Source organism: Maricaulis sp. (assembly GCF_017643475.1).
GTDB lineage: Bacteria > Pseudomonadota > Alphaproteobacteria > Caulobacterales > Maricaulaceae > Maricaulis.
In genome coordinates this window covers 1,315,505-1,426,533 of the sequence record NZ_JAEPNI010000001.1, presented here as the reverse complement: position 1 = coordinate 1,426,533, position 111,029 = coordinate 1,315,505, and the positions used below count along the sequence as shown (strand labels likewise).

The window sequence follows — 111,029 nt, the reverse complement described above, 5'->3', positions numbered from 1 at the left end:
CACCTGTAAACTCCCTGGATGTGCCGCACTCTTGATGAGTTGATGCTCGTCACCTGAACTTTGGATGCAGGGCGCACTGTCTGTCGCATTGATTACCGGCGTAACCCGATTTAGATCCCTGTGCGTGTTACAAATTGGTCGCTATATCTCGCACAGCCTGCGTCAGGTCCTGCTGGCCCTCGCCCTTCTGGCGGCGGGAACACAGGCTGCCCTGCCTCAGGGCTATATGCTGGACCGTGACGGCCAGGACGGCTTTGTCTCTGTTGTTTTCTGTTCCGCAGGTCTGGGCGGGCAGAGCCGCTGGCTCAATCTCTCTACCGGGAAGATCGAAGAACGTGAGACCAGTGCTGACACATCTGAGAGCTGTACTTTCGCTGCGGCCCACTCTGCAGCACTTCCGGCCGAGGCCACACACGAACCGAGCCAGATCGACGACCGCGCGGCAATCTCATTGCGGACCACTGGCCTCGCCGCGACCGAATTTGCCCACATACGACCACCCGCCCGGGCACCACCCCAAACCCTGTGACGACCCCGAAATCTTGAATTTCTGATCGGCATCACAGGAGTAATCATGCCGCGTTCTATCCTTATGAGCACCTGTCTGGGTGTGCTCATCGCTGCGCCTGCATTCCCACAGGACAGCGCCCCGCTTGTTGACATCATCACCATCAACGCTCACCGCACGACCACCGACGGATCGACTTTGGATGCCCAGGAAATGGCATCTCACATGACGCCAGACACAACGGCGGTGTTGGCCCGGCTTCCTGGTGTCAGCGCCATCAGCAATGGCGCCCTCTCCGGCCAGGTCCAGTATCGCGGCCTGTTTGGCTCACGCGTGAACATCCGTCTGAACGGACGGGCCTTCGAATCCGGTGGTCCGAACCTGATGGACCCGCCGATGCACTATGCGCCCGCCGCGCTGCTGGAACAGATCACGATTGACCGTGGCATCGCCCCGGTCAGCGCTGGTCCGGGCCTTGCCGGAGGGCTCGACGCCCGTTTCAAATCCATTGATTTTTCCGAAAGTGACACGCTGTCCCACGCGACCGAGTTTTCACTCAGCGGCCAGAGCATTGATGAGGGCTGGTCGCGCTCTGCAATGTCGGGTATCGCGACGGAGCGTTTCCGTGTCTACGCCTTTGGCGCTCAGGAAAGCGGTGAGGATTATTCCGCTCCCGATACGCCAGTCGCTGGCACACGATATGACCGACTGATCTATGGACTGGGCGCCGGCTTTCGCAGTGGCGCTCACGAAATAGCCCTGAGCTTCCGTCGCAATGAAACCGGCCCGACCGGCAATCCCCAGTTCGCCATGGACATCCGTTACGTCGACAGCGATTTCATCGAGTTCGATCACGATATGAGCCTTGCAGGCTGGGACGTCTCCACCCGCATCAGCTGGAATGAGGTCGAGCACGCAATGAACAATTTCAGCCTGCGTCCGGCCCCGGCGAGCATGATGCGGTTCCGCGAGACCATCGCCACGGTCGAGCATCAGGCAATCGCTCTGTCCGCCAGCCGGGATTTCGCTGGAGGAGCGCTAGACCTCGGCGTCGACCACGCCTTCGCCACGTACGACGTTACGATTACCAATCCGCGTAACGCCGACTTCTTCCTCAACAGTCTCCCGGACATCGACATGGCTCGCACCGGGGCGTTTTTGGAATGGCAAGGCCCGCTCGGGTCCTGGCAGGCGGAGCTGGGGGCACGTTTGGATGCCCACACCGCCGAGGCTGATGAAGCAAGCACTGGTCCTGCTGTACCAATGATGCCGGTCATGCTTGCGAACATGTTCAACATGTCGGAGCGCGAATGGGACGATGTCACCGTCGACGCCGTGGCGCGCGCCTGGCACCCGATCAATGACACCACGCTTCTGCGGGTCGGCATTGCCCGCAAGTCACGGGTCCCGACCTATCTGGAGCGCTTTGCCTGGCTTCCCACACCGGCCAGTGCGGGCCTGGCAGACGGAAACACCTATGTCGGCGATCTGGAGCTGGAGCCGGAAACCGCCTGGATCATCCAGGCAGGTCTGGACTATCACGCAGGCCCGGCTTTCATCCGTCCCGCCCTCTTTTATCAACAGGTCGATAACTACATCCAGGGCGTCGCCTTTGATGACACCGTCGGGGTGATCGATACGCCCGTCGAAATGGTGTCGATGATGAACGGCGATGCAACACCGTTGCGTTTTGCCAATGTGGGCGCCGAACTGTACGGGTTTGACGGCGATTTCGGCGTACAGCTGAGCCCGACCTGGCGGCTCGACGGCGCGTTCGAATTTGTCCGCGCGAAGCGTCGCGATATCGATGACAATCTCTATCGTGTGGCACCGGCAAGTGTAAGCTTGGCGCTAAGCCATGATGCGGAGCACTGGAGCGCCGGCATCGAAACCGTGTGGACGGCCGACCAGAAAGACGTTTCCTTCACAAATGGGGAACCAACGTCAGAGGGTTATGTCGTCTGGAATTTTAACGCACGTGTGAACGGTCCACTGAACAGCGTCATCGATCTGCGTGTCGACAACCTGCTGGACGAGGCCTACGCGCCGCATCTAAGTGGTCGTAACCGCAATTCCGGATCCGCTGTCGGGTTGGGCGCCCCCATCCCTGCCGCGGGCCGCAATCTCGGCATACGCCTGAGCTGGTCACACTAACTTGATGGCCCGGCCGGCCTGGCCGGGCCCTCTCCCCCTTCACTGGTCGGCCTGTGCAGCGATAGTCTCCAAGCGTGCTCGAGGAATGCGTGTTCCAAGGAGATGTGATGAAGCCGCTCGGTCTCTTGTTTTGCCTCGCCCTGTTGTCGGTGACGCCGCCAGTCATCGCCGAAGATCACCCGGTCCTGGGCCGACGGGTCAGCACCACCACTCATCATGTGCAAATCCCGGAAGATGGCTCTCGCGAGGAGTTTTTCGAGCTGTCCGCGCGCTGGACCGAACGCATTCTCGGCCGCAATCCCTATTTCGCTGATGTTCGTTCGCTCTGGATGGAGGCGGATAACGGGCAGCACCAGCTGCTCGTTATCTACACCTACAGTGAAACCCGGCCTGCCGGTTCACTAAGTGAGATCAATGCACGCCTGATGGCTGAGGAATGGCCGGATGAGGCCGAGCGACGGGCCTTCTTCGCACGCTTGGGTGACTATGTGGGCAAAGCCCGCAACACCAGCGGACGCTTTGTCGAACTCCACACGGAAAACGTCGCGCTATCGCGTTGATCCGTGTGCTCCAGAATGATCGCAAGCTTGGTGCGGGCGGCCGGACTTGAACCGGCATGACCTTGCGGCCGGCAGATTTTAAGTCTGCTGCGTCTACCAATTCCGCCACGCCCGCCGAACCGGTGGCGCGATCCTACACACTCGCATTGCGGGTTCCAGTCGCAGTTTCAGCCAAACATGAATGGTTAGCGGCACCATGGCGCCAAGCAGCTTGTCACCTCACCGTCAAACTGGTCCTGTCTCACCACCAGTGACAACAAAAGCGTTGCGATTGCGCAACACGCTCACAAATTTTCGTTGCAGATGAAACTATCTGAAACACGAAGCCATCGGACATTACCCATTGTAATTTAAATGTAAAATTTATGACACGCCGCGAATACGCCTGTGCAAGCTCACGTTCGCGTCAATTGCGTTAAGCATAGAACACGCGTCACATTCCTCACGTGCTCGTGACGCCGGAAGAGCCAAATCGTGACCATAAATCCGGCATATACTCCTAGGGGACATGCAATGAAACGTATGCAAAACGTTTTGTTACGGTCGACCGTGCTTGCTGGCTTTGCGCTATCAAGCCTCGCCGTATCTTCACCTGCTCTCGCACAAGACAATCAGACCGACGACGAAAACCGTGAGCGGATAGTCGTAACGGGTTCTCGTCTGCGCCGCGATGAGTTTTCCGCCGTATCACCGATCCAGGTGATCGATGCCGACGAACAGCGCCAGCTGGGTATTTCCGATGCAACTGCGCTGATCGCTGATTCTCCGGTTGTTTCCGGCGTCCAGCTTGACGGTTCCGTCAACTCCGGTTCTCCGACCGCCGCCGTCGAAGGCGTTCCGGTCAACGGACCGGGCGCTTCCACCGTCGCACTGCGTGGCCTCGGTGCTGAGCGTACGCTGCTGCTCGTCAACGGCCGTCGCCTTGGCCCGTCAGGTGTTCGTGGCGCTCCGGTTGCTCCGGACCTGAACCTGATCCCGACGCTGATGATCGATCGTATCGAACTGCTGACGGACGGTGCTTCTTCCATCTACGGTGCTGACGCTGTTGCCGGCGTTGCCAACATCATCCTGCGCGATGATTTCGATGGTTTCGAAGTGTCTGCCTTCACCACCCTGCCTGAAAACAGCGGCGGCGAAGTCTTCCAGATGGGCTTCATCGGTGGCGCATCCACTGATCGCTCCAACTTCACCGTATCTGCTGAATTCTATAACCGTACAGCCGTCATCGCTGGCGATCGTTCGCACTGGAATGACTGTCTGCGCGACATCGACGTCACCGATCAGGGCGATGTCATGTCCGTGTGTATGGACCGTCGTCCGGATAACTCAGTCTTCGTCGCTGGCAATGGTTTCGTATGGTCCATCCCGGGCTTTACCAACCCGGCGCTCGCTCCGAACGGCATTGGTACGGGCTGGGGCACCAGCGCTGACGTGTTCGCCCAGACCGGTTCGCACTTCTACGAGCAGGACGCCTACTCCCTGCAGGACGAAGAGAAGCGCACGCAGCTGATGGAAAACCTGGAGCGCATGAATATCTTCGCTTCCGGTCATTACGATGTGAACTTCTTCGAGAACGACACGATCTATTTCGAGATGTCGTACTCCACGCGTAACTCCGTTGGTCGCTTCACCGACGAGCAGGTCTTCCCGGGCGTTCCGGCGCTCATTCCTCAGGAAGATGCCAACGGCAATCTGCTGGTTAACCCGGACGGCTCGCTGCAGCTGTTCGACAACCCGCTCAACCCGTTTGATGCCGACGCCCTGCCGGTTTACTCGCTGGAAGGTCTGTCCCAGCGTCGTAAGTCCGACGTCGACGTCTTCCGCTTTGTCGGTGGCCTCGAAGGCGACCTGCCATTCCTGATGGATCGTGGCTGGGTCTACGACATCACGGCTGCCTATGACCGCTCCTACGGTACGGCTTCCCAGCCGGTCATGCGTGAGGACGGTATCCGTGAAGCGCTCGACACACTCCGCCTCGACGTCAATGGCAACCCGATCTGTGGTCTGGGTCGCCAGGCAACAAGCTTCGGCTTCCTGACGCCGGCAAACTGCCCGACCATCGATTTCTTCTCCCCGACCCTTTTCACGGTTCAGGGTGGTGATCGCAACTTTGCGACCCAGGAAGAGACCGACTTCCTGTTCGGCCAGTCGATCAACATCACCGAGATGGAACAGGTTCACGCCCAGGCTATCTTTACCGGCGATGTCTTCGACATGCCGGCTGGTACGGTTGGCATGGTGCTCGGTTTCGAATTCCGCGAGCAGCGCATCAACTCCATCAACGACGTAACCCGCGTTCTGGGTACGGCCGCTTCGGAAATTCCGGATACGGAACGCCCGACGATTGGCCGCACGTCCTTGTTTGAAGGCTTTATCGAGACCGAAATTCCGGTCACCGATACCTTCATGGTCGGTATCTCCACGCGTTACACCGAGGAAGAGAACTTTGGCGCTCACATGACGTACTCTACGCGTGCGTCCTGGCAGGTCACCGACAGCGTCCGTCTGCGCGGTACTTACGGTACCTCCTTCCGTGCTCCGAACCTGCGTGAGCAGTTCCTCGCGGGCGCAACCGGCACCATTGGTGGCGGCAATGACCCGTGTCTGGTCCCGACCACGGCCAATAATGGCGGTGTTTATGACCCGAACGGCGAGACTCGTTCCCAGTTGCTGCTCGACAACTGTACGGCTGCCGGCGCTGATCCGACGGCTCTGGGCCTGCTGGCAACGACCGGTATCACCACCTCCACCGGTGGTAACCCGGATGCAACGGCTGAGACCTCAGAGTCCATGACGCTCAGCGCGATCTTCCAGCACAGCTTCTCAAATGACCTGGATCTGGATCTGTCTGTCACCTATTTCGACATCCAGATCGAGAACACGCTGGAAGAATCCAACGCAGCTCAGATCATTGCCAATTGTTACAATAACCAGCCGAACCTGGCGGATCCGTCCTGTTCGCGCATCACACGTAATACTGGCGACCCGGCCACGGCGACCATCGCCCTGGTTGATGCGTCCTTCATCAACGTTGGTCAGCTGACCTCTACGGGTATCGACTATAATGTCCGCGCTCGTATGCCGCTGTCCTTCATCGATGATCAGACGGATCTGACCGTCGTCTTCAATGCCGCTCAGTATCTCGAGCAGCTGCGGAACGAAGACCCGACCGATCCGAATTCCCTTGAGGAAGACCTGATCGGCCGTATCGCCAACCCGGAATGGCTGTGGCAGCTCTCTGCAACGGCGACCCGTGGCAACTGGGGCGCTCGCTGGCGCACGCGCTATCAGGGTGAAGGTCAGCAGGAGAACTCTGACGCCCTGACGCAAACCGATCTGACCCGTGCGGTTCCGCGTACCGCTTGTGAGCAGCTTGGTTACGCTGGCCAGTGTCGTGATGTCGACTTTGTCGACAGCTACGTCACGCATGACTTCTCCATCTCCTATGATGCAGACATGTGGAGCTTCTCGGCAGGTGTGAACAACCTGACCGACGAGCAGCCGCCGCTCATCGACCAGGGTGAAGGCCCGTCGCGCATGAACATGGTTGTTCAGTCCGGTTACGACCTGATTGGCCGCCGTGCATTCGCAACGGTCACGCGTCGCTTCTAAGCGACAACGACTTACAGACGGGGGCGGCGATCATCAGATCGCCGCCCTCTTCTTTTGGGCCAAAAAAGACCGCCGCAGCCCCGGGGCTGCGGCGGTTCTTTTATTTGCGTATCCGGACTGTGGTCAGCGAATGCGTTCGACCCGGATGATCCGGGATATTTCATTGATGCGCAGCTGATATCCGCCCACGACACCTTCACGCACAGTCGCCGTATAACTCCGGCTGCGACGAAGACGGCCGGCGACACGCTGGTTGTCCGCCGAGATCTGGCGCCAGACCTGTCCGTTTGCCAGTGTCACCTCAAGGCGTTCATAGGGAATGATGTCAAAGGAGATAATTGCGCTCTGGACCTGTTCTGCCTCGCGCTGGGCTTCTTGCGCCGAACGACGATTGGTCCGACGGGCATTAACCTGCTCTGAGCCCAGCCCTTCAGCCTGCGGCACCGTAGCCGCGCTATCGCTCGTGGCTGTCGAAACGGCCTGCTCATCATCGTTGTCACGCCCCCCAAACGGCAAGCCGGGTAGCCTGAAACCACGACGCCCGGGCTCCGGAGCCGCTGTTTCACCACGATCCGCTGTCGTTTCTGCGGCCGGTTCAGCGCGCAGCGCTTCTTCCAGACAGGCTATGCGCGCTTCCGCCGTCGCTGCCGTACGGCAGTGAGCGATCGCGTCTTCCTGGGCGTGAGCGGCGCTGACAGGAACCAGCGCGCTAGTCACGAGAATGGCGGCAATACTACCGGTTGATACTGCCCAGTCACGAATAGGCATACACACCTCCCAACTCAATGTGGACAACACTGTCCGCCAGTGTGTCGGGAGGTGCAAGCGTTCAAATGCGATTGCCTGTGATTAGTTGACCTTGCGGTCCTCTAACGCGGACACATACCGCGCGATTTCAACCAGTTCCGCGAACTCGGAACGATAACCAAACTCATCCTGCGAGGGACTCCCCTCGATACCGCTCAGCACCGAGTCATAATCATACCCGCCACGCAGATAGGGATCGCCCCGCAACAATTGCGCAAAACCGGCGACCTGGGCAGAAAAACGCGCTTCGCTGGAAGCCTGTGACAGGCGGCTGACGGCATCACCGGCCGTGATCGGGCGCTGCATCAGATCACTCTCATCCTCGCCAGGAAGCTTGTAGCGGATACGCAGATGCGCGAACTCCGCAGCGACATCATGTTCGACCGGGGTCTGCCCGCCATAACGCAGGGGTTCGGTCAGCACGCCTTCACTGCCTGGCGCCGCGATTTCATAGATCGCCGTGACGGAATGGCCGGAACCGACCTCACCCGCATCCACAGCATCATTGTTGAAATCAGCCCGGTCCAGCAGGCGCGTCTCATAGCCGACCAGGCGGTATTCAGCGACCTGGGCCGGATTGAACTCGACCTGGATCTTCACGTCATTGGCAATCGGGAAGAGCGAACCAAAAGTCTCCTCCACCAGCATGCGGCGGGCTTCCTGGCGACTATCGATGTAAGCCGCAACCCCGTTTCCGGCCTGGGCGATGGTCTGCATCATCTGGTCGTTGTAATTGCCTCGGCCAAAGCCCATCACCGAGAGATAGATACCGCTGTCGCGCTTGCGCGCGACAAAGTCCTCGAGCCGTTCGTCCTGCGTCACGCCGACATTAAAATCACCATCGGTCAGCAACATCACGCGGTTCACCGCATCCGGGTCGAAATTCTCCTCGGCCAGGCTGTAGGCCAGCGATAGACCGGCCCCGCCGGCCGTGGAACCGCCCGCACGCAGACGGTCAAGCGCCTCGTGGATCTGACGGGCATGACGCGCCTGCGTCGGCTCCAGTACGGCACCCGCAGCGCCTGCATAGACGACGATGGAAACCGTATCGTCCTCGTCCAGCTCATCGACCAGCATGTGCATGGCCTGCAGCGCCAGGGGCAACTTGTCGGGCGCGTTCATCGAGCCCGAAACATCGATCAGGAAAACCAGATTCGCCCGCGGCCGTTCAGTCGGGACCAGGTCATAACCCTGTACGCCGATGTGCAGCAGCTGCGTGTCTGCATTCCACGGGGTCGGCATCACCTGGACCGAGGTCGTGAACGGTTCTGCCGCACCTTCGGGAAGCGCGTATTCATAGTCGAAATAATTCACCATCTCCTCGATGCGCACGGCATCGGTTGGCGGTAGTTCACAGTCGTGAAGGTGATTGCGCACAACGGCATAACTCGCCGTATCAACATCAATCGAGAAGGTCGAGACCGGATCTTCGGAAGTGACCATCACCGGATTGGCCGGAACATCCTCGAAACGGTCGCGATTAGGCTGCGGCATTGGTGATGGCGCGGCATATTGGGTAACCATCGGGGTTGGTGCGGATTGCGGCGGCGGTGGAGGAGCCGGCGGCGGAGGGGGCGGTGGTGGCGGTGACGCCCGGCTTGCCTCGGCCTGAGCGATGCCAAGAGAACGTTCTCTGCGAGAACCGGTGACGACCAGAAGATCTGCTTCTTCCTGCACCGAGCGACTTCGCTGGCAAACCTGCGGAACGGGCCTGTCATATTCAGCCCGTTCCTGCGCCGCGACGCCAGGCATCTCGACGACGCTCATGCCGCCAATGATAGCCACGGCTGCGGCACTCAACATCAGTTTCTGGGTCATGTCCTTCCCCTTCCTTCCCTGCGGATGGCTTGTCCCTACAAGGGAAAGGGGTGCACCCGCTTCAAAGCCATGCCTTGGCTGAAACGGGGCAATGTCTGGGCATTTTGTTCATCAAGCAGGCCGGATTGGGTCGTCAGGCCAGTTCAGGCTCGTGTCCCAGCTCGGAAACGAGAGCGGTGATTTTCGTAATCACTTCATCGAGTTTGCCGTCGTCGGTACTGCGCACGACCAGCTGGGTTCCCCGCCGCAGCTTGCCGTCTTGAAGTTCCAGGAAATAGGGATAGCTGCCGATGGACACGTCCGGATAATCGATCTGCAGCTCGCCGAGCTGCACAGCGATATCGCCCTCGCGCAGTCCCTCGCCCTTGACCGAACGAGATTGCGTCACCGCTCCGCCCTCAATGCGGTGGGCAATATCCTCGAGCATGCCGCGAGCGATCTTGGGAACACCTGCCAGGGTGAAGACGTTACCAGTCTGGAAGCCCGGAGCGCCCGTGACAGGATTCTCGATCAGCGAGGCGCCGTCGGGAATGCGCGCCATGCGCTTGCGGGTCTCGGTCAGCGGCGTGCCGGTCTTTTCATACCAGTGCTCGATGATCTCCAGGGCATCCGCGCGCACATCAATGCCAACGCCAAAGGCACGGGCAATACTGTCCGCAGTTATGTCGTCATGGGTCGGCCCGATACCGCCCGTGGTGAAGAGATAATCCACCTTCTGGCGCAGTGTGTTCACCGCGTCGACGATCTCGGTCTCGATATCCGGCACAACACGGCATTCAACGACGTTCACGCCCAGCGGAGCGAGAAACTGGGCGATCTGTTGCAGGTTCTTGTCCTGGGTGCGGCCGGACAGCACCTCATCGCCGATCAGCAGGACAGCCGCTGTTACCTGTTGCATCTCACCCATATCCATTCACCTGTGACTCGGTTCTACTAGGGTATATGAGCCAGCCCCGGGGATTGTCCAAGCCATGAAGTTCCAAACACCGCTCATCGAGGGCCGTCTGGTCAAGCGCTACAAGCGTTTTTTTGCCGATGTGGAGCTGGCCGATGGAGAGATCGTCACCGCGCATTGCCCGAATACCGGTGCGATGGCGGGCATCAAGGATCCGGGTCTGCCAGTCTGGATCGAGCCCAGCAACAATCCAAAGCGAAAGCTCAAATACACCTGGGAGATTGTTGAGGTTGACGGGGTGATGATCGGCACTCACCCGGCCCGCGCCAATGGCCTGGCTGAAGAAGCCGTTCTGGCGGGGCGGATCCCGGAACTTTCCTGTTATGAGAGCCTGCGCCGGGAGGTGAAGTACGGCGAGAACTCCAGAATAGACATGCTGCTGGAAACGCCGGGCAAGCCGGCCTGCTGGGTCGAGGTCAAGAATGTGCACTGGCAGCGTCAGCCGGGCCTCGCGGAGTTTCCCGACGGGGTAACCAGCCGAGGCGCCAAACATCTCAATGAACTGGCAGCCCAGGTCGCCCTTGGCGACCGGGCGGTTCAGCTCTTTGTCGTCCAGCGGGACGACTGCACGCGCCTGGCAACCGCAGCAGACCTTGATCCGGTTTATGACGAGACGATCCGCTCGGCTCGCAAGGCCGGTGTCGAGGTACTCGCTTATGGCTGTTCCGTCTCACCTGACGAGATCAGCATCGCGAACGCCCTTCGTGTCGAGCTGTAACCAGTGCCCAAGATGACTGAAATATAAGGTGCGCACGCATTGCCGCACCAAGTGCCATCGTTATAGTCCCTCGATCCAATTTTCTCTGGGGAGGCAGAGTATGAAGTATCTAGTACCGCTGTTGGCGAGCACCGCTCTTGTTGCGTGTGACATGGACAGCATCACGTCTGGCGGCGGCGACACGGCCTCCGCGGAATTCACCCCGAATGTCAGCGTCGAAAACATCGAGGCGCACATCCGCTTCCTGGCATCCGACTACATGGGTGGTCGCGACACCGGTTCCGATGGTTTCGAAATTGCTGCCAACTACGTTGCGTCCCAGTATCGCCTGCTGGGCCTCGAGCCTGCTGGCGAGAACGGCACCTATTTCGCGGACGTTCCGCTGCAGGAAGTCACGTCCGACCTAGAATACAGCCAGCTGACGATCAACGGCCAGACCTTCGCCCAGGGCGAACGCGCGCTGATCGGCACCAATTCCAGCGTGCTGGAATCGGAAGTCACCGCTCCGCTGGTCTTCGTCGGTTACGGTGTATCCGCCGGCAATCGCGGTCATGATGACTACGCAGACATCGACGTCGAAGGCAAAATCGTCGTTGTCGTCAACGGTGTCCCGGACATCTTCCCGAGTGAAGAGCGCGCACACCACAACTCCGGCACGACCAAGCGTAACAATGCTGCCGCCAATGGCGCTGTTGGCATGATCACCATTTCCGGCTGGAGCGACGAGCAGGTTGCCGGCATCGTGCAGGGTTTCTCCTCACGTCCGCAGGTTCGCCTGACCGCTGCAACCGGTCCGAGCTCGCTTGAGCAGGTTCGCGCCTCTGCAACCATCAGCGCCTCGCTGGGCGCCGAGCTGTTCGAGGGCGCAGAAATGAGCCTCGAGGAAGTCCGTGGCGCCATGAGTGCCGACGAGGGTGCAACCTTCCCGCGCTTTGACCTGCCGGGCGAAGCCACCATCCGCCAGCGCACGAATTCCGAGCCGTTCTCCGACCCGAATGTGGTCGGCATGATCCGCGGCTCCGATCCGGAAGTGGCCGACGAATATGTCGTACTGACCGCACACCTCGACCATATCGGCCAGATCACCAATTCCATGCGCGCCAGCGGTGCCTGCCGCTCTGACGACGAGGAAGACACCATCTGTAACGGCGCTGTCGACAATGCGTCGGGCATCTCGGTGATGCTGGAAACGGCCCGTACCTTCCAGGAGCACGGCACGCCGCGTCGCTCCGTTCTCTTCGTCGCCCTGACGGCCGAGGAGAAAGGCCTGCTGGGGTCCGAACATTTCGCCCGCAACCCGACGGTTCCGCACGAGCAGATGGTCGCCAATGTGAACCTGGACATGCCAGTTATCGTCTACGAATTCTCTGATGTTGTGGCCTTTGGTTCCGACCATTCCAATCTCGGACCGATCGCCTCGCGCGCCGCAGAGCGTCTGGGCATTGCGGTGTCCGAGGACCCGATCCCGGAACAGTCTCTCTTCGTGCGTTCCGACCACTACAACTTCGTCCGCGAAGGCGTGCCGTCTCTCTTCCTGATGACGGGTTTCTCCTCTCCGGACCCGCGCTGGGACCAGGGTGAAGGCTTCATGGGCTTCCTGAACACCTACTACCACCGCCAGACCGACCAGCTGGACGGTGAGCTGGAGGTTCTGTTCAACCAGGGCGCCAAATTTGCCAACATCAACTACATGATCGCGCGCGAAATCGCTGACAGCGAAGAGCGTCCGGCATGGAATGATGACAGCTTCTTCGGTCAGACTTTCGGCCAGTAAGGCTGGACTTACCGACCAAAACTGCACACATGGGGACACGCGCCGTTTCTAGCGGCGCGTGTTTTCGTTATAGGGTGGCCGACCGGAGGGCCAAATTGACGACCGCTTACGAAACCGTTTCCGACTATGACAGCGCTTCTCCCCGTGATGGACGCATCAAGCTGCACGGGCCTGAGGGCTTTGAAGGCATGCGCAAGGCGGGCAAGCTGGCCGCTTCAGTGCTGGACATGCTCACCAGCGAAGTCGAGCCGGGTGTCTCCACGGAGAAGCTGGATCGTCTGACCCGCGAATTTGTGTTCGATCACGGTGCGACGCCAGCCACGCTGTTTTATCGCGGCTATCGTCATTCCCTGTGTACATCGATCAACCACGTGGTCTGCCACGGCATTCCCGGCCCCAAACCGCTCAAGAACGGCGATATCGTCAATATCGACGTGACCGTGGTTGTGGACGGCTGGCACGGGGACACGTCGCGCATGTACATGGTGGGCGAACCCAAGCGGAAGGCCGAGCTGCTGGTCGACACGACCTATGAAGCGATGATGGCCGGCATCAATGCGATCAAGCCGGGCGTCACGCTGGGCACGATCGGCGCCATTATCCAGGAATATGCCGAAGCGCGTCGCTGCTCTATCGTCACCGACTTCTGCGGCCATGGCCTCGGCCGTCTCTTCCACGACAGCCCCAATGTTTTGCATTTCGGAACGCGTGGTGAAGGTCCGGAACTCAAGCCCGGCATGTTCTTCACTGTGGAGCCCATGCTCAATCTGGGCCGTCCGGACGTGAAAATCCTGTCGGACGGCTGGACCGCCGTGACCCGCGACAAGACCCTGTCTGCCCAGTTCGAACACTCCGTGGGCGTGACCGAAGACGGCGTCGAGATCTTCACGACCTCACCCAAGGGCCTGCACAAACCTCCTTTTGCCAGCTGATCCATGCAGGAAGTGGCGCACCATAACGGCCATCGCCAGCGCTTGCGCGAAAAACTAATCTCTGCGGGCAGCGCCGCCCTTCACGACTATGAATTACTAGAACTCTACCTGTTCCGATCCATCCCGCGACGTGATGTCAAACCCATTGCTAAGGCGCTGATCGCGAAATTCGGGGACCTCGGCGGAGTGACGACCGCGCCGCTTGAACAGCTCACCCAGATGAAGGGCATCAGCGAAAAAACCGCGGCAGAACTCAAGCTCATCCAGGCACTGAGCGAACGTCTGGCGCGCGAACAGGTGATCGGCAAACCGGTCATCTCCTCCTGGAGTGCCCTGGTCGGTTATTGCCGCACCGCGCTGCAATACGAACGTACGGAACAATTCCGCGTCCTGTTTCTCGACCGCAAGAACCGGCTGATCGCGGACGAGGTCCTCGGCCGCGGCACGATCGACCATGCACCGGTCTACCCACGCGAGGTCGTCAAGCGCGCCCTCGCCCACGAGGCTTCGGCCCTGATACTCGTACACAACCACCCCAGTGGTGACGCCACGCCAAGCCAGACCGATATCGATATGACGCGAACACTGGCGGAAGTCTGCCAGCCCTTCGACATCGTTCTGCACGATCACCTGGTGATCGCGCGCGAGAACACGGCAAGCTTCAAGACTCTGGGCCTGATATAGCCTCGCCTTCGAGCAGGCGGTCTATCTTGCGCAGGACCTCCTCGCGCCGCGCCGCCTTGAGGAGCTCGGCCGGCAGGCGATGGAGTGCCGCCGCGTAGTCACCCCCACGACGAACCTCTGCCCGGTCATCAGTACCAGCGATGAATTGCCGGATTTCCTCGAGCATGGCGCTGTCCAGCGCCCACAAAAGCGTGCCCCCCACCTCGGTCTGAAACCAGGCGTCGGACGGCCAGTCGAGCGAATGCACACCGGAAAACCGCAACTCACGCAGGAGGCGTCCCCATGCCATGGACCCAGGGTCGCATTGTAGTCCGGTCTCTGCCAACGCACGGGCAAAGGGCCGCCACCGGGTGTCCCAAACCGGGCCCTGGCCGCACAACGCGGACAGGTGATGGCAATCTCCCCCTTCAGAAGCGGAACGTCGTAGAGCGATGTCATGTGCCCACGCTAGCCCCGCTCCGTTCGAAAACAAGCCATGGCGAACAATTGCACCGCGCCCCACTTGCCCTAATCTGCGCTCATGTCGAGATTCCTGCTGGCCGCCCTCTTCACCCTCATCATCGCCTTCTGGCTTATCGCTTCGCCGTATGAGCGTGCGGAGCACCAGGTTTTTCTGGTCGGCGAGATCTTGTTGCCGGGCGGCGAAACCGCCGAGGCCGTCTACATCCATGATGGACGAATTGCCGCGATCGGTTCGCGCGCGGATATGCTGGAAATCGCGCCCTGGGGGGCGGACCGGATCGATCTGGATGGCGGCACGCTGACCGCGGGGCTCATCGAGCCGCACACGCACCCGCTCGCCGCAGCCCTGTTGGGTGCCGCCGTCGATGTCAGCGGCATCACCTATTCGCGTCGCGAGGACATGATGGCCGCCCTGCGCGAGGCCGCCGCACAGAGCGGGCCCTCGCCCTGGGTGATCGCCTTCGGCTGGGACCCGGCCATGATCCGGGGCCTTGAACCTCCCACGCTGGCCGAACTCGATGCACTCGCTCCGGATCGTCCCCTGGTGATCCTGACGCAGATGATGCACGAGGCCTTCGTCAATACCGCTGCCCTGCAAGCTGCAAATATCCATGCCGCCACACCGGATCCGCTTGGGGGCCGTTTCGAACGTGATGTCGATGGCAACCCAACCGGTCGCATTATCGAGGTGAGCGCCATTCGGGTGCTGATGGAGGCCGCTCCGGAAGCGCCGGATGCGGCCCTTTCCTGGTTGCTTTTCGGAACGCTGAATGAATACGCCCGCTCGGGCTACACGACGATTGGTGTCGCTTCGCTGGTCGGTCGGGCACGTGATCCGCTGGCGCTGTTCGCCGAGGTCAGTCAGGCCCGGAACGCACCGCTCAACTCGGTCCTCTACACGGCCCCGGATCGTGCGGAGCGGGCGCGCGACATGTGGAGCACGGTCGACCAGCAGCGCGCCATATCCCGTCATGCCGGTATCAAATTCTGGATGGACGGTTCGCCCTATGTCGGCGGCGCCGCGCTGGCGCAACCCTATGCCCGATCACCTTTCACCGAAGAGGTGATCGAGCTGCCTGAAGGCTGGCACGGCGAGCTGCTGACAGATCAAAACACAGCCCGACAATTGATCCGCAACGCTGAAGTACAGGGTCTGCAAGTCGCCATCCATGCCCAGGGCGAAGACGCGATTGATGCCATTCTCAACGCCATCGAGGTGGAAAGTACGGGCGAAATCGCGCACCGCCTGGAACATCTCGCCCTGATTACGCCGGAACAGATCGCCCGCGCCGAGACCCTGGACGTCTCGCTCGGCTTTTTCATCGACCACATCCGCTATTACGGACACATGCTCCCGGATCTGGTCGGAGATGATCGCACGGATCGCTACATGCCCGTGAGGTCTGCGCTTGAGGGCGCATCGACCGTGACGCTGCATGCGGACAGCCCGGCCACCCCGATCAACGCGATGCGGGTCTTTCAAACCGCGGTGGAACGGATCAGTCGCGCTTCGGGCATCGTCGTCGCCGCTGACCAGCGGGTCACACGGCAACAAGCACTCGACATGATGACCATCCACGCCGCGCGCCAGCTGGGCATTGATGATGAAACCGGCTCAATCGAGATCGGGAAACGCGCGGACTTCACCTGGCTTTCAGCCAATCCGCTGACAGCGGAAGACCTGGTACACGTCGAGGTCCGCGGCACCTGGATCAGCGGTCGCCGCGCCGACACTCGCAGCTGGTCACGACCAGCCCTGGCGCATCTGGTCGGCGCTATCCTGGCGGTTGTAACGGGCTAGGCTTTCGGTTCGATCGGCTGCCACAGCTCGATCTTTGTACCATTGGGGTCCATCAGCCAGGCAAAACGGCCATAGTCGAAATCCTGCGGCTCACCTTCCAGGACAACGCCCTTCTCCTTCAGGCGCGCCAGCATGCTGTCCATGTCATCAATCATAAGATTGATCATGAAGGGTTTTTCGGACGGCGCGAAGTACTCCGTCGTGTCCTTGAAGCCCGAAAAAATCGTGCGAGCCCCCTGTGGGAAGGCCTTACCACTGTCCGCATGCAGGAAATCCGCGCCGCCATAATCATTGATGGTCAGACCTAGCTTGTCCTCATACCAGGCCATCAGGCCTTCCGGATCCGGGCTCTGGAAAAACACGCCACCGACACCGATCACCTTGGCCATGAACAACTCCCCGCTGAGTAAGGACGGCCAGTTATGCATGCCCCTCGAAGCTTGTCATCCGCAAGTATGAACCGGCTGGCACGACACCGGTTTGAGATCGTGGAAATACGCGCTAAGCAATTGCCATGTACGCAAACTATTTTACCCATCTGGAATGCTCCGACACCGGCGCGACCTTTTCGAAAGACCAGCCACACAACCTGTCAGATGTGGGTCTGCCCTTGCTGGCACGTTACGACCTGGACACAGCTCGCTCGGAGGTTGACCGGGATGCCATTGCCGCACGTGATGGCGGGTTCTGGAAATGGCGCGAGCTGCTACCGGTGGCCGACGACCAGGATGTCTGTGCGCTGGGTGAGATCGACACGCCGCTGATCGATGTGCCCGCGACCGCCAAAGCCTCCGGCGCAACCGGCCGGGTCATCGTCAAGGATGAAGGCCGCCTGCCCACCGGCAGTTTCAAGGCCCGCGGCCTGGCGCTCGCTGTCGCCATGGCGCATTCTTTCGGCATCAAGCGCATGGCCATGCCCACCAATGGCAATGCCGGTGCGGCGCTGTCGGCTTATTGCTCGCGCATGGGCATGGAAAGCTGGTGTTTCGCGCCCGAGGACACACCAGAAGCCAATCTGCGCGAAATGGCGCTACAGGGTGCCCGCGTCTTCAAGGTCAATGGCTATATCCATCATTGCGGTGCGCTGGTTGGGGCCGGCAAGGAGGCAATGGGCTGGTTTGATGTCTCCACCCTCAAGGAGCCCTACCGGATCGAGGGCAAGAAGACGATGGGGCTGGAGCTGGCCATGCAGATGGGCTGGACCCTGCCCGACGCGATCTTCTATCCCACCGGCGGCGGCACCGGCCTCATCGGCATGTGGAAAGCCTTCGACGAAATGGAACGCCTGGGCTGGATCGGCTCGGAGCGCCCGAAAATGATCGCCGTCCAGGCCGAGGGCTGCGCCCCCATCGTCAGGGCCTGGCACGCCGGCACCAAACACGCCGAGGAATGGCTCGACGCCGAGACAGCCGCCATGGGCATCCGCGTTCCCAAGGCCATCGGTGACTTCCTGATCCTCAATGCCTGCCGGGAAAGCGGCGGTTTCGCCATCGACGTGTCGGAGGACCAGATTGAGACGGCGCGGGTCCGCTGTGCGCGGGAAGACGGCCTGCTGCTCTGCCCCGAAGGTGCTGCGACCCTCGCCGCAATGGAAAAGGCGATGGCAGACGGCATGGTGGAGCGCGACGCGACCTGCATGCTGTTCAATTGCGGGTCGGGCCTGAAATATGCAATGCCGGACGGGGCGCAGGTGCTGGATCGGCATGCGGAGATTGATTGGGGGGCTTTGTGATCACCTAGTGCTTGCGGGAAACCTGTCGGACCAATCCGCATTGACGTGACAGTCATTTCTAGAAAACTACACGAATGTCCAACAAGAATAAGCATTCACCAATCACCTTGGTGATGATCGGCTTGCTAAGCTACGCGCTGAGTGGATTGGGTTTTCATGCTGGAATAAACGCAGGCGCGGGTGTGCCTCCTTTGGCTGAGTTGGTGGAAGTATCTGGATCGATCCCAACAGGTGGGGAAACGGTTTTGATCCGGAAGAATTTCACAGAATTCACAGTCGAGCCCGACATCGTAACAATCCGGTTTCCTTCCAAAGCCGGGCCTCATCGATCGATCGGTCAAGAGCTGAGGCGAAATAGCAGCAACGTGACAGCCTTGGTGAACAGCGAGCAGCTGGTCGCATTCGGGTCCGGGCTGCGAGGATCTGTATATGCCTATCAGATCGAAATAGATGGCACGATGTTGCAATCCTATGATCAAGTGCTCGCCAATTGGGTACGCAATGATGAAGTCGGGTGGTCGATTGGCATTGGTTTTTTGCTGAGCGGGTCTTTGCTCATTGGCCTGGGAGTCACCGGGCGACGAGGTTCTCAACCCTCATCCTGACGAAAGTCAGGACCCAAGGCTGGGTCGCGTGCACGCACAATCGGGCGAACAGATTTACCGATACGAAGGCGCGTCTAACCTGCGACCGCAAGTTTGACCGATGATTGCGGCATGGGTCCTGACTTTCGTCAGGATGAGGAAGAAGGAGTTTGCGGCCACCACCCGTGCCCCTTCCCCCTCACCCCCTACGCTTCGCTTCGGGACCTCTCCCCCCGAGGGAGAGGGACGAGACTGGAGCGCCAATCCTTCTCCCCTCGGGGAGAAGTGCCCTTCGTAGCCTTGGCGAAGAAGGGCGATGAGGGGGCGGCGCGGAGCGCGCGAATACTGTCAGCGATCGCCTCCAGCACCGCGTCCGTTTCCAGCATGATATCAACATTCCAGAAGCGGATGACCGTGTAGCCCTGTGCCTCCAGACGGGCTGTTCGCCTGGCGTCATAGATTTCCTGCTCTGTATGCTGGCCACCATCGGCCTCAACAATCAGGCCGAGCTCCTTGCAGAGAAAATCGACGATATAGCGCCCGATTGGGACCTGGCGGCGGAATTTCGCGCCCAGCAGGCGGCGGCCTCGCAGATGCCCCCACAGACGCAGTTCCGCGTCTGTCTGGTTGCGGCGGAGCTCGCGAGCACGGTTGGTCAGTTTTTGGTTCATCCCCCTCACCCTCGCTTCGCTCGGCCTCTCCCCCAAGGGGAGAGGGATAACCTAGTGAAGGATTAGAGACCCGTGACTCGCATCACATCTTGCGCATACCAGCCTTCACTTGATTTTTGCGCCACATCGGCGCATCACGCCGCCTTCTTGAGCACCCAGCCCGGAGCGCGCGCATGATTCCCCGCTACACCCGTCCTGAAATGGCCGCCATCTGGTCGGACCAGAACAAGTACAAGATCTGGTATCTGATCGAGGCGCATGCGACGGAAAAGCTGGCCGAGCTGGGCGTTGTGCCCCAGTCCGCCGTGGACGCGGTATGGAAAGCCAAGGATGTCGATTTTGATGTCGATCGCATCAACGAGATCGAGGCCGAGGTCAAACATGACGTCATCGCCTTCCTGACGCACCTGGCCGAACATGTCGGCGAGGAAAGCCGGTTTGTGCACCAGGGCCTGACCTCTTCCGACGTGCTGGACACCTGCCTGGCGGTACAGATGAAACAGTCCGCCGACCTGCTGCTGGTGGCCATGGACCGTGTTCTCGCGGCCCTGAAAACCCGCGCTGAAGAGCATAAATACACGGTCTGCATCGGTCGCTCGCACGGCATCCATGCCGAACCGACGACGATGGGCCTGAAGTTCGCTCGCTTCTACGCCGAGTTCGCGCGCAATCGCGCCCGCCTCGTTGCCGCACGTGACGAGATTGCCACCTGTGCCATTTCCGGTGCCATCGGCACGTTTGCCAATGTCGATCCGTCCGTGGAAGAGCATGTCGCGGAACAGATGGGCCTCACGGTCGAGCCGGTCTCCACCCAGGTCATCCCGCGTGACCGCCACGCCAACTATTTCGCCGTGCTGGGCCTGATCGCCTCGGCGATCGAGAATATCGCGGTTGAAGTTCGCCATCTTCAGCGCTCCGAAGTGCGCGAGGCGCAGGAATATTTCTCCAAGGGCCAGAAAGGCTCGTCCGCCATGCCGCACAAGCGCAATCCGATCCTGACGGAAAACCTGACGGGTCAGGCGCGCCTGGTGCGCTCGGCCGTCGTGCCGGCCATGGAAAATGTCGCCCTGTGGCATGAGCGCGATATCTCACACTCCTCCGTGGAGCGCGGCATCGGGCCGGACGCCAATGTCCATCTCGATTTTGCCCTGCACCGCACCGCAGGCATGATCGAAAAGCTGATCGTGCATGAAGATCGCTGCCGCGAGAATCTGGAAGCCTATGGCGGCATCCATAATTCCCAGCGCGTGCTGCTGGCTCTCACCCAGGCCGGCGCCTCCCGCGAGGACAGCTATCGCCTGGTTCAGCGCAATGGCATGAAAACCTGGGATGAAGGCGGCAAGCTGGTCGAGCATCTCAAGGCCGATGAAGGCGTCACCGCCCTGCTCTCTGACGAGCAGATCGAAGCCTGTTTCGACGAGGCCTATCACCTCAAACATGTCGACACGATTTTTGCGCGTGTATTTTCTCAATAAGCTCGCCTAAGCTTTCGCCATCCTATAGCGTCATCCCGACGAAAGTCGGGACCCAGAATGACGTTTCAGCCTTGCGTCTACATAATGGCGAGCAAACGCAACGGTACGCTCTACACTGGCGTCACCAGCGAAATCGCCATGCGTGCCTGGAAACTTGAGCTTATCGAGGGGCGAAATCCCGATTGGCGCGACCTGTACGACGACCTGAACAGCTGAACCACTGGGTCCCGACTTTCGTCGGGATGACGCGGATGGTGGCTGATTTGTGCATATACGCCATGTCCCGCTTCAACTTTCCCCGCCGGGCAACTCGACTTAATGTTCGTGGCGGGGCGAAGCGGAGACCGGCATGGCCAAATTCTACGACCAGATTGATGATCGCATTCAATCCTTTATCGACAAGCAGAAGATGTTCTTCATCGCCACTGCCCCGTCTGGCGGTGACGGTTCGGTCAATCTCTCGCCCAAAGGGTATGACAGTTTCCGGGTGATCGGCCCCAATGAGGTCGCCTATCTTGATCTGGGCGGGTCGGGCATCGAAACCCTCGCACATGTGCGTCAGAACGGCCGTATAACCTTCATGTTCTGCGCCTTCGAGGGGGCTGCTAACATTCTGCGCCTCTATGGCACGGCAGAAGCGGTGACGTTCGAGGAACCGGGTTTTGCCGAAAAGCTTGCCCTGTTCCCGGACTTCCCCAAGGCCCGCGCCATCATCACGGCCAAGATCCACAAATGCCAGGACAGCTGCGGCTGGGGCGTGCCGTTCTACGAATTCAAGGGTGAGCGCGACCAGCTGGTGCGCGTCAACGCCCATCGCTCCGACGAGGAATGGGCGGCGCGGCGTTATGAGAGCAATGCCCAGTCGATCGACGGCCTGCCCGGCCTGATCAAGCAGGAAGGGGCGGAATAACCAAGGCATAAGCAAGGTGCCAGACCAGCCTCGGAAAATGGCAAGCTGACGCGCTTGTTACCGACGCGCAGATGACGCGTTGGACGAGCTGCCCTATCTAGGTCCTATCTGTGGAGTATTTCATGCGCCTGTCTTTGATCATCCTCGCCGCCCTCGCCACTTTCATGGCTCCGAACTTTTTCCGCGCGGAATGGGAAACGGCGGCCCAGGCCGACGTCGTCGAGGAGCGTCCGAGACTGGTTGCGGCGATGTTCCGCTCGTCCTGGTGCAGTTCCTGCCGGATTATCGAGCCGCGTATCGATGATGTGCGCGAGGATTATGAGGATGCCGCCGTCGAATTCATCCGCTTCGATTTCACGCTGGGACGCCGAGACGGGTTGCGGGAACGTGCGGCAGAAGCCGGTATCAGCGAGGTCTTCATGCAGCTGGAAGGCCGCACCGGCTTCATGCTGCTGATCGACCGGGATACGGGCCAGGTCTTCGAGGCTGTCACAACGGCCTATGACCGCGACAATATCCGCGCGGCCATTGATCGGTGGCTGGCGGTGACGGCGGACTGAGCCGCCGTCACGACGAGGGATCAGCCCTCGGACTGGATCTGGTTGCGGGCCTCGATCAGGAGATCGTCCATCTGCTTGCGCAGCAGGTGGTCGGAGAGCTCAACGCCCTTTTCGTCGAAGTCAGCGCGGACCTTGCGGAAGACGTCGTCATCACCGGCTTCCTCGAAATCAGCCACGACAACCGTCTTGGCGTATTCGTCGGCGGCATCGCCGTCCAGGCCGAGCTCGCCCGCAGCCCACAGGCCCAGCAGCTTGTTGCGGCGAGCATTCGCCTTGAATTCCATTTCCTGATCGTGGGCGTATTTGTTTTCAAACGCGTTTTCGCGATCGTCGAGGCCGGACATGGCAGTCTCCCTGAAGGATGATGTTTGATAGTCTCGTTAGCTTGCCCCCACGGGGAAATCAACGCCTGTGAAACAGGCTGCGACACTGCGGCGTCCCGGCATTGCGAATAATGGGCTGTGCGGCTAGTTTCCGCGCTCGAAGCGCGGTCCGTCACTGAGTCGGGCCGCGCCACGCTTTTTATAGGCCTGATACGGTATCCGGCCCCTGCAGGAGCGTCGCTGATGTCCCGTCGCAAAAAACTCTACGAAGGCAAGGCCAAGATTCTCTATGAAGGTCCCGAGGCGGGCACGCTCGTCCAGTACTTCAAGGATGACGCCACGGCCTTTAACGGTGAGAAACACGCCACCCTCGAGGGCAAGGGTGTTCTCAATAACCGTATCTCCGAGCACATCTTCCTCGGTCTTCAGCGGATCGGCATCAATACGCACTTCATCAAGCGCCTGAACATGCGCGAACAACTCGTCCGCCAGGTCGAGATCGTGCCGCTGGAAGTGGTCATCCGCAATGTCGCCGCCGGGTCCATCGCCAAGCGCCTGGGCCTGACCGAGGGCGAACCGCTGCCGCGCCCGATCGTGGAGTTCTATTTCAAGAATGACGATCTCGGCGATCCGATGATCGCGGAAGAGCATATCAACGCGTTCGGCTGGGCCGCTCCGCACGAGATGGACGAGATGGTTTCCATCGCCTTCCGCACCAATGACTATCTGTGTGGGCTGTTTGCAGGCGCCGGCATCCGCCTCATTGATTTCAAACTGGAATTCGGCCGGATCTTCGACAATGAAGTGCCGCGCATCATCCTGGCTGACGAGATCAGCCCGGACAGCTGCCGCCTCTGGGACATGGAATCGAACGAGAAGCTGGACAAGGACCGCTTCCGCCGGGATCTGGGCAATGTGACCGAGGCCTATGCGGACGTTGCCCGTCGCCTGGGCATCATGAAGGAAAACAATGTGGTCGCTATGACCACTGATGACACCGCCTCCTGAGGCCGGCGACATCCGAATAACAAGAACACCCGTCGCACGAGCGTCGGGTGTTTTTCTTTGCGTGTACGGCGCATGTTCAGCCCGCCGTTTGCGACAGATCGGCTATGCAGACACGGGTACCTGGCCAGCCAGAATCCCGTGGCAAATCAGAGCGCTGGCTAGCCAGGGCTGGACATCACGGCGCGATCCACTGGGCACGGCATGGCCGGCTGGACGCTATCGCCCCTTCACCCCTACAAAATCAGGCCATCAGCGCAGGTGAGTCGATTGCCCTTTGCGCCCATGCACAGTAAGAGGAGCGCAATTCGAAACCAGCCGAAGCGAGTCGTCCCGTGAAAGCCAAAATCCACGTTTATCTGAAACCCGGAGTTCTTGACCCGCAAGGCGCGGCCGTAGCCGGTGCACTGCACAATATGGGTTATGAGGAAGTCACGGCCGCCCGCCAGGGCAAGCTGATCGAGCTGGACCTGACCGGCGATGACGCCGACGCGGCCAAGGCCCGTGTCGACGAGATGTGCCAGAAGCTTCTCTCCAACCCGGTGATCGAGAGCTACTCGATCGATATCGCGTAGAACGGAGCGGGCCATGAAATCCGCCGTTATCGTCTTTCCCGGTTCAAACTGTGACCGTGATGCCCATGATGCCATCGAACGTGTGACCGGCGAGAAGCCGGCCATGGTCTGGCATCAGGAGAGCGAACTGCCCGAGGGCACCGAGTTCGTCATGATCCCGGGTGGTTTCTCCTACGGAGACTATCTGCGCTGTGGGGCCATGGCCTCGCGCTCGGCCATCCTGCCGGCCGTTGTCGCCCACGCCGCAACCGGCGCGCCGGTTCTGGGTGTGTGCAATGGCTTCCAGATCCTCACCGAGAGCGGTCTTCTGCCGGGCGCGCTGATGCGTAATGCGGGCCTCACCTTCGTCTGTGAGAAAGCCCCGCTGAAGATCGATAACGGCAATACGCGCTTCACCTCGCGCTATGGCGCGACCTCGGAGCTGATCATTCCGATCGCCCACCATGACGGCAATTATTTCGCCGATGCCGAGACGCTTGACCGCATCGAGGGCGAAGGCCAGGTCGTCTTCCGCTATGGCAACAACCCGAACGGTTCCCAGCGCGACATCGCCGGCGTGATGAATGAACAGGGCAATGTCCTGGGCATGATGCCTCACCCGGAGCGCGCAGTAGACGAAAAGCACGGCGGCACAGACGGCCTTGCACTGTTTGAATCCCTGCTGGGGAGTGCGTGAACATGACCCAATACGCTGACGGCATCGCGGCCGAAATCGTCGCTGAACACGGTATCAATGACGAGGAATACGCCATCATCCTCGACCGTCTGGGCCGGGCGCCCAACATGGTTGAGCTGGGCATTTTCTCGGTTATGTGGTCGGAGCACTGCTCCTACAAGTCCTCGCGAGCCCACCTGGGCAAATTCCCCACCTCGGGCGAGAAAGTCATCCAGGGTCCGGGCGAGAATGCCGGCGTCATCGATATCGGTGATGGCCAGGCCTGTATCTTCAAGATGGAGAGCCACAACCACCCGTCCTATATCGAACCCTATCAGGGCGCAGCGACGGGTGTGGGCGGTATCCTGCGCGATGTCTTCACCATGGGTGCACGCCCGGTGGCGCTGATGAATGCGCTGCGCTTCGGCGCGCCGGACCATGAAAAGACCCAGCACCTGGTCGGCGGCGTTGTTGCCGGTATCGGGGGATACGGAAACTGTGTCGGCGTCCCGACCGTGGGCGGCGAGACCAATTTCCACGAGGGTTATAACGGCAACATCCTCGTCAATGCGATGGCCGTTGGCCTGGCGGAAACGGACAATATTTTCTACGCCCGCGGCGCCGAGCCGGGTCAGCCGATCGTCTATGTCGGCTCCAAGACCGGCCGCGACGGCATTCACGGCGCGACCATGGCCTCGGCCGAGTTTGACGATGAGAGCGAAGAGAAGCGCCCCACCGTCCAGGTCGGTGACCCCTTCGTCGAGAAGAAGCTGATCGAGGCCTGCCTCGAACTGATGGCCACGGACGCCATCGCGGCGATCCAGGACATGGGCGCCGCCGGTCTCACCTCCTCTTCCGTCGAAATGGCGGACAAGGGCGGGATCGGCATCAAGCTGATCATGGATGACGTGCCCCAGCGCGAAGAAAACATGTCCACCTATGAAATGATGCTCTCGGAAAGCCAGGAGCGCATGCTGGTGATCATGAAGCCGGGCCGCGAAGACGTGGCCAAGGCGATCTTTGAAAAATGGGAACTCGACGTCGCCGTGATCGGTGAAACGACGGATACCGGCCGCATGGTGCTCGAGCACAAGGGCGAGATCGTCTGCGACATCCCGGTCGCACCGCTGGCCGATGATGCACCGAAATACGAGCGTCCCTACTTCGCTCCGGAAGTGCGCGCCCAGATCAATGCCAAGGACGTGGCCCAGCCGTCGCACATGGGCGAAGTCTTGCTCAAGCTGATGTCCAGCCCGAACATGGCCTCCAAGGCCTGGATCTGGCGCCAGTATGACCGCCACGTCATGGCCGACACGGCTGCCAGCTCCGAGGATCCGTCAGACGCCGCGATCGTGCGTGTTCACGGCACCAACAAGGCCCTGGCCATCACCACCGACTGTACGCCGCGTTATTGCTATGCAGACCCGTTCGAAGGCGGCAAGCAGGCCGTTGCGGAAGCCTGGCGCAATCTGACCGCCACCGGCGCCGATCCGATCGCGATCACCGACTGCCTGAACTTCGGCAATCCGGAACGTGAAGAGATCATGGGCCAGTTTGTGGGCTGTGTTGAAGGCATGGCGCAGGCCTGTGCCGCGCTCAACTTCCCTGTCGTTTCAGGCAATGTCAGCCTCTACAACGAGACCAATGGTGTTGCCATTCCGCCGACACCGGCAGTTGGCGGCGTCGGCCTCATCCCGGACATGGACAAGCGCGCCGGTTTCGGCGGCATGTCCGAGGGCCACATCCTGATGGTGGTCGGCAAGACGACTGGCGCGATGGGTGCTTCCACCTATCTGCGTGTTGTCGAGGGCCGCGAGGACGGCGGAGCGCCGATGGTCGATCTCGACCGCGAGAAGGCCCATGGCAATTTCGTACGCGGCCAGATCCGTGCCGGCCGTATCAGCGCCTGTCACGACCTGTCGGACGGTGGGCTGGCCTGTGCGGCTGCAGACATGGCGCTCGCGTCGCAGACCGGCATCAAGCTGGCGCACGACGCCGACAGTGATGTGCCGATGCACGGCTTCCTGTTCGGCGAAGACCAGGCCCGCTATCTGATGGCGGCCAAGAAGGATGATGCCATCGCCATCATCCAGGACGCGAAGGCCGAGGATATCGACATCCAGGTTGTCGGCCTGGCCGGCGGCACTGCCGTGAGCGTCAATGGTGCCCACCATCTCGAACTGGACCGCCTGCGCGCGGCCTGGGAAGGCTGGATGCCGGACCTGATGGAACCGGTCGCCGAAGCGGCCGAGTAAAGAAAAGCCCCGCTCATCGAGCGGGGCTTTTTACTTGCGGTCGTTCAACCGGTAGAGCGAGCTGGTATCCGGTGTTCCCACCATGACCCGGTAGGTCAGGATCATCAGCGCCCCGAGATCAAAGACATTGAAGAACAGATCGGCCAAGGACGCCCAGGCCGGTGCGGCATCAGCATTGAAGCTGACCGAATGAACCGACAGCCAGAGCGTGATGTCGATGGCGTAGCCAAGCCCGTAGCACACAAGTGCCAGAACCCGACGGCGCAGAAGCACGAGGACACCGGCCGCCACATAAGCCGATGCATATACCGCCCAGGCCACGACGATGATGGGGTTCGCGCTGGCAAAGTAGCGCGCAAGTTCCGGACCGAATTCCCGGATATCAAAGACACCCGCCAACGCGAGCATGACAATCAGACTGAAAAACAAAGAATAGGCACCGCGAAGGCAAATCACAGTGCCCAAAACACTTGTCCAGATTGTCTGAATTCGCCCCATGCGAATCGAATACTGTCTTTTCACTACCAAAGCGTGAAAAGCTTCACATCTCCGATCAGATTATCGACCACTCTCTTCCGCGATCATGTCGAGGCCGGCTTCGGCTTCGCGAGCAAAGTCGAGAATGGTTTCGGTAGCGTCCTGGAAAAACTCCAGCGTCATGTTCTCATAGGTATCCGACGGCTGGTGATAGTGCGGGTGGAAATCCACGCCCAGATAGATGAACGGGATACCCGCCGCGTGGAAGGCACCGCTATCGGTCAGCATGGTCCAGTCACTGCCAGGCGGGCCGCCCGGTTCGTCATAGCCCATGGGCAGGTTGACGTCGGCCCGTTCGGCCACACGCTCGACCAATGGCTTCAGGAACGGATAGTGATACGTGCCCACGGCCCAGAGGATGCGGTCATCGGACATGGCGACCATATCGAGATTGAGATTGAAGACGATATTCTCTTCCGGCACCGGCGGGTTGGCCACAAAGGCGCGCGCGCCCTGCAGACCACGCTCCTCGGCGTCGACAAAAGCAAAGATCAGGTCATGTTCCGGCGGGTTCTCGACGAAGTCCTCGGCCACAGCCAGCAGCGCAGCAACGCCGGATGCATTGTCGTCGGCGCCATTCCAGATCTGTCCGTCACGCATGCCTTCATGATCGAAGTGGGCGGTCAGCACCATGACATGGTCACTGTCTCCGGTGCCCTCGATCTCGGCCAGAATATTCACGCCCGGCAGGCGTTCGCCCGGACCGCGGCGGAAAGAGTATTGGAATGGATGTTCGAAATTGTCGCCAACCGGATCAATCCCGATCTCTTGCAGGCGACCAATGATGTATTCACGGGCCATGGCATTGCCGGGCGTGCCTGCTTCGCGGCCCTGCATCTCGTCGGATGCGAGGATCTGCAGGTCTTCCAGCAATTGAGCCCGGTCCAGGCCGTCATAATCGCTCGACTGGCTGGCCGTGAAAGATGAACATGCAGCCAGGCCGAGAAAGGCTGCGGATGATAATAGTGCAGTGATACGCATAATGTTCCCCGATTACGCTTTGACCGCACCATGCCAGATCCGCAGCCCGGACCGAACCCAATTTTCTGTAATGGATCAGAACCAGCGGCTGGGACGCGCAGCGGGTTCCGGTTCGTGTTCCGGCCAGTTCGCTTCGGACTGTTCCACATATCCGGGAATGTCTTCTTCCCAGCGGCGCTGGATATTGGGCGAGAAATTCATGTAGAGCACGCCATCAACCACCTGATAGGCCAGCGGATCGGTGCGGACCTTGCGATCATGGGCGAGCGCATAGGCGCAGTGCCCGTCATAGGCGGGCGCATAAACCTCAGGCGATGCAATAAAGAGGTCTCGATTGGCCTCCGTCGCGAAATACCAGGTAACGCCATTATACTCGGCAGTGAGCGTGTCCAGCCCTACCAGCGGCGTGGCTTCGGTATGATAACTGACCACATCATACCCCCCGACCGGGCGGCCCTCGCGGTCGACATACTGGTCGCCGGCCATGGCAATACCGCTGAGAAATACAAAGGCCAGTCCCAGATTGACCAGGCCCAGGGACAGGCGGGTAACGAGTTTGACGGCAAAAATTGTATTCAAGAGAGCCTCCAGTTTATCCAGCCGTGTGTGATATGGCTGTTTCCGCTCTTGCAGGAAAGCGCAACTGCCAACACATTCCTTCACCAAGTCGAGGCTCTGCGTGAGCTTTCGTGAACTTTTCGTCATCCATGACCGGAGCGCCAATCATGCCCATGCCTGCCGACGAGATTATTGCCCTGATCAAGGCTGGAATTCCCGATGCCGAAATCGAGATGGAAGACCTGGCCGGCGATAATGACCACTGGAAGGCCGTCGTCACCAGCGAGGCGTTTCGCGGCAAGCTGCGTGTCGCCCAGCATCAGCTGGTCTATGAGGCCCTCGGTTCGAAAATGGGCAATGAACTCCACGCGCTCGCGCTGGAGACCAGGGTTCCGGACGCTTGAAACAAACTCGCATGATCGATAGCCCCGCCTTCTCCCGTCTCGGCTTCGGCGTCACGGGTCCCCATGCCAGCATTATCGGCTCGAATACGAAAACACGTGAGCTGGTCCATGCCTGTGTCGCTCATGGTGTGACCCTGTTCGATACCGGCCCTGCCTATGGCGTCGGTCGTGCGGAAACGCGGCTTGGTGAAGCGCTCCGCGAGGTCCCGCGGGACAAGGTCTTTGTGTGCACGAAAGCGGGTGTGCACGCGGGCGGGTTTCGTGATTTCTCGCCGGGTGCCGTCGAGATGTCGCTCAAGGACTCGCTGGAGCGATTGAAAACAGACCATGTCGATCTCCTGCTTCTGCACGGCCCGGCACCGGAAGAACTCACCGACAAGCTGATCCGGCATCTGGAAGCCTTCAAGGTTCGCGGCATGATCCGGCATCTGGGCATTTGCGGCCGCGGCCCGGAACTCGAGGCCGCCGCGCGCATCTCGGCTATGGACGCGGTGATGGCACCGCTCAATTCCGAGCTCACCACTCAGGAAATCGAGCGCCTTGAGAACTGCAAAAAGGCAGGCCAATCGATCATCGGCATCGAGGTCATGAAAGGCGCCGCGAAATCCGCGCGCATTCCTCTAAACGCCTCTTCAGCATGGTATTTTGCGCGCCATATCAAGCAGGTCGCGCTGGGTCGAACAGCGCCACCCAGCGGCCGTTCGCCGCAGGAGGCGCTGTCCTGGGCACTCGATCACCCCTTGAGTGATAGCGTAATATCCCTGACAACGAGTTTGACACATCTGGACGCCAATGCCCGGCTGGCTGGTCTTGAAGGATCAGCGTCGAGTGCCTAGCTCTAGCGCCAGACGACCAAGGAGTTCGACATGACGGATACCGTCCACGATCAGATCAAATCCACCATCAACGCGAATGACGTCGTGCTCTTCATGAAAGGCACACCGATCTTTCCGCAATGTGGCTTCTCTTCGGTTGTTGCCCGCGTTCTCGACCATCTCCAGGTCGATTTCGAAAGCGTCAACGTGCTGGAAGATGACGGCGTACGTGAAGGCATCAAGACCTTCTCCAACTGGCCGACCATCCCGCAGCTCTACATCAAGGGCGAGTTTGTCGGCGGCTGTGATATCGTCAAGGAAATGTTCGAGACGGGCGAATTGCAGACCTATCTGCGAGATAAGGGCCTGATCGAGGCCGCCTAGTCCGAAGGACACTCCCGATGAGCAAATCCGAACGACCGGTTCTGACGCCAGGACCGGAACACCCCATTATTGTCTCCGATCACGAGATTGACGTGACCATCAGCGCCCGCGGGGAGCTGCTTGCCGCTGACGCCCAGGCGCTGGAACTGAAAGAACATGTCTACGCGCCGGTTCTCTATGTCGAGCGCAAAGCCCTGGACAGCACGCAGCTGGAACGCTCCGAGCATACGAGCTGGTGTCCGTACAAGGGCGAAGCCAACTACTTCCATCTGCTGCTGGAAAACGGCGAGCGGCTGGAAAACGCTGTCTGGACTTATGAAGAACCGTTCCAAGCTGTCGCGCTGATCAAGGACCGGCTCGGCTTCTATCCCGACCGCGTTGCCGTGGAACGCGTCTAGCGCGCCGCCATCTGGCGACGTTCGCCGTAGGGGTTCCAATCCCACGCACGATTATCGAGCGGATTGAGCACGACGACCTGGCCGCCATGCGGCACGCCGAGTTCCTCAAAGCCGAAACCGAGCTGGATGCCCCACGGGATATCATCCACACAGCGATCAACATCTTCGCGGCTGATCGACACCGTGTAGATGTCCTCGTGATACTGTTTAACCGAGACATCAAAATCAGCCCGCGAGGTACACCCCTGCGTATTGGCGTGGATGACAAGGATATCATCCTCGATAACCCGCCAGTAGATCACGGCCTCGAGACTGGGATCGATGACCGGTGCCTCGCGGCCCGTCCCCGGGATGGAAATGTCGGAAATCGACATGGTCGGCATGGATGGCAGGCTCGGCAGCGGAGGCAGGAAACGCGCCTCTTCGCTCTCCCCCGGAACCGTCGAACAAGCCGCACAGGCCAGCACAAGGCCAGCTACCGATACAAAACGCCAGGTCATGAATTGCCCCCAATTACCCCATTAACCCCACAACACCGAAAGACGATCACCCCTCATCATTTCGGTTCTGTAAGAAAAGCGCGAAAAACATTGCCGATCAATCCCTTGTGTCGAGACGGGAGAAAACTCAGAGGGAAAACGCCTCTGCGTTGAGCGTTAACGCCGCGGTTTCGAGCAGCCCTGATCCAGGGGTTGTATGAATTGGATTCACCTCCACTATCCCACTTCACAGGAAACCGGAGGGCCGAGCCATGACCAAGTCTCGCGCGGTGTATGCTTTTCTCGGAGCGTCGCTTTATCTGGCGATGTTTGTTGTTTTCACCGTCCTCGTGGACAGCGTGGCCCAGCCGGCGAGCCCTGGCGGGAGCCTGCTCTGGCCGATGGCCTGGATCATCTATCTGGCATTGCCCCCGCTGGCCGTTGCCGCAGGATTGTCTGCGGTCTGGAAAACCTGGCACAACAGCAATCGTTTCTCGCTGTTTGCCGCCACAACCTTGTTCGGAGCCGGTGCCATGACACTCCTGCCCGCCCTGGTTTATGTCTGGCGCACTTACGAGCACACTCTCACCGCGGTCAACGAAGAGCGCGTGGTGATGTCGACCATGCTGCACCTGCCCACCATCACCTCGGTCGCCAGCGCCCTGGCCCTGACCGTCCTGATGTTCATCGGGCACCGGGTGTTTGGGACATCCGCTGGTCAGACAGAATTGACGTGACGATCACCTTACTGCGCATGTCATCAGTATATCGTGACAATATACCAAAACCCCGAACGATAACTATGCATGTAGATGGGGGCGAATATGACGCTGCGGATCCTATGTTTCTTCTTCGCCTTCGCCCCGTGTCCAATCAGCCTAGCCTTTACGGTTCCGCTTTACGCAGACCGATGGGTCAGCGGGGGTGGATTGGGGACGGCAATCGCGCTCGCAGTCACAATGGGAACATGGTTGGCTTGCTTGATCACAATGCTCGCCGCTGCCGGCATCCATTCCGGGTTCAGCCCAATGAATGTCGAACCTAGCTCGCGCGAGGGGAGAGGAGCGCTACGGGTTGAACGGTTTCTCCGCTTGTCCTTCTGGGTTGGATTTGCCCTGATTGGTTTTGGCCTCTTTGGCATAGTGTTGCCCCTATTGCCCTCCTCCGCTTCCGGCCCCCAGATCGCGTTCGGCGAAGAGGAACCGCTGTTTCTCGCAGCAAATCTGTTGATGATCGGGTTCATTCAGTGCATTGCCGCGAACTGGATGGCGAAAACAGAAGCGCGCATTGCACTCACCGCCAACCACGAAAAAACCCGCCCGGCATAGCCAGGCGGGTTCTTTTGAACTCGGATGTCCTCGTGATTACGAGGAGTAGAATTCGACAACCAGGTTCGGTTCCATCTGTGCAGCGTAAGGAACTTCAGACAGTTCCGGCATGCGCACATAGGTGACCTTCATGGCTTTCGGGTCGAGATCGACATAGTCCGGGATATCGCGCTCGGCGCTTTCCAGGGCTTCCAGGACCAGGGCCATGGAGCGGGACTTTTCGCGAACTTCGATGACGTCGCCCGGCTTGCAGCGGTAGGACGGGATGTTCGTCTTGACGCCATTGACCAGAACGTGGCCGTGGTTGACAAACTGACGCGCTGCGAAAACGGTCGGGACGAACTTGGCGCGGTAAACGACAGCGTCCAGACGGGATTCCAGCAGGCCGATCAGGTTCTCGGCGGTGTTGCCGGTGCGGCGAGCCGCTTCGTCATACGTACGACGGAACTGCTTCTCGGTAATGTTACCGTAGTAACCCTTCAGCTTCTGCTTGGCGCGCAGCTGGATACCGAAGTCAGACAGCTTGCCGGCGCGGCGCTGGCCGTGCTGGCCCGGGCCGTACGGACGGGAGTTGATCGGAGATTTCGGACGACCCCAGAGGTTTTCACCCATACGGCGGTCGATTTTATATTTTTGCGAATGACGCTTTGACATCAGTCTCTCTATTTCGATGTGGCCCGGCGTCCTCCCTATTGAGGCTCGCAATTGAAACGGCGGTTCACACATCACCCGTACACCCCACGCCAGCAGGCGCTCGCGCGAGAAGCGGGGTTTCTACCTGTGCGGACAGGAATGTCAAGCAATGTTGCAGTACGCTGAAATCATCGGTTCGCGCCGACCCAATCAGGGCCTTTCCGGCAGGACATCAGCAAGCCGCTGTCGGAGGCCCTTTGTGCCCGATCGCGACGCGTAATTAGCAGCCTTCTGCTTGGCTTCACCAATTGGCACGCCCCAGAAACTCGCCAGCGCAGTCGCATCATTTAAAGTGAGGCTCGTCTCGCCCCAGCTACAACTGACGGAGTTCGCGGTAGAGGCAATATCAAGATCGATCCGTTCGGTCATGCCGCCCTGGACCTTGCGCCCGATAGCCAACTTGGCCTGGGAAGTTTCAATATTCCATACTTGAGCGAGCTTCATCGCATCGCAGTATCCGTAATCACTTAGTGCAAAGTGATAGTAAGAATCGGCGTCAGGATTCTCGGATGTGATGATTGTAATTGAATTGGCCTCATGCAACGTGAAACCGTATTCCTCCCAGAAACGCTTGTGTCCGAGACGGGTCGCCAACCGATCGACCGCTAGCTTAGCTTCCCACGATGATTCCAGCGCCCAATGATTGGCCAGTGCCACAGCATCTGAGTAGGTCAGCCCGACCTCTTCATGGCTACATTCGACGTCAAAGTGGGTGCTCGCAATATCTATATCGACAAGATTTGTCAGGCCCGCCGCAATCTTACCGCCGATGATCGCCTTCGCTGATCCGACACCTGTATTCCAGACATGCGCGACTTTTTTGGCGTCACAATAGCCATAATTACTGCTTAAAAACAGCCACATATCTCGTTCATCCGGACGCTGGGTCCGGTTGTTCACTTGCGAAATACTGGCTGCCATCAGCGGCGCATGATAGGTTTGATCGTCGAAGTGAGCACTTACAGTTCCGCCGGACAGCGTCACTAGCGCTGCCACGCCTGCGATAGAAGAGCTCGACATGTTTTCCTCCCCGGAGATTTGCGGGTAACTGCGTAGCGCCTTTGCCGCGAGTGGGCAATCTCGATAGACACCAGTACCAAAGCTGTTGATGTTGAGGCTGTTTTCGACGATTGAGGCGTGTGTGATGGCAAGCTGGAAAATGGGATTCGAGATCGAACTCTTGGCGCCACAGGGCCGATCACGTCGCGATCTGGCCGCGGCTGTTGCCCGCGATCAGGGCGGCACGGTAGGGGTCTGTTTCTACCCGCAATCCGAGCCAAGCCTTGTGCCGGGCCTGCCGGTTTTCGAGAATTTGGTTTTGGGCTTTGATGTCCGTGACCGAGGCGGTGAACGCATCGCGCTCCTAGTTGATGATCTCACAATTCGCGACGGGCTGGACCATAATGCCCCGCCCCTGACCGGTTGGCTGCGCCTGCTAAGCGATGATGCCCGGCTGCTCTCTCTCGCCCAGCACCATTGCGATCCGCAAGCGGGCCTCGAGACCGTGCTGGAACCCGTTGCCGCGCTTTGGGGTACGCCCGTTGAGCACGCAGGGGGCGGGATTACCAAAGTCGTCGACCAGTCCGCACGCTCAATCGCCATGGCTGCCCCGCTACCGGGCGAGCGTGAACGACCGTGCGAAATCATATCCCCGCCCTATGGCGATGATCCCGAACCCGCCCTGCGCAAATTGCTAATGGCAGCGCACGCACTTGATTTCAGCGTGCCTGCCGAGGCGGCGCTTCACATCCATTATGACGCGGTACGCCTGCGTGATGCGCGGGCTCTCGCCCGATTGATCAAGGCGCTCGATCAGTTCGGCGATGCGCTTCGATCGCTAGTGCGAACCAATCCGCGCTGCGTTAGACTTGGCCCAATCAGCGATTCCATCCGCGCACTGGCGCGCGATCCCGATTTCCAACACCTCGACTGGATCAAGGCCCAGCAGCGCCTCATCGAGTGCAAGCCGACGAAATATGCCGACTATAATTTCTTCAACCTCGCGCATGACCTGCCAGGCAAGCAAACGTTTGAAGTCCGGATCTTCCCGGGCTCCATGGACGTGTCGGAAATCATGCGCAATGCCCGGCTATTCGCGGCGATCCTGGAGTGGGCCTGCGGACTTGGCACGGACGGCCTCAATTCCGGCTTTCTAGGCTTTCTCGCGACGCTGAAACTGCCGCCAGAAGATCTTGATCAGTGGCATAGCCAACTTCCGGACCAAGCCCAAGGCGTGTGATACCCGCGTACTTTTTACACCTCTCCGCGTTTTTTTTTCGGACCTCAGCTGCTGCTCGCCCCCAAGAAAACCCTTTTTCTGAATCCGGTATTGATGCCCCTAATTTATAGGGCAGATAAGCAGATCAGCCATCTCGTGGATGTCTCGCGTCTACGCTCCATCGCTATGGCTCCGACTTGCGAGCCAATGAAACCTCCATCATCGGTAAGTCACCGGCTTGCTGATCATCTAGCGCCTGCCCGACACAATCGCGCACTTGAAAAAATGCGCGGCCTAGGCTCGCATCTGTGCGACCGGCATAAACAGGCTCATAATTAAGCCAAAACCGATGAGAAAATCGAGCAAGATACGTCCGCTCTATGCGGGGAGCTATCCCATACAATCCGAAAAGACCGGGAGATCAGCGCATCAGGCATTGCTCAGGCCGCGTCGCTGTCGCCCTCGGCCAGCAGGTTCAGGAACAGGTCCGTGAGCACTGCGGACTGGGCCAGCTCGGCTTCCCAATGGGCGCTGGCCTCGACGATTTCACGGGAGTCCGCCACGCCGAGCGCAAACTGGGAAGAGATCGCCAACATGGCATCGCTGGCATGCACGCCTTCCGCAGCAAGTCGCGAAACAAACTCGGCCATTTTGGCAGTGTCGTATGTGTGCGGCGCGTCAGTCACTATTTTAACCCGGTTATCCATCCCGGTGATCACTGAAACAGAAAAACCCTAAGGTTTGGTTGCATCACGCCGACCAATTCGCTCCAAGGAACTGTTTCAAGGTCGGAATTCGCGCTGTGCGCGCTCCTACTTGTCAGTCATTGCCCGTCCGTCTATAGCATCGACAAGGCAGGTAAAACTCGCAGGGACAGGGGTAGGCGTGCTATTTAACTCGCTGGAATTCTTATTCATTTTATTACCAGCGACGCTCGCGCTCTATTATCTGGTCCGACGCCAGGTGAGTCACCGGGCCGCGCTTTTCGTGCTTACCGTCGCCTCCCTCGTTTTCTACGGGTGGTGGAACCCGATCTACCTCGGAATCCTCGGCGCATCGATCATCATCAACCAGTTTCTGGCGATCGAGATTGCCAAGCAGCGCAACAAGCATTGGCTGACCGGCGGGATCGTCTTCAACCTGGCGCTGATCGGTGTTTTCAAATATCTCGACTTTGCGATTGGCAATGTGAACACGATCACCGGGGCGGAAATTCCGCTGCAGGGACTCCCCCTGCCTTTGGCGATCTCCTTCTTCACCTTCCAGCAGATCAGCTATCTGGTCGATGTCTCACGCAAGCAGACCGAACCGGGCGCATGGCTGAACCAGACCCTGTTTGTCGCCTTCTTCCCGCAACTGATTGCCGGCCCGATTGTTCGGCACAGCCAGATCAGTGACCAATTTGCGGACACCGAGCGAAAAGACAATCTGGCAGACAATCTGGGAGTGGGCGCATCAATATTCGCCATCGGCCTCGCCAAGAAAGTGCTCCTTGCGGACAATCTGGAGCCCTACGCCTCCTCCGCGTTCGACGCGGCTGCCGATGGCGCGACCGTTGGCTTCCTTGAGGCCTGGGCCTCGGCTCTGAGCTATTCCTTCCAGATTTTCTTCGACTTCTCCGGCTATTCCGACATGGCGCTCGGCCTGGCACGCATGTTCGGCTTCCATCTGCCGGCAAACTTCAACGCCCCCTATCGCGCGCGTTCCATTGTCGATTTCTGGCACCGTTGGCACATCACCCTGTCGCGCTTTCTGCGCGACTATCTCTACATCCCGCTGGGCGGTAACCGGCACGGCCAGTTCCGTCTTGGCGTGAATGTGGCCCTGGTCATGCTGCTCGGTGGATTGTGGCACGGTGCCGCCTGGACGTTTGTAGTCTGGGGCGGCATTCATGGCCTCGCCCTCGCGTGGTGTCACTGGCTGAACCGGGTCAGACCCGACGGCCTGTTCGCCCCGGGCTTCAAGTGGATTTCGCCCATCCTGACCTTCCTGTTCGTGACGGTTGCCTGGGTGTTTTTCCGAGCCGAGAACTTCGCGGCCGCCGGCGAGATGCTGTCCGCCATGGTCTATCTGAACGGCTTTGGCCCTCTGACCAATGATGAACCCTTTATCGGCGCAGCCTTGTCGCTGCTCATCATCTGGCGCCTGCCCGATACGATTTCCCTGTTCCAGAATGCGCTCGATCCGCGCACGCTGGAAGGCCTGCAATCGGACCTTCAGAAAGGTTCGCGCTGGAAGCCGGGGATCGGCACAGCGATTGGCCTTGCCAGCCTGTTTTTCATCGCCATCATCAATTCCTGGACCGTAGCGGAGTTCATCTATTACCAGTTCTAGCGACACCTCGCGCCTGACGCGTTACGCAAGGGCCTTCGCGATCACTCTCGCAGCCTGGTTGATCGGCTGGGGCGGGTTTGTGCTGTTCATCGACCCTTATGGTGTCAGCGGTGCGCCTCTGATCGAGGGCATCAATGCCCGCAAGAGCCGCGCGCACGAAGATGGCTATCGCATTGCGACCTCGCACGAAATCATGTCGACCCAGGCCGGCACCATCGCCATGGGAAGCTCACGCATCGTTGACGGCTTCCCCGATGAACTGTCCTACTGGGATGGCGGTTTTGCCAATATGGGTATTTCCGGCACCAGCGCTTTTGAACTCTCCCGTGCAAGCCTGCTTGCGGCCGAAAACGAAAATATTCAGTGCGTCATCATTGGTATCGACAGTCGCGAGTTCGGCACCGACACCCTGGCCAAGGCGACCTATTGGTTGACCACATTCGACGGCGGTAGCCGCGCAGCGTCACTGACCCGAACGGCCCTGGCGCCGCATGCGTTTGCCCGCGCATTGCAGACCTTCATCGACAATATGACAGGTGGTGAGGACACCGCCTGGGTCAATGCCTACCGCGAAGATCTGATGCGCGCCGAATTCGATGAGGAAGTCGACAAGCGATACCGTTACTATCTGAATTTCGAGTACAATCAGGACCGTATCGAGTTCCTTTTCCGAGGTATCGATGCGTTGCTGGCCGCGGACAAGCAGGTTGCGGTCTTCATTCATCCTCGCCATGGCTGGCAGGAGGAAGCAACGCAGCGGGCCGGTTCCGGTTATGTCGAGGAGATCATGCGGCGCGATCTGGCCGCGGCGGCAGATGCACGTGACCACCTCCCGCGCCCGGATAATGCTTGTTTTGATGCAGGCGCACTAAGCGTCTGGGATTTTGCCGGCTTCCGTCCGATTTCAACAACACCACCGCCTGATGAAACCGGCGAGAATCCCAATCCCTGGTTCCATGAACCTTCGCACTACCGGGATATTGTGGGCGAAAGCATCATGAATTGGCTGACCGGAACGCCGCTGGAAAACGGCGCGCCCGAGCAGGATTTTGGAGAGCGCTTTACCACTGAAACGGTCGACGAGGTTATCGCCGGATTACATGCGCGGCGCGAGGCCTGGCTGAGCCAGACTGATGACCCTTGGGTACAGTATCTCAATGGCCGATTTGATGCGCTGGATGCCAACCCGCCGTCTCCGGAAGCCCAGCCCAGCATTTTCCTGACCCCCAGTCAGTGGACGTCCCTGAATTCTGCCGTCGAACGCATCGAGCGCGAAAACGCGAATTGATCAGTCCTCGCGCTGGATGCGTGCCTTGCCCCGGCCGATGGCGAGCGCTTTCACGGCCCCTCTGAATGTCCGCACTTCCTGCGCCGTCCAGCGGCCGCGAACAAAGGCGCTGCGCAGATTCTGCGTCATCAGAGCCGTTTTCTCAGGCGGGTAGAAGAAACCGGCGCGGTCGAGCTCCTCCTCGAAATGCACGAACATGCGCTCCAGGTCTTCACGACTGGCCGGATCGGAAACCGCCTCGAATTCAGTGGGCGCGCCCTCCTCTGCCGTCCACTCATAGGCGATCACGGCGACGGTCTGGGCGAGGTTAAGAGAGGAGAAGCTGCGATCCACCGGCAGCGTAATGATGGCATCCGCCATAGCCACGGCCTCATTGGGCAGGCCGGACTTCTCAGCCCCGAACAGAACACCCACCTTTTCGCCAGCAGCCTGGGCCTGACGAATCTCCGCCATGGCCTGGCGGGCGGTCAGCACCGGCTTCTCCATGCCGCGCGGACGCGCCGTTGTGGCATAGATCCGCGTCAGATCGGCCGAAGCCTCAGCCATGTCCGTCACGACTTTCGCCGCATTGAGCACCGGCGACCCGGCTGCCATGGAAAACGCCTTGTCATTCGGCCAGCCATCGCGCGGATCAATAACGCGTAGGTCGGGTAATCCGAAATTGCCCATCACACGCGCTGCAGCGCCGATATTCTCGCCCATCTGCGGCGAATGGAGGATAATGGCCGGGGTTTGTCTGTCAGCACTCATGGAGCCGCCTCTTCACCTTCTCGCGCGCCAATGCTAGAGAGCGCGCAAATCTCTCTGGGTGCCTTCTAGCGCCTATTCCATCCGTCCGAAAAGAAAGCAGAACACCATGGCGAAGATCAAAGTCGATACACCGGTCGTCGAACTCGACGGCGATGAAATGACTCGCATCATCTGGCAAATGATCAAAGACAAGCTGATCCTGCCCTATCTCGACATTGATCTTAAGTATTACGACCTCTCTGTCACCAAGCGTGACGAGACGGACGACCAGATCACCGTCGAAGCCGCCGAAGCCATCAAACATTATGGTGTTGGCGTCAAATGCGCGACCATCACGCCGGACGAAGCCCGCGTTGAAGAGTTTGATCTCAAGAAGATGTGGCGCTCTCCGAACGGCACCATCCGCAACATCCTGGGCGGTGTTGTCTTCCGCGAGCCGATCGTCATTTCCAACGTTCCGCGCCTGGTTCCGGGCTGGCAGCAGCCGATGGTCATCGGCCGTCACGCTTTTGGCGACCAGTACCGCGCCACCGACTTCCTCGTCGACAAGCCGGGCAAGCTGACCATGACTTTCGTTCCGGAAGACGGTTCCGAGCCGGTTACCCGCGAAGTCTTCGACTTCCCGAGCTCCGGCGTAGCCATGGGCATGTATAACCTGGACGAGAGCATCAAGGACTTTGCTCGCGCCAGCATGAATTACGGCCTGCAGCGCGGCTGGCCGGTCTACCTGTCCACGAAGAACACGATCCTGAAAGCCTATGACGGCCGCTTCAAGGACATCTTCCAGGACATCTTCGACGCCGAATTCAAGGACGCCTTCCAGGCCAAAGGCATTTCCTACGAGCACCGTCTGATCGACGATATGGTCGCAGCGGCCATGAAGTGGTCCGGTGGTTTTGTGTGGGCGTGTAAAAACTACGATGGCGACGTTCAGTCCGACACCGTTGCCCAGGGCTTTGGTTCGCTCGGCCTGATGACCTCCGTCCTGATGTCCCCGGATGGCAAGACGGTCGAAGCGGAAGCCGCTCACGGCACGGTGACCCGCCACTATCGCCAGCACCAGCGTGGCGAGCAGACGTCCACTAACTCCATCGCTTCCATCTTTGCCTGGACGCGTGGCCTCTCCCACCGCGGCCGTATGGACGGCAATGAACAGGTCATGAAGTTCGCGGACACGCTGGAAAACACTATCATCAAGACGGTCGAAAGCGGTTACATGACCAAGGACCTCGCACTCCTCGTCGGCGACAAGCAGGGCTGGCTCTCCACCGAGGGCTTCCTGGAGAAGGTCGACGAGAACTTCAAGGCTGCCATGGCTGTCGACGCGTAAGCGTTCAAGGATATGAATTAAAAGGCGGGGCTCCGGCTCCGCCTTTTTTGTGAGCGCTCTCGCTTTGACTTGATTTTCAGGCCTGCCGGGCAAAATTTGTTTCGGGTTATTCGGGAGGCTGAGCTGAAATACGTCTTCGATATCGACACCGCAAACAGGGTCGCGACGCTGCGCATCTCCGGCTTGGTGACGGTGGATGAGCTGATCGCTGGTCTCCGGGACATTCTCGATAATCCCGGGTGGAATGACCGTTTCGGTCTCATGCTGGTCTATGAACCCACAGCGCTGCTTGGCAATGTCGAGCTTGATGACATCAAACGCCTCCAGGACTGGCTGAAACAGCGACAAACCCAGGCCACCCGATCCCATAAGGTCAAGTCAGCTCTTGTCTGCAGTCTCGACAATAACCGTGTGATGCTGGAGCTGCACAAGCTCAGTTTCACCGAAAATGCGCTCGTCGACGAACAGGTTTTCGACAATGAAGCGGATGCGTTGGCTTGGCTAAACTCCTGAATAGTGTCATCCATCCCGGCTAGGGGTGACAGGCATGAAACACGATCTGACGATCGACATTCCGAACAGGCTCGTGCGTTCGCGTATTCGAGGTGTGCTCACGCCAGCCTCCGGCGAGGCCGTATACCGCGAATGCGTGACCCATCCCGACTGGTCTCCGCATTTCGATCACCTGCTTGTTTATGAAAAGATCGACCTGTCCGAGCTTTCCACCGAAGCTGTCCAGGACATGGTGCAGCGCTTCAAGGCACTGGATGATCAATACCGCCAGGGCATCACATCCAAGGCCGCGACCGTGATGGACAGCCAGTTGCAAGCGGGAATTCTCAGTTTCCACGAACACATATCCGCACCGGAGCTGGTCACGGAAGAAGCGATATTTGAAACCATGGACGAAGCGCTCGTCTGGCTGGGGCGGGTCGAATAAGAAAAACGGGGCTGACGGGGCGCTTGCCGTTATCATCGACCGCAAATGAGAGATTCGGGTCGCCATCATGCTGTCTCAATTGGAAATCGACACGGAAAACCGCATCTGCATCTGGCGCATCGGAGGCGAGACCTCGCTCGAAGCGCTCCGGGAAGGCTATGCTGCGCGTTTCAGGCATCCCGACTGGGCGCCCGATCTGATGAGCATGAGTGTCCTGACGCGCCTGGGCCTGGGGGCCTTCACCCCTGATATGGCAGTGAGATTCGCAGAGTTTGTACGCCTGTGCGATGAGCAACATGACCGCAAAGCCAGACGAGCCGCCATTGTCTGCGGAGACGAAATGGCCCGCGCCCTGCTCTACTACTGGGAAAAGAAAGCTGAAGACGTGCTGGGCCGAGAGGAACGGACCTTCTCCAGCGAGGCAGAAGCTCGTGAATGGCTGATCGGCGGGCACACGGAAGATGCCGCCTGAACATAGCTCCGAAAACCCGAGTTCAGCACTCGGACATTGCCTTCCTCCTCCGCTCGTGCGACTCGTTACACATGCCAGTCCAGCACTTGTTCAAGTATCTGCGGCAAAACAAGCCGACCACCAGTATCCGCCCTCTCACGGGCCGGTGGACCGGTCTGTACCATTATCCGAGTTATGAAATGCCGGTGCCGTTTTCCGTGCAATTCACGCAGACCGGCAACTCGATCAGCGGCAGCTCCATCGAACCCAACACGTTCCTGGACATGGATATAGAGCAGTTGCCGGCCGGATGGACCGGGCATTGCGATGGCACGGACGTGCAGTTGTTCAAAACCTATAGCGGTGTCGAAGGCGCCGACCACACGGTGATCTATCGGGGCAAGATTGAACAGGGTGGCGATGTCATTCTGGGCCGCTGGTCCGTCACGGGTCTGGGCGATGAAAACCGGTCCGGCTTTTTTGAAATGCGCCGCGGTCAGTGGCGCGAATTCTGGGATACCGAAGAGGTTGCCAACGAGCCCTAGGCTGGCTCAGAGCATGCCGCCGGTGCGCTTGATGGTGACAAAGGTCTCCGCCTCGATTTTCCAGACCAGCTCTTCAAGACGCCACTTGGCGAAATACCGACCCATATAGGAAATCTGCATACCCTGGCTGGTCCAGCCTCCGGTCCAGCGGCCTGTTTCGGCCGCCAGATGCCCGTCTTCCGAGACTTCGATACGTCCTGGCGAGCGCACATAGCGCACACTGTCCATATTCTCGTAGATTGACTGCCAAGCTTCCAGCTGGGCCGCGCGGCCATTGATAAGCTGTGCATCATCCCCAGGCACCAGAACAGCGTCCTGACTCAGCACATGCTCTATGGCGGCCATGTTCCGAGCTTCCAGGGCATCGTTGAACCTCTCCCGCGCCTCCAGGATAAGGCGCGCGGCGACTTTCTCGCCGACCAGCTGACAATCACTGGAAGACTTGACCTTGCGCGCCATCAGCCTGCAATCACGGATTTGATTGCAGCAAGGGCAGCCTCGGCTTTGGAACCGTCCGGGCCGCCGGCTTGGGCGAAGTCCGGCCGACCACCGCCGCCCTTGCCGCCCACTGCAGCGGAGCCAGCGCGGACGAGGTCGACCGAGCTGAAAGTGCTCGTAAGGTCATCGGACACGCCGACCGCCAAGGCCGCCTTGCCATCATTGACACCGATAAAAACAGCAATGCCGGAGCCCATCGAACTCTTGGCCTCGTCGACCAGGCCTCGAAGATCCCTGCCGCCAACACCCTCGACCACACGACCGATGAATTTCGTGCCATTGACGTCTTCCGGACCAGTCGGTGCCGCACCGCCACCCCCGCCCATGGCGAGTTGTTTCTTGGCTTCGGCGAGCTGGCGCTCAAGCGTCTTGCGCTCCCCCTGCATGGCCGCCACACGGGCCGGCAAATCTGCCGCTGGAATTTTCAGAGCCTCGGCAGCAGAACGGCCGAAACTCATCTGTTCCTCCATGTACAGGCGAGCCGCCTCGCCGGTCAGGCCCTCGATACGGCGCACACCCGCGGAGACTGAGCTCTCGCCGATAATCTTGAACAGGGCGATATCGCCCGTGCGCTCGACATGGGTGCCACCGCAAAGTTCCACGGAATAGGCCTTCTCGTCTCCGGCCAGGCCGCGCCCCATCGACAAAACACGAACCGTGTCGCCGTATTTTTCGCCGAACAGCGCCATGGCGCCGGCCTCGATTGCGGCTTCCGGGGCCATTTCCCGTGTCGAGACAGCAGCATTCTGACGGATGACCGCATTCACCTGAGTCTCGATCTTCGTCATCTCTTCCGCGGTCACCGCGCCGTTGTGCGAGAAATCGAAACGCAAACGGTCCGGACCAACATAGGACCCCTTCTGGGTCACATGCGCGCCCAGCACATCACGCAGCGCTGCGTGCAGGAGGTGAGTTGCAGAGTGGTTGGACTTGGTCTCCGTACGCTTGCCGGCGTCGACCGCGTACTGCGCCGTGTCACCGAGCGTGACTTCGCCCTTCTCCATCACCCCGACATGGGCATGCAAGTCACCCGCACGCTTCTGGGTGTCTTCGACCCGGAAAATGGCGCCGTTTTCAAACGTGATGAGCCCCGTATCACCGGCCTGGCCGCCGCTCTCGCCGTAAAACGGCGTGCGGTCAAAGATCAACTCGCCCGTCTGGCTCTCACCGATGGCCTTGGCTTCAGCGCCCTCGGAGACGATGGCGTTGAGCTTGCCCTCGCCTGTCGTGCCGGCATAACCGAGGAACTCGGTCGGCTGGAGTTTCTCGCGCACGGCAAACCAGACCTCGTCCGGTGCGACCACGCTGGAGAGTGAACCGCCCTTGGAACGTTCCTTCTGCTTGCTCATCTCGGCATCAAAGCCATCGACATCCACATCGATACCGCGCGGACGCAGGGCATCCTGGGTCAGATCGAGCGGGAAGCCGTAAGTGTCATAGAGCTTGAAGGCCGTCTCGCCCGGCAGGCTGTCGCCTTCTCCGAGTTTCGCCGTCGCTTCGTCCAGCAGGCCCAGCCCCCGTCCGAGGGTGCGCTGGAAATTTGCCTCTTCGACCTTCAACGTGTCCTCAAGCAAGGCACGGGCGCGGCCGAGCTCCGGATAGGCGTCGCCCATCTCGGCCTCCAGCGCCGGAACGAGTTTCCACATCACCGGCTCAGTCGCGCCGAGCAGGTGGGCGTGGCGCATGGCGCGGCGCATGATGCGGCGCAGGACATAACCGCGTCCCTCATTGGACGGGGTGACACCGTCCGCCATGAGGAAACAGGTCGAACGCAAGTGATCGGCAATCACGCGGTGACTACCCAGCGCATCGCCCTCGGCCTTAACCCCCAGCACATCCTCGCCGGCTCGGATCAGATTGGCGAAAAGATCGATGTCGTAGTTATTGTGTTTGCCCTGCAGGATGGCTGCAATGCGCTCGAGGCCCATGCCGGTATCGATCGACGGTTTGGGCAGATCGATTCGCTCCTCCTTGGAGCGTTGCTCGTATTGCATGAAGACGAGGTTCCAGATCTCGATGAACCGGTCTCCATCTTCATCCGGCGAACCGGGAGGGCCGCCCCAGATGCTATCGCCGTGGTCAAAAAAGATCTCGGAGCACGGACCACACGGGCCCGTATCGCCCATGGACCAGAAATTGTCGGAGGTGGAGATGCCGATAATGCGGTCATCGCTGAGACCTGCGATCTTCTTCCACAGCTGGCGGGCTTCATCGTCTTCCGAATAGACGGTGACGAGCAACTTGTCCTTGGGCAGCGCAAATTCACCAGTCACCATTTCCCAGGCATGATGGATCGCGCGTTCCTTGAAATAATCGCCAAAGGAAAAATTGCCGAGCATCTCGAAAAAGGTGTGGTGACGCGCAGTATATCCGACATTGTCGAGATCATTGTGCTTGCCACCGGCGCGGACGCATTTCTGTGAGGTCACTGCGCGAGGAATGTCTCGCGTTTCCTTACCGGTGAAGACATTCTTGAATTGCACCATGCCCGCATTGACAAACAACAGCGTCGGATCGTCCTGCGGGACGAGCGGGCTGGACGCGACCACTTCGTGTTCATTCTTGCCGAAATAGTCGAGGAAGGTGGCACGGATATCGCGCAGGCTTGCCATGTCAGGTCCATCAATCTGGTGCGGAGACATCGGAGCGGACGCGCCCGATATCGGGAAGACTTAAACAGAAAACGGGTATTTGGCCCCGCCAAACACCCGTTTAATCAAAACCCGCCTTGCGGGGCAATGCATGCCGTCAGCCTGAACGTTCAATCCCGTCGGTCTGACGTCGTTCTGCTCGGTGGCGTGACTAGCCCGCCACAGCCTCCTCATCCTCGGCGTCGGGACCGGTGAGCATCTCATCTGCCAGCAAGCCGGCATTGGCACGCACGCGATGTTCGATTTCAGCGGCGATATCCTCATGCTCGAGCAGGAATTTACGCGCATTCTCGCGCCCCTGACCGATACGCTCGGAATTGTAGGAATACCAGGAGCCGGACTTTTCGATCACATCGCCCTTGACGCCAAGATCGATGAGCTCGCCCATTTTGGAAATGCCCTCACCATAGAGAATGTCGAACTCGACCTCGCGGAAGGGTGGCGCCACCTTGTTTTTGACGACTTTCACGCGGGTCTGGTTACCGATGACCTCGTCGCGATTCTTGATCGCGCCGATACGACGAATGTCGAGACGGACGGAAGAATAGAATTTCAGCGCATTACCGCCGGTCGTGGTTTCCGGGGAACCGAACATCACACCGATCTTCATGCGGATCTGGTTGATGAAGATGACCAGGCAATTGGACTTGGAGATAGACGCGGTCAGCTTGCGCAGCGCCTGGCTCATCAGACGCGCTTGCAGACCTGGCAGGCTGTCACCCATCTCGCCTTCCAGCTCGGCCCGCGGGGTCAGGGCCGCAACGGAGTCGATCACCAGAATGTCCACGGCACCGGAGCGCACCAGAGTATCAGCGATTTCCAGCGCCTGTTCACCGGCGTCTGGCTGCGAGACGAGGAGCTCGCCGACATCCACACCCAGCTTGGCAGCATAGACCGGGTCCAGCGCATGCTCGGCATCGACAAAGGCAGCAACACCGCCCTTTTTCTGCGCCTCGGCAACCGTATGCAGGGCCAGCGTCGTCTTGCCCGAGCTTTCCGGACCGTAGATCTCGATGATCCGGCCCTTGGGAAGACCGCCAATGCCCAGGGCAATGTCCAGACCGAGGGAACCGGTCGAGATTTCCTCGATATCCATCGCCGGCTTCTGACCCAGTTTCATGACCGAGCCCTTGCCGAATGCCTTGTCGATCTGACTCAGCGCTGCCTCAATGGCTTTTTGTTTATCCATCTCTTCGTTCTTCACGAGTCGAATCGCGCCCCTGCTCATAACCGTTTTCCCTATATTTCATGCCGCCGATCAGCGGGCAACCACGTTTGATGTACCAATTTTGTTCCCGGAACACAAGGAGAACATTTATGGTTAACAAAACGGAACAAAAACTGACTGTAAGCATCTGCTCCGCTCGCTCGCCCCGCTCCCGGTCACGTCGATTGGTGATTCAAAACTTAGGGAAACGGGGTGACAAAAACGGCCACCCCGAAGATTCGCGTCTGCAGTTCGTCAGGCCTGTTCGCGGGCGCTGAGCTCTTCCTTCACCTTTTCCGCCAGCTGGGTAAGCGTGAAGGGTTTTGGCAGGAAAGAGATGTCCTGCTCCTCGGAGAGGGTCTTGGAAAACTGCTCCGCAGCATAGCCGGAGATGAAGACGATACGTGTATTCGTCAGCATGTCGCGGGCCTTCTCCAGTAGCCCAGGACCATCCAGCCCCGGCATGACAACGTCGGAGATGAGCAGGTCAAACGGCTCCTCCTCGTCCTCGAGGATCTCGTAGGCTTCCTCGCCATCCTCGGCCTCGGTGACGTCATAGCCCCGCTTGGCCAGGGTCTTGGCGGCAATATTACGCACAGCGTCCTCATCCTCGACCAGGAGGATGCGTCCCTTGCCGGACAGGTCTGCGGGGGTCGGTTCAACAGTCTTGGCAACCTCGACCTCAGCCAGCTCGACCTCTTCCTCTTCGGTCGGCTGATAGCCCGGCAGATAGATGGTGAAGGTCGTACCCTTGCTCACTTCACTGTCGGCAAAGAGAAAACCGCCGGACTGTTTGACGATGCCATAGACCGTTGCCAGGCCGAGGCCTGTACCCTTGCCGGCTTCCTTGGTGGTGAAGAAAGGCTCGAAAATCTTGCCGAGCGTTTCCTTGTCCATTCCGTGGCCCTGATCCTCCACCTCGATCGCGACCCAGTCTCCCTCGCGCGGGTTCGGGGCACCCTGCTGTCGCACATCCTCGGCATCCAGCGATCGGGTCCGGATGATCAACTCGCCACCGCCCTGGTCACGCATGGCATCGCGCGCATTGGCGGCCAGGTTGATGATGGCGGTTTCCAGCTGGCCCTTGTCAGCCTTGATGAGCGGCACCTCACGGCCGTGAACAATGTCGAGCTTGACGGTTTCCTCTACGATCTGGCGCAGGAGAACAGAGACGTCAGAAAGCATGTCACCCACATCCAGCGTCTCGGTGCGGAAAGTCTGCTTGCGCGAAAAGGCCAGCAGTTTCTTCACAAGCCCAGCTGCCCGGGCCACGGTGGAATTGATCGCCTGCAGCTCTCCATAATCCGGGTCGCCCACCGGGTGGCGGTTGAGCAACTCATCGGTGTTCAGGCGGACCGCTGTCAGCAGGTTGTTGAAATCATGGGCGACACCTCCGGCCAGCTGGCCAACGGCCTGCATCTTGTTGGCCTGGGAGAACTGGCGTTCCATATCCTTCCAGCTGGTCACGTCGATGACATAGGCGACACGCTTGCCACCTCTCGCGGGGGCGAAAGCCAGGTGAACATAGGCCGGTTTCTCGCCCGCCAGCTTGGCTTCTGCCGGATCGCCACTGCCCGCCATGGCAGAGGAGAAAGCATCGGTTGCCGAGCGCCCGTCATCCCAGTCGAACATCTCACAGAAGTTGACGCCGGGGACGGCCCGTCCGCCTGTCAGCTGGACCAGGGCCGGATTCACATCCTCGATGATGGCCGTTTCCGGGTCCGCGCCGTCCAGACGCACCACGCCAAAGGGCGCACTGGCAAACATCTCGTCCAGCGTATGACCGGCAGCACGCCCCTCTCCCATCGCCTGGGCGACACCGGGAGGCGCTCCGGTAGCAGAAAGACCATACATGACAGCGCGGCCCATGGGTGGATCGCCAGCGGCCCACTCAACCGCGATCGCGACCGGGCTTTCAATGCCGTCGCGTGCCTTCAGCCGGGCGTCGATACGGGACACGCACTCGCCGCCACGGGTCTGCATCAGCGCGCGCGCACCGTCCCCGGCCAGGATCTCCGCCAGTCGCGGAAAATTCTCGCCGGGCTGCAGGCCCAGCCAGTCACGGAAAGTCGCATTGCCCATCGCGATCTCGCCATTGGCACGCAGGGAAAACAGCGCAACGGGAGCGTTCTGGGACCAGTCCGCAGCAGACGTTGCCGAACCACCACCAGCCTGCTCGACAGGCTGCAGACGCCAAAGCACGAGCCCGTCAGCCAGCGGGCGCGCTTCCAGACGGACGTTGAGAGTTTCCGTGTCGCCGACCGGCAGCGGCGGCAGGAGTTCACAAGCGCCCTCACCACGCGCAGCAGCGCGCGCCAGACGATAAACCGAGCCATCGCCGCCACCGGCGCCCGCCCACAGGCGGTCAATCGTCGGCAGACCGAAACTCTGCCCAAGGGATCCCGCCGTCTTGGCCAGCTCGCGATAGGCGTCATTGCCCCAGCGCACAGCACCGCGGCGGTCCGTGATCAAAACCGGCTCCGGAAAACTGTCCATGGCGCCATATCCCAGCTCGGCGATGGACGGGACTCGATTGCGGATAACGGTATTGCGGATGCCACGACCGGCGGTCTCGCCAGCGGCGATGGTGTAGAGCACCAGAAAACTCGCCGCCGCCAGCCCCGAGAGATAGATGAAGCCCTGCCGACCGGCTTCAACCGGCGCGAAAACTGCAGCCAGCGCGGCGAGCACCACGATAAAGCCCAGCACCCAAAAGGTCACGCGACCAAAGGGCTTTTCCCAGAAGGATTTCGGGTTCTCAGAGTTCGAAACAGGCATTTCGGCCATGGGCGGCTCCAGCGCGAATCAAGTGCGGATGTGAGAGCTTACTCGCTCGGACGGTATTGTGCGCGTCCCGGGGATTGGGACAGGGACAGGACATAGCCGATCACGCGGGCAACAGCCTTGAAGTGATCGACGGGGATTTCTTCATCCAGCTCGGCGGTCGCATAAAGCGCGCGCGCCAGCGGCGGATCTTCAACAATGGGCACGTCATTATCCTTGGCCAGCTCGCGAATGCGCAGGGCCACCTCATCGACACCCTTGGCGACACAGATCGGAGCGGGCGTCTCGCCCTGCTCGTAATGCAGCGCGATGGCGTAGTGGGTCGGGTTGGTAATGACGACGGTGGAATCCGGAACGGCGGCCATCATGCGCTTCTGGGCGCGTTCCTGGCGAAGCTGGCGCAGCTTGGCGCGCACCATCGGATCACCTTCGGACTGCTTCAGTTCGTCCTTGATCTCACGGCGAGACATGCGGTTGCGCTTGATGAAAGTCTGACGCTGGTAAACATAGTCCAGTGCCGCCACCGCCGCGTAGACGATCAGCGCCGCGATCATCAGCTCAATGGCCGATTGCTGCACGACTGCGAGAATTGCAGTCACATCCATCAACGGCATGCCGGCCAGTATTTCCCGCTTGGGGTATATGACGATAAAAGCAGCGCCGGCAACCAGCACCATCTTGCCCAGGCCCTTGAAGAAATTCATCCAGGCTTCAGCGCCGAACACCCGTTTCGCGCCTTCGAATGGATTGATCTTGGACAGTTTGGGCTGGATCTTTTCAGTCGTGAACAGCAGTCCTTGCTGTACGTAATGCCCCGCAAACCCTGCGATAACGAGCAAGAGGACCGGAAACGCGACCGCTATCACAACTTCCTGGGCGGTCTGCTGCATCATCGTCATGATCGCTTGCGGGTTCAGTGAAAATTCGTGGGCCCTGGCGAAATAAGCCTGCATCGTCCCGGCCATGTTCTGCATCATCGCCGGAAGCAAAAAGCCGATCAGGGCCAGGCCGGATGCCAGGATGAACCAGCCAGGTATTTCCTGGGATTTGGCGACATCACCTTTCTTGCGCGCGTCATCCAGCCGCCGCTGTGTCGGTTCTTCTGTCTTCTGACTGTCGTCTTCGCCTTCGGCCATGAACCGGTCTCCGCTAGTTCAGCTCGATGGCGAAACGCTGCATGCGCTCCAGCCAGACGGCGCTCATCGCGCCCAGCGCGATCGTGAAGATGAAAAGCCCGACCATGATGTTGGCGGGCATGGCGATGAAAAAAATCTGCAATTGCGGCATCAGTCGCGAGAGCACACCCAGCGCCAGGTAGAAGATCAGCCCATAGACGATCAGCGGCGCGGCCAGCTGGACCGCGATGCGGAAAGTGTCGACAAACGCGCCCAGCGCCCATTGCCCGGCATCGGTCATCGACGGCATGTCTCCGGGAGGGAACAGCTCGTAGGAATTATGCGCCGCCATCAACAGGAGGTGATGCAGCCCTGTCGTGAACAGGAGCGCAATGAAAACCAGGTTGAGGAAAGTCGCCATGATGGCACCCTGAGTGCCCTGGGACGGGTCGAAACTCTGGGCCATGGCGAGGCCGCTCTGCATGCCGATGATCTGGCCGGCAATAGCCGCTGTCGCCATGAAGATTCGGGCCATCGCGCCAATCATTAGGCCGATCAGCACTTCGGTCATCACCAGCCCTGCCAGCGGCAGGGGCTGGGTCGGCATCGCCGGCAGCATGGGCGCCACAATCGGCCCCATCACCAGGCAGACCAGCAGGGCAAAGGCCAGGCGGATCGGCACCGGAGTGGACGGCTCTCCAAAACCGGGCATGAGCATGAGGATCGCACCGAGACGGGCGAAAACAAGACCTGCGGCGAACACGAGCTCGGGCAGGACAGCGGTCATGGATTGGCGATCCGGTCGGTGATGGTGATCATGAACCCGCCGAGCAGCGCCCCCATGAGCGGCAGGAAGATCAGCAGCGCGATAAAGATGGCAATGATCTTGGGAACAAAGACCAGGGTCATTTCCTGGATCTGGGTCAGGGCCTGGAACAAGGCGATGGTAATGCCAACCGCCAGGCCGGTGATCATGATCGGTGCCGACATGGCCAGCATCAGCCAGATTGCCTCTCGGGCATAGTCGAGGACTTCAGGTCCGGTCACCGTGTGCGCGCCTTCTGCAGCGAGAGAATCGATTAAAGTTAATTATCTTTACGATTCCTCTAACCCCGTTAAGAAAGAGTCAATTCTGGTAAATACGGGGAACCCCTGACATGCGTATTCGCGACCTTCTTGTTGGCGTCAGCGCCATCACTCTCGCCACTGCCTGCACACCGGCCAGCGACGATGCGGGACAGGTCCCGGCACCGGCTGATAACTCTGCGGAAAATGCTGAAAGCACGACGCAATCCGCGTCCGACGAGCAGACCGAGACCGATCGCCTCTACGCTTTCTTCCAGGACGCCTTCGAGGACGAAATCGCGCGCTCGCCGCTGGGCCAGACCTATCTGGGCATGACCGACGACATGGAGGCCTATGGCCAGTGGGATGATGTCTCCGAGGAAAACTACCGCGCCGGCCTGCAGCGCGAGGCTGACCGCATTCGTCGCATGAACGAGGAATTCGACTACGAGGCACTGACCGAACAGGCGCAGGTTTCCTGGCGTTTTGCCGAGTTCATCGCCGCCAACAACCAGCAACAGTCCGAGTTCTGGGATCACGGTTATATCTTCACCCAGTTCTTCGGCCCGCACTCCGATATGCCGAGCTTCATGATCGGCTTTCACGCAGTACACACGGCAGAACATGCCGAGGCCTATATCAGCCGCCTCACCGGCATGGGAGAGCGCCTGAATGCACTGGCTGCCCAGGCCGACGCGCGCGCAGAACAGGGCGTGCTGCCGCCATCTTTCGCCTTCCCGGTCATCATCGAGACGGCGCGCGGGTTCGTTACAGGTGCCCCCTTCGATGACAGCGACGAAGACAGCCCGCTGCTTGCGGACTTCCGGCGCAAGATCGAACCGCTGGAAATCTCCGACGACGACAAGCAGGCCCTGGTCGACCGCGCCATCGAGGCGCTGACCACCAGCGTCGGCCCGGCTTACGAGAACTTCCTGGCGATGATGGATCGTCACGCGGCGCTTGTGGGTGATCGTGCGGAAGGCGCCTGGTCCCTGCCCGAGGGTGAGGCCTTCTACAGAAGCCAGCTGCAGAACTACACGACCCGCACCGACATGACGGCGGAAGACATCCACCAGATCGGCATGAGCGAGATTGAGCGCATCCACGCGGAAATGCGCGCCATCCAGGAACAGGTCGGGTTCGAGGGCTCGCTGCGCGATTTCTTCGACCATCTGCGTGAGAGCGAGGAGTTCTACTACCCGTCCACGGATGAGGGGCGCCAGCGCTATCTGGACGAGGCCACGGCCATGATCGACCAGATGATGGAAGCCGCTCCGGAATATTTCGGCCGCCTGCCCACGGCTCCGCTGGAAGTTCGTGCGGTGGAGCAATACCGCATCGCAACCGCGACCGGCGCCTTCTATGAAACCGGTTCGCTCGATGGCACCCGTCCTGGCCGCTACTACGTCAATCTGCAGCACATGGACGCGCAGCCCGTCTACCAGATGGAGAGCCTCGCCTATCACGAAGGTGCTCCGGGTCACCATTTCCAGCTGAGCCTGGCCCAGGAACTGGAAGGCGCGCCGATGTTCCAGCGCACGACCTGGTATTCCGCATACGGCGAAGGCTGGGCGCTGTACTCTGAGCGCCTGGGCAAGGACATGGGCTTCTTCACCGACCCCTACCAGGATTTCGGTCGCCTCTCCTATGAGGTCTTCCGCGCGGCCCGCCTCGTCGTTGACACCGGCATTCACCACTATCAGTGGGACGAACAGCGTGCGATCGACTTCATGATGGAAACCACGCCGATGCCGCTGGGCGACATCACGCCGGAAGTGCGCCGCTACATGGTGTGGCCGGGTCAGGCTGTCTCCTACAAGATCGGCATGAACACGATCATCGATCTGCGCCAGCGCACCATGGACGCGCTGGGCGATGATTTCGACTGGGGCGAGTTCCACGATGTGGTTCTGTCCAACGGCTCCGTGCCGTTGACCCTGCTCGAGGAAAATGTCGACGCCTACATCGCCGCCAAGTTGGCAGCGCAATAACGCAGACCAACCCGGCGTCTTGCCATCGCAGGCGCCGGGCTCCACGTTCTGCGATACACCAAGCTTCACTGAGGGGAACCAGATGAGCTATCTCAAACACCTGACACTCGGCGCCTCCGTCGCCGCCTTGCTGGCCGCCTGCAGCCAGCCGGAGGCCGCTGACGACCAGAACGCCGCCACGAATGCACCGGCGGAAACCGCTGCCGAGGCCGAGACCCAAACGGCTGCCAACGAGGCTGTCGAAACCGAGAGTGATCGCCTTAACGCCTGGTTCCAGGAGGTTTTCGACCAGGGTGTCGCTGAATCGCCCATGTACCAGACCTTCCTGGGCATGAAGACCAATTACGACCAGTGGGATGACCCGTCCCCGGAAGAACAGCTGCGCCAGTACGAACAGGGTCGTGAACAGCATCAGTACATGCTGGACAATTTCGACTTTGATGCGCTGGACCGTTCCGCCCAGATTTCCTGGCGCCTGGCCGAGTACAACAATGCCCGCGCCGAAGCCGGTCGCCAGTGGTGGGATCACGGTTATACCTTCACACCGCGTTCCGGTCCGCACATGAATGCGCCGACTTTCCTGATCAACAATCACCGTGTTGATACGGCGGAAGATGCGGAGGCCTATATCGGCCGTCTGCGCAATATGGGCGCCTATATGGACCAGCAGATCGCGAACTCCCGCCGCTCTGCCGAGCTGGGTGTCTACACGCCCCGCTGGACCTACCAGCCGATGATCGCGACCTCGCGCAACATCGTCACGGGTGCGCCGTTCGACGAGAGCGGGGAAGACAGCCCGCTGATGGGCGATTTCCGCCGCAAGGTCACCGCGCTGGAGCTGGGCGAGGAAGAGACCAACCGCCTGCTGGCGGAGGCCTCTGCCGCACTGACCGAGGTCGTCGCCCCGGTCTATGGTCGCCTGATTTCCCTGTTCGAGGAACAGGAAGCGGTTGCCAGCGAGGATGACGGTGTCTGGAAACACCCGCAGGGCGGCGAGTACTACAACCACCTGCTCAACGGCTATACGACGATGGATATCTCCGCCGAGGAGATCCACCAGCTCGGCGTCGCCGAGGTCGAGCGCATTCACAATGAAATGCGCGCCATCATGACCCAGGTCGGTTTTGAGGGCTCGCTGCAGGAATTTTTTGAATTCATGCGCACGGACGAGCAGTTCTACTATCCCAACACGGATGAAGGCCGCGAAGCCTATCTGGCTGACGCCACAGCGATGATCGACACCATGGTCGAGACGCTGCCGCAGATGTTCAACCGCTTCCCGCAAGCGGAACTGGAAGTGCGCCGCGTCGAGCCCTTCCGTGAGGCCGCCGCCGGCAAGGCCTTCTACCAGCGCCCCGCTGCCAATGGCTCCCGCCCGGGCATCTATTACGCAAACCTTCGCGACATGGCGCAAATGCCGACCTACCAGATGGAAGCCCTCGCCTATCACGAAGGCGCGCCGGGTCACCACATGCAGCTGGCCATCATGCAAGAGCTGGAGGGCATTCCGGCCTTCCGTCGGTTTGGCGGCTACACGGCCTATACCGAGGGCTGGGGCCTTTACACAGAGTATTTCCCGCTGGAATTCGGCTTCTACTCGGACCCGTATTCCAACTTCGGTCGCCTGGCTATGGAGCTGTGGCGCGCTTGCCGCCTGGTGGTCGATACCGGCCTGCACCATAACCAGTGGACGCGCCAGCAGGCTGTCGATTATCTGATGGAAAATACGCCGAACCCGGAAGGCGATGCGATCAACGCGATTGACCGCTACATCGTCTTTGCCGGCCAGGCCACGGCCTACAAGATCGGCATGCTGGAAATCCTGCGCCTGCGCGGCATTGCCGAGGAAGAGCTGGGCGAGGATTACGACATCCGTGAATTCCACGACGTCATCCTGCGTGAAGGCGCCTTGCCGCTTTCGATCCTGGAAGAACAGGTCCGCACCTACATCGCCGAGACCGGCGAATAACACCGCCGGCACCCCGTATGATTGGGCCGTACTGATTTTGATCAGTGCGGCCCTTTCGCATTCAACTCCTGTTTTTCCCGGAGGAGCGAAGCGAGTTCCGGGACCTACCACTTGGCAAGCTAGAACTCGTTCGTAGGCCCCGGCACAAGGCCGGGGGAAAATGGATTGTGACCTTGGTCAGTGATATCGAACCAAAGGTCTTTCCATCCCGGATTGCCATCCTCGATCAGATTGAATTTCCACGCACGCGGATAGCGCTTGATTTGCTGCTCCCTCCGCCACGCGGCCTCCCAGTGGTCATGGGGCTCGAAATAGACGAGTTGGTTGATCGAGTACTTCTTTGTGTGACCGCGCAAAAAACCTGTTCGGTGCTCCCACACACGCCGCACCAGGTCTTTTGTCCGACCGGTGTACAGTGCGCCGCGCGGACGGCTTGCCATGACGTAGACTGTCTCGTATGCGTCCATCACGAATTTATACCATAGGCTGCATATTATTCACTCACTACTAAATAGACAATATCGCTAAAAGGCTGCTCCGGACGGAGCGGCCTTTTTTCAACAACAAACGAGGGGCCGGTGGTTCTGAGCCGGCCCCTCGTTCTCACCCTCTCCCTCCCCAAAAGAAGAGGGTGTTTCACGGCACTCACTCCTCGAACGGATCCGAGAAGGCTTCTTCTGCGGTGAAACTCGTATCGGTGAAGCTCGACATGAAGGCGACCAGCGCGGCGACATCCTCAGCGTCCAGGTCAAAGCGCTGGATCGGCGCACCGGCATTGTTTCCCTGACGCAGGAGATTGCTGGTCTCGCCATTGTCCTGGACGCCGGTGGCGTAGAAATCGACCACCTCCTCCAGCGTGTCGAAACGGCCATCATGCATGTAGGGCGCTGTCAGTTCGACATTGCGCAGGCTGGGTGACTTGAAATCATCGTCTCCAGTCGCCCCGACGCCGACAACAGTCGCATCCAGACCGATATTCTGGGGTGGCCTGACATAGATCTGGGCATTGGTCTGATGACACTGGTTACAGCCCATCGTCTGGATCGGCGGCAGTCCGGCCTGGGCAAGATCCGCGGCATCAACCGGCTGGAACAGTGCCATGCCGTGCAGCTCCTGCTGGGTCAGACGGCCAACAAAATCCGGCGTGTTGGCGTTCGGGTTGTCGCCGATCACCGCTGTGTCGAAATCGGACTGGTAACTCACCATGGCCCGCTGGAACTGCGCCAACGCCAAGCCGATCCGCTCCGCGGTGACTTCATCATCGCCGAAGACCGCTTCGAACAGAGGTGGGTAGAAGGCGAGATTTTCCACCGTGGCCACGACATTGGCCAGGGTATTGCCCATCTCAACGGGAGACTGGATCGGTCCCAGCGCCTGGTCTTCCAGGCTGTCCGCGCGCTCGTCCCAGAACATGTTGCCCCGGCGATAAAAGCGCGCATTGGCGATGTGCGGCGCATTGCGATCAGTGATCTGTCCGTCAAAACCCGTAGAGAACTGGCTGGGCTCGCCGAAGCTGAACGCCTGCACATGACAGCTCGAACAGGAGACGGTGCCATTCACGGACAGGCGTGTGTCATAGAACAGGACCCGGCCCAGCGTCGCGCCTTCATTGGTGAGGGGGTTATCGTTCGGCGTATTATCCGTCGCCGCGATGTTGTTGTTTCCGCCCTCGCGAAAGTGCAGCGGCGTATCATCCTGCGAATAGGCGATATAGTCGAACGGCATTCCCGGCAGGTCCGGCGCACTTGTGGTGGACGCGCGGATGATGACCAGGCTGACGGTCTTCACGGCATCTTCGCCGGAACCATTGCTGGCGGTCAGCGTGGCGGAGAAGACACCGGCTGTGGTCGGCCGTCCGACCAGGGCACCGTTTTCCACGGCCAGACCCGGCACAGGGGTCACCAGTTCGATTTGGATATCCAGCCCGTTACCGGACGGATCCTCAAACTGCCCGGCCCATGAAGCCGGATCGAAATTCACGGCCTGGTCGACCGCAAATCGCAGTCCCGCGAGCCCTGCCAGTGAGCGCACATCATGATCAGGCTGGATGAAGATCGTGAACTGGTCACTCGCCGTGAGGCCCATCGGGTCACTGGCGGTAATCGTTGCCGTGACATTGACCTCCCGGTCCGGCGTGCCGGCAATGTTCGTTCCCTGCACGTCCAGCCCCGTATTGGCCGGCGCCAGCGTGACATCATAACTCAGCGTATCACCGTCCGGGTCCGAGAACGTCGTGCCGCCCTGGGTCGGATCGTAGATAAATTCCTCACCGATCGTGGCGGCCTGGTCCAGATTCGCGTTCGCGACAGTCGGCGCAGAATTGGTGTTCTGACCGCCTCCTCCGCCACCGCCTGTCCCGCCGGTTGACGTGGATCCGCCACCTCCGCCGCCACAGCCCGTCAACGCGATAACACAAGAAATGATGATGCTTCCCAGTTTCAGCCCCTGGGTCGGCTTACCCGTCGCTTGCGCGAACATGTACTCACTCCTGTCCCGCCCCCGCGGTTAGGTTTTCCCTCGCAGAGTAGAACGGGACGCCGGAGAGAACCCCGTCGCGAAAAAGTGAGAAACCTTAGAAAGAAAAACAGCCGCTCGATCGAGCGGCCGTCCAAACGTCTGACTTCACGCCGTTAAATCGGCATGCGGAGAATTTCCTGATAGGCTTTGACCACCTGGTCCCGCACCGCAACGACGGTTTCCAGCGTGACTTCGGCAGCAGACACAGCCGTTACGACATCCACCAAATCCGCCTGACCAACGACGGAGGCGGCTGAGGCTTGCTCGGCGCCCTGAATGGTGCCCTGGGCCTGGGAGATAGAGTCCATGACCAGCCCGGTAAAGTCGACATTGTCGCTTCCACTTGCAGCGGCCGAACCGCTGCTCATCGCGTCCTGCGCCGCGCGCATGGTCTGCTGATAGGCCTGGAGGCCTGAAGGATCAATGGCCATGAGTTTCTACTCCCTGGGGGCCAGCGCCAGCGTTTAGCGGCGCAGAAGGTCCAGCGTACGCTCGAGCATGCGCCGGTGATTTTCGATCATGTTGAGGTTGGCTTCATAGCTGCGCATCGCTTCGCGCATGTCCGCCATCTCGATGAAAGTGTTGACATTGGAATACATGACATAACCATCTGCATTCGCGGCCGGGTGGTCCGGCTCGTGACGCAGGGTGAACTCTGAATTGTCGTGCACAGCGTCCGTCATGCGGACCATGCTCATTCCGGTGGCGCGGTCCAGCTCGGCCTCGAAAACCGGGAGCTGGCGGCGATAAGGTTCCCCGCCCGCTTCACGCGACGTAGAATTCACATTCGCAATATTTTCCGAAATGATGCGCATGCGCGCGGACTGGGCTCGCATGCCCATCGCGGAAACCATCATCGAATCGCGAGGATCAGCCATGGCTTATCCCTTTCCCGCCTATGTCGGTGTCCGGATCGCGGTCCGGATCAGGCCGAGGCTTTTCTGATAGAGGCTGAGGGCGGATTCGTAACGCATGCGCGTTTCATTCGCCTTGACCATCTGTTCTTCCAGGACAACGGAATTGCCGTTGATCGTCGTTTCACTGTCCGGAGTATCCTGGGTCGACCAGGTCCGCGCAGACGTGTCCACAGGAGCGGTTCCGGACATGTGACCATCGCGCGTGGTGCGCAGACGCATGCCGTTGGCGCTGCGGCGCTGGCTCATCACTTCGCTGACGGTGCGCTCGAATTCGGCGCGGTCGAGGTCCTGAGCGACAAAACCCGGCGTATTCGCATTGGCGACATTGTTGGCAATGACGCGCTGGCGTTCCGAGCTGAAGTTCATTTCCTGTCGAAGGAGTGCCAAGAGGGGCACATCATCGGGCCGCATGAGCGAATCCCCTTAATAACCTGTGACTAGGCTGCGCCCGCACGGTTAACGAGGGTTTAACCGGCGCACCGCAAAAGACGGATATCCCATGACTCAGCAGGCGATTTGCCGGTTTCGGTGACGGTTACGATGGATATGACGCAATACTTCCTCGCACTCGTTGTGCTGGCCGGCTTGCTGGGGGCATTCGGCCTCCTGGCCATGGCGATACAGAGGGGCTGGATTTTCAACCAGTTGACCGGTCTGACCCGCATGGTCGCCATCGATGACCGGCGCCTCAAAGTACGCGAGAGCTTGATCATCGACCCGCGTCGGCGCCTGGTCATTCTCCAGGCCGATGACGAGGAACACATCGTGCTTCTGGGCGTGGAAAGCGAGACCGTCATCAAATCCCAGCCGGCCAAGCCGGTCCCCAGCCGTGCGGAGATGCCGTGATGCGCAAAGGCTTCTGGCTTACTTTTGCTCTCTTCGTTATCGGCCTGATGATGCTCCTGGGCGCCGGCGGCGCCGAAGCGCAGAGCGTGACCATCGACACCGGTTCTGAAGGCGAGCTGACCGAGCGCGTGCTGCAACTGATCGCGTTGATCACAGTGCTGTCGCTGGCGCCGTCGATCGTCATCATGACGACGAGTTTCGTGCGGATTGTCGTGGTCCTGTCGCTGCTGCGAACCGGCCTTGGCCTGCAGCAAAGCCCGCCCAATGCGGTTCTGGTCAGCCTGTCACTCTTCCTGACCGCCTTCATCATGGCACCGGTCTTTACCGAGTCCTACAATGAGGGCATCGAGCCGCTGTTGAACGACCAGATCGAGCTGACGGAAAGTTTCGAACGCACGTCAGCGCCGCTGAAGACCTTCATGCTCAGCCATGTACGCGAGGATGATCTCGAGTTGTTCATCAATATGTCCCAGGACCCGATCCCGGCCACGCCGGAAGAGACCTCTTTCTGGGTCGTCACGCCTGCCTTCATGATCTCCGAACTGCGCCGCGCCTTCGAGATCGGCTTCCTGCTCTTCATCCCCTTCCTGATCATCGACCTCGTGGTCGCCTCGATCCTGATGTCGATGGGCATGATGATGCTGCCACCGGTCGTCATCTCCCTGCCCTTCAAGCTGATTTTCTTCGTGCTTGTGGATGGCTGGAGACTGGTGACCGGCTCGCTGGTGCAGAGTTTCGGGACATTACCGGGGTAGATTGGTACTTTCGTTGAAAGATGAGCGATGACTGACCAAGCAAGTGACCAATTAAGACCGCACTCGATTAGGTTCGAAATTGGATTGGCGACCGTCTGGTTACCCGTGTTCTTCTGCTTCATGCCAATCTTTGTAGGCTTTCCACCAGATCTAATTCCCTATTTCTGCTTATCTGCGCTGGCCTACACGGTGTTTCGCGTTTCAGCTCTTCGTCTTCAGCCTCTCATGGGAGAGAATATTCGCTGCTGGAAGCTGGCGCCGCTGATGACGATTGCCGGTGTTGCCTCAAGCGTAGCTGTTTACGCAGTTGGAACTGTGTTCGGTTGGCAAGCCGAACTCGTCTATTTTGGCATTGCCTTTATGACAACTTGGTCGATCGTCTCCCAACTCATCTTCTAACTTTTTCGACGCGCAAACCTGAGTGCTCAGCTGACGCAGCGGGGCGCAGACCAGGCCCCCAACAGCTCCCGGAATACGCCAGCTTCGCGGTCGCGCCACGAGACGGGATTCCTATTTGTTCGACGGGAAAGGCTCGCTGACCGTCGCGTCACGCGACGTCTCAGCCCTCGCTGCACGTGTGCTCTTGGCGACCCAATAGAAGACGCCGCCAAGAAACCAAACGATCTGAATCGAGAAATAGACCTGTCTGACGTCGTGCCGATACTCATCCACCAACATCAACTCAAGACCGAATGCTCCGCACCAAAGCGCGCCGGAAATGACAAGGCCCCAGCGCATGATCCGCAACAGATCACGTTTCAACGCAGGGCGCGAAACAGATATCAAAATGAAGTACGCAAGAAGGCTCGCGATACCGAGACCAATAATCCAGATCATCACTCAGCTTAAGCATGTGCCACTGGCATTTTCAACTTCAACACCTGAGCCGGCAATCCCAGCCCGCGCTCTAAGCCCCGCCGCCATCAAATCGCCGACGGAAGGGCTCCATGAAGGCGTCCAGCGTGTCGATACCGGCGATCTGGCCAGCCAAGTCGTTGAAGCGGACATTGCCGGCAGGCAGCGAGTTGTCCGTCAGCAGCTCGAAGGCCGCAGCCTGGTCGGTCAGGTCCATGGCCGCACCATAACGCTCACCCAGACGCGCAGAGCTGTCACGGTCCTCGGAGAGCGAATAGGCAATGGCAGCGCGCATGAGATCATTCTGTTCAGACGGGGTCAGCGGCGCTGCGTCCTGGTAGCGGTCAGCGAGGATGCGCTCGAGACGGCGGCCCGTGGCCGGCCAGTCGCGGTTTTCCCAGGCGATGTCGGCACGCAGCCGAATGGCTTCGGGGCTGGTATCGCCGGCAATCAGTTCCAGCGCGGTATCCGCGCGTCCCAGCTCTGACAGCGCGCGCGCTTCCAGAAGGTAACGCTCATTGACCAGCTGACGCGGCAGACCGGCGACCCGGGAGCCCTGGATCGTGCGCATCGCGTCTTCATAACGATGGTCCATCAGGTAGACGACGGCCAGATCGGTGGCGACACGCGCACGGGCGAGCGGTTCGCGCAGACGATTGTCGACCTGGTGCTGCAGCAATTCCGAGGCCGGGTCCAGCAGGTCAAAGGCGATCAGCCGGTCGGCAAGGCGGCGGATCATGCGATCACCATCCGTACCAATCGGCGCGAGGTGCTGGTATTGATAGAACAGCGCGACGGCCTCGACCGGGTCCATGCGATCCGCCTCACCGTCCAGGAAGAGACGGCGGAAGGTCGAATTCATGTCGTCGAAGATCCGGCGACCGGCTTCATTGTCTTCGAAACGGGTCTGGCCGCGCGCCATCACCTCCAGACCCAGACCAAACTCGCCGGCCGAGACATACAGCTCGCCCAGCGTGCGGATCGTGTCGGATTCAATGCTGTCCCCGCGCCAGCGGAAACGCAGGTTTTCCAGCTCATCAATCGCCTGTTCGCGCGTGATCTGCTCGGCCGCCAGACGGGCCCGGGTCAGTTCATAGATGGCGCGGGCTTCCATGGGCGGATTGCCCGATTGCGCCAGCACTTCGAGCTGCTCGATCGCGCTGTCGAGGTTGCCGCGCGCCTCATCCAGACGGGCCGCGACATAGGCAGCGTCCAGCTGGGTCTGCTCGTCCGGTTCACCGGCCTCGATGGCGTACAGATGCTGTTCCGCCGCTGCGAAGTCACCCAGTTCCAGCGTCGCGCGGGCAAGGGCAGCCTCGTAACGCGCCTGCCAGACCGGCGGGTAGAAATAGGCGGCATCCGCGCCAGCGCCGAGACGACGCCGCGCATCTTCCCAGCGCTCCTGCTCGACCGCGATCAGGCCACGCCACATGTCTGTCGCCGGATCAGCCACAAGCCCGGCATTGGACAGATAGGCCTCGGCATCATCCAGACGGTGCAGCATGTAACTGGCAACCCCGCGCATGGCACGGATGTGATGGTCGGCACCCAGCTCGGGTTCATTGCTGACAGCCAGGTTGAGCATGCCAAGCGTTTCGGGGGCCAGGTTGTTGGCCAACAGAAAGCGCGCCAGGGTAATATGCCCGTCCGGCCCGTTTTCCATGGCTGCACGCCGCAGGCGGTCAGCCCACTCATCAGCGAAATAGCCCTCGCCACGCCAGTTATCGAAATCCATCAGCGCCGGAGACGCGATATTGGCGAGAACGGAGCTACCACCCTGCGAGCGACTGCCGTCGCTCGATGGCGTCAGGTCAAGCCCTTCGGGGCGCCCGATAATGGCGCCGGCCCCGTTGATCGAGATCAACAGATCCTCTGCCAGCGCCTCTACCGCAGCACCTTGTGCTGAAGGCAGCAGAGCTCCGCCAACAAAGGCGCGACGGGACGCCAGCCCCTGGACCGGGCCATCCGCTGTTATCACACCGAGGCGATCGCCCACGACTGGATCATCGACCCATCTCACCGCGCTCGGAGCCGTCAGACCAACGAGAATCCGCCCCAGACGTCCACGACGGGCATCGCGGCGGACATTGACCGGGCGCGGCGGGGAATCAATACGCTCAGAGAAAACAACCGCCCACTCATCGCCCTCCAGGCGGGCCTCTGCCTGGGTTGTCTCGGGAACCTCCAGGCGAGCAGCGACAAAATCCTCACCGCGCACAATCTGATAGCCCTGGACATGACGGCGATCGCGGTGCCCGAGCTCGTTCAGGTCGAGATCGGCGGCGGCGTCAAAGACGATCCAGATAGCGCGACCGCGACGGAAGACCGACGCGCCCACCGGACCGGCCCAGGCAAATTCGGTGCGCAGGTCACCATTGAACTCCGTAACAGCGACATGCACCACACCGTCTTCAGGCACGGGATCGCGATCGGGTTCAAGGGGCGCATCCGGCAGTTCGGTGACATCTTCCAACCCGTCTTCGGCAAAGCTGTCGAAACGGTCCTCGGCAAGCGCGGTCTCACCGGCATAGCTTTCGGGGGCTGGCTCGAAGCCGGAATCATCCGCCTCCTGCTGCTGGTTTTCCGGGATCAGCTCTGCCAGCTGGGCCAGCAAGGCCTGGGTGTTGTCAGCGTCCGGATCGACCATATCGATAGAAACCCGACCATCCTCGCTCCAGGCGCCGGCACGGATGCCCTCTTCCATGACCAGGCGCAGCACCCATTCATCGCCTTCCCGACGCCCTGAGGCATTGCGAAGAAAACGCGGCGGGGACCCAGCCAGCCGGGCCAGATCAATTTCGGCCGGACGCGAGAATCGCACTTCGGCAACATTGTCATTCTGGCGGATTGCGTAATCGACCATTTCCGGCCAGATCAGTTCAACCCGGGTGTATTCCGTCGCCTGACCGACCCGCAGTTCGACCGGCAGCGGCGGAACCGGTGGTGGGCCTTCCGGCTCGGCATTGGCCTCTTCCAGCGCCAGTCGCTCGGCTTCAACGGCCGCATCGATCTCGGCCTGCTCGCGCGGCGAGATGATACCGGCGGGCGCTGCAGCACCACGCGGCACGATATCGATGGCGATATGATCATAGCTTGCAGAGGTATGGGTATCCGCCTGGCCGTTAAGCGCGATACGCAATGTTCGACCATCCGGATCGAGTCTCGCGCGCGCGGCGACACTGCCAAGTTCGTCAACCAAATCAGCGACATCGGCGGAAATTGGCTCGCTGAGCGCGGCGATCAGAACCGTGTGTTCGATGTCGACATCAGCCGTCGGAAGGCTGTCCTGATAGCTGTCGGGATAGTCCAGAATCAGACGCACATTGGCACCCGCCCGCTCGACACGGATGTCGGCGGGCGCCTGGGCCAGAGCCGGTGTGCTGAGGACGAGTGCCAGCGCGGCTCCGTAGAGTAGACGATTGTGTCTAATTCTCTTCGGCAAGCCGGGCCTCCAGCTCATCCAGGGTTTCCGGCAGATCTCCGCGGCTCGCCATCAACTGGGTCAGGGTCGCCGCCTCGTTCGGCTGCATTTCAGCCAGGATAGGGGCGAATTTTCGCTCGGACATCTGCGAGGCAATCTGCAGCTGGACCTGGGGGTCAAGCGCGGAAAAACGTGTAGCTGCCCCGCCCGCATCGTTATCGGCCATCGAACTGTACCAGTTGATGATGCGGGTCATGTCCTGCTCTTCCATGTCATCGAGCTGGCCGAACAGCACATTGATCTCGTTGCGCAGGTTCTCCAGCTCGGCAATACGGTCATCAACGCGCTGTTCCATCGCGAGCATCATGGCCTCGCGGGTATCCAGCTCCGCTTCGCGGGTATCGAGTTCATCGCGACGATCGCGGAGCGCCCGGAGTACATCCTCTTCCTCGCCGCTGCGCACGCGATTGGCGAGGCGCTGCTGGAAGGCAGAATTGACGTCGGGAACCTCCGCCAGCGGCTGTTCCGGTTCAGCGTATTCATCGTCGGCCTGGTCATCATCCTGACCAGCCTCTTCCGCAGGCGGCGCGGCCTCCATCGCCACGGCTTCAGCTGTGAAGAAGTCGATGGCGTTGTTGGTGACCGAGATCGCTTTCAGACCGAACAGACCGCCGGCCAGAATTGCGATGATTGAGAAGAGGCGGATCGGCTGAGCCATGATCTTACCTTACATCCTTGAGATCATTGAGAACCGAGGAACCCGCGCCCTGCGGGAAAATGTCCGCGGCTCGCTTGCGTGCCGGGCGACGTGTCATGCTGTCCGCCGATCGGTCGGCCTTGCCCGTCATCAGGCGAAGCTCGTCGGACAGGGCTCGTGCGTCCTGGACGCGCCGCTCGAGAATGTCACCATTCTCGCGGGTGGCACGCTCCAGCGCCGCAAGCGCAGCACGTGCACGATCTGTCGCATCATTGAGCTGAACGACTGACTCACGCACACCATCCTGGCCCGTCTTGAGCGCATTCAGACGGCGATCTACGCGCCAGCACATGATGACAGCCAGCAGCAGCAAACCTGCGACGACACCTTCGAATACCAGTCCAGCCAGGGTCATGAGAACCTCATCATTGCGCGCTTGGCCCCCGGCGAGAGCGGTCCGCTCAGACGCAGGGCAACATTATGTCCGATACGACCCATACGGCCGCGGGTCAGGGGTACGGAACCGCAACGCAGTTCCACTTCACTCATCGGTGACGCATCCAGGAAGAGCGTGTCACCGACCTTGAGATCGGCAACGGTTCCCAGCGAAACCTTCTGTTCGTCGAGGACAGCGTGCACTTCCATCTTGGTAGACCACAGCTCGGTTGCCAGGTGACCTTCCCAGATATTGTCGCGTCCAAATTTCTCACCCATAAACTGCTGCAGCAGCATTTTACGAATGGGTTCCAGCGTGGCGTAGGGCAGCATCAGCTCGATGCGTCCGCCGCGGTCTTCCATGTCGATGCGCAGTTTGACCAGAATGGCCGCATTGGCCGGGCGGGCGATCGCCGCAAAACGCGGGTTCGTTTCAACACGCTCGAGATCGAAATCCACCTCGGTCAGCGGCTGGAATGCCGCCTTCGCGTCTTCCAGGACCACTTCGATCATGCGCTGCACCAGCATGCGCTCGATCGTTGTGTAGGGACGCCCCTCGATGCGCATCGCCGACGTGCCCCGGCGACCGCCGAGCAGAACATCCACGATGGAATAGATCAGGTTGGAGTCGACCGTCAGCAGACCGTAATTGTCCAGCTGCTGCGCACGGAACACTGCTAGGATCGCCGGCAGCGGGATCGAGTTGAGGTAGTCTCCGAAACGAATGGAAGAGATATTGTCGAGGGAGACCTCGACATTGTCCGAGGTGAAATTGCGCAGCGAGGTCGTCATCAAACGCACGAGGCGATCAAAGACGATCTCGAGCATCGGCAGGCGCTCGTAGGAGACCAGTGCCGAATTGATAATAGCCCTGATACCGGACTTGTCCGCCCCGTCATCATCAGACAGGGAGAAGCCCAGAAGGCTGTCAATTTCATCCTGGTTGAGGATGCGCTCGGGGCCACCGCCGACGGTCGGGAGGTCCTGTTCGTCCTCCTCGGCGCCAACCATGGCTTCCCATTCGGACGCAAGATCAAGGTCATCGCCGTCTTCGGCCATGGCCTCCCATTCTGCGGCCAGGGCATCCTGGTCCATTGGATCGTCTTCAGACATTCTCGCTTGCCTTAATCAACAATCATAAATTCTTGAATCCACACGGCGTCGACCTGTGCAGGTTCGATGGCAAGATTCACTCTCCGGAGCAATTCCAGTCGTACACGATGCATGCCGGCAGAGCCGTAGAGATCGTCCTCGCGCAGCTCGCGCAGGAAGACGATGAACTGGTCCATGATCGGGTCGACATGCTCTTCAAGGATTGGCCCCAGATCGTCGCGAGACGATTCAAAGGTCAGCTTGAACTGGACAATGACCGGACGGCCATCCACAGCACGAATATTCGTGGTGATGGTCTCTTCCGTGCCGTCGCCGTCACGCAGGTCGTAATAATATACTTCGTCGGAATGATGCGCGTCGGCGCTCTCATAGCCGCCTTCTTCGCCATGCTCGCCTTCGGCGACAGCGTGTTCGTCGTCACCACCGGACAGCAGAAAAAAGGCAGCAGCAGCGCCCAGCAGCAGGATCACTCCGCCCAGGCCGCCAAACAGCACAATCTTTGGAAGGCCTTTCTTCTTGCCCTCCTCGCCCTCAGCGCCTTCTTCCTCGATATCGTCGTTTTCGTCCGACATTGCGAACTCCGTCTAGGGAATCATCTGAAGTTATTAACGGCCAGAGTCGTTAACCTTCCGTAGCTTTTGCGCGCAGAGGGGAAAATTCTGCCCAGCACAGGCACCATTGGTTCCGGCAACACTTTCCGCCCCACGCAGACCTGTCCCGCTTAACCCTTGTTTTCCTTGGGCGTTAACCTTGGCACGCCCTGTGCAGCATGGTCAGCAACCGCCACAGATGATGGTGGACGTGTCATCCAGAATGGAGACCACCCGATGGACAACGCACTGATGATCGGCCTGACGCGCCAGATGACCCTTCGACGGTCTATGGATGTTGTGGCCAACAATATTGCCAACGCGAACACGACCGGCTTCAAGGTCGAAACGCTGCTGCTGGAAAACAGTCCGGCGCGCACCGCGGAACATTCCGACGGCCCATCCGAGCTCCAATACGTCAATACGTGGGGCATGGGCCGCGATTTCAGCCAGGGCGAGCTGGAACTCACCAACCGCACCTATGACTTCGCCATCGAAGGCGACGGCTTCTTCGGCCTGGAGACCAATAACGGCACCGAATACACACGGGATGGCCGTTTCAATGTCGACAATATCGGTCAGCTGGTCAGCGCGGACGGCTCCCCCGTCCTCGATGCAGACACCCGCGCCCCGATCATTCTCAATCCGAATGCCGAGAACATCCGCGTCATGGATGGCGGCGCTGTCGTCGAGGACGGCGTCCAGGTTGGCCGGATCGGTGTGTTTGACATCGTCAATCGTGGCAACCTGTCCAAGGAAGGCAATGGCCGCTACTCGCTCGAACTGGCACCGGAGGAAGCTGAGCCGCTGGCCATGTTCGATGCGGTTGTCCACCAGGGCTATGTGGAGGGATCCAACGTCTCCTCCGTCGTCGAGCTGACGGACATGATGCAGATCATGCGCAGCTACGCCTCGGTGTCGAAATTCTTGAAAGATGCAGAAGACCTGAACCGTCGCGCCATCGAGCGCCTCGGCAAGGCATAAGGAAGGAGCCCTATCATGCGCGCACTCTCTACCGCCGCGACGGGCATGGAAGCCCAACAGCTCAACGTCGAGGTCATCTCGAACAACCTGGCCAACATGAACACTACGGGGTTCAAGCGCCAGCGAGCCGAATTCCAGGACCTTCTCTACCAGAACGTCCAGTCCATGGGCGTGGACAGCTCGGACGCCGGCACCATCGTCCCGACCGGCGTCCAGGTCGGCCTAGGTGTCGACACCTCCTCTATCTACCGCATTACCGAACAGGGTTCGCTGAACAATACCGGGAATGACTACGATCTCGCCATCTCCGGCCAGGGCTATTTCCGGGTCCAGATGCCGGATGGCAGCGACGCCTTCACCCGTTCTGGCAGCTTTGCCACGAGCCCGGACGGCCAGCTGGTCACCGCTCAGGGTTATGTTGTCGCTCCGGGCATCGCCATCCCGAACGGCGTTCGCGACATCAACATCAATCCCCAGGGCCAGGTCCAGGTCCTGATCGATGGTCAGACCGCGCCGCAAACGGTTGGCCAGCTGGAACTCTCCAGCTTCCTCAACAGCGCTGGCCTCGAAGCGATCGGCAATAATCTCTTCCTGGAAAGCGCTGCATCCGGCGCAGCAACGACCGGCACGCCTGGCTCACCGGGCTTTGGCGAAATCAACCAGGGTTTCCTGGAGGGTTCGAACGTCAATTCGGTCGCTGAAATCACGGCCCTCATCTCCGCCCAGCGCGCTTATGAGATGAATGCACGCGTGATCACAGCCGCCGACGAGATGCTCGCCACCTCTTCCAACCTTCGCTAAGGGAGCCGGTAGATGATCCGATCCACCCTCCTCGCACTGACCTGCCTCGCAACGGCCCCGGCCTTTGCCGGCGATACGGTCGTGCTGCGCGAGCGCCTCACCATCGAAGGCGCCCAGGTCACGCTCGGCGATCTGTTCGAAGGCGCAGGCGAAGCCGCTGACACCGTTATTGCCCGCGCTCCGGCACCGGGTCAGCGCACGTCGCTGAACGTTGAGTACATTCGCCGTCTGGCGGCTGAGAATGATCTCGACTGGGCCAATGCTTCCGGCATGCGTCGCGTGACCATCACCCGCGCCAGCCGCGTCATCACCGGTGATGTCCTGTCCGACATCCTGGAAGGCGAGCTGTTCATGAATGAAGGCGTGCGCCACGAAGTCCGCCTCGCCAACACCGCCTTCAGCGTACATGCACCGGTCGACAGTTTTGGCGGACTGGAAGTCCTGTCTGTGAACTTCGACCCGCGCTCGAACATGCTGGCCGCCGAGGTTCGTCCCTATGATGGCGCCGAGACTGTCCGCATCACCGGTCGTGCGTATCAAACGATGGAAGTGCCGGTCCTCGGCCGCCTGGTGTCTGCCGGGGAAGAGATCACCTCGCACGATATCGACTGGATCTCCCTGCGTGCGGACCGGGTGCGCCCGGACGCCGTGCTTGATCCCGAAGCGATCATCGGTCGGGAAAGCCGCCGCGCCCTGCGCGCTGGCGAACCGCTGCGCAGCTATGACCTGCAAATGCCGATTGTGATCAGCCGCGGCGAGACGGTCACGCTGGTCTTTGATGCTCCGGGCATCCAGCTGACGGTTCGCGCCCGCGCCCTTGAAGACGTTGCGGACGGCGAAGTCGCTCGCTTCGTCAATCTCCAGTCCAACCGCACGATTGAAGCCCTGGCGGACGGCGCCGGCCGCGCCCGTGTCGGCTCTTCAGCGCCCGCCAGCTTTTAATCCCGAAGGATCAACCCATGTTCAAGAAACTCGCTATCGTCGCTCTTCTGGGTCTTGGCCTTCAGGCTTGTGCCACTGACCGTATCCGCGAGGTCGGCCAGACGCCGGCCATGACCCCTATCGCCAACCCGAACCATCTGGTTGGTACCGGCGCATCGCAGATCCCCATGCCGGTTCAGAACTATCAACAAAACCAGATGGTCCGCTCCAACAACTCGCTGTGGAATGCCAATTCGCCGACCTTCTTCGGTGATCCGCGTGCCGCGCGTGTTGGTGACATTCTGACGGTCAATATCGACATTGCCGATCGCGCCCAGTTGTCGAACACGACCAGCCGCTCACGCACCTCTGCGGAAGACAGCGACCTGACCCAGTTGTTCGGTATCGACCTGACCGGTTTCTTCAACGACAGTATCGATCAGACCAATCTGGGCAGCTTCGGCTCGACCTCATCGCTGGACGGTGCCGGTTCCGTCAATCGTACCGAGACGGTCTCGCTGACGATTGCAGCCCTGGTCACCCAGGTTCTGCCGAACGGCAATCTGGTCATCGCCGGCCGCCAGGAAGTCCGCGTCAACAACGAGGTACGCGAACTCCTCATCTCCGGCATTGCCCGCCCTGAAGACATTGGTTCGGACAATACGATCAGCCACACGCAGATCGCCGAAGCCCGCATTTCCTATGGCGGCCGCGGACATCTCTCCGATGTTCAACGCCCCTCCTACGGCCAGGAACTCTACAACATCCTGATGCCGTTCTAGGACCGAAATCCCGCCACCATCGGGTATCCACCTGGCCGTCATGGTTCGCCATGACGGCCTTCTTTTTTGTGTGCTTGGTGCTTGCTGAAGCGCGTACCGACACTAACTTGCCGGCATGATCGCGACACTGAAATCCAAGCGGCTTCGACCGATCCAGACCATCACACTGGGCATTCTCGCCCTGTTGCTGCTGGCTTATATCGGTGTTCTCTCCCTGGCCTCGCCCACTCTGGAGACCGCCGGCCAGTTCTGGCCATTCAGCCTGGTCGGAATTGGCGGAGCGCTCGTGGCCAATTCCACGGGTGTGGGTGGCGGCGTCGTGTTTGTGCCGGTATTTGCCCTGATGCGAGAGGCCGGACACCTCGACCTCTCACCGACCGCGGCCGTCGGGATCAGTTTCGCCATCCAGTGTTTCGGCATGACCATTGGCGCCCTGACCTGGGCCAACCGCTTTTACAGACGTGACGTCAAACCGGTCGAGATCGAACATCGCCCGATTGTGCGCAAACTGGTTTTACGCACTCTGCTCACTGGTCTTCCGGCCCTGCTTTTCACGCAATTCGTCATCCGGGTGGATGGCGACCTGGCCTTTCTGATGTTCAAGCTCTTCTCGATCACCCTGGGTGTCTTGCTGCTGGTCCAGGTGTTCGTCCTGCGCCAGCCGCACAGTGATCGTGAAAACCTTGCAGAATTCGACCAACAAGCGGCGCTGGCGATTGGAGCGGTGGGAGGCATGGCGACCGCCCTCTTCTCCGTCGGGATCGGCGAGTTGCTAGCACTGACCCTATTCCTGCGGCGCTATCCGGTCGATGTCAGCGTCGCCAGCGCGGTCATCGTCTCCGCAATCACTGTCTGGGTCGGTGTGATCTTCCACCTGCAGGCCGAACATCTGGACTGGCGAGTACTGGTCTTTGCCGCGCCAGCGGTTGCGGTCGGCGGATTCCTCGCTCGTCGCCTGGCACATGCACTGGGGGCCACCCGGCTGAAGATCATGACGGCCTTCTGGATCATCGGGTCCAGCTCCGTTCTGCTGGCGATCTAGCCACAGCAGTCTGTCAGATCAGTAATGTTACTTGTCAGCCCCCGACAGGTTAGCTGTAACGCGCGGCACACTCGGGAAAGACACCATGATCGTTTTGCTCGCAGGCATGGCGCTGGTCGCTGCTGCGCAGACCCAGCCCGCCGCACCAGCTATTCTTCAACAGGCCGCCCACTACCAGATCATTGCTCTGGGTGAGCGTCATGGCGTTCCTGCGATGGAAGAGTTCATCGAGGCGCTGGTCAGCGATGATGAATTTGGTGAGCAGTTTGATGTTCTCATCCTGGAAAACGCGAGCGCCGCCCACCAAAACCTCATCGACCGCAATGTGAGCGGGGACGACATCCCGGAAGATGCGCTTGCTCCGGTCTGGCGTGACGCAGTCAATTCACTGCTGGCTGGCGGAGACAATACCCACTACGCACGCCTGCTCGCGGCAGTTCGGGAGAATAATCGAGATGATGTTTCACCTGTGCGGGTCATTGCCTGCGATCCTGCGATCGACTGGGCGAACATGGACAGCGCGCCCGCGTTCTGGGCAGCAATGAGCAGCCGGAACGCTTTCTGCGTCGACCAGATCCGGAGCCGCGCTCTTGATACCGGCGACACGGCTCTGCTGCTGCGCGGGCGTTCCCACCTGACGCATACCCGGGGCAATGGCGATGAGGCGGCTCTGGGATACCAGCTCGACCAGTCACACCCGGGCGCGAGCTATATCATTCACCTGCTGACTGATACCGCGCCGGCCCTTCAGGCCCTGACACGGCCTAGCATGGACCCGATGACTGTAGAGACAGCTGGCGAGGATAGTGCGGACCGTCGCAGCCAGTTCGGTGGCGACGCGACCTATCAGGAAACGATCGACGCCTTCCTGTTGCTGGGCCCGGCAGATGAAATGAACGCCGCCGTATCGGCCGGCTTTTCCGACCCGGAATACTGGACAGAACTCGAGCGTCGAGCGCAACTGATTTACAACGCGAGCTATCGTGAATTGGCGGAACAGTTCGGAAACCCGCTCCCGCCGACAACGGACTGATCAGTCGTCCCGGTGGACGCGTTCCTTGCGCTCGTGGCGTTCCTGCGCCTCGAGGCTGAGCGTGGCAACCGGACGGGCGTCGAGGCGGGCCAAGGCGATAGGCTCACCGGTTTCCTCGCAATAGCCGTACTCGCCTTCTTCGATACGGCGAATGGCACTGTCGATCTTGGAGATCAGCTTGCGCTGACGATCACGGGCACGCAGTTCCAGAGAACGGTCCGTCTCGGTAGACGCGCGATCCGCCAGATCCGGCAACGCGCCCATGTCTGCCTGAAGCGCGGAGATGGTAGATTTACTCTCACGCAGGATTTCGTCCTTCCAGGCTTCCAGCTTGAGCCGGAAATACTCCTGCTGCCGTTCATTCATAAACGGCTCGTCGTCGGACGGCATGTAGCCCTTGGGCAACTCGATACGATTTTCGTCGCTCATGACGCTTTCTTCTCACTTCAAGCGGACAAGCCGCACTCCCCGAAAGCGGAGCGGAGAATATTCACCCGGAAGCCTGAGTCAACGCGCAGTAGCTGTTGAGCTGGACAAACCGTTAAAATCCAACGCGTTTTTCACAAAAAAGTAAGCATGGCAGGCCTGCCAAAGCGCTAGCTGAACTTGGCCAGTTCCACCGCTGCGCGAGTCTCGACTTCATTGAGCGCTGCTTCCAGCTGCGCGTCATTGGTATCGTCGCGGCGTGTCTGGAGCAGTTTCATCAGCGCTTCCAGCTTGGCACGCGGGAGCCCCCCTTCCAGGAGGGCCAGCTTCAGCTCATCAAGAACGTCCAGCATGTCGAAGGCACGCTCAGTCGCACGCTTGCGGGCCTCGGTAAAATCGCCGACGGACTGCAAAGCCAGAATGGCGTCAACGGACTGGATAGAAGACGCAGCCTGGGTATTCACTGCAGCCTGAGTCTGGGTCTGGGCATCCACGGAAAAACTCTGCCCGCCAGCCTTCCTGGCAGACTTGGATTTGGTCGATGAGATCGATCCGGTCGAGCTTGTTCCCGAGATTTTCATGGCAGAATCACATCCTGTGGCTACCTGTTAAGGCATGAACCTGCGCCGTTAACAGAAACTTAAGCCTACGCTATCGCTGGGAAAATTCTACCCGGCCGCATGCGCACCCGGCCATTTTTTCCCCTGCAAACCCCGGCAATTCAATTCCTATCATATTGTTTTTAATCGGCATTTTTTATTCGCACTGAAACGGCGTTTGGCACACCATTCGCAACGGGGTTTCCAGAACCAAAGTTCGGAGACCGCAAAATGCGCATCATCGCCCTCGCCTTCGCCGCCCTCATGCTTGTCACGCCGGCCCATGCCTCGTCACGGATCAAGGATATGGTCGATGTCGAAGATGTTCGGGAAAACCATCTTGTGGGTTATGGCCTTGTAGTTGGCCTGGACGGCACCGGCGACAGCCTGCGCAATTCCAGTTTCACCAACCAGTCCCTGAACGCGATGCTGGAACAGTTCAACGTCAACACGCGCGACGCCAATCTGAATACGCGCAATGTTGCCGCGGTTATGGTCACGGCCAGCCTGCCGGCGTTTTCCTCGCAGGGCACCCGCATAGACGTCACAGTCTCCGCCATTGGTGATGCCTCCAGCCTGCAAGGTGGCACCCTGGTCGCCACGCCGCTGTTTGACAGCCACGGGCGCACCTGGGCCGTTGCCCAGGGTACGATGACCGTCGGCGGCTTTTCTGCTGGTGGCGACGGCGCGACCATCACCCGCGGTGTTCCCACCTCCGGTCGGATCGCCAATGGCGCCCTGGTCGAGAACCCGTTTGCCGGCTCCGGCATTGACCCATGGGCCGATATCGCCAACCGCGCATCCCTGCGCCTCTCCCTGCGCAATCCGGACTTCACCACCGCGCGCCGCATGGCCGATGCCATCAACGCCTATATGGGTGGAGACGCCGCCCGCGCAGTTGATCCGAGCACGGTCGAGCTGACACGTCCGGCCAGCTTCAACGGCGACATGATCGACCTGCTGGCCGAAGTCGAGCAGCTGCGCGTCGAGGCCGATATGCCGGCCCGCGTCATCATCGATGAAAACACCGGCACCATCGTCATGGGCGAAAATGTTCGCGTGTCCATGGTCGCCATCGCCCAGGGCAATCTGACCATCACCGTGTCCGAGAGCCCGGTCGCCAGCCAGCCGGCGCCCTTCTCAGAAGGCGAGACGGCGATCCTGCCGCGCACGGATGTGACGGTTGAGGAAGACGCCATGCAGCTGGGCGTGCTGGATGATACGGTTTCCCTGCGCGAACTGGTCGACGGTCTCAACGCGCTGGGCGTCACCCCGCGCGACATGATCACGATCCTGCAGGCCATCAAGGCCGCAGGCGCCCTGCAAGCCGATATCGAGGTGCTGTAATGGACGAGCTCCTCAACCTTCAGATGGCCAATGCGGTTGGAGCGGCACGCTCCAATACCCAGGCGCCAAACATCGGGGGTGCGCGCAGCGAAGCGGAAGCGCGTGCGGTCGCCGAAGATTTCGAGAGCTTCTTCCTGTCCCAGATGGTGTCAGCGATGTTCGCGAATGTCGGCGAGGAAAATCCGTTTGGCGGCGGTGCAGGCGAAAAGGCCTTCGCCGGATTGCTGCACGAGGAATACGCCAAGGTCATGGCCCAGTCCGGCGGACTTGGACTGGCGGATCGGCTGACATCAGAAATCCTGCGTTATCAGGAAGCAGGGGGAGAACAAGCATGACGGAACTGGCAGCTGCGAATGGTGCCGAACGGGCGCAGGCCCTGCTCAAGCTGACACAGCGTTTGACGGATTTGATCCGCCAGGAAACATCGCTGTTTCAGGAGCGTCGTCCGCAGGATGCCCTGCACCTGCAGGACGAGAAATCGAAACTGGCCAACATCTATCGGGTGGAGGTGTCTCGGGCACGCCAGGAGCCGCAGCGATTTGCCGGTGCCAGCGCGCCGGTCAAGGACGCCCTGCGCAAGGCAACGGAAATGTTCCACAAGGCCCTCGCGGAAAACGGTCATGCCGTGGCTGCGATGAAGACGCTGACCGAAGGCGTGGTCAAGGCCATCGCCGACGAGGCCGCACGTCAGAAATCAGCGGGGGGTGGATATGGCCCTGGCGCCGGCCATCGTGCGGTGGCCCCGGGCGCGATGAACATCGCGCTGAACCAGACCGCCTGATACTGGTTGCATCCCAAGAATAAAGCCCGCTTCGGCGGGCTTTATTGTGTCTAGAAAAAGAGCGCGCCCGTCGCGCCGGAGGGCCCTTGGGCCAGGCGGGACAAACCGGCCTGGTAGTTCGCCAGCTGGGCATTGTAATACGCAGGCACCGTCCCACCGGTCTTGCCGTTCTGGGGACCTTCAAGCAGCGCCTTCAATGCCGGGTCCGTGGTGATATCGCGATAAGCACGCTGGACCTTGGACATGGCCGCCTGCAGCGCATCCATGGCGTCCTCGGACGTATCTTCATCCGCCAGTGACAGGACGTTGGGCAGGTCCAGCGAGAAGAGCGGTGGCGCATCGACCGACTTGTCATCATCGTCATCAAGCAGGGAACCGGTATTGACCACAGCGCCCGGCTCGATGCCCAGCGATTTGAGCAAATCGCGACCGGTCTCGCCGGCGAACAATTCGATCCGGTGATCCTCCGCAGCCTTGATCCGCAGCTGATCGCCCGCACTGCTGCGGCGTACATCCGCTGTGCCATCCAGCACAAGATGCGCGTTAATCTTGAATGTCAGCGACCGCATCGTGTCATCGGCGTCGATGGAGATCTTCTTGCGTCGGCCACCGTCCACGGAAATGTAGAGATGGTCGCCTTCGCGGGCCGCACTCCGGTCGGTAATCACCCGACTGTCGGAATAGGTCAGGGATCCCGAGGGCAGCCCCATGGCGTCCAGCACGCTGTCACCCTGGCTTTGAACAACGATGCCCGTGGACTCTGCGATGCCGCTGCGACCGGAAATTTGGGTCGCCCAGTCCAGCGCACCCGTTGTCGCATCCACCCGCGCGGCAAAAGCGTCGCGGTCACCGTTCAGGGTCGCGCCAGGCAGTGTGCCATCCGTCTTGCCCGCCAGATAGACCTTGCCGTCGCTGACGGTTACCGCATTGGCCATTTCGTCACCCGCTGATCCCACGAAAGTCGTGTAGTTCAAGCTTGGGGTGGCGCCGTCGGTCATCTTGACCAGGAAGGCATCGCGGACACCGCCGGCATGGCCGCTCAGGGGCGCACTCGGCGCGAAACTGGATCCGGCAGATCCTACCACATAGATATCCGTGCCATCGCTGATGATCTGTCCGATCCGGCCATCTTCCAGATCGCCCAGTCTCTGCTCCCAGCTCGCGGCAGACGTACCATCGGCTGCATCATACTTGCGCACGACACCGACACCGTCTTCCTCGCTGGCGACCAGCAGGCTGCCATCATCGGCGATGGCCAGAGAGGCGATCTTGTCCTCCCCAGCCCCGCCAATGCGGCGCGTATATTGGGTTGTTCCATCCGACCCGATGGCGCGGATATATCCATCCGAAGCCCCGCCCAGATGGGTCTGGTCGCCAAAGGTCGATTCGCTGCGACCGGCGACATAAACCGTACCGTCCGCCCCGATCGCCACACTGTCCGCAGTGTCATCATCGCGACTGCCGAAACGCTGCATCCACTGTTCAACGCCATCGCCATTATACTTGGCCACGACCGTGTCCGTACCGCCGATATCGGTTGTGGAGCCAAGACCGCCAGACACCTGGCCTGCGATCACGACATTGCCGTCATCATCAACATTGATGGTCGTACCGGCCGCATCCTCTGATGCGCCCAGCACGCGGCTCCAAAGCTTGTTTCCAAGACTGTCATACTTGGCAAGAACGAGATCCTGCTCACCCTTGATCACCTGGCCATCAACCGTATGGGAGGTTTCGCCCACGACGTAGATGCCCCCGTCCGCAGACGCGGCGCTGGCGTGAATTTCAAGCGGATTGCTTTCGGTCTTGGTCCGGGTCTCGCCGTCCTCGCCACCAACCACATCCACTTCACTCGTTGTCGCGTCAGCTTCCCAGCGCGAGGATGCTCCTACAGTCGGGTCGCCACTGGCCAGATCGGTCAGTTTGACAAACTGGCCGCCTGCCGTGTCATTGAGGCCCGAGGCGCCTGTCAGATAGACGGCCGCCTCGCCGGTCGGAGAACTGAAACTGATCCGCTCGGTCGAGATCCCGCTGACCTTGAAGCCGAAATCATTGCCCTCGACGACGCCGAACTCGTTCTTCTCGCCCAGCTTCACGCGGCTGAACTTGGTCAGCATGCCGGCTGCCTCGAGCTGCGTATTGATGTGCTCGGCGATATTGTCGAGATTTCGGGTCGTCGCGCCCATATCGGCAAGATCGATGGCGATATTGGTCGTCACGCCATTCTTGACCACCGAGATATCAAACTGGACATCGCCGGTCAGACTGGCGACTTCGGCGTCGAAATCCCCGGAATGCACTAATCCCGTCGTGAAGGTCGAGCTACCACGGGAAATCGCGACCTCGCTCTCTATCTTGCGCAGCTCTTCGCCCTTCAGGAGATTGACTTCCGTCAGATCCAGGGACTGGAAATACGTATCCAGCTGACCCATGCCCTCCTGGAAACGGTTTTCCAGAAATGTGCGACGCGACGCATCCGTCTCCGTGTCCTTGGCTTCTTCGGCCAGGGCTGCAAGGCGCTTGAGCCCCTGGTGCAGAGAGAACAGGCTTTTGTGATCAGCGGGGGCGTCGAGCGCGGAAAACTCGCGTGTCGGGTCCTTGAAAAAAACACCCGTCGCCAGGACGCTGCGGCGCATTTCCTCCAACGAGCTGACATCGCCACGCACATCCCAGGGCGTCACCACGTCGGCTGCAGACGATGCGCTGGACCGGCTGGCGCCAGACAGCGATGAACTGGAGGCGAGCGAGCTGGAGAGCTTGGCATTGTACCAGCCCGTCAGCACATTCATGTCCAGTCCGATGATTGACATCAACGCAGTCCTTTTGGTTCTGCTGCCCAATGTGGCGCATGAACACAAACAAAGCGTTGAGAAATGAGGTTAATGCGGCACTCAAACCGCAATGCGCAGCGCCTCGATCGCACTCTCGATATCGGCTGCCTGCAACGGAACCACGGGATTTACCTCGCCAGCATGCTCCACCGGTCGCTGGAGGTCCGGGCGACGCAGGCAAAGCGCCGCAAGTTCAGCGGCGGACACCGCTGCAGCGCCCTCGCCCAGTTCGTCGAAAATCGCCCGCGCGAACCGGATGCCATCCGCACTGGAAACCCGCCAGTCCAGCGCTTCGAGCGCTCCGCCGGGGCCCCGCAGATTGGCTTTCTGCAAATAGGCATGCTGACGCATCCACAAGGTTGGATCCGCGCGTTCCTCGTCGGACGAGGCAACATCATGCGCCTTGTGCAGCAATACGGCCGGAATAACCTCGACCTCAAGACCGCGCGGATAGCCGGTCGGCATCGCATTGGTTGCGAAATCCGCCCGGGAATCATGCATGAGCTCAAGCACGCGGCCAGCAAGCTGGGCGTCGACAAAGGCCGCCTCGGCACCGACCCGGACAACCGTGTCGACGTGATAATCCTTGGCCGCATGGGAGAGATTGGCCAGGGCATCACCTGCAGGGCCAACCGAAAGACAATGCCCGGCCCGTAGAACCTCCAGCGCCAGCGAGGTTTCTAATTCCGTTTCCGGTATCGAGCAAATCACGCTATCGACACCCGGGATGGATGCACAACGATCGAGAACGCGGTTCAGGACGGTTCGCCCGCCCAGATCAGCCAACACCGGTGAGGTGTCAGTTTGAAAATCGGTTTGAGCCTGAACGATCACAGCTGTGGTCATGGAACTTCCTCCCGCGCCCCGACGACGCTTGCCCAGGCTTTAGGATCGCGGGCCCAGCCTAACGACCCGTTAACCCAACGGGAGCAGCGTCGATACCGATTAACGAATCGCGGAACCAAACCATGTCTGACATCACGCCCCCCATGGACGCCCTGAACTCGATGGCCTTTAACCGGACTTTCCGCGAACCGCGCATGGACCTGAATGGCAAGGTGATCCTGGTCACCGGCGGCACCGGCTCTTTCGGCAAGCAACTCGCTGAAACCATTTGCCGGGAATACAAGCCCCGCAAGCTGATCATCTTCTCACGCGATGAGCTCAAACAGTCCGAAATGGCTCAGGAATTTTCACCCAGTGACTATCCGTTCCTGCGTTACTTCATTGGCGATGTGAGAGATGAAAGCCGCCTCGACATGGCTATGCGCGACGTCGACATCGTCATCCATGCGGCCGCTCTGAAACACGTACCGATCGCCGAATACAACCCGTTCGAATGCATCAAGACCAATGTGATCGGTGCCGAGAATGTTGTTCGCGCTGCTATCCGGCGTGGGGTGCGTCATGTCTGTGGACTGTCCACGGACAAGGCCGCCAGCCCGATCAATCTCTATGGCGCGTCCAAACTGGCAGCGGATAAAATATTCACCGCCGCTCAGCATATGGGCGGGGAAGGCGGACCGATTTTCTCCGTGGTCCGCTACGGCAATGTCGTGGGGTCGCGGGGCTCTGTCATTCCGCTGTTCCGCAAGCTGATCGATGAAGGTGCCGACCACCTGCCGATCACCGATGAGCGCATGACACGGTTCTGGATCACGCTCGAACAGGGGGTGAATTTCGTCCTGTCCAGCCTGGCTATGGCCCGCGGAGGCGAGGTCTTCGTCCCGAAGATCCCGTCCATGTCCATGGTGGAACTGGCCAAATCCATGGCGCCGGACCTGCCCATCAAGATCATCGGCATCCGCCCGGGTGAAAAGCTGCACGAGGTGATGATCCCCGAGGATGACGCGCGCACCACAGTGGAACTGGAGGATCGCTATGCCATCCTGCCTGCCCATAATGCACGCATCATGCGACGCTATCTGGCAGAGGGCGGCAAGGAAGTGCCGGAATTCTTCTGTTACGCCTCGCACACCAATCGAGAGCATTTCAGCCCGGAGGAACTTCGCGATTACCTCAACGGGCGCAAGGCAGCCTAGAGCCCCAGCACTTCGCTCAGCGCATTGACGACCCGATCGGTAGCGTCAGCGTCCAGCCCGGCGTAGAGGGGCAGGCTCAATGTGCGCGCATAATAGCGCTCCGCACCGTCCAGAGCCGTCTGGCCATAGCGTTGGCGATAGAAGGGTTGCTTGTAGAGCGGAATGTAGTGGACCTGAGTTCCGATACCGCGCTGGCGCAGCGCATTCATCAGCTCGGCCCGCGTCACCCCCACCGCCTCAAAGTCAATTCTCACCGGGTAGAGATGCAGGCAGGAATCCGTGTCCGGCGTCCTCTGGATCGGCAGAATATGCGGCGCCAGCTCGGCGAGCGCCTCGTCATACCGTTGTGCCAGCGCCTGGCGCGCACGCTTGAACTGATCCAGCCGCTTGATCTGCGACCGGGCCAAGGCCGCCTGGATATCGGTCAAACGATAGTTCCAGCCTAGGGACTGCATCTCGTACCACCAGGGCTCGTCGGCGCCCCGCTCCAGATGTTCTGGTGAACGCTCCATGCCATGACTGCGCAGTCGGGCTATGCGCTCTGCCAGAACCGCATCACGCGTTGTGACCATTCCGCCCTCACCCGCGGCGATCGTCTTGACCGGGTGGAAAGAGAATGTCGCCGCGTCCGAGTGATGACAGGCCCCGACCGGTAGGCCTGCGTGAACTGTCCCGAGTGCGTGACACGCATCCTCGACGACCCGCAATTGCGCGGTTCGAGCGATGCTCGATATCGCAGCCATGTCCACCGCCTGCCCGGCAAGATGCACTGGCAAGACAGCGGCGGCGCGGTCGCCCGCGCGTCCCAGCGCCTCTTCCAGATGCGCTTGGGTCATCAAGCCGGTGTCGGCATCCACATCACAGAACACAACCTCGGCGCCGCAGAAAAGCGCGGCATTCGCTGTTGCGAGGAAGGTAATCGCCGGAACGATGCACACATCCCCCTCGCCGATGCCCAGCCCGGCCAGTGCGAGATGCAAGGCCGTTGTACCGTTGGAACAGGCCAGGGCATGCGGCGCAGCAGTTGCGGACCGAAACGCTGTTTCGAAGTCGCTGACAGCCGGCCCCGTGGTCAGCCAGTCACTCTTCAGCACATCAACCACGGCCTCGATATCGTCCTCGGCGATGGATTGACGACCATAGGGAAGGAAGTTGTCGGACATGCAGCACTCCTTTGCCGGGATAGTGGCGCGAGTCGCCTAAACAGAAACGGCCCCCCGAAGGGAGCCGCTTCCGTGGTGGTGGAGACCGAAAACGGCGATTAGCCGTTAAACAGGTTGAGGATGATCTGAGGCTGGCTGTTCGCGATCGACAGCGCCTGTACGCCGAGTTGCTGCTTCACCTGCAAGGCCTGAAGCTTGGCACTCTCGACGGCAAGATCCGCATCAACGAGGTCGCCGATACCCTTGGTCAGGCTGTCCATAAGCTTGCCAACAAAACCGGAGTGAGCCTCCAGCTTCTTCACGTCAGACCCCAGATTGGCGAGGGCCTGGTTCACATTGTCGAGGCTGGTCTGGATCTGCGAGGCCACAGTGCTGGCCAGGGTCGTGGTGCCCAGCGATGCGGTTGTCGCGAGGGTAATGATAGCACCGCCCAGGCTCATATCCTGCGCTTTCAGCGTAACCGACCGGGTGGCCTCAGCGTCAGCGAGAAATTCGATACCGGAAGTAACCGCACCATTGATCATATTGGCGCCGTCGAACTCGGCATTTGCGATAATGCCCTGCACCTGGTCAACCAGGGCCTTGAAGTCACTGTCATAGGCAGCACGGGAGAAGGTATCGAGAGACGGGTCCATCGCCGCGACGGCTTTCTCGCGCATCTGCACCAGAAGATCCGAGATCGCTTCACCGGCAGCCAGGGCAACGTCGCCGATCGTGGCGGCTCGGTCGAGGCCGGTTTGAACCGCTCCAAGTGCACTCACATCAGCCCGCATGCCCTGGGCAACGGCGTAGATCGCGGCGTTATCCTTGGCACCGGCAATCTTCAGGCCGGTATTGATACGGTTCTGGGTCTGATCCATCTCAACATTGGTCTTGTTGAGATTCTGCAGAGCGATCATGGCTCCGGTGTTGGTGTGGACACTCATCGTCATGCGACATTCTCCCGCAAAGTCCTGCTGCAGTTTTGCAGCGCATTCGCAGACCTATGCGCAAGCGGCGTGCCGCTTTGCCAACTGATAAGTAACCTTAATGAATTCAATAAATTACAAAACCCCACTCGAATTTCGAGAGGGGCGAAAACTTAGATTTGCCGGGCGTGGATTGCCCGGGCGGCTAATATTGCCGGGTGGTCAGACGCGCTGGTTGATCAAGCCTGCCGTGCTTGTACGCAGGTATTCCAGCAAGTCGGAATGTTTCTCGGGCGGCCATCGCCGGACAGTCTCCCCGGATTCGTCGTCAATCATCAGATAGACGTATTCTCCGGACGTATTGTCCTGCGTGATCTTCAAACGCGAGTTTGCAAAAGGGGTCTCAGAGAGTTCCTGGATTTTCTGCTCGACCACCTCATGGCGCTCGGACTGGTCCATCTGCTCTGTGGGTGATTTGGATGCACCACTCCCGTCCTGTTCCTCGACAGGCTGGATGCGTGTGCTGTCCTGACGGTTACGCTCGACAATCTTCTCTCGATTGTCCGTGGCCGAGACCGCCGTGACAGATGCTGGATTAAATCCTGTTTCTGCCATTTCCTATTCGCCGACGCGGAGGCGCCAGCGCCTCCATATTGGTTCCCGTCATCAGCTTCCGGGAAGCGGAAGGTGGGCGCTAACCCACCTTCCATTTCCGGGATTAACGGAAGTAACCCAGGATGGTGGACGGAGCACTGTTCGCAATGGACAGAGCCTGTACACCAAGCTGTTGCTTGACCTGCAGAGACTGCAAGCGAGCGCTTTCCTTGGCCAGGTCCGCGTCGACCAGGTTGCCGATACCCTTTTCGAGGGAGTCAGACAGCTTGCCTACGAAGTCTTTGTGGATGCCCAGAGACTTGGAAGCCGTACCCAGGCGCGCCAGAGAAGCGTTCAGGTTGTTGATGGACGTAGAGATCGTACCCGCAATCGTGCTCGCTGCGCTGGCAGACGCGAAGGAAGCCGTTGCAGAGAGCGTGACGACACCACCACCGAGTGACAGGTTCTCGTCGACGATGGAAATCGTGGACGAACCCGAAGCATTAGCGAGTGCGGAGATCGAGGTCACGGAGTTGTTGATCAGGTTGGTACCGTTGAACGAAGCGTTCGAAACGATCTTGCCGATCTGGTCACGCAGCGCTTTGAAGTCCTCGTTCAGCGCGGTGCGCGAAGCGGAGTCAAGCGAAGCGTCCGAAGCCGCCAGAGCCTTCTCTTTCATCTCAACGAGGAGATCGGAGACAGCTTCACCAGCAGCCAGCGCAACGTCTACGGTCGAAGCAGCCAGGTCCAGCGAGTTACCAACGGCTTCATAGCCTTTCACGTCGGCACGCATTTTCTGGGCGATCGCATAAACACCACCATTGTCCTTGGCAGATGCAACGGCGAGACCCGTATTGATGCGAGATTGAACCTGCTCAATGTCACGGTTCGTAGAGTTGAGGTTCTGCAGCGCAACCATGGCGCCAGCATTGGTATTGATAGTAGCCATTTCTTGGCCCTTTCCTTTCTGGTTTCTCGGACGTTTTGTCCGCTGGATCTTCTGATCCGACGCTTTACACAGCAAAGGAAGTGCCAGTTTTTGCTTGACCTACTTGGTTAATCCCGGATCGCCCCGAATCACTGGGAGTTTTCTGCCGAGTCGGAATTTCCGGGTAACCATTCACCCGGCAAAAACTGCCCAACAACACGTAAAAATCGCCCGGCAAAAACTACCGGTCGGCAAAAATGTTTGGTTAATAATGAGTTAATTTTCGAATTCAGACATGGGTCCGTGCCTCCGCTGTGGACGCAGAAAAAAATGCTGGGATCGCTCGAAAGCGATCCCAGCGCGCTTACGGTTATCCGAAGAACGACATGATCGTCTGCGGCGCCTGGTTGGCGATGGATAGCGCCTGTACGCCCAGCTGCTGCTTGACCTGCAGCGACTGCAAACGTGCACTTTCCTTGGCCAGATCGGCGTCGACCAGGTTTCCGATGCCGGTCTCCAGGGAGTCGCTCAGTTGCTGCACAAAGCCTTTGTGGATCTCGAGAGACTTGGCGGCCGTACCGAGGCGCGCCAGAGACGAGTTGAGATTGTTCAAGGACGTCGAGATCGTACCCGCAAGAGTGCCCGCCGCGCCGGCAGACGCGAAGGAAGCCGTTGCAGCCAGCGTCACAACACCACCACCGAGCGAGAGGTTCTCGTCAATGATAGAAATCGTGCTCGATCCGTCCTGGTTAGCCAGGGCGGAGATCGAGGTCACTGAGTTATTGATCAGGTTCGTACCGTTGAACTCGGCCGTGGATACCATCTTGCCGATCTGGTCACGCAGGGCCTTGAAATCTTCGTTCAGGGCTGTGCGGGACGCAGCATCGAGAGATACATCCGAAGCAGCGAGGGCTTTCTCCTTCATTTCGATGAGCAGATCCGAAATGCCCTCGCCTGCCGCCAGGGCGACATCGACAACAGAACGGGTCCGATCGAGGCTCTGCTGAACAACACCATAACCCGCTACCTGAGCACGCATGCGCTGCGCGATGGCGAATGTACCGCCATCGTCTTTCGCGCCCGCGACCTTCAGGCCGGTATTGATGCGGTTCTGAACTTCGTTCATCGACTGGTTCGTAGCGTTCAAGTTCTGCAGGGCCACCATGGCCCCAGCGTTGGTGTTCACAGAAAGCATAATTGTTCCTCCGTTCTGGAAGCGATGAAGCCGACTTTTTCGGCCTGGACGTTTTGTCCTGCCGCAAGCTTCGCAAGCGCTATGCCGAGCGGTGAATATGCTATAATGCTGTTTTCACGACACTTTTTGGACCAAAACGCCTCAGGAACACAGAGTACGGACGGATCTGCAGCGCCTTTCTTGCCGCCCCGGCAGATGTTTCCCGGCGAACAAGCAGGCAAGAAAAAGCCGCCCGTGGGCGGCTCCCTGTTCAGCGATCTGCGGGCCTCTACGCGGCGGGCGCCTGGGCCTGGGGCGAGAGCCCCTGCATAATCGTTCGATTGATATCAATCAGGGTTTGAAAATCATCATCGCCGCGCATGACGACGGATGTGTGCTTGGAGACGAAAAGTGACAGCGAGATGATCGAGGCCCGCAATTGCTCGGGCAATTGATTTTCCTCACTCGAGCAGTCCAGAGCGAAATTGCTCCACATGCGACGGTTCCAGTCCAGCGCTTCTGCACGCTTGGTGATCTCAAGCTTGTCCGCCTGTGACGCCTCCATTAGCGCGCGCGTCACTTGCGCGAACAGGCGGTACTCGGTTGAACGCGGATCCTCGCTACGGGTCGCAGCTTGCTGATAGGCCTGGAAGGACATTACTTCAGTCGCTCCTCTTCATAAGCGATGAGCTTTTTGCACCGGATGAGAGCCTTGTAGTACTCACCCGCCATCACATCCCTGCTCACCGCAACGCATTCCGCCAACACTTCCGGTGACTGGATCACGCTCATGAACTCATTCATCCGCACGACAAATTGTTCGTAGATGGCATCGTTTTGCTTGTCAGACAGATACATCATCATGATCGGGAAATAGATGTGACGCGCCGGAGTCGTCACCTCTTCCTGTTGCATGATGTCTTTCTCACGCAGCACCGAAGCCTTGTTCTGCAGGACGAGCACTGATCGGCGATCGCCATTCTCGATCACCGCGCCGTTCAGAACGAACTTCTCGCCGGGTTTTAGCGAGATTTTGAGCGGCATTCAGTCTCTCCCAGAACTATGAGTGCGCATTAGACAGGCGGAGAATCTGCCAAAGGCTGATGAACAAAAGGTTTCGCCAATCATCGCGAAACCAGGCGATCACGGTCATGCATATTTAATACGCGTCAAACCGCCCTCACCGATCCGACTGATCGCGCGTGATCGCCTGTGACAGGCCGCCTGGAAAACCTTAGCCAAACGTTAAGTCGAATCGGTGCGTCAGTCTGGTTGCGAGCGACCCTAGCGATAGCGAGACATGATGACCGACAGCGCGCTGTTAGAAGAATTCAACGCCGAGGCTGAAGCGGAAAAGAATGAAACCCGCGGGGCTGTGGGCGATTCCGGACACTTCAAGGCTGAAACCAAACTGGGCGTGATCCCCAAGGATCAGCGCGCGACCTATCGCAAGGTCGCTGCCCTGTGCAAACGCGCCATCAAGATATCTGATGAAGGCGACCATATCGGCGCTGCGAAACACGCGCTCAAGGCGCTCGATGCAGGGCCGGACACCGCCCTCGCCAACCATACGGTCGGCCTGCTCCTGTTTCGCCTGGGACGACTATCCCGCGCTCTCGAGTTTTATGAACGCGCCTGGAAACTCGATCCCGCCGACGATGAAATCTATCTCAATATGGGGATTGTGGCCTGGAAGCTGGACATGCTCGAGGCCGCGGAAAAATTCTATCGCCTTTGCGTCCAGGTCAATCCGGACAGTATGAGCGGCATGATCAACCTGGCGAGTGTCCTGCGCGACCAGGCCAAGTTTGAAGATGCGATCGAATTGCTACGAGAGCGCATCTACCTGCACCCGGAAAATGCCGAGCTGTGGAATTCCCTGGGCACAGTTTTGTCGGATTCCGGCGACCCGGTCGGCGCGGTGCCCTTTTACACTGAAGCCTTACGGCTTAAGCCCAATTTCGCACGGGCACATAACAACCTCGCGAATGTCTACGAGCTGATCGGCGAACCCGAGAATGCCATCACGCATTTCGAAGAAGCACTGAAGAATCCCCAGGACAAGATCGACCGGGCCACGATGCTGCACGGGCACTCACTGGCATTGCTCGCGTCGGGCCGCCTCGCTGAAGGCTGGAAGGCGCAACGCATTCGCCTCGACCCCGACAATACCCAGGCCACACTGTTTGTCATGAACTGTCCAATGTGGGAAGGCGATGATCTGGACGAGATCCGGGACAAGTCTCTGGTCTGGATCGGCGAACAGGGGCTGGGCGATGAAGTCCTGTTTCTCAACCAGGCCAATGACCTGATCGACGCGGTCGGCCCGGATGGCGAATTGCGCATCGCCGTGGAGTATCGATTGGTGGACCTGGTCGCCCGGTCCTTCCCCAAGGCGAAGGTCTACAGCCACCGTTCCGCCCATGTGGAAGGCCGCGATGTGCGTGTCCTGCCAAAGATCGACAAGGCCTCCGATTACTGGACGCCGATGGCGACGCCCCTGCGCTCGCTTCGCAACAGTGTCGACAGCTTTCCCAAGGATGCAGGTTTCCTGACCCCGGATCCGGATCGCCAGAAAGAGTTCCGGCAACAACTCGCCGCGTTCGGCCCGGGCCTCAAGGTCGGCATCCTCTGGAAATCGCTGAAAATGAACGCACGGCGCGCCCGGTTTTTCTCGGCATTCGACGCCTGGAAACCGGTCCTGGACGTAGAGGGTGTGGAGTTCGTCAATCTGCAGTATGGCAAGGTCGAAGACGAGCTGGAGATCGCCCGCGAGCATTTCGGGGTCACGGTTCACCAGCCCGAAGGCATCGACCTCAAGATGGATCTCGACGGGGTCGCCGCGCTGTCTTCTGCCTGTGATCTGGTCATCGGCCCGATGAATGCGACCACCAACCTGGCCGCTGCCAGTGGTGCAAATGTCTGGTTCATCCACGCGCGCTCCTCGACCTGGACCATGCTGGGCGCCGGGCGGTCACTCTGGTATCCGCAGACACGCTCCTTCTTTGGCGAAGGCTTCCAGGACTGGGAGAACACGATGGGGCGGGTCGCCACCGAGCTGGCAGCACACGTCAAGGCTACCGGCTAGGCCATGTCTGTCATCCTGATACGGGCGGACGGCGGACCGACAATTGGTTTCGGCCATGTCACACGCTGCCGCGCGCTGGCGCGCACGCTGCACGAGCTTGGGCGCCAGGTGCTCTGGATCACCCGAACGCCAGACGTTCTACCCGCAGATGTGAAAGCATTGTGCGAGATTGTATCTGTGACGCAGACCGACGAGTTCGAGGCGCTCTCCACGCTGGCCCGTAGGCACGAAGCCCCGGTGCTGATCGGGGACTGGAAGGACACCGACCCGATCCTGGTGCAAAGGCTGCGGGGCACCGGCCTGCCAGTCGCACTGCTGGGCAACCAGACCGGCGCTGCGCGGGCCGATCTGATCGTCAAACAACGCTTTGTTCCCCAACCCGAAACGCGTGGAGTGCATTATCTTGATGGTCCGGAACATCTGCTCTTGCCTGCTGCGTTCAGCGCCCTGACTCCCCCCGTCGCCGTCACGCAGGCGCAATCCGTCTTCGTCTCCCTGGGCGGAAGCCAGAGCGAACTGATCGACCATTGCCTGGCGCTTTGCGAAGAGCTTTGCCGACAACGTAACCTGGAAGTGGATATCCTGCGCCCGGACAGCCGCGGCACACCCCATCGCGCACAGGACGTTGCAGAGCGAATGCGCGCGGCTGATTTTGCCGTCATGGCGGGCGGCACGAGCCTGCACGAGGCTGCAGCCTGCCGTTTGCCCGCGATATGCCTGCCGATTGTTCCGCATCAGCTGGACCGGGCCCGCAGCTGGGAGGCCCTCGGATTTGGCGTCAGCATTGTTCCGGACACGCCGCACTGGGAAAGCCAGTTCGCCACGGCTTTCAACCGGTTTCACACGGACGTGGAGATCCGCCAGGGCGCGATCGAAAAAATGGCAGCCAGCGTTGACGGGCTTGGCGCGCAGCGGGTCGCCCAATTCATCCACACGACCTGGCCCGGTGAGCCGTCGCCGCCAGAATCGTCCTAAAACGGCTTGAAGCAGAAACCTGAAGCGAAGAGACAGAATTGACCGATTCCTCACCCACAGTCGGCGACATCTGGCCAAACTTTCTGGTCATCGGCGCACCAAAGGCGGGCACGACCTCGCTGTACCACTATCTAAGCCAGCATCCCGATGTTTTCCTGTCCCGGGTTCGCAAGGAAGGGCGCTTCTTTTCCCGAGTGGGACAAGGGGAGGTCTACTGGCCCGAATTCTACCACTTCGACACCGCGCCGGAGATCTCTGACTATCAAGCGCTGATGGCGGATTATTCTGGCCAGGCGCGGGTCGGGGACGTCTCGCCGGATTACTATGCCTATGCGTCGCTTGCAGCTCCGCGGGCGCGCGAATTGTGTGGCCCTGACACCCGCATTATCGCCCTGTTGCGCAATCCCGTCGACCGGACCTATTCCCACTATCTGCAGAATGTCCGACGTGATGCAGAATTTCTCTCGTTTGAAAAAGCGCTGGAAGACCAGCCGCGCCGTATCGCGGAAAACTGGGGGTTCCAGTGGCTTTACGCGCACACTTCCACCTATCCCGAGCGCTTGAAGATCTGGCAGGCTCACTTCCCGAACATGCTGGTCCTTCTCCAGGATGACCTCGACGCAGACGGCCCGGGAACCGTCGCCCAGATTGTTGACTTCCTTGACCTGCCCCCACACCCCATCACAGTCGAGGCGCGCTATAACACCGGTGGCATACCCGCGGCCAAGAAGATGATCATCGATGGCCATTTCGACGACCGTATCGGCGAGGATTTTGATCGGCTTCATGCCGAGCTGATCGCCCCCGTTTCCGGCACCACCAGCGCCAAGACCGCTGACGGCGTTTACCCGCCACTCGACAACACGCCGGTCTCGATTCCGCCAATGGCCAGCAGCATGCGCGCCCGCCTGCAGACACAGTTCGAGCCCTCGATCCGGGAGGTCGAGGCGCTGCTCGGACGATCACTGGATTTCTGGCGCAAATGAGTGCGCTTCATAACATCTCCGGTGGCGTGCTGGTCACGGGCGTCGGCGCCCCTCCGGGCCTGGGCACCCTGCGCTCGCTGAGACAGGCCGATCCAGAGCTGACGCTTGTCGCCGCCGACCTGAACGCACTCGCGGGCGGGCTGTATGAACCCGGCTGTTCCGGGATAACCCTGCCCTCCGCTGCAGATGCGGAGGCCTATCGGAGCGCTGTGCTGAAGGTGATGGCAGATCATGGCTGTGACACCATCATTCCGGGTTCGGAAGCTGAAGCCAAGGCCCTGGCGCCGGTCGTGGACGCCTGGGCAAAGGACGGTATTCGTGTGCCCGTGCCAGCTCCGGATGTGCTCGAATATGGTCTCGACAAGGGCAAGCTCCTGTCCCGTGCCAAGGCCCGCGGACTGCCGATACCGGCGACACTACAGCCCAACAGCGTCGACGATCTGGATGCCTGGGATGGCGGCTATCCCTGCGTCGTCAAACCCCGCACATCACGCGGTGCACGCGGTGTGAGCTATCCGGCCAATGCGATCGAGCTGGCCCAGATCTGGACCGAAACCCACCGCGATCATGGCCCCTGTGTGGTCCAGCAATACATTCCGGGCGGTGCCGAGACCGTCTACACGATCGGCTCGCTGTGGCGCGATGGCGAACTCATCATCTCCACCCTGCACCGCAAGCTGCAGACCAATCCTCCGACAGGGGGCGTCGCGGTCGCCGGGGAAACCGTGGATGACCCGGTCCTGATGCAGGCCGGGCTTGATGTTCTGCAGGCCAGTGGCCCCTGGCACGGTCTTGCGGCAGTCGAGCTGAAACGGCCGGCTGCGGGCGAACCTGCCTATTTGCTGGAGATCAATCCGCGCATGTGGGGGTTTGGATATCTAATGACCCTGGCGGGCCTCAACATTCCGGCCCTGCTCGTGCGCATGCTGGCGAATGATCCAGATCTTGGTAACCATATCCCCGGTAGAATTCCTCCGTATAATGCGACTCGGATGACGCGGACCTGGATGGATGTCGAAATCCCTGTCCAAGGCAGCCAGAATGAAGAGGACACGGTGTGAAAAGAACCGTCGCGGTAATTCAGGCACGAACAGGCTCGAATCGGCTTCCGAGGAAGATTCTCGAACCGCTTTTCGATGATGTTTCCCTGCTCGCTTACCAGTGTCGACACTTGCGCAATATTCCAGGCGTGGACGAGCTGGTGATCGCCACGACGACACACCCCAATGATGATACCGTCGAACAGCTGGGACAGGCCGAAGGCATTCGCGTCATTCGTGGTTCAGAGCACGACGTTCTTGATCGCTTCCTCGTCGTCGCCGAACGAACCCTGGCCACGACCCTTGTGCGCATTACATCGGACAGTCCCTTCCGTGACCCCATGATTATTGCGCGATGCGTGTCGGACCATCACGACAATCTTTCCGAATACACGCGGCCCGTTGACAAGCATCTGCCGCGGGGCTTGCGCGCGGAAGTCGTGCAAACGCGTGTGCTTCAACATCTTGCCGCTGATCCGGAAGTCACCGCCCGCCACCGCGAGCACGTCACCCTGTTCATACGTGAACACTATGAAGCCTTCCGGACACACATGGTGCGGTTCGCCGACACGCTTCACTATCCCGATTATGATTTTTCGGTCGACACACGTGAGGACCTGGACTTCGTCCGCTCCGTTTACGCACAGATGAGCGAACGCGACTGGCCCATCGATGCAGAACACATCTGCAAGCTGATCAGCGAACAGGTGGCCGAACAAAACCGCTTCGAGGACATTGCCTGATGAACGCAGAGCGCGTGACCCTGATCGCGGAGATCGGGTCGAACTATGATGGCGATCTCGATCTCGCCAAACGCTATATCGAAGCCAGTGCGAAAGCAGGCGCGGATATTGCCAAATTCCAGAGCCTGAGCCGGGACGGCCTGATCGCACGACGCATCAAGGACCCCGGCAGCGACGACATTGTCGACAATCCGAAATACGCCGCGTTCGGCAATCAGGGCTTGCCGGATGACTGGCACTACACTCTCAAGGCCTGTGCTGACGATAACGGCATCGAATTTATGTCCTCGCCCTTCTCTCTGGAAGCGGTGGACCTGCTCGAGGATGTCGGCGTCAGCCGTTACAAGATCGCATCCGGGGATATGACTTTCCGCGCGATGCAGGAAAAGATCGCGGCAACCGGCAAGGCCGTGATCCAGTCCACCGGCGCCAGCTATCTCGACGAAGTCGAGGCGGCGGCCAGCTTCCTCCGCGCCAAGGGCTGTAACGAGCTTACCCTGTTGCATTGTACAGCAAGTTATCCACCTGCCTGGGAGGATATGAACCTCAACGCGTTGACGTCCCTGCGGGCGGCGTTTCCGCACACGCCCCTGGGCCTCTCAGACCACTCGCCAGGCAGCCTGGCTCCGATCGCCTCGATCGCGCTGGGTGCCAGAGTGATCGAGAAACATGTGACCTTTGACCGCTCCAATCCCGGGCCGGATCACCCCTTCGCGATGGAGATGGAAGAATTCGCGAGAATGGCGCACGACATCACCGATCTGTGCGTCGCGCTGGGCTCGTCCGAGAAGCGGCCAGCAGCGAGCGAAATCAATCGCCGTCGCAATTTGCGCCGCGGCCTCTATGACGCTGAACACGGCGGCCCCACAACGGGAAATGACGGTGTGTGGCTGCGCCCGCAGCACGCCGCCGATGATCGGGCGGAATAGCACACAGACACAAAAAAGGCGCCGTGAGAGGCGCCTTTTTCGTAGTGGGCCCAAAGCCCCTTATTTCGTTCGGATCGCGTCGATCTTGGATGCAGAGACACCGTCAACAATCGTGCGGTTGATCATCGGGTGATCTTCGTCCTGGGGGCCAAAATCACTATCGGGGTGATAGGCAATGACCCGCATCTCGCTGTCATAGGTCCGGAATTTGTGGTGCCCCTCATAGGGGATCCGGAACATCACTCCCGGCTCCAGCGGGATGATGCCTTCCGGCGTGACGCACTCGCCCTTGCCGGAAAAGACCACGCCAATCCGATCGGAAGGATGCGTGTGCGACGTCTGGTCAATGCCAGGCGGGAAGTAGAGCAGGTTGAGACAGGGGTCACCCATCTTGATGGGTGAGATCAACAGGCTGTCGGTACAGCCATCGATATATTTCAGCCGCCCCTTGTCCTCGACCGGACCACCAATCGAGAAGAAGGCTTGGTGCTTGGCGCGCGCCATGACGATGCCCCGGCCGCCGGAAATACTGACGGCATTGTTGGCTGAGAAATACATACCCGATTTGAGGGTGAAACTGCCCGCATCCGTATTCACGATGGCATCGCCATCCTGGACAAAACCGAAATAGGCCGTATCCGTCGCGTCAAGATCAAGATCCTGATTGTCCCAAGCATGCAGAGTTGTTGGGAAATTCGGATCGCAATCGGCAACCTTGCCGGTCATCCATTCGAATGCGTAGAAGTTCTGCGTGTGGATCATTCCATCAGCCATCGGGGCCACCTCTAATCTATCACGATGAGTATCCCAGAGATTCGCCTTTACAGTCCCTTAATTTCGCAAGCAGAGAAAGGTGATTGGGGCAATGTGCCGCATTCAAGGTCTCGAACCTCCCCCTGGGCACGCTGCAGCTTGACGCCTACGTCACACCTACCCAAGCCGTTTGCAACGCGCTAGGTCTTGACCATGCGCTTTGAAGGTACAGACAATTACGTCGCTGATGCTGAGCTGAGCGCCGCGGTAAATGCGGCGATCGCTCTGGAGCGCCCGCTGCTCGTCAAGGGCGAGCCGGGCACCGGTAAAACCGAGCTGGCCAAACAGGTCGCCGCTGCCATGGGCATGCCGCTGATCGAATGGCACATCAAGTCGACGACTAAGGCGCGCCAGGGCCTTTACGAATACGATGCCGTTGCCCGCTTGCGCGACAGCCAGCTGGGCGATGACAAGGTCCATGACATCAACAACTACATCCGCAAGGGCAAGCTGTGGGAGGCCTTTGCGGCCGAACAACGCTCCGTGCTGCTGATCGACGAGATCGACAAGGCCGATATCGAGTTTCCCAACGATCTCCTGCAGGAGCTCGACCGGATGGAATTCCACGTCTACGAGACAGGTGAGACCATCAAGGCGGAACAGCGCCCGGTCGTCATCATCACTTCGAACAATGAGAAGGAATTGCCGGACGCCTTCCTGCGCCGCTGTTTCTTCCATTTCATCGCCTTCCCGGACGAGGAAACGATGCGCGCCATCGTCGAGGTGCATTTCCCGGGGCTGAAGGGCCGGTTGCTCGCAGAGGCGCTCAAGCTGTTCTACGACGTGCGCCAGGTCCCCGGCGTGAAGAAGAAGCCCTCGACGTCGGAGCTGCTCGACTGGCTGAAACTACTGCTGGTCGAGGATGTTGATCCTTCCGTGCTGACCGAACGTGATCCGCGCAAGCTGATCCCGCCGCTGCACGGCGCCCTGTTGAAGAACGAGCAGGACGTCATGCTGTTCGAAAAGCTTTCCTTCATGATGCGGCGCAATCCCGAACCTGGCGGCGCTCCGGCTGGCGGACCGCGTGACCCGGGCGCGATCTGAGCCAGCTTACCGCTTATTCACTCGGTGCTCGGCGAGTGTTTTCATGCTCTTCCCGCACATCGGGAGGACATGATGAAACACGCATTTTGTGCCGGTATTCTGGCAGCCAGCCTTGCCATGCCGGCCTTCGCACAGGACGAGGCCCCAGCCGATTTCATGTCCGCCTTCCGGCAGGTGATTCCACATGTCATGGCCGGAGACTGGGAGTCCGCGCTGGCGCCGGCAGAAACCGCTCTGGCCCTGGCCGACACGCCGATGGATCGATATCGCATTCGCCACATGCTCACGGATATCAATGCGCGCCTGGGGTATTGGGAGGCGACCGGGCGGTATGCGAGGCAGGCTGCGGACGTCATCCACGGTGATGCAGAGCTTGCAGCGACCCGCATGGTCATGGCCTCCCACATGGCCGCCGAAGAGGCCCGCGCTGCCTGGCATCCGGGCGACACGGCTCGCCTGGCAGACGCCAATGCCCGCATGCTGCGCGATCACCCGGAGGCCAGCCCCGGCTGGCAAGTCCAGGGCGATCAGGGCGCGCGCCACATGCAGGGCCTGCAATGCCCGCTTTTCATTGCCGACCATCTGCGCTTCGACGTTTATGGCGGCAGCGAGGGCGACCCGGCCTGCCTTTACTGGAACCACGAGGATATCGGGCTTCGCCTGACCCAGGGCAGTCATGCTTCAGCAGAGGCCGAACGCATGGGCGAAACCTATCCGGACTTGCAAAGCACCCGGTTCGAGATCGTCACGACGGGCACAGGCGAAAACGCGCCCCTGACCTCCTGGTCACTGGGCGCATCTCGCCCGGGCACGCCGGAACAATTCGCCATGACCCTGGAACACCCGCTCCAGCCCTGGACTGTCACCGTGCAATACCCGGCCGGACAAGACGCCGCTGCGCGAGCGGTGTTGCTGCAGGCCTTTGTCAGCCAGCAACCGGATTAACGCCGTCGGGCGCCCCTTAAATCCTACAAACCTGTCATTTGCCACACAAAGAAAGCTCGGCTACATGCAGCGGACCTAAAACGTTATATTATAACATCTCATGAATAGACCGCTTGTCTCCGCCTGCCTTCTCGTCACCCTTTCCGCCACCGCTGCTGCCCAGGACACATCGACGGCTGATATTATTCACATCTGGGGCCAGGGAATGGACCAGATTGGCGTGGCTCAATCTGCGACCGAAGGGGTCGTCGGCTATGATGACATCTCGACACGACCGATCGGGAGAGTGGGTGAACTCGTTGAAGTCATCCCGGGCATGATCGCGACGCAGCACTCCGGAACGGGCAAGGCGAACCAGTATTTCATGCGGGGTTTCAATCTGGATCACGGTACAGATTTCGCCGGCTTCATCGATGGTGCGCCGGTCAATATGCGCAGCCATGGCCATGGCCAGGGCTATCTGGATCTCAATCCACTCATCCCGGAATTCGTATCTGAAATTCGTTTTCGCAAGGGTGCCTATCGTGCAGATGATGGTGATTTTTCACTCGCCGGGTCGGCCCGTTTCGCCCTCTATCAGCAATTGCCATCCAACTTCGCCAGCCTGGAGATCGGCGAATTTGGATACAGCCGAGCCGCTGCAGGCGTCAGCCATGAGACCGATTCCGGCGCACTGACCTTCGGCGGTGAACATGTCCTGTATGACGGCCCATGGAGCACGCAGGAGGACGCAGAGCGCATCAATCTGCTCGCCCGCTACGTGGCCCCGGCCTTTGGTGGTGATGCCAGCTTCACCCTCATGTATTACGATGCCGACTGGCGCGGCGCCGACCAAATTCCAGAACGAGCATTGAATGTGTATGGCCGTTTTGGTGTTATCGACCCGACGCTCGGGGGGCAATCGGAACGCCTCGCTGCCACAGCACGTTGGGAAAATCACCTCGCTGAGGTCAACGCCTGGATCGTCCGGTCCGACTTTACGCTCTACTCCAATTTCACCTATTTCCTCGAAGGCCCGGTCAATGGCGACCAATTCGAACAACGAGACGAACGCTGGATGTACGGGGCACGCTATCGTCAGCACGCGCACGTCGCAGATTCTCTTCAGCTCAGCTGGGGTGCCGAGCTTCGTCATGACGACATCGGTGAAATCGGCCTGCACCACTCTCGTGAGCGCGAACGACTGGACACGGTCCGCGAAGACGCCATCGAACAGACAAGCTTCGCGACGCACATCGAGCTGAACTGGCAAGCGACCGACGCACTGCGCGTTATGGGGGGACTCCGCGCAGACTGGATGCAGGTCGATGTTGACGCCCGGACCCTCGCTGCCAATGGCGGCACCGCAGATGACGCCCTGCTTGCACCAAAGTTCGGACTGGCCTGGCGCGCCTCCCCGGCCGTTGAACTCTACGCCAATTACGGCCGTGGTTTTCACTCCAATGATGCCCGTGGCGCCACTATTACGCTGGACCCAAGCACGGTCGTGATCACGGATCCGGCTGAGCCGCTGAACCCGGCCCATCACGTGCCGGGCGGAAAGCCAAATGCACCTGCAGTCGCTGTTCCGCTGCTAGTCCCGGGCGATGTCGCCGAGCTGGGCGTCCGCTGGCAGACCGACCACGTTCATTTCACGGCGGCTGCGTTCTGGCTGGAGCTCGACAGTGAGCTGGTTTTTGTCGGCGATGGCGGCTCCACAGAACCCAATGATGGATCCGAACGTCATGGTTTCGAAGCGGCCATGTTCTGGACGATCAATGACTGGCTGGTCGCCGACCTGGAAGCCTCCTGGACTGACGCCCGCTTCAAGACCAATGGCAGCGAGGATCACATTCCCGGCGCGGTGGAGACCGTGCTCAGTGGAGGCCTTATTGGCACTTGGGACGATTTCACCCTGTCTGTACGGGTGCGTCACTTCGGCGAAGCGCCTCTGATCGAGGACGGGTCAGTCCTCTCGGATCCGACAACCCTGGTAAATCTGGGCGGTGAATACCGCTTCGGTTCAGCCGCGCTGTCTGTCGACGTTTTCAATCTCTTCGACGCACAAGATGCGGACATCACGTACTTCATCGAAAGCCGGCTCGCTACAGAAGCGACTGCGGTTGAAGATCGTCACCTTCGCAGCGTTGAACCGCGACAGATTCGCGCCGCAATCCGCTGGCAATTTTAAAGGCCCAGCTTCATGCCTTCATGGCTGGGAACAAACCCGAGGCGTTCGTAGAAGCGCAGTGCGTCGGGCCGGCTCTTGTCGGTGGTCAACTGGACCAGGCCACAGCCTTTCCGGCGGCACTGCTCGATTGCCCATTCGAACAAAACCTGGCCATAGCCCTCGCCCCGAGCGCGTGAATGGATGCGCACACTCTCGATCTGACCGCGCCACATTCCCCTGCGCGACAGACCGGGAATAAAGCTGAGCTGTAGACATCCGACGATGCCCTCGCCGTCCTCGGCAACGGCCAGATATTGGTTGGGATCGGTGTCGATGGCAGCAAATGCCTCGACATAGTCACCGTGCACCGGATCGGCGACGACCTCCCGGCTCGCCCCCAATGCGTCATCGGCCAGCATGTTGATGATCGCAGAGAGATCGTCGGCGCGGGCCCGTCGGAGGGTGAGGTTTTTGGGCATGGTGTTGGTCCCAGTTCGATTGAAAGCCTCAAACAAATCTAGCCGTTTGTCGTCGACTGATGAAAGGCGGCATCACGGTGCTGGAAAAGAAGCTGTGAGCACCCTAGTCTCTTGTCATGCTGCATCATTTCTTCACCGAGCTCCGCGCCGCCAAGATCCCGGTTACGACCCGCGAATACCTGACCCTGCTGGAAGCGCTCGACAAGGGCGCCATCGATCCGAGTATCGGGCATTTCTACTCGGTCAGTCGCGCCGCGCTGGTGAAGGATGAGAAGGATTTCGACAAGTTCGACATGGTCTTCGGTCATGTCTTCAAGGGCGTGGAAGCGCTTGGCGCCCTGTTCGAGACCGAGGAGATCCCGGACGAATGGCTCAAGGCCATGATGCAACGTCTGCTCACCGAGGAGGAAATGGCCGAGCTTCAGGCCCTGCCCTTCGACGAGCTGATGGAGACGCTCAAAAAACGCCTCGAGGAACAGGAAAAACGCCACGAAGGCGGCAACAAGTGGATCGGCACCGGCGGCACCTCGCCCTATGGCCATTCCGGCTATAATCCGGCTGGCGTGCGCATTGGCGGTCAGAGCCAGCACAAGAAGGCCGTGAAAGTCTGGGAACAGCGCCGCTACAAGGACCTGGATGGCGAGCGCGAGCTGGGCACACGAAATCTCAAGGTCGCCCTGCGCCGCCTGCGCAAGTTTGCCCGCGACGGGGCGCAGGAAGAGCTGGACCTGGGTGGCACGATCGACGCGACGGCGAAACAGGGCTGGCTGGACGTGATCATGCGCCCGGAACGCCGAAATGCCATCAAGGTCCTCGCCCTGTTTGATGTCGGCGGATCCATGGATTCCTATGTGCGCATGTGTGAGGAGCTGTTCTCAGCGGCCCGCGGCACGTTCAAGAACCTGGAATATCTTTACTTCCACAACTGTCCCTATGAAGGGATGTGGAAGTCCAATCTGCGCCGACGCGCCGAGACCGTGCCAACTTTTGACCTGATGCACAAATACCCGGCGGACTGGAAAGTCATCATCGTCGGAGACGCCGCCATGGCACCCTACGAGATCACGCATCCGGGCGGTTCGGTGGAACACTGGAATGAAGAGGCCGGCGCCGTCTGGCTGCAGCGCCTCGTCGATACCTGGCCCAACCTGATCTGGCTCAATCCGCAAAAGGAAGACTGGTGGGAGTATTCCTACTCCACCCGCCTCATCCAGGACATTATCGGCCCCCACCGCATGTTCCCGCTGACACTTGAAGGTGTCGATGATGCGATGAAGGAATTGGCGCGCTAGCCAACCGGGTCGAACCGGCCGTCATTGACGTCGATACCAAGCTCGTTCTCCACACGCGCGACCCAGCCGCGAACGTTGAGGAATTCGTCCAGGTCGAAACCACCCTCATCAGCCACCCGCGTATAGGCAACCAGCGCGATGTCTGCCAGAGAGAGCTGTTCGGCGACGATGAAGTCGCGGGACAGGAGCCGCATTTCCATAACGCCCAGGGCACGGCGGCCCTTGGCCATCAACTCCGGATCAATCTGGTCATCATCCAGGCCTTTGTAGGCTTTCTGGAGACGGCGAACAGCGATGGCCGGCTCGTGGCTGTACTGTTCCCAGAACATCCATTCGAGCATTTTGGCGACATCAAAACTGTCCTCGGGAATGAGCGCAGAGCCCTCGGCAAGATGGAAGCATATGGCGTTGGACTGGGCCAGGATACGGCCGTCCGGGCGAACCAGGCACGGCACCTGACCGGCCGGATTGATAGCGAGAAAATCCTCGGTGCGTGTCTCACCCTTGAGAATGTCGACATTCTGCCAGTCATAGGTCAGGCCCATGCGATCGGCCGTCCACTTCACCTTCAGACAGTTTCCACTGCGCTGGTCGCCATAGACTTGAATGGGCTGGTTCATGCGGGCCTCCTGATCGTTACGATGCACCATAGCGGGGCGGCGACAAAGGTCGAGCCGGAATAAGGATCATCGAAAGCATTTCGCCGGGCGCTTTACCGGTGTGTGACAGCTCGTCGCTTGGGCCCGTCGCAGAGGCATTCTATAAAGCAGGGCAAATCACAAGGATCAAACCGCATGACAACCGTGTCCGACCTCAATATCACCGCTCCGGAAGACTGTGAAAACATGGCGCAGGTACGCGAGGGTGTGGATGCGCTGGACCGCGAGCTGGTCGCCCTGATCGCCACGCGGGCCAGATACATGGAAGCCGCTGCTCGCATCAAACCCAATCGCGGTGTGGTGCGGGACGAGTGGCGCATCAATGATGTGATTTCCAAGGTCGTGGCCGAATCCGAACGTGTCGGTCTGAGCACTCGTATCTCCGAGCCCGTCTGGCGGGAATTGGTGGAACGCTCAATCGCCTATGAATTCACCATTTGGGACAAGACCCGAACTTAATCGGCCAGCTCTCCAAAGGCCGAGCGGGTCTGAGCGACCATCTGTTCGATCTGCACACGCGCTCCCGGCCAGGCCAGTGCGGGCAATTCCTCGGCCTCGTCGCACAGATCTCCCAGCGCAAATGCCCCAACACCGCGAGACGATCCCTTGAGCGTATGCACGGCCGTACGCCACTCCGAACGCTCACGCGCCAAACCCATCATGCCGACACAGCGATCCGCCTGGTCAAGCATCAATGAGACCAGCTCGCGCTGAAGCTCGACATCCTCGCCGGTATAACGAAGCAGATGTGCGTGATCGAAAAGCGGTGAGCCGCCGGATTTGAGTTCTGCAACCATGCCAGCGAGATTATCCGGCCTGTTCTTAACATCCCGCTTACCCCCCGGCGACCAACGCGGGAAACGTTTATCGAGGTGAATTTTTCGTTCAGCTTCGCGTCAGGCGGGAAAATGCATTATGCTTTACTCGCAAGAAGGAGCCGAAGCATGAAGATCATTCTCGCTGCCCTTATCGCTGCTGCCGGGCTTGGCCTGGCTGGAACTTCCGCGCATGCAAGTGCACTGCCCGGCGACGCACCGGCTCTCAAACAGAATCAGCTGACGACTGCCAAGGTGGCCCATCCACAGGATCGTCGTCACGGCTATCGCGGTCGCCATGATCACCACCGCGACCGGGACGGTTACCGCAATCCGCGCCATCGGCACGGCTATTATGATCGAGGCCGCTATGGCCGAGGTTATTATGGACCCAGCCGCTATCAGGGCCGACGCTGTTGGCGCGAGGAGCGGTACGGGCATTTCCGCGGCCGCCCGGCCCTCATTTCAGAACGCGTGTGCCGGGATCGTCGAGGCTTTCTCTATGTTGAACGGGGGTCGGCGCGCCTGATCCACTTCATCGATCGCCGGGGTCGGCGCGGACGCTACTAGGAACGTCCCGCTGTGGTTGAATGGCATCAGCCCGTCACCCAGATTTCACTTCTTGAAACCTGAAAGCTGTGGCAGTCACGGATGGCGCGGACCTGTTGGGGAACAGGTCTGGCCAGTCGAGGGGACATCGGCAGTTTCCAGGTCATTATCCGCAGGCGAAAAATGCCGCGAATGCAATTTGTGATCACACCTGCCCCATAACCGCCTGTTTTGGCCGGTCTCCTTTCAATGGTGGGGGCGTGGAAGCGTGATGGACTTGTATGCTTGAGTGTACGCATCTGATCCTTGGATTGTTTGTGGGGAATTGTCCGGAACCCCGTGAGGACGAGTATCGACCGTATGCCCGGATCGAGGCCGTGGTCGAATTCGACCCGACCAGCTGGCGGGTCCTGATCTCAAATCAAGGCGGTTATGTTCTGGAACAATGCATCATCGAACTGTCCTCTGATCGCGGGCGTTTCGGCTATCGCCATGTGATAGAACTGGTGCCAGGCGAGCTGAACGCGCTTGACCGGTTCGACTTCCGCAACCGTCTCAATGATGCCCCGCGCGATCTCGACACCTTGCGCATTGAATGCCTGGACACCGAACGTCTCGACGTCATCGTCGAACGGCTGGAAGTGGATCGCGAGGACGATCCGCCCCGCCGCTGGCAGCGCCTCGTCCCGGCCTTCCAGTAGACAAACAAACGCCCGGATCGAAAGGGGGAGACGGTCCGGGCGTTTGCGTTCAACAAGGCGACATCAAGGGGGGAGAGATCAGCCTGCCTTGCGAACCTCGGTGAGGAAACTTTCAACGGTCTGGTGAAGGCGCTCGGCGCGCTCGGTCACGGTGCGTACGGATTCAAGAACATCCCGCGACGCCTCGCCGGTCTGCTGGGCCCGAAAGCTATACATCACGCGCAGCAATCGCGGGGAGGAGTATGTTGCGCATGATTGTCCCTTTTGCGGATATTGAGGTTGATCGCCTCAACTTCCCGGGGATTGTGGCCCTCAAGTATTAACCATAAATTTTTTGTGTAGTCATATCCTATACATCACGCGGAAAAGTTGTTTATCTCCTAAAACCTTGCGTCAACTTCCTGTTGTTTTTTGCTCGAAACCAGGCGACCAAACAACTCGGAGATGTATGCGTCGTCATTTTGCCTTTTTCACGTGTTGCCCTGCCCGCAAGCGGGGGAACCATGACTGCAAGACCGAAAAAGCCTGCCAACGGCATGACCACAGCGCTGCTGGTCCTCTCTACAGCCCTTTTGCCGCTCGGGCTCTTCCTGCCCTCACTGGAAACCACACAGTTCGCATTCTGGCGCGGCGAACACTCGATCATCGGGGTGGGCATCAGCCTTCTGGAAGGTGAGGAATACCTGCTTGCCGGCGCGGTGTGGTCCTTCTCCGTCATCTTCCCGACTGCAAAACTGGTCTGGATGTGGCGCCTCAATCAGCGGACCGGGGAGTTATCACGTCCGATGATCCGGCGACTGGAATGGTTTGGTAAATGGTCGATGGGCGATGTCTTCATCATCGCGCTGATCGTCTTCTCGGCGCGCAGCAATTCCATCCTCGACGTTTCAATCGCGCCGGGCCTTATCGCCTTTAGCCTGTCAGTCTTCTTCGCCATGATGGCTTCCGGCCGGATCGCCAGCCGTGAAGCTCAACCGTCAGATTGATCGAGCAATTCCTGGGCGCTTGCCCGTACCTTTTCGAGCAATCTGGCCAACTGTTCCCGCTCCACAGCACTCAGCCGCTCCAACAATCGCCCCTCGGCCTCCCGTGCCATGGGCACAACGTCCTGGTAGACATCCTTGCCGGCCGCCGTCAGGTGCAATAGCCGCGAGCGCCCATCGCCCTCATGTGCGACACGCTCGACGAGTCCACGATCCACCAGGTTCTTGACCGCGCGTGAGACAGCGACCTTGTCCATTGCCGCCATGTCAGCCAGGTCCTGAGCGGTAATGGACCGCCCTTCCCCCAGAATTGCCAGCGTCCGCCACTCCCAGATCGACAGCCCGAAACGCGCCCGGTACGCACGAGCCACCATTCGGGAAACCCGGTTGGACGTGATGGCCAGGCGATAAGGCAGGTATTCGGACAGACGAAGCGCGGGATTCGATTGGGTCATGCGTATACAAATCACACAGTTTCGCTTGTGGACAAGCCTTTCCGCTCCTCGACCGACACCCCCCAGGCAGGCTATGTGAGCCCCATGACCGATTTGACAGACCTGCCGGCACCGGTCCGGCTCACGATAAACGGCGATGACCGGAGCTTCCCGGTCGGGCGCATCTTCTGTATCGGCCGCAATTATGCGGCACACGCAGCGGAAATGGGCTCGGCGCCGGAACCTATCTTCTTCATGAAACCTGGCAGCGCCGCTACGCAAGCTGTTGAAATTGCTTACCCGGGCCAGACTGAGGATTTGCACCACGAAATCGAGCTGGTTCTCGCCCTGGGCAAGGATGGCGAGATCATCGCCTGCGGCGCTGGCGTGGATCTGACGCGGCGGGACCTGCAGGCCCGGATGAAAAGCAAGGGCGCGCCCTGGGAAATCGGCAAGGGTTTCGATAATTCCGCCATTCTCGCCCCCCTCCAGATCGGGAATGGACCACGAGAAGGTTATATAAAACTGTCGGTTAACGGTCAGGAACGGCAATCCGGCAGGCTCGAAGACATGATCCTGCCGCCCGACGATATGGTTGCGGCACTCCGGCAGTATTTTGACCTGTTGCCCGGCGACCTCATCTTCACCGGAACCCCAGCAGGCGTCGGCGCCTTGCAGCCGGGAGACATTGTTGAGGGCGAGATTGAAGGCCTGCCAAAGTTGAGATTTCAGATTAAGGAACGCGCACAATGAACGTGAAACTGTATGGCTACTGGCGATCCAGCGCAGCCTATCGCTTGCGCATTGCGCTCAACCTGAAGGGCGTCGCTTATGACCAGGTCTCGATCAATCTGAAGGATGGCGAACAGAACGGCGAAGCGTGGCTGAAGATGCAGCCGCAGGGCCTCGTGCCGGTGCTTGAAGCCGACAATCACCGTCTGGTGCAATCACCTGCCGTGCTGGAGTGGATCGAGGAGACCTGGCCCGAGCCTGCCCTCCTCCCGGGCAATGCCGCTGATCGTGCCCTGGTCCGGGGTTGGGCAGCGGCCATAGGCTGTGACATCCACCCGGTCCAGAACCTGCGCATCCTCAAGGCGGCAGCTGCAATCGACGGCTCCGGACTGGCCGGAATGAAAGCCTGGGCCAATCGCTGGATCACGACGGGGCTGGAAGGCCTGGAAGCCCTGGTCGCCTCTCATAAGCGTTCCAGCGCGTACCTGTTCGGAGATGCACCATGCATGGCCGAAGTCTATCTGGTGCCCCAGCTCTACAACGCCAGGCGATGGGGAGTTGAGGTCGAGGCCTTTCCAACCCTGCTGGCAGCGGACACGGCGTGCCGGGAGCTTGCGGCATTTGCCGATGCAATACCGGAAGCTCAACCGGACGCCGTGGCGGACTAGGTCTGAACAGCTTCCCAGAACATGTTCACGGTCTTCCATTCATCGTTGAGGCGCTGAAGAAACACCCATTCCGACCGGTCCGGCGCGTCAATCCGCGCCGCTGCCGTACGGCGGTTCGCTTCAAACACCATGGCCTGCGAAGCCGAGCGGTGTTCCGGTCGTGACAGGAGTTGTTGCTGCACCATCTCCAGCGTTTCATGTTGCAGGAATTCCAGCTCGCCGCCGCGAACCACATGGCGCCGGTCGGCATCTGGATAGATGACACTCTCGATCAAATCATAATCAGCGGTGTCCCAGCCGGCCGCATAGCGCATCACGACGTCGTGCACGTCCGCCATATCGGCGGCACGGTTCGGGTTATCGATCTGCGAATGCCCTCCATAGGCGCAGTTCACCAACACCCATTGCCCGTTAATATGGGTCCCCAGGAAGAAATCATACCAATCCGTATCCGCGGTCAGCTGAAACACGCCGACATTTGCCGTTGAATCGAAAAAGTCGACACCAACGGTCGAGTGTTCAACGCTCAGCCGGTTATCATAATTATAGACTTGGCCAAGAACACGCAGCGTTCCGGGCGGCAGTTCCTCGGTGATATCGATACCGGTTCCGCGAAAATTGCTCCACACGCCAATTTTCAACAATTCCGGATGCACCACGGAAAGGACCAAATCGGCATCCCGAGAGTAGAAGCCGTGGGCAAATGTTTCGGCGAGTGGCCTGAGGGCGGTTTCGGTCTGCGGGTCTTCAGCCCAGCCGGATGGTGAAAGGGCGAATCCTGCGCACAGGGCGACAAGCGTTCGACGCATAGTACACTCCTTGATGTTAGTACTAAGTGTCGCCGCACCTGATCCAAACCTACCGCCAGCAACGTCAGCAGGAGAGTGTCAATTCGGTGATGTTGTTCACGTCACTGTGACCGGGACAGCGGCAGCTGGCGACCATAGGTCATGGACCGCCAGGCCCATTCAAGAGGGCCATAACGATAGCGCGCCAGCCACAAGGGCGACCAGACTAGCTGCAGCCCCCATACCGCCAGCACAATGATCAACTGCCCCACCCGGTCGACCTGACCGAACAGGCCCAGCCCCGGCAGTCCGACAAAGACCAGTGTCATCAGAAGTGTCTGGCTGAGATAGTTGGTAAAGGCCATTCGTCCCGTCTGCGCCAGAAGATTGGTGACTGGCTGTAACCAGCCGGCCTGGCAGATCAGCATAACCACTGCCGCGTAGCCGAAGGCCAGCACCAGAGAGCCCACATATTGAGACAGCATCGTTATCCAGGCGGATGTGGGTGCGAACCCCGTGGCAAGCGCGTAGCTGGCGCTCCAGCCACACAGGAGGAGACCGACCGGCACCGCGATCAAGGCCGAGCGCATATAACGTTCACGCGACCAACCAAGGGTGAGGAAACCCAGACGGAACAGGGCCATGCCCAACAGCATGACGCCCGCGATACGGCCACCGAAGAAAACCAGCTGGATCAGCTGGAACATGACCGCATTGCCCATATTGTAAGGCAGACGATCCAGGAAACCGGCCTGATAGAGCGCCGTGATGTCATTGACACGTTCAGCGGTGAAGCCCATGGCCTCGGCACCGGAAACATCATCGCCCAGCAGACCCTGGATAGCGGCACCCGACACCATCAACAAGCCGGTGAACGCGATCAGGCCGAGTCCCAGACCGATCTGGCCGAAAGGCGTCATGCGGCGTGCGGTGACGACCACCATTCCTGCCAAGGCGTACGGCACCAGGATATCGCCATACCAGAACACATAGGCGTGGATCATGCCGAACATGAGCAGCCAGCCCATGCGGCGCCAATGACGTTTATGAGCCGCATCTCCCGTACCCAGCATGAGGACGATGCCAGCCCCGAACATGGCCGAAAACAGGGTGATGAACTTCATGGAGAAGAAGGTGTGCACAAACCACCAGACTGCCTGGTTGGCCGGCGCGTCGAAATTTCCCTGAATGTAGGGATGGTCCGCCGCGACATACGTCATGGCGAAGAACTGGATATTCACCATCAAAATGCCGAGCACTGCGAGACCGCGCAGCGTGTCCAGGCACTCAAATCGTGTCGCTCGCGGCGAAGTCGGCATCAAATTCCCCCAAAAAGTGATTCCGCCCGGATTCTGCCCCAATCTTACAGATTTTTCACCGGCATCACCCCTATTGTGAATTGTATCGGCTGTGGCGCAAGCGCATAACGCAATCGTCCTTATTCGTGCGGGAGCTAAGGATCCTATGGCCTGGATTGCAGATCTGATTGAGTGGTTAGCCATCTTCTCGATGTCCCTGATGGGCGTCGAGCTGACGCGAACGGACGGATGTTCCGAGGGCGGTACGGACTTCTCGGTAATCGGCAACACGCGCGAAATCGTTGAGTTTATTCCGGGTGACCGGATCGCCTACGTCTTCGATGACTGTAATACCGGCGCCATAGAGGATATCCGCTACGAGACCGTCAACGCTGCGCTGACGACTGTCTACAAAAGCTGATCCCTAACAATTTCGCTCCAATTTCCCCGGGCAAATATCGAGTTTGCATAGTTTATCTGTGTCTAAGCTGCGCCAGACCGCGTAAGCTTGTTATAGATTGATTAACCCGATGGTTTTTCCGACGCAGGGCTGGCGTGAAGAAGTCGCGCGCCCGGTCAAGAAGAGACTCCCATGACCGGAAATACGAAAAACAAAACAAGCACTTTGTCAGATATCGACGTCCTGCCGGACGCCGCCGACGCGCCCTTGATGGCCAGCATCGACCAGGCGATCAGCGACGAATCGGATCGCGCAAACCGGCGACGCAAACCGGCCGGAACCGCATCGCCCGGCGCCTGGCTGGTCTGGATCGGCAATTCCTTCGGCCTGCTCTGGATTGGTGCTGCAGGCGCTTTTTTGTGGGGATATCTCGGCATTCAGAGCCTTGAAAACCTTACCCAGTTCGGCTTTGGCCAGCTGACGGGCCTTGCGGCCTTCGCACTCACACCCGCCCTGCTCTTTGTAATGTGTGGCCTTATGGCGCGGGAGATTGCCCGCAATTCCCAGAATACTGACCGCGTGGAAGAAGCCATCCACCGCCTTGCTGACCCGGCTGCCTATACCGAGGGTCAGGTGCGCAATCTGGCGACCGCGGTTTCCGGTGAGGTCGAGCGCATCAATTCATCCATGGACAGCGCCCTCGCCCGGCTCGCGGCCATGGAAGAAGTGATCAGCCACCACGCCGAGACGCTGGAACAGTCTGCCGGCGACGCC

At 59.9% G+C, this 111,029-nt stretch carries 117 protein-coding genes, 1 tRNA gene and 2 pseudogenes (2 of these 120 running past the window's edge); 66 read left to right on the top strand and 54 right to left on the bottom strand.

Translation table 11 applies throughout. From position 1 onward, the window contains the following. Positions 1–3, bottom strand: partial view of a hypothetical protein gene (locus JJ889_RS06910; RefSeq protein WP_291892955.1) — the beginning only. Its footprint begins 450 nt before the window's first position; only the first 3 of its 453 coding nucleotides appear in the window; its start codon is at positions 1–3; the stop codon falls past the left edge of the window. Between the two features lie 121 nt (positions 4–124). Here JJ889_RS06910 and JJ889_RS06905 point away from each other — a divergent pair, with 121 nt between their 5' ends. The 3 genes from JJ889_RS06905 to JJ889_RS06895 all read left to right on the top strand — a co-directional run bounded on the left by JJ889_RS06905 (position 125) and on the right by JJ889_RS06895 (position 3,222). Further along, the gene (locus JJ889_RS06905; protein ID WP_291892953.1) at positions 125–529 is read left to right on the top strand and encodes a hypothetical protein; all 405 of its coding nucleotides are present in this window, start codon (positions 125–127) and stop codon (positions 527–529) included. Positions 530–574: 45 nt separating this feature from the next. After that, complete coding sequence (locus JJ889_RS06900; protein ID WP_291892951.1) at positions 575–2,662, top strand: TonB-dependent receptor; 2,088 nt, start codon at positions 575–577, stop codon at positions 2,660–2,662. Between the two features lie 107 nt (positions 2,663–2,769). Further along, on the top strand, positions 2,770–3,222 hold the full coding sequence (locus tag JJ889_RS06895; RefSeq protein WP_291892948.1) for a hypothetical protein: 453 nt from the start codon (positions 2,770–2,772) through the stop codon (positions 3,220–3,222). A gap of 28 nt (positions 3,223–3,250) precedes the next feature. Here JJ889_RS06895 and JJ889_RS06890 read toward each other — a convergent pair. Beyond that, positions 3,251–3,337, bottom strand: a tRNA-Leu gene (locus tag JJ889_RS06890). Positions 3,338–3,735: 398 nt separating this feature from the next. Here JJ889_RS06890 and JJ889_RS06885 point away from each other — a divergent pair. Beyond that, positions 3,736–6,834 (top strand): TonB-dependent receptor, encoded by a 3,099-nt coding sequence (locus JJ889_RS06885; protein ID WP_291892945.1) that lies wholly within the window; start codon positions 3,736–3,738, stop codon positions 6,832–6,834. A 123-nt stretch (positions 6,835–6,957) separates the two neighbouring features. Here JJ889_RS06885 and JJ889_RS06880 read toward each other — a convergent pair whose 3' ends face one another. The 3 genes from JJ889_RS06880 to JJ889_RS06870 form a co-directional block, all read right to left on the bottom strand. Beyond that, positions 6,958–7,602: a hypothetical protein gene (locus JJ889_RS06880; RefSeq protein ID WP_291892942.1), complete on the bottom strand. Its 645-nt coding sequence runs from the start codon at positions 7,600–7,602 to the stop codon at positions 6,958–6,960. A gap of 81 nt (positions 7,603–7,683) precedes the next feature. After that, positions 7,684–9,459, bottom strand: coding sequence for a VWA domain-containing protein (locus JJ889_RS06875; RefSeq protein ID WP_291892940.1), 1,776 nt, complete (start codon positions 9,457–9,459; stop codon positions 7,684–7,686). 133 nt (positions 9,460–9,592) lie between these two features. Then, entirely contained in the window at positions 9,593–10,366 is a 774-nt protein-coding gene (locus JJ889_RS06870; RefSeq protein ID WP_291892938.1) for a molybdopterin-binding protein, read from the bottom strand. Between the two features lie 64 nt (positions 10,367–10,430). Between JJ889_RS06870 and sfsA the strand changes: the two genes are divergently transcribed. From sfsA to radC, 4 genes are all read left to right on the top strand, one after another. Beyond that, on the top strand, positions 10,431–11,132 hold the full coding sequence (sfsA, locus tag JJ889_RS06865) for a DNA/RNA nuclease SfsA (protein ID WP_291892937.1): 702 nt from the start codon (positions 10,431–10,433) through the stop codon (positions 11,130–11,132). 100 nt (positions 11,133–11,232) lie between these two features. Further along, positions 11,233–12,906, top strand: coding sequence for a M28 family metallopeptidase (locus tag JJ889_RS06860; RefSeq protein ID WP_291892935.1), 1,674 nt, complete (start codon positions 11,233–11,235; stop codon positions 12,904–12,906). A 95-nt stretch (positions 12,907–13,001) separates the two neighbouring features. Continuing rightward, positions 13,002–13,838 (top strand): type I methionyl aminopeptidase, encoded by an 837-nt coding sequence (map, locus tag JJ889_RS06855; protein WP_291892933.1) that lies wholly within the window; start codon positions 13,002–13,004, stop codon positions 13,836–13,838. A 3-nt stretch (positions 13,839–13,841) separates the two neighbouring features. Continuing rightward, on the top strand, positions 13,842–14,522 hold the full coding sequence (radC, locus tag JJ889_RS06850; protein WP_291892931.1) for a DNA repair protein RadC: 681 nt from the start codon (positions 13,842–13,844) through the stop codon (positions 14,520–14,522). On the opposite strand, the gene JJ889_RS06845 is transcribed toward radC, so the two are convergent. Further along, positions 14,500–14,811, bottom strand: a complete 312-nt coding sequence (locus tag JJ889_RS06845) for a hypothetical protein (protein ID WP_291892929.1) — start codon at positions 14,809–14,811, stop codon at positions 14,500–14,502. The two genes, radC and JJ889_RS06845, sit on opposite strands and share 23 nt — an antisense overlap. A 231-nt stretch (positions 14,812–15,042) precedes the next feature. Here JJ889_RS06845 and JJ889_RS06840 point away from each other — a divergent pair, with 231 nt between their 5' ends. Then, a complete protein-coding gene (locus JJ889_RS06840; protein ID WP_291892927.1) occupies positions 15,043–16,785 on the top strand; it encodes an amidohydrolase in 1,743 nt (580 codons plus the stop codon). Here the strand turns inward: JJ889_RS06840 and JJ889_RS06835 are convergent. After that, entirely contained in the window at positions 16,782–17,174 is a 393-nt protein-coding gene (locus JJ889_RS06835) for a VOC family protein (RefSeq protein WP_291892925.1), read from the bottom strand. The genes JJ889_RS06840 and JJ889_RS06835 overlap by 4 nt on opposite strands. A gap of 125 nt (positions 17,175–17,299) precedes the next feature. Between JJ889_RS06835 and JJ889_RS06830 the strand changes: the two genes are divergently transcribed. Both JJ889_RS06830 and JJ889_RS06825 read left to right on the top strand, forming a co-directional pair. Next, the gene (locus JJ889_RS06830; protein WP_291892923.1) at positions 17,300–18,517 is read left to right on the top strand and encodes a threonine synthase; all 1,218 of its coding nucleotides are present in this window, start codon (positions 17,300–17,302) and stop codon (positions 18,515–18,517) included. A 74-nt stretch (positions 18,518–18,591) separates the two neighbouring features. Next, on the top strand, positions 18,592–19,122 hold the full coding sequence (locus tag JJ889_RS06825) for a hypothetical protein (RefSeq protein WP_291892921.1): 531 nt from the start codon (positions 18,592–18,594) through the stop codon (positions 19,120–19,122). A 332-nt stretch (positions 19,123–19,454) separates the two neighbouring features. On the opposite strand, the pseudogene JJ889_RS06820 reads toward JJ889_RS06825, so the two are convergent. Continuing rightward, positions 19,455–19,772: pseudogene (locus tag JJ889_RS06820) on the bottom strand (endonuclease domain-containing protein); the annotation flags it as partial. Between the two features lie 173 nt (positions 19,773–19,945). Between JJ889_RS06820 and purB the strand changes: the two are divergent. From purB to JJ889_RS06800, 4 genes are all read left to right on the top strand, one after another. Further along, positions 19,946–21,247, top strand: a complete 1,302-nt coding sequence (gene purB / locus JJ889_RS06815) for an adenylosuccinate lyase (RefSeq protein WP_291892917.1) — start codon at positions 19,946–19,948, stop codon at positions 21,245–21,247. Positions 21,248–21,331: 84 nt separating this feature from the next. Beyond that, positions 21,332–21,463, top strand: coding sequence for a hypothetical protein (locus tag JJ889_RS06810; protein WP_291892913.1), 132 nt, complete (start codon positions 21,332–21,334; stop codon positions 21,461–21,463). Between the two features lie 133 nt (positions 21,464–21,596). Next, positions 21,597–22,157, top strand: a complete 561-nt coding sequence (locus JJ889_RS06805) for a pyridoxamine 5'-phosphate oxidase family protein (RefSeq protein ID WP_291892910.1) — start codon at positions 21,597–21,599, stop codon at positions 22,155–22,157. A 122-nt stretch (positions 22,158–22,279) separates the two neighbouring features. Next, positions 22,280–22,717, top strand: a complete 438-nt coding sequence (locus JJ889_RS06800; protein ID WP_291892907.1) for a thioredoxin domain-containing protein — start codon at positions 22,280–22,282, stop codon at positions 22,715–22,717. 20 nt (positions 22,718–22,737) lie between these two features. Here the strand turns inward: JJ889_RS06800 and JJ889_RS06795 are convergent, their stop codons facing one another. Beyond that, positions 22,738–23,061 carry a DUF1476 domain-containing protein gene (locus tag JJ889_RS06795; protein WP_291892902.1) on the bottom strand — a complete coding sequence of 108 codons (324 nt, stop codon included), beginning with the start codon at positions 23,059–23,061 and terminating at the stop codon, positions 22,738–22,740. 222 nt (positions 23,062–23,283) lie between these two features. Between JJ889_RS06795 and purC the strand changes: the two genes are divergently transcribed. The 4 genes from purC (at position 23,284) to purL (ending at position 27,530) form a co-directional block, all read left to right on the top strand. Further along, positions 23,284–24,048: a phosphoribosylaminoimidazolesuccinocarboxamide synthase gene (gene purC / locus JJ889_RS06790; protein ID WP_291892899.1), complete on the top strand. Its 765-nt coding sequence runs from the start codon at positions 23,284–23,286 to the stop codon at positions 24,046–24,048. 332 nt (positions 24,049–24,380) lie between these two features. Next, entirely contained in the window at positions 24,381–24,620 is a 240-nt protein-coding gene (gene purS, locus JJ889_RS06785) for a phosphoribosylformylglycinamidine synthase subunit PurS (protein ID WP_291892897.1), read from the top strand. A 13-nt stretch (positions 24,621–24,633) separates the two neighbouring features. Continuing rightward, entirely contained in the window at positions 24,634–25,296 is a 663-nt protein-coding gene (gene purQ / locus JJ889_RS06780) for a phosphoribosylformylglycinamidine synthase subunit PurQ (protein ID WP_291892894.1), read from the top strand. A 2-nt stretch (positions 25,297–25,298) separates the two neighbouring features. Beyond that, entirely contained in the window at positions 25,299–27,530 is a 2,232-nt protein-coding gene (gene purL / locus JJ889_RS06775) for a phosphoribosylformylglycinamidine synthase subunit PurL (RefSeq protein WP_291892891.1), read from the top strand. A gap of 30 nt (positions 27,531–27,560) precedes the next feature. Here the strand turns inward: purL and JJ889_RS06770 are convergent, their stop codons facing one another. From JJ889_RS06770 to JJ889_RS06760, 3 genes are all read right to left on the bottom strand, one after another. Beyond that, entirely contained in the window at positions 27,561–27,995 is a 435-nt protein-coding gene (locus tag JJ889_RS06770; protein WP_291892887.1) for a hypothetical protein, read from the bottom strand. Positions 27,996–28,088: 93 nt separating this feature from the next. Then, the gene (locus JJ889_RS06765) at positions 28,089–29,048 is read right to left on the bottom strand and encodes a M20/M25/M40 family metallo-hydrolase (protein WP_291892884.1); all 960 of its coding nucleotides are present in this window, start codon (positions 29,046–29,048) and stop codon (positions 28,089–28,091) included. Positions 29,049–29,123: 75 nt separating this feature from the next. Beyond that, positions 29,124–29,627: a YHS domain-containing (seleno)protein gene (locus tag JJ889_RS06760; protein ID WP_291892882.1), complete on the bottom strand. Its 504-nt coding sequence runs from the start codon at positions 29,625–29,627 to the stop codon at positions 29,124–29,126. Between the two features lie 146 nt (positions 29,628–29,773). On the opposite strand from JJ889_RS06760, the gene JJ889_RS06755 reads away from it, so the two are divergent. The 4 genes from JJ889_RS06755 to JJ889_RS06740 are packed head-to-tail and all read left to right on the top strand — an operon-like array spanning position 29,774 to position 31,607. Further along, the gene (locus tag JJ889_RS06755) at positions 29,774–30,010 is read left to right on the top strand and encodes a BolA family transcriptional regulator (RefSeq protein ID WP_291892880.1); all 237 of its coding nucleotides are present in this window, start codon (positions 29,774–29,776) and stop codon (positions 30,008–30,010) included. A gap of 11 nt (positions 30,011–30,021) precedes the next feature. Next, positions 30,022–30,846, top strand: a complete 825-nt coding sequence (locus JJ889_RS06750; protein WP_291892877.1) for an aldo/keto reductase — start codon at positions 30,022–30,024, stop codon at positions 30,844–30,846. Positions 30,847–30,876: 30 nt separating this feature from the next. Then, positions 30,877–31,209 (top strand): Grx4 family monothiol glutaredoxin, encoded by a 333-nt coding sequence (grxD, locus tag JJ889_RS06745; RefSeq protein ID WP_291892874.1) that lies wholly within the window; start codon positions 30,877–30,879, stop codon positions 31,207–31,209. A gap of 17 nt (positions 31,210–31,226) precedes the next feature. Then, positions 31,227–31,607, top strand: a complete 381-nt coding sequence (locus JJ889_RS06740) for a DUF427 domain-containing protein (protein ID WP_291892872.1) — start codon at positions 31,227–31,229, stop codon at positions 31,605–31,607. Here JJ889_RS06740 and JJ889_RS06735 read toward each other — a convergent pair. Continuing rightward, positions 31,604–32,107 (bottom strand): hypothetical protein, encoded by a 504-nt coding sequence (locus tag JJ889_RS06735; RefSeq protein ID WP_291892870.1) that lies wholly within the window; start codon positions 32,105–32,107, stop codon positions 31,604–31,606. The genes JJ889_RS06740 and JJ889_RS06735 overlap by 4 nt on opposite strands. A 251-nt stretch (positions 32,108–32,358) precedes the next feature. Here JJ889_RS06735 and JJ889_RS06730 point away from each other — a divergent pair, with 251 nt between their 5' ends. Together JJ889_RS06730 and JJ889_RS06725 are read left to right on the top strand one after the other, a co-directional pair. Then, positions 32,359–32,823 (top strand): hypothetical protein, encoded by a 465-nt coding sequence (locus tag JJ889_RS06730; RefSeq protein WP_291892865.1) that lies wholly within the window; start codon positions 32,359–32,361, stop codon positions 32,821–32,823. A gap of 87 nt (positions 32,824–32,910) precedes the next feature. Further along, complete coding sequence (locus JJ889_RS06725; protein ID WP_291892863.1) at positions 32,911–33,414, top strand: hypothetical protein; 504 nt, start codon at positions 32,911–32,913, stop codon at positions 33,412–33,414. Between the two features lie 36 nt (positions 33,415–33,450). Here JJ889_RS06725 and rpsD read toward each other — a convergent pair whose 3' ends face one another. Continuing rightward, positions 33,451–34,068 (bottom strand): 30S ribosomal protein S4, encoded by a 618-nt coding sequence (rpsD, locus tag JJ889_RS06720; RefSeq protein WP_291892862.1) that lies wholly within the window; start codon positions 34,066–34,068, stop codon positions 33,451–33,453. Positions 34,069–34,257: 189 nt separating this feature from the next. Further along, positions 34,258–35,127 carry a hypothetical protein gene (locus JJ889_RS06715; RefSeq protein WP_291892861.1) on the bottom strand — a complete coding sequence of 290 codons (870 nt, stop codon included), beginning with the start codon at positions 35,125–35,127 and terminating at the stop codon, positions 34,258–34,260. Positions 35,128–35,251: 124 nt separating this feature from the next. Here JJ889_RS06715 and JJ889_RS06710 point away from each other — a divergent pair, with 124 nt between their 5' ends. Beyond that, on the top strand, positions 35,252–36,346 hold the full coding sequence (locus JJ889_RS06710; RefSeq protein WP_291892859.1) for an amidoligase family protein: 1,095 nt from the start codon (positions 35,252–35,254) through the stop codon (positions 36,344–36,346). Positions 36,347–36,765: 419 nt separating this feature from the next. Here JJ889_RS06710 and JJ889_RS06705 read toward each other — a convergent pair whose 3' ends face one another. Further along, positions 36,766–37,011: a hypothetical protein gene (locus JJ889_RS06705; RefSeq protein ID WP_291892857.1), complete on the bottom strand. Its 246-nt coding sequence runs from the start codon at positions 37,009–37,011 to the stop codon at positions 36,766–36,768. A gap of 277 nt (positions 37,012–37,288) precedes the next feature. Between JJ889_RS06705 and JJ889_RS06700 the strand changes: the two genes are divergently transcribed. Continuing rightward, positions 37,289–38,659: an MBOAT family protein gene (locus JJ889_RS06700; RefSeq protein ID WP_291892856.1), complete on the top strand. Its 1,371-nt coding sequence runs from the start codon at positions 37,289–37,291 to the stop codon at positions 38,657–38,659. A gap of 79 nt (positions 38,660–38,738) precedes the next feature. Then, positions 38,739–39,947, top strand: a complete 1,209-nt coding sequence (locus tag JJ889_RS06695) for a hypothetical protein (protein WP_291892854.1) — start codon at positions 38,739–38,741, stop codon at positions 39,945–39,947. Here JJ889_RS06695 and JJ889_RS06690 read toward each other — a convergent pair whose 3' ends face one another. Continuing rightward, a complete protein-coding gene (locus JJ889_RS06690) occupies positions 39,948–40,697 on the bottom strand; it encodes an RNA methyltransferase (protein ID WP_291892852.1) in 750 nt (249 codons plus the stop codon). Between the two features lie 106 nt (positions 40,698–40,803). Between JJ889_RS06690 and JJ889_RS06685 the strand changes: the two genes are divergently transcribed. The 5 genes from JJ889_RS06685 (at position 40,804) to JJ889_RS06665 (ending at position 43,963) form a co-directional block, all read left to right on the top strand. Then, positions 40,804–42,027, top strand: coding sequence for an NADP-dependent isocitrate dehydrogenase (locus JJ889_RS06685; RefSeq protein WP_291892850.1), 1,224 nt, complete (start codon positions 40,804–40,806; stop codon positions 42,025–42,027). 96 nt (positions 42,028–42,123) lie between these two features. Then, positions 42,124–42,540 carry a hypothetical protein gene (locus JJ889_RS06680; protein WP_291892848.1) on the top strand — a complete coding sequence of 139 codons (417 nt, stop codon included), beginning with the start codon at positions 42,124–42,126 and terminating at the stop codon, positions 42,538–42,540. A gap of 34 nt (positions 42,541–42,574) precedes the next feature. Further along, positions 42,575–42,967: a hypothetical protein gene (locus JJ889_RS06675; RefSeq protein ID WP_291892845.1), complete on the top strand. Its 393-nt coding sequence runs from the start codon at positions 42,575–42,577 to the stop codon at positions 42,965–42,967. Between the two features lie 67 nt (positions 42,968–43,034). Beyond that, a complete protein-coding gene (locus JJ889_RS06670; RefSeq protein ID WP_291892844.1) occupies positions 43,035–43,439 on the top strand; it encodes an STAS/SEC14 domain-containing protein in 405 nt (134 codons plus the stop codon). Positions 43,440–43,618: 179 nt separating this feature from the next. Further along, a complete protein-coding gene (locus JJ889_RS06665) occupies positions 43,619–43,963 on the top strand; it encodes a hypothetical protein (protein ID WP_291892842.1) in 345 nt (114 codons plus the stop codon). A gap of 6 nt (positions 43,964–43,969) precedes the next feature. Here JJ889_RS06665 and JJ889_RS06660 read toward each other — a convergent pair whose 3' ends face one another. The 7 genes from JJ889_RS06660 to fliQ form a co-directional block, all read right to left on the bottom strand. Then, positions 43,970–44,422 carry a nuclear transport factor 2 family protein gene (locus JJ889_RS06660; RefSeq protein WP_291892840.1) on the bottom strand — a complete coding sequence of 151 codons (453 nt, stop codon included), beginning with the start codon at positions 44,420–44,422 and terminating at the stop codon, positions 43,970–43,972. Then, positions 44,422–47,073 (bottom strand): alanine--tRNA ligase, encoded by a 2,652-nt coding sequence (alaS, locus tag JJ889_RS06655; RefSeq protein WP_366940062.1) that lies wholly within the window; start codon positions 47,071–47,073, stop codon positions 44,422–44,424. Before alaS ends, JJ889_RS06660 begins: the two co-directional genes overlap by 1 nt. Positions 47,074–47,263: 190 nt before the next feature. Then, positions 47,264–48,340, bottom strand: a complete 1,077-nt coding sequence (recA, locus tag JJ889_RS06650; RefSeq protein ID WP_366940038.1) for a recombinase RecA — start codon at positions 48,338–48,340, stop codon at positions 47,264–47,266. Positions 48,341–48,574: 234 nt separating this feature from the next. Further along, positions 48,575–51,106 carry a response regulator gene (locus tag JJ889_RS06645; protein WP_291892833.1) on the bottom strand — a complete coding sequence of 844 codons (2,532 nt, stop codon included), beginning with the start codon at positions 51,104–51,106 and terminating at the stop codon, positions 48,575–48,577. A 38-nt stretch (positions 51,107–51,144) separates the two neighbouring features. Continuing rightward, positions 51,145–52,239 (bottom strand): flagellar biosynthesis protein FlhB, encoded by a 1,095-nt coding sequence (gene flhB, locus JJ889_RS06640; protein ID WP_291892830.1) that lies wholly within the window; start codon positions 52,237–52,239, stop codon positions 51,145–51,147. A gap of 13 nt (positions 52,240–52,252) precedes the next feature. Next, a complete protein-coding gene (gene fliR / locus JJ889_RS06635) occupies positions 52,253–53,005 on the bottom strand; it encodes a flagellar biosynthetic protein FliR (RefSeq protein ID WP_291892828.1) in 753 nt (250 codons plus the stop codon). Further along, positions 53,002–53,265, bottom strand: coding sequence for a flagellar biosynthesis protein FliQ (fliQ, locus tag JJ889_RS06630; protein ID WP_291892826.1), 264 nt, complete (start codon positions 53,263–53,265; stop codon positions 53,002–53,004). The genes fliR and fliQ overlap by 4 nt, the downstream gene beginning before the upstream one ends. A gap of 110 nt (positions 53,266–53,375) precedes the next feature. Between fliQ and JJ889_RS06625 the strand changes: the two genes are divergently transcribed. Both JJ889_RS06625 and JJ889_RS06620 read left to right on the top strand, forming a co-directional pair. Further along, positions 53,376–55,274, top strand: coding sequence for a DUF885 family protein (locus JJ889_RS06625; protein ID WP_291892824.1), 1,899 nt, complete (start codon positions 53,376–53,378; stop codon positions 55,272–55,274). A gap of 82 nt (positions 55,275–55,356) precedes the next feature. Next, on the top strand, positions 55,357–57,243 hold the full coding sequence (locus JJ889_RS06620; protein WP_291892823.1) for a DUF885 family protein: 1,887 nt from the start codon (positions 55,357–55,359) through the stop codon (positions 57,241–57,243). A gap of 119 nt (positions 57,244–57,362) precedes the next feature. On the opposite strand, the gene JJ889_RS06615 is transcribed toward JJ889_RS06620, so the two are convergent. The 5 genes from JJ889_RS06615 to flgB all read right to left on the bottom strand — a co-directional run bounded on the left by JJ889_RS06615 (position 57,363) and on the right by flgB (position 61,088). Beyond that, complete coding sequence (locus JJ889_RS06615) at positions 57,363–57,683, bottom strand: GIY-YIG nuclease family protein (RefSeq protein WP_291892821.1); 321 nt, start codon at positions 57,681–57,683, stop codon at positions 57,363–57,365. A 205-nt stretch (positions 57,684–57,888) separates the two neighbouring features. After that, entirely contained in the window at positions 57,889–59,721 is a 1,833-nt protein-coding gene (locus JJ889_RS06610) for a cytochrome c peroxidase (RefSeq protein WP_291892819.1), read from the bottom strand. Positions 59,722–59,873: 152 nt separating this feature from the next. Then, positions 59,874–60,191 carry a flagellar hook-basal body complex protein FliE gene (gene fliE / locus JJ889_RS06605; protein ID WP_291892816.1) on the bottom strand — a complete coding sequence of 106 codons (318 nt, stop codon included), beginning with the start codon at positions 60,189–60,191 and terminating at the stop codon, positions 59,874–59,876. Between the two features lie 33 nt (positions 60,192–60,224). After that, positions 60,225–60,638 (bottom strand): flagellar basal body rod protein FlgC, encoded by a 414-nt coding sequence (gene flgC, locus JJ889_RS06600; RefSeq protein ID WP_291892813.1) that lies wholly within the window; start codon positions 60,636–60,638, stop codon positions 60,225–60,227. Positions 60,639–60,656: 18 nt separating this feature from the next. Next, positions 60,657–61,088: a flagellar basal body rod protein FlgB gene (gene flgB / locus JJ889_RS06595; protein WP_291892810.1), complete on the bottom strand. Its 432-nt coding sequence runs from the start codon at positions 61,086–61,088 to the stop codon at positions 60,657–60,659. A gap of 129 nt (positions 61,089–61,217) precedes the next feature. On the opposite strand from flgB, the gene JJ889_RS06590 reads away from it, so the two are divergent. The 3 genes from JJ889_RS06590 to JJ889_RS06580 are packed head-to-tail and all read left to right on the top strand — an operon-like array spanning position 61,218 to position 62,677. Continuing rightward, the gene (locus JJ889_RS06590; protein WP_291892807.1) at positions 61,218–61,523 is read left to right on the top strand and encodes a flagellar biosynthetic protein FliO; all 306 of its coding nucleotides are present in this window, start codon (positions 61,218–61,220) and stop codon (positions 61,521–61,523) included. Then, on the top strand, positions 61,523–62,278 hold the full coding sequence (fliP, locus tag JJ889_RS06585; protein ID WP_291892804.1) for a flagellar type III secretion system pore protein FliP: 756 nt from the start codon (positions 61,523–61,525) through the stop codon (positions 62,276–62,278). Before JJ889_RS06590 ends, fliP begins: the two co-directional genes overlap by 1 nt. Positions 62,279–62,305: 27 nt before the next feature. Beyond that, positions 62,306–62,677 carry a hypothetical protein gene (locus tag JJ889_RS06580; protein ID WP_291892803.1) on the top strand — a complete coding sequence of 124 codons (372 nt, stop codon included), beginning with the start codon at positions 62,306–62,308 and terminating at the stop codon, positions 62,675–62,677. 111 nt (positions 62,678–62,788) lie between these two features. Here the strand turns inward: JJ889_RS06580 and JJ889_RS06575 are convergent, their stop codons facing one another. From JJ889_RS06575 to JJ889_RS06550, 6 genes are all read right to left on the bottom strand, one after another. Next, positions 62,789–63,115, bottom strand: coding sequence for a hypothetical protein (locus JJ889_RS06575; protein ID WP_291892800.1), 327 nt, complete (start codon positions 63,113–63,115; stop codon positions 62,789–62,791). 70 nt (positions 63,116–63,185) lie between these two features. Beyond that, positions 63,186–66,575, bottom strand: a complete 3,390-nt coding sequence (locus JJ889_RS06570; protein ID WP_291892797.1) for a hypothetical protein — start codon at positions 66,573–66,575, stop codon at positions 63,186–63,188. Beyond that, complete coding sequence (locus JJ889_RS06565) at positions 66,559–67,272, bottom strand: hypothetical protein (RefSeq protein ID WP_291892794.1); 714 nt, start codon at positions 67,270–67,272, stop codon at positions 66,559–66,561. The genes JJ889_RS06570 and JJ889_RS06565 overlap by 17 nt, the downstream gene beginning before the upstream one ends. Before the next feature lie 4 nt (positions 67,273–67,276). Continuing rightward, positions 67,277–67,666, bottom strand: a complete 390-nt coding sequence (locus tag JJ889_RS06560; protein WP_291892792.1) for a DUF6468 domain-containing protein — start codon at positions 67,664–67,666, stop codon at positions 67,277–67,279. Then, entirely contained in the window at positions 67,663–68,697 is a 1,035-nt protein-coding gene (gene fliM, locus JJ889_RS06555) for a flagellar motor switch protein FliM (RefSeq protein ID WP_366940061.1), read from the bottom strand. Before fliM ends, JJ889_RS06560 begins: the two co-directional genes overlap by 4 nt. 113 nt (positions 68,698–68,810) lie before the next feature. Next, complete coding sequence (locus tag JJ889_RS06550; RefSeq protein WP_291892785.1) at positions 68,811–69,371, bottom strand: flagellar basal body-associated FliL family protein; 561 nt, start codon at positions 69,369–69,371, stop codon at positions 68,811–68,813. A gap of 255 nt (positions 69,372–69,626) precedes the next feature. Here JJ889_RS06550 and JJ889_RS06545 point away from each other — a divergent pair, with 255 nt between their 5' ends. From JJ889_RS06545 to JJ889_RS06520, 6 genes are all read left to right on the top strand, one after another. After that, the gene (locus tag JJ889_RS06545; RefSeq protein WP_291892782.1) at positions 69,627–70,373 is read left to right on the top strand and encodes a flagellar hook-basal body complex protein; all 747 of its coding nucleotides are present in this window, start codon (positions 69,627–69,629) and stop codon (positions 70,371–70,373) included. A 15-nt stretch (positions 70,374–70,388) separates the two neighbouring features. After that, a complete protein-coding gene (gene flgG, locus JJ889_RS06540) occupies positions 70,389–71,174 on the top strand; it encodes a flagellar basal-body rod protein FlgG (RefSeq protein ID WP_291892779.1) in 786 nt (261 codons plus the stop codon). 12 nt (positions 71,175–71,186) lie between these two features. Next, positions 71,187–72,116, top strand: coding sequence for a flagellar basal body P-ring formation chaperone FlgA (gene flgA / locus JJ889_RS06535; protein WP_291892776.1), 930 nt, complete (start codon positions 71,187–71,189; stop codon positions 72,114–72,116). 17 nt (positions 72,117–72,133) lie between these two features. Further along, on the top strand, positions 72,134–72,877 hold the full coding sequence (flgH, locus tag JJ889_RS06530; protein WP_291892773.1) for a flagellar basal body L-ring protein FlgH: 744 nt from the start codon (positions 72,134–72,136) through the stop codon (positions 72,875–72,877). A 115-nt stretch (positions 72,878–72,992) separates the two neighbouring features. Then, positions 72,993–73,919 (top strand): sulfite exporter TauE/SafE family protein, encoded by a 927-nt coding sequence (locus JJ889_RS06525; RefSeq protein ID WP_291892770.1) that lies wholly within the window; start codon positions 72,993–72,995, stop codon positions 73,917–73,919. An 85-nt stretch (positions 73,920–74,004) separates the two neighbouring features. Further along, positions 74,005–74,952 (top strand): hypothetical protein, encoded by a 948-nt coding sequence (locus JJ889_RS06520; RefSeq protein WP_291892768.1) that lies wholly within the window; start codon positions 74,005–74,007, stop codon positions 74,950–74,952. On the opposite strand, the gene dksA is transcribed toward JJ889_RS06520, so the two are convergent. Both dksA and JJ889_RS06510 read right to left on the bottom strand, forming a co-directional pair. After that, positions 74,953–75,381, bottom strand: coding sequence for an RNA polymerase-binding protein DksA (gene dksA, locus JJ889_RS06515; RefSeq protein WP_291892766.1), 429 nt, complete (start codon positions 75,379–75,381; stop codon positions 74,953–74,955). A gap of 167 nt (positions 75,382–75,548) precedes the next feature. After that, on the bottom strand, positions 75,549–75,959 hold the full coding sequence (locus tag JJ889_RS06510; protein ID WP_291892763.1) for a flagellar assembly protein FliX: 411 nt from the start codon (positions 75,957–75,959) through the stop codon (positions 75,549–75,551). Between the two features lie 249 nt (positions 75,960–76,208). On the opposite strand from JJ889_RS06510, the gene JJ889_RS06505 reads away from it, so the two are divergent. The 3 genes from JJ889_RS06505 to JJ889_RS06495 are packed head-to-tail and all read left to right on the top strand — an operon-like array spanning position 76,209 to position 78,105. Further along, entirely contained in the window at positions 76,209–77,324 is a 1,116-nt protein-coding gene (locus JJ889_RS06505; RefSeq protein ID WP_291892761.1) for a flagellar basal body P-ring protein FlgI, read from the top strand. After that, positions 77,324–77,659 carry a rod-binding protein gene (locus JJ889_RS06500; protein ID WP_291892758.1) on the top strand — a complete coding sequence of 112 codons (336 nt, stop codon included), beginning with the start codon at positions 77,324–77,326 and terminating at the stop codon, positions 77,657–77,659. Before JJ889_RS06505 ends, JJ889_RS06500 begins: the two co-directional genes overlap by 1 nt. Next, positions 77,656–78,105, top strand: coding sequence for a flagellar basal-body protein FlbY (locus JJ889_RS06495; protein ID WP_291892756.1), 450 nt, complete (start codon positions 77,656–77,658; stop codon positions 78,103–78,105). The genes JJ889_RS06500 and JJ889_RS06495 overlap by 4 nt, the downstream gene beginning before the upstream one ends. Before the next feature lie 50 nt (positions 78,106–78,155). Here the strand turns inward: JJ889_RS06495 and JJ889_RS06490 are convergent, their stop codons facing one another. Beyond that, complete coding sequence (locus tag JJ889_RS06490) at positions 78,156–80,915, bottom strand: hypothetical protein (protein WP_291892753.1); 2,760 nt, start codon at positions 80,913–80,915, stop codon at positions 78,156–78,158. 81 nt (positions 80,916–80,996) lie between these two features. Next, positions 80,997–81,782, bottom strand: a complete 786-nt coding sequence (locus tag JJ889_RS06485; protein WP_291892751.1) for a hypothetical protein — start codon at positions 81,780–81,782, stop codon at positions 80,997–80,999. 161 nt (positions 81,783–81,943) lie between these two features. Between JJ889_RS06485 and pseB the strand changes: the two genes are divergently transcribed. Continuing rightward, entirely contained in the window at positions 81,944–82,978 is a 1,035-nt protein-coding gene (gene pseB / locus JJ889_RS06480; RefSeq protein WP_366940060.1) for a UDP-N-acetylglucosamine 4,6-dehydratase (inverting), read from the top strand. On the opposite strand, the gene pseC is transcribed toward pseB, so the two are convergent. The 7 genes and pseudogenes from pseC to flbT form a co-directional block, all read right to left on the bottom strand. Beyond that, entirely contained in the window at positions 82,975–84,141 is a 1,167-nt protein-coding gene (pseC, locus tag JJ889_RS06475; protein ID WP_291892745.1) for a UDP-4-amino-4,6-dideoxy-N-acetyl-beta-L-altrosamine transaminase, read from the bottom strand. The genes pseB and pseC overlap by 4 nt on opposite strands. A gap of 98 nt (positions 84,142–84,239) precedes the next feature. Continuing rightward, positions 84,240–85,073, bottom strand: coding sequence for a flagellin (locus JJ889_RS06470; protein WP_291892741.1), 834 nt, complete (start codon positions 85,071–85,073; stop codon positions 84,240–84,242). Positions 85,074–85,271: 198 nt separating this feature from the next. Further along, a complete protein-coding gene (locus tag JJ889_RS06465) occupies positions 85,272–85,664 on the bottom strand; it encodes a flagellar protein FlaG (RefSeq protein WP_291892738.1) in 393 nt (130 codons plus the stop codon). 103 nt (positions 85,665–85,767) lie between these two features. Beyond that, entirely contained in the window at positions 85,768–86,592 is an 825-nt protein-coding gene (locus JJ889_RS06460) for a flagellin (RefSeq protein WP_291892735.1), read from the bottom strand. 349 nt (positions 86,593–86,941) lie between these two features. Further along, positions 86,942–87,766: a flagellin gene (locus JJ889_RS06455; RefSeq protein WP_291892732.1), complete on the bottom strand. Its 825-nt coding sequence runs from the start codon at positions 87,764–87,766 to the stop codon at positions 86,942–86,944. Between the two features lie 268 nt (positions 87,767–88,034). Continuing rightward, the gene (gene flaF / locus JJ889_RS06450; protein ID WP_291892730.1) at positions 88,035–88,403 is read right to left on the bottom strand and encodes a flagellar biosynthesis regulator FlaF; all 369 of its coding nucleotides are present in this window, start codon (positions 88,401–88,403) and stop codon (positions 88,035–88,037) included. Further along, positions 88,366–88,789, bottom strand: a pseudogene (gene flbT, locus JJ889_RS06445) (flagellar biosynthesis repressor FlbT). Before flbT ends, flaF begins: the two are co-directional and overlap by 38 nt. A 259-nt stretch (positions 88,790–89,048) precedes the next feature. Here flbT and JJ889_RS06440 point away from each other — a divergent pair. Genes JJ889_RS06440 through JJ889_RS06415 form a run of 6 tightly spaced genes read left to right on the top strand, consistent with a single transcriptional unit; the run spans position 89,049 to position 95,506 of the window. After that, positions 89,049–90,833, top strand: coding sequence for a tetratricopeptide repeat protein (locus JJ889_RS06440; protein WP_291892726.1), 1,785 nt, complete (start codon positions 89,049–89,051; stop codon positions 90,831–90,833). Positions 90,834–90,836: 3 nt separating this feature from the next. After that, the gene (locus tag JJ889_RS06435; protein WP_291892724.1) at positions 90,837–91,808 is read left to right on the top strand and encodes a hypothetical protein; all 972 of its coding nucleotides are present in this window, start codon (positions 90,837–90,839) and stop codon (positions 91,806–91,808) included. A gap of 38 nt (positions 91,809–91,846) precedes the next feature. Continuing rightward, positions 91,847–92,794: a sulfotransferase gene (locus JJ889_RS06430; RefSeq protein WP_291892722.1), complete on the top strand. Its 948-nt coding sequence runs from the start codon at positions 91,847–91,849 to the stop codon at positions 92,792–92,794. Beyond that, positions 92,791–93,855 carry an ATP-grasp domain-containing protein gene (locus JJ889_RS06425; RefSeq protein ID WP_291892720.1) on the top strand — a complete coding sequence of 355 codons (1,065 nt, stop codon included), beginning with the start codon at positions 92,791–92,793 and terminating at the stop codon, positions 93,853–93,855. Before JJ889_RS06430 ends, JJ889_RS06425 begins: the two co-directional genes overlap by 4 nt. Further along, entirely contained in the window at positions 93,852–94,577 is a 726-nt protein-coding gene (locus JJ889_RS06420) for a hypothetical protein (RefSeq protein ID WP_291892719.1), read from the top strand. The genes JJ889_RS06425 and JJ889_RS06420 overlap by 4 nt, the downstream gene beginning before the upstream one ends. After that, the gene (locus tag JJ889_RS06415) at positions 94,577–95,506 is read left to right on the top strand and encodes an N-acetylneuraminate synthase family protein (protein ID WP_291892717.1); all 930 of its coding nucleotides are present in this window, start codon (positions 94,577–94,579) and stop codon (positions 95,504–95,506) included. Before JJ889_RS06420 ends, JJ889_RS06415 begins: the two co-directional genes overlap by 1 nt. A gap of 60 nt (positions 95,507–95,566) precedes the next feature. Here JJ889_RS06415 and JJ889_RS06410 read toward each other — a convergent pair whose 3' ends face one another. After that, positions 95,567–96,280, bottom strand: coding sequence for a cupin domain-containing protein (locus tag JJ889_RS06410; RefSeq protein ID WP_291892715.1), 714 nt, complete (start codon positions 96,278–96,280; stop codon positions 95,567–95,569). Positions 96,281–96,466: 186 nt separating this feature from the next. On the opposite strand from JJ889_RS06410, the gene JJ889_RS06405 reads away from it, so the two are divergent. The 3 genes from JJ889_RS06405 to JJ889_RS06395 all read left to right on the top strand — a co-directional run bounded on the left by JJ889_RS06405 (position 96,467) and on the right by JJ889_RS06395 (position 100,478). Further along, positions 96,467–97,363 carry a MoxR family ATPase gene (locus JJ889_RS06405; RefSeq protein ID WP_366940037.1) on the top strand — a complete coding sequence of 299 codons (897 nt, stop codon included), beginning with the start codon at positions 96,467–96,469 and terminating at the stop codon, positions 97,361–97,363. A gap of 72 nt (positions 97,364–97,435) precedes the next feature. Beyond that, a complete protein-coding gene (locus tag JJ889_RS06400) occupies positions 97,436–98,308 on the top strand; it encodes a hypothetical protein (RefSeq protein WP_291892710.1) in 873 nt (290 codons plus the stop codon). A 100-nt stretch (positions 98,309–98,408) separates the two neighbouring features. Beyond that, the gene (locus JJ889_RS06395) at positions 98,409–100,478 is read left to right on the top strand and encodes a TonB-dependent receptor (RefSeq protein ID WP_291892708.1); all 2,070 of its coding nucleotides are present in this window, start codon (positions 98,409–98,411) and stop codon (positions 100,476–100,478) included. Here the strand turns inward: JJ889_RS06395 and JJ889_RS06390 are convergent. Next, entirely contained in the window at positions 100,475–100,936 is a 462-nt protein-coding gene (locus tag JJ889_RS06390) for a GNAT family N-acetyltransferase (protein WP_291892706.1), read from the bottom strand. The genes JJ889_RS06395 and JJ889_RS06390 overlap by 4 nt on opposite strands. Before the next feature lie 116 nt (positions 100,937–101,052). Here JJ889_RS06390 and JJ889_RS06385 point away from each other — a divergent pair, with 116 nt between their 5' ends. After that, entirely contained in the window at positions 101,053–102,228 is a 1,176-nt protein-coding gene (locus tag JJ889_RS06385) for a VWA domain-containing protein (protein WP_291892704.1), read from the top strand. On the opposite strand, the gene JJ889_RS06380 is transcribed toward JJ889_RS06385, so the two are convergent. Beyond that, positions 102,225–102,848 (bottom strand): glutathione S-transferase family protein, encoded by a 624-nt coding sequence (locus JJ889_RS06380; protein WP_291892702.1) that lies wholly within the window; start codon positions 102,846–102,848, stop codon positions 102,225–102,227. The genes JJ889_RS06385 and JJ889_RS06380 overlap by 4 nt on opposite strands. A 174-nt stretch (positions 102,849–103,022) precedes the next feature. On the opposite strand from JJ889_RS06380, the gene JJ889_RS06375 reads away from it, so the two are divergent. After that, positions 103,023–103,346 carry a chorismate mutase gene (locus JJ889_RS06375; RefSeq protein WP_291892700.1) on the top strand — a complete coding sequence of 108 codons (324 nt, stop codon included), beginning with the start codon at positions 103,023–103,025 and terminating at the stop codon, positions 103,344–103,346. On the opposite strand, the gene JJ889_RS06370 is transcribed toward JJ889_RS06375, so the two are convergent. Further along, complete coding sequence (locus JJ889_RS06370) at positions 103,343–103,684, bottom strand: Hpt domain-containing protein (RefSeq protein WP_291892698.1); 342 nt, start codon at positions 103,682–103,684, stop codon at positions 103,343–103,345. The two genes, JJ889_RS06375 and JJ889_RS06370, sit on opposite strands and share 4 nt — an antisense overlap. Before the next feature lie 147 nt (positions 103,685–103,831). On the opposite strand from JJ889_RS06370, the gene JJ889_RS06365 reads away from it, so the two are divergent. Both JJ889_RS06365 and JJ889_RS06360 read left to right on the top strand, forming a co-directional pair. Continuing rightward, complete coding sequence (locus tag JJ889_RS06365; protein ID WP_291892696.1) at positions 103,832–104,272, top strand: hypothetical protein; 441 nt, start codon at positions 103,832–103,834, stop codon at positions 104,270–104,272. Between the two features lie 260 nt (positions 104,273–104,532). Next, entirely contained in the window at positions 104,533–104,952 is a 420-nt protein-coding gene (locus JJ889_RS06360) for a hypothetical protein (protein WP_291892694.1), read from the top strand. Positions 104,953–105,030: 78 nt separating this feature from the next. Here JJ889_RS06360 and JJ889_RS06355 read toward each other — a convergent pair whose 3' ends face one another. Beyond that, on the bottom strand, positions 105,031–105,168 hold the full coding sequence (locus tag JJ889_RS06355; RefSeq protein WP_291892692.1) for a hypothetical protein: 138 nt from the start codon (positions 105,166–105,168) through the stop codon (positions 105,031–105,033). A gap of 287 nt (positions 105,169–105,455) precedes the next feature. Between JJ889_RS06355 and JJ889_RS06350 the strand changes: the two genes are divergently transcribed. After that, on the top strand, positions 105,456–105,938 hold the full coding sequence (locus tag JJ889_RS06350; RefSeq protein ID WP_291892690.1) for a paraquat-inducible protein A: 483 nt from the start codon (positions 105,456–105,458) through the stop codon (positions 105,936–105,938). Here JJ889_RS06350 and JJ889_RS06345 read toward each other — a convergent pair. Next, positions 105,923–106,390 (bottom strand): MarR family transcriptional regulator, encoded by a 468-nt coding sequence (locus JJ889_RS06345; RefSeq protein WP_291892688.1) that lies wholly within the window; start codon positions 106,388–106,390, stop codon positions 105,923–105,925. The two genes, JJ889_RS06350 and JJ889_RS06345, sit on opposite strands and share 16 nt — an antisense overlap. A 27-nt stretch (positions 106,391–106,417) precedes the next feature. Here JJ889_RS06345 and JJ889_RS06340 point away from each other — a divergent pair, with 27 nt between their 5' ends. Together JJ889_RS06340 and maiA are read left to right on the top strand one after the other, a co-directional pair. After that, positions 106,418–107,122, top strand: coding sequence for a fumarylacetoacetate hydrolase family protein (locus JJ889_RS06340; RefSeq protein ID WP_291892686.1), 705 nt, complete (start codon positions 106,418–106,420; stop codon positions 107,120–107,122). Further along, positions 107,119–107,769 (top strand): maleylacetoacetate isomerase, encoded by a 651-nt coding sequence (maiA, locus tag JJ889_RS06335; RefSeq protein WP_291892685.1) that lies wholly within the window; start codon positions 107,119–107,121, stop codon positions 107,767–107,769. The genes JJ889_RS06340 and maiA overlap by 4 nt, the downstream gene beginning before the upstream one ends. Here the strand turns inward: maiA and JJ889_RS06330 are convergent. Further along, positions 107,766–108,578 (bottom strand): nuclear transport factor 2 family protein, encoded by an 813-nt coding sequence (locus tag JJ889_RS06330; RefSeq protein WP_291892683.1) that lies wholly within the window; start codon positions 108,576–108,578, stop codon positions 107,766–107,768. The two genes, maiA and JJ889_RS06330, sit on opposite strands and share 4 nt — an antisense overlap. 101 nt (positions 108,579–108,679) lie before the next feature. Then, complete coding sequence (locus tag JJ889_RS06325) at positions 108,680–109,876, bottom strand: DUF418 domain-containing protein (RefSeq protein WP_291892682.1); 1,197 nt, start codon at positions 109,874–109,876, stop codon at positions 108,680–108,682. 145 nt (positions 109,877–110,021) lie between these two features. On the opposite strand from JJ889_RS06325, the gene JJ889_RS06320 reads away from it, so the two are divergent. Both JJ889_RS06320 and JJ889_RS06315 read left to right on the top strand, forming a co-directional pair. Then, positions 110,022–110,276, top strand: coding sequence for a hypothetical protein (locus JJ889_RS06320; protein WP_291892680.1), 255 nt, complete (start codon positions 110,022–110,024; stop codon positions 110,274–110,276). A 171-nt stretch (positions 110,277–110,447) separates the two neighbouring features. Further along, positions 110,448–111,029, top strand: partial view of a hypothetical protein gene (locus JJ889_RS06315; protein ID WP_291892678.1) — the 5' portion only. The gene runs 1,398 nt beyond the window's last position; 582 of the gene's 1,980 nt are visible here — the first part of the coding sequence; its start codon is at positions 110,448–110,450; the stop codon falls past the right edge of the window.

Bases quoted from the DNA above. Each gene is read 5' to 3' on its own strand.
- JJ889_RS06360 (WP_291892694.1), top strand. From the start codon at position 104,533: ATGCTTGAGTGTACGCATCTGATCCTTGGATTGTTTGTGGGGAATTGT.
- JJ889_RS06735 (WP_291892870.1), bottom strand. From the start codon at position 32,107: ATGACCTGGCGTTTTGTATCGGTAGCTGGCCTTGTGCTGGCCTGTGCG.
- JJ889_RS06495 (WP_291892756.1), top strand. From the start codon at position 77,656: ATGACGGAACTGGCAGCTGCGAATGGTGCCGAACGGGCGCAGGCCCTG.
- fliE (WP_291892816.1), bottom strand. From the start codon at position 60,191: ATGGCCATTGATCCTTCAGGCCTCCAGGCCTATCAGCAGACCATGCGC.
- JJ889_RS06345 (WP_291892688.1), bottom strand. From the start codon at position 106,390: ATGACCCAATCGAATCCCGCGCTTCGTCTGTCCGAATACCTGCCTTAT.
- JJ889_RS06470 (WP_291892741.1), bottom strand. From the start codon at position 85,073: ATGACGATGAGTGTCCACACCAACACCGGAGCCATGATCGCTCTGCAG.
- fliR (WP_291892828.1), bottom strand. From the start codon at position 53,005: ATGACCGCTGTCCTGCCCGAGCTCGTGTTCGCCGCAGGTCTTGTTTTC.
- JJ889_RS06395 (WP_291892708.1), top strand. From the start codon at position 98,409: ATGAATAGACCGCTTGTCTCCGCCTGCCTTCTCGTCACCCTTTCCGCC.
- JJ889_RS06365 (WP_291892696.1), top strand. From the start codon at position 103,832: ATGAAGATCATTCTCGCTGCCCTTATCGCTGCTGCCGGGCTTGGCCTG.
- JJ889_RS06355 (WP_291892692.1), bottom strand. From the start codon at position 105,168: ATGTATAGCTTTCGGGCCCAGCAGACCGGCGAGGCGTCGCGGGATGTT.
- JJ889_RS06490 (WP_291892753.1), bottom strand. From the start codon at position 80,915: ATGTCAATCATCGGACTGGACATGAATGTGCTGACGGGCTGGTACAAT.
- flhB (WP_291892830.1), bottom strand. From the start codon at position 52,239: ATGGCCGAAGGCGAAGACGACAGTCAGAAGACAGAAGAACCGACACAG.
- JJ889_RS06660 (WP_291892840.1), bottom strand. From the start codon at position 44,422: ATGGCGCGCAAGGTCAAGTCTTCCAGTGATTGTCAGCTGGTCGGCGAG.
- JJ889_RS06845 (WP_291892929.1), bottom strand. From the start codon at position 14,811: ATGGCATGGGGACGCCTCCTGCGTGAGTTGCGGTTTTCCGGTGTGCAT.
- flaF (WP_291892730.1), bottom strand. From the start codon at position 88,403: ATGTCCTTCCAGGCCTATCAGCAAGCTGCGACCCGTAGCGAGGATCCG.
- JJ889_RS06875 (WP_291892940.1), bottom strand. From the start codon at position 9,459: ATGACCCAGAAACTGATGTTGAGTGCCGCAGCCGTGGCTATCATTGGC.
- JJ889_RS06350 (WP_291892690.1), top strand. From the start codon at position 105,456: ATGACTGCAAGACCGAAAAAGCCTGCCAACGGCATGACCACAGCGCTG.
- maiA (WP_291892685.1), top strand. From the start codon at position 107,119: ATGAACGTGAAACTGTATGGCTACTGGCGATCCAGCGCAGCCTATCGC.
- JJ889_RS06560 (WP_291892792.1), bottom strand. From the start codon at position 67,666: ATGACCCTGGCTGGACTGGTATTCGAAGGTGTCGTCGCAGGTTTGCTG.
- JJ889_RS06410 (WP_291892715.1), bottom strand. From the start codon at position 96,280: ATGGCTGATGGAATGATCCACACGCAGAACTTCTACGCATTCGAATGG.
- JJ889_RS06575 (WP_291892800.1), bottom strand. From the start codon at position 63,115: ATGATCTGGATTATTGGTCTCGGTATCGCGAGCCTTCTTGCGTACTTC.
- rpsD (WP_291892862.1), bottom strand. From the start codon at position 34,068: ATGTCAAAGCGTCATTCGCAAAAATATAAAATCGACCGCCGTATGGGT.
- JJ889_RS06370 (WP_291892698.1), bottom strand. From the start codon at position 103,684: ATGGTTGCAGAACTCAAATCCGGCGGCTCACCGCTTTTCGATCACGCA.
- flgB (WP_291892810.1), bottom strand. From the start codon at position 61,088: ATGCGGCCCGATGATGTGCCCCTCTTGGCACTCCTTCGACAGGAAATG.
- alaS (WP_366940062.1), bottom strand. From the start codon at position 47,073: ATGGCAAGCCTGCGCGATATCCGTGCCACCTTCCTCGACTATTTCGGC.
- flgH (WP_291892773.1), top strand. From the start codon at position 72,134: ATGTTCAAGAAACTCGCTATCGTCGCTCTTCTGGGTCTTGGCCTTCAG.
- grxD (WP_291892874.1), top strand. From the start codon at position 30,877: ATGACGGATACCGTCCACGATCAGATCAAATCCACCATCAACGCGAAT.
- JJ889_RS06485 (WP_291892751.1), bottom strand. From the start codon at position 81,782: ATGACCACAGCTGTGATCGTTCAGGCTCAAACCGATTTTCAAACTGAC.
- JJ889_RS06880 (WP_291892942.1), bottom strand. From the start codon at position 7,602: ATGCCTATTCGTGACTGGGCAGTATCAACCGGTAGTATTGCCGCCATT.
- JJ889_RS06385 (WP_291892704.1), top strand. From the start codon at position 101,053: ATGCTGCATCATTTCTTCACCGAGCTCCGCGCCGCCAAGATCCCGGTT.
- JJ889_RS06525 (WP_291892770.1), top strand. From the start codon at position 72,993: ATGATCGCGACACTGAAATCCAAGCGGCTTCGACCGATCCAGACCATC.
- JJ889_RS06620 (WP_291892823.1), top strand. From the start codon at position 55,357: ATGAGCTATCTCAAACACCTGACACTCGGCGCCTCCGTCGCCGCCTTG.
- JJ889_RS06435 (WP_291892724.1), top strand. From the start codon at position 90,837: ATGTCTGTCATCCTGATACGGGCGGACGGCGGACCGACAATTGGTTTC.
- JJ889_RS06730 (WP_291892865.1), top strand. From the start codon at position 32,359: ATGACCAAGTCTCGCGCGGTGTATGCTTTTCTCGGAGCGTCGCTTTAT.
- JJ889_RS06670 (WP_291892844.1), top strand. From the start codon at position 43,035: ATGCTGTCTCAATTGGAAATCGACACGGAAAACCGCATCTGCATCTGG.
- JJ889_RS06425 (WP_291892720.1), top strand. From the start codon at position 92,791: ATGAGTGCGCTTCATAACATCTCCGGTGGCGTGCTGGTCACGGGCGTC.
- JJ889_RS06415 (WP_291892717.1), top strand. From the start codon at position 94,577: ATGAACGCAGAGCGCGTGACCCTGATCGCGGAGATCGGGTCGAACTAT.
- JJ889_RS06440 (WP_291892726.1), top strand. From the start codon at position 89,049: ATGACCGACAGCGCGCTGTTAGAAGAATTCAACGCCGAGGCTGAAGCG.
- JJ889_RS06500 (WP_291892758.1), top strand. From the start codon at position 77,324: ATGGACGAGCTCCTCAACCTTCAGATGGCCAATGCGGTTGGAGCGGCA.
- JJ889_RS06765 (WP_291892884.1), bottom strand. From the start codon at position 29,048: ATGCGTATCACTGCACTATTATCATCCGCAGCCTTTCTCGGCCTGGCT.
- JJ889_RS06590 (WP_291892807.1), top strand. From the start codon at position 61,218: ATGGATATGACGCAATACTTCCTCGCACTCGTTGTGCTGGCCGGCTTG.
- JJ889_RS06325 (WP_291892682.1), bottom strand. From the start codon at position 109,876: ATGCCGACTTCGCCGCGAGCGACACGATTTGAGTGCCTGGACACGCTG.
- JJ889_RS06740 (WP_291892872.1), top strand. From the start codon at position 31,227: ATGAGCAAATCCGAACGACCGGTTCTGACGCCAGGACCGGAACACCCC.
- JJ889_RS06725 (WP_291892863.1), top strand. From the start codon at position 32,911: ATGACGCTGCGGATCCTATGTTTCTTCTTCGCCTTCGCCCCGTGTCCA.
- JJ889_RS06375 (WP_291892700.1), top strand. From the start codon at position 103,023: ATGACAACCGTGTCCGACCTCAATATCACCGCTCCGGAAGACTGTGAA.
- flgA (WP_291892776.1), top strand. From the start codon at position 71,187: ATGATCCGATCCACCCTCCTCGCACTGACCTGCCTCGCAACGGCCCCG.
- JJ889_RS06870 (WP_291892938.1), bottom strand. From the start codon at position 10,366: ATGGGTGAGATGCAACAGGTAACAGCGGCTGTCCTGCTGATCGGCGAT.
- JJ889_RS06810 (WP_291892913.1), top strand. From the start codon at position 21,332: ATGGCGAGCAAACGCAACGGTACGCTCTACACTGGCGTCACCAGCGAA.
- JJ889_RS06565 (WP_291892794.1), bottom strand. From the start codon at position 67,272: ATGGCTCAGCCGATCCGCCTCTTCTCAATCATCGCAATTCTGGCCGGC.
- JJ889_RS06390 (WP_291892706.1), bottom strand. From the start codon at position 100,936: ATGCCCAAAAACCTCACCCTCCGACGGGCCCGCGCCGACGATCTCTCT.
- flgC (WP_291892813.1), bottom strand. From the start codon at position 60,638: ATGGCTGATCCTCGCGATTCGATGATGGTTTCCGCGATGGGCATGCGA.
- JJ889_RS06460 (WP_291892735.1), bottom strand. From the start codon at position 86,592: ATGGCTACTATCAATACCAATGCTGGCGCCATGGTTGCGCTGCAGAAC.
- JJ889_RS06380 (WP_291892702.1), bottom strand. From the start codon at position 102,848: ATGAACCAGCCCATTCAAGTCTATGGCGACCAGCGCAGTGGAAACTGT.
- purL (WP_291892891.1), top strand. From the start codon at position 25,299: ATGACCCAATACGCTGACGGCATCGCGGCCGAAATCGTCGCTGAACAC.
- JJ889_RS06665 (WP_291892842.1), top strand. From the start codon at position 43,619: ATGCCGGTGCCGTTTTCCGTGCAATTCACGCAGACCGGCAACTCGATC.
- JJ889_RS06550 (WP_291892785.1), bottom strand. From the start codon at position 69,371: ATGTCGGACGAAAACGACGATATCGAGGAAGAAGGCGCTGAGGGCGAG.
- fliM (WP_366940061.1), bottom strand. From the start codon at position 68,697: ATGGTTGGCGCCGAGGAGGACGAACAGGACCTCCCGACCGTCGGCGGT.
- JJ889_RS06505 (WP_291892761.1), top strand. From the start codon at position 76,209: ATGCGCATCATCGCCCTCGCCTTCGCCGCCCTCATGCTTGTCACGCCG.
- JJ889_RS06885 (WP_291892945.1), top strand. From the start codon at position 3,736: ATGAAACGTATGCAAAACGTTTTGTTACGGTCGACCGTGCTTGCTGGC.
- flgG (WP_291892779.1), top strand. From the start codon at position 70,389: ATGCGCGCACTCTCTACCGCCGCGACGGGCATGGAAGCCCAACAGCTC.
- JJ889_RS06510 (WP_291892763.1), bottom strand. From the start codon at position 75,959: ATGAAAATCTCGGGAACAAGCTCGACCGGATCGATCTCATCGACCAAA.
- pseB (WP_366940060.1), top strand. From the start codon at position 81,944: ATGGCCTTTAACCGGACTTTCCGCGAACCGCGCATGGACCTGAATGGC.
- dksA (WP_291892766.1), bottom strand. From the start codon at position 75,381: ATGAGCGACGAAAATCGTATCGAGTTGCCCAAGGGCTACATGCCGTCC.
- JJ889_RS06545 (WP_291892782.1), top strand. From the start codon at position 69,627: ATGGACAACGCACTGATGATCGGCCTGACGCGCCAGATGACCCTTCGA.
- JJ889_RS06900 (WP_291892951.1), top strand. From the start codon at position 575: ATGCCGCGTTCTATCCTTATGAGCACCTGTCTGGGTGTGCTCATCGCT.
- JJ889_RS06615 (WP_291892821.1), bottom strand. From the start codon at position 57,683: ATGGCAAGCCGTCCGCGCGGCGCACTGTACACCGGTCGGACAAAAGAC.
- purC (WP_291892899.1), top strand. From the start codon at position 23,284: ATGTCCCGTCGCAAAAAACTCTACGAAGGCAAGGCCAAGATTCTCTAT.
- JJ889_RS06320 (WP_291892680.1), top strand. From the start codon at position 110,022: ATGGCCTGGATTGCAGATCTGATTGAGTGGTTAGCCATCTTCTCGATG.
- JJ889_RS06690 (WP_291892852.1), bottom strand. From the start codon at position 40,697: ATGAGTGCTGACAGACAAACCCCGGCCATTATCCTCCATTCGCCGCAG.
- JJ889_RS06830 (WP_291892923.1), top strand. From the start codon at position 17,300: ATGTACGCAAACTATTTTACCCATCTGGAATGCTCCGACACCGGCGCG.
- radC (WP_291892931.1), top strand. From the start codon at position 13,842: ATGCAGGAAGTGGCGCACCATAACGGCCATCGCCAGCGCTTGCGCGAA.
- JJ889_RS06715 (WP_291892861.1), bottom strand. From the start codon at position 35,127: ATGTCGAGCTCTTCTATCGCAGGCGTGGCAGCGCTAGTGACGCTGTCC.
- JJ889_RS06710 (WP_291892859.1), top strand. From the start codon at position 35,252: ATGGCAAGCTGGAAAATGGGATTCGAGATCGAACTCTTGGCGCCACAG.
- JJ889_RS06330 (WP_291892683.1), bottom strand. From the start codon at position 108,578: ATGCGTCGAACGCTTGTCGCCCTGTGCGCAGGATTCGCCCTTTCACCA.
- JJ889_RS06825 (WP_291892921.1), top strand. From the start codon at position 18,592: ATGTCCAACAAGAATAAGCATTCACCAATCACCTTGGTGATGATCGGC.
- JJ889_RS06580 (WP_291892803.1), top strand. From the start codon at position 62,306: ATGACTGACCAAGCAAGTGACCAATTAAGACCGCACTCGATTAGGTTC.
- JJ889_RS06750 (WP_291892877.1), top strand. From the start codon at position 30,022: ATGATCGATAGCCCCGCCTTCTCCCGTCTCGGCTTCGGCGTCACGGGT.
- JJ889_RS06465 (WP_291892738.1), bottom strand. From the start codon at position 85,664: ATGGCAGAAACAGGATTTAATCCAGCATCTGTCACGGCGGTCTCGGCC.
- recA (WP_366940038.1), bottom strand. From the start codon at position 48,340: ATGAGCAGGGGCGCGATTCGACTCGTGAAGAACGAAGAGATGGATAAA.
- JJ889_RS06800 (WP_291892907.1), top strand. From the start codon at position 22,280: ATGCGCCTGTCTTTGATCATCCTCGCCGCCCTCGCCACTTTCATGGCT.
- JJ889_RS06860 (WP_291892935.1), top strand. From the start codon at position 11,233: ATGAAGTATCTAGTACCGCTGTTGGCGAGCACCGCTCTTGTTGCGTGT.
- fliP (WP_291892804.1), top strand. From the start codon at position 61,523: ATGCGCAAAGGCTTCTGGCTTACTTTTGCTCTCTTCGTTATCGGCCTG.
- JJ889_RS06400 (WP_291892710.1), top strand. From the start codon at position 97,436: ATGAAACACGCATTTTGTGCCGGTATTCTGGCAGCCAGCCTTGCCATG.
- JJ889_RS06795 (WP_291892902.1), bottom strand. From the start codon at position 23,061: ATGTCCGGCCTCGACGATCGCGAAAACGCGTTTGAAAACAAATACGCC.
- JJ889_RS06645 (WP_291892833.1), bottom strand. From the start codon at position 51,106: ATGGCCGAAATGCCTGTTTCGAACTCTGAGAACCCGAAATCCTTCTGG.
- purQ (WP_291892894.1), top strand. From the start codon at position 24,634: ATGAAATCCGCCGTTATCGTCTTTCCCGGTTCAAACTGTGACCGTGAT.
- JJ889_RS06625 (WP_291892824.1), top strand. From the start codon at position 53,376: ATGCGTATTCGCGACCTTCTTGTTGGCGTCAGCGCCATCACTCTCGCC.
- JJ889_RS06685 (WP_291892850.1), top strand. From the start codon at position 40,804: ATGGCGAAGATCAAAGTCGATACACCGGTCGTCGAACTCGACGGCGAT.
- JJ889_RS06675 (WP_291892845.1), top strand. From the start codon at position 42,575: ATGAAACACGATCTGACGATCGACATTCCGAACAGGCTCGTGCGTTCG.
- JJ889_RS06455 (WP_291892732.1), bottom strand. From the start codon at position 87,766: ATGCTTTCTGTGAACACCAACGCTGGGGCCATGGTGGCCCTGCAGAAC.
- JJ889_RS06895 (WP_291892948.1), top strand. From the start codon at position 2,770: ATGAAGCCGCTCGGTCTCTTGTTTTGCCTCGCCCTGTTGTCGGTGACG.
- sfsA (WP_291892937.1), top strand. From the start codon at position 10,431: ATGAAGTTCCAAACACCGCTCATCGAGGGCCGTCTGGTCAAGCGCTAC.
- JJ889_RS06610 (WP_291892819.1), bottom strand. From the start codon at position 59,721: ATGTTCGCGCAAGCGACGGGTAAGCCGACCCAGGGGCTGAAACTGGGA.
- JJ889_RS06840 (WP_291892927.1), top strand. From the start codon at position 15,043: ATGTCGAGATTCCTGCTGGCCGCCCTCTTCACCCTCATCATCGCCTTC.
- JJ889_RS06805 (WP_291892910.1), top strand. From the start codon at position 21,597: ATGGCCAAATTCTACGACCAGATTGATGATCGCATTCAATCCTTTATC.
- JJ889_RS06520 (WP_291892768.1), top strand. From the start codon at position 74,005: ATGATCGTTTTGCTCGCAGGCATGGCGCTGGTCGCTGCTGCGCAGACC.
- purB (WP_291892917.1), top strand. From the start codon at position 19,946: ATGATTCCCCGCTACACCCGTCCTGAAATGGCCGCCATCTGGTCGGAC.
- JJ889_RS06755 (WP_291892880.1), top strand. From the start codon at position 29,774: ATGCCCATGCCTGCCGACGAGATTATTGCCCTGATCAAGGCTGGAATT.
- JJ889_RS06835 (WP_291892925.1), bottom strand. From the start codon at position 17,174: ATGGCCAAGGTGATCGGTGTCGGTGGCGTGTTTTTCCAGAGCCCGGAT.
- pseC (WP_291892745.1), bottom strand. From the start codon at position 84,141: ATGTCCGACAACTTCCTTCCCTATGGTCGTCAATCCATCGCCGAGGAC.